The organism is Microbispora sp. NPDC049125, from assembly GCF_040802045.1.
GTDB lineage: Bacteria > Actinomycetota > Actinomycetes > Streptosporangiales > Streptosporangiaceae > Microbispora.
On sequence record NZ_JBEZDW010000020.1, the window covers coordinates 1 to 113,799 of the forward strand.

Annotated in this window: 102 protein-coding genes and 1 tRNA gene (1 of these 103 only partly in view); 46 read left to right on the forward strand and 57 right to left on the reverse strand. The window is 71.8% G+C overall.

Annotated features, from left to right (window positions below; all coding sequences use genetic code 11):
* Nucleotides 1-202: hypothetical protein (locus tag AB0B72_RS22700; RefSeq protein ID WP_367740886.1), on the reverse strand; the 202-nt coding region annotated here is incomplete at its 3' end.
* Between AB0B72_RS22700 and AB0B72_RS22705 the strand changes: the two genes are divergently transcribed.
* Complete coding sequence (locus tag AB0B72_RS22705; protein ID WP_367740887.1) at nucleotides 192-1,310, forward strand: family 16 glycosylhydrolase; 1,119 nt, start codon at nucleotides 192-194, stop codon at nucleotides 1,308-1,310. The genes AB0B72_RS22700 and AB0B72_RS22705 overlap by 11 nt on opposite strands.
* Here the strand turns inward: AB0B72_RS22705 and AB0B72_RS22710 are convergent.
* Nucleotides 1,264-2,406 (reverse strand): PucR family transcriptional regulator, encoded by a 1,143-nt coding sequence (locus AB0B72_RS22710; RefSeq protein WP_367740888.1) that lies wholly within the window; start codon nucleotides 2,404-2,406, stop codon nucleotides 1,264-1,266. The two genes, AB0B72_RS22705 and AB0B72_RS22710, sit on opposite strands and share 47 nt — an antisense overlap.
* Before the next feature lie 84 nt (nucleotides 2,407-2,490).
* Between AB0B72_RS22710 and AB0B72_RS22715 the strand changes: the two genes are divergently transcribed.
* Together AB0B72_RS22715 and pruA are read left to right on the forward strand one after the other, a co-directional pair.
* Nucleotides 2,491-3,402: a proline dehydrogenase family protein gene (locus AB0B72_RS22715; RefSeq protein ID WP_367740889.1), complete on the forward strand. Its 912-nt coding sequence runs from the start codon at nucleotides 2,491-2,493 to the stop codon at nucleotides 3,400-3,402.
* Entirely contained in the window at nucleotides 3,402-5,027 is a 1,626-nt protein-coding gene (pruA, locus tag AB0B72_RS22720; protein WP_367740890.1) for an L-glutamate gamma-semialdehyde dehydrogenase, read from the forward strand. The genes AB0B72_RS22715 and pruA overlap by 1 nt, the downstream gene beginning before the upstream one ends.
* A 95-nt stretch (nucleotides 5,028-5,122) precedes the next feature.
* On the opposite strand, the gene AB0B72_RS22725 is transcribed toward pruA, so the two are convergent.
* Complete coding sequence (locus AB0B72_RS22725; protein WP_367740891.1) at nucleotides 5,123-6,118, reverse strand: serine hydrolase domain-containing protein; 996 nt, start codon at nucleotides 6,116-6,118, stop codon at nucleotides 5,123-5,125.
* A gap of 226 nt (nucleotides 6,119-6,344) precedes the next feature.
* Here AB0B72_RS22725 and AB0B72_RS22730 point away from each other — a divergent pair, with 226 nt between their 5' ends.
* The 10 genes from AB0B72_RS22730 (at nucleotide 6,345) to AB0B72_RS22775 (ending at nucleotide 13,063) form a co-directional block, all read left to right on the forward strand.
* Nucleotides 6,345-7,178, forward strand: coding sequence for a pentapeptide repeat-containing protein (locus tag AB0B72_RS22730; protein ID WP_367740892.1), 834 nt, complete (start codon nucleotides 6,345-6,347; stop codon nucleotides 7,176-7,178).
* A gap of 66 nt (nucleotides 7,179-7,244) precedes the next feature.
* Entirely contained in the window at nucleotides 7,245-8,039 is a 795-nt protein-coding gene (locus tag AB0B72_RS22735) for an alpha/beta fold hydrolase (RefSeq protein WP_367740893.1), read from the forward strand.
* 11 nt (nucleotides 8,040-8,050) lie between these two features.
* Nucleotides 8,051-9,211: a PP2C family protein-serine/threonine phosphatase gene (locus tag AB0B72_RS22740; RefSeq protein WP_367740894.1), complete on the forward strand. Its 1,161-nt coding sequence runs from the start codon at nucleotides 8,051-8,053 to the stop codon at nucleotides 9,209-9,211.
* 79 nt (nucleotides 9,212-9,290) lie between these two features.
* Complete coding sequence (locus tag AB0B72_RS22745; protein WP_367740895.1) at nucleotides 9,291-9,857, forward strand: RNA polymerase sigma factor; 567 nt, start codon at nucleotides 9,291-9,293, stop codon at nucleotides 9,855-9,857.
* On the forward strand, nucleotides 9,854-10,537 hold the full coding sequence (locus AB0B72_RS22750; RefSeq protein ID WP_367740896.1) for a hypothetical protein: 684 nt from the start codon (nucleotides 9,854-9,856) through the stop codon (nucleotides 10,535-10,537). Before AB0B72_RS22745 ends, AB0B72_RS22750 begins: the two co-directional genes overlap by 4 nt.
* Before the next feature lie 339 nt (nucleotides 10,538-10,876).
* Nucleotides 10,877-11,293: a CBS domain-containing protein gene (locus AB0B72_RS22755; RefSeq protein ID WP_367740897.1), complete on the forward strand. Its 417-nt coding sequence runs from the start codon at nucleotides 10,877-10,879 to the stop codon at nucleotides 11,291-11,293.
* A 231-nt stretch (nucleotides 11,294-11,524) separates the two neighbouring features.
* The gene (locus AB0B72_RS22760) at nucleotides 11,525-11,932 is read left to right on the forward strand and encodes a hypothetical protein (RefSeq protein WP_367740898.1); all 408 of its coding nucleotides are present in this window, start codon (nucleotides 11,525-11,527) and stop codon (nucleotides 11,930-11,932) included.
* 33 nt (nucleotides 11,933-11,965) lie between these two features.
* Nucleotides 11,966-12,442: a DUF6789 family protein gene (locus AB0B72_RS22765; RefSeq protein WP_367740899.1), complete on the forward strand. Its 477-nt coding sequence runs from the start codon at nucleotides 11,966-11,968 to the stop codon at nucleotides 12,440-12,442.
* Nucleotides 12,439-12,774 carry an SDR family NAD(P)-dependent oxidoreductase gene (locus AB0B72_RS22770; RefSeq protein ID WP_367740900.1) on the forward strand — a complete coding sequence of 112 codons (336 nt, stop codon included), beginning with the start codon at nucleotides 12,439-12,441 and terminating at the stop codon, nucleotides 12,772-12,774. Before AB0B72_RS22765 ends, AB0B72_RS22770 begins: the two co-directional genes overlap by 4 nt.
* 10 nt (nucleotides 12,775-12,784) lie before the next feature.
* Nucleotides 12,785-13,063, forward strand: coding sequence for a hypothetical protein (locus tag AB0B72_RS22775; protein ID WP_367740902.1), 279 nt, complete (start codon nucleotides 12,785-12,787; stop codon nucleotides 13,061-13,063).
* A gap of 92 nt (nucleotides 13,064-13,155) precedes the next feature.
* Here the strand turns inward: AB0B72_RS22775 and AB0B72_RS22780 are convergent, their stop codons facing one another.
* The 4 genes from AB0B72_RS22780 to AB0B72_RS22795 all read right to left on the reverse strand — a co-directional run bounded on the left by AB0B72_RS22780 (nucleotide 13,156) and on the right by AB0B72_RS22795 (nucleotide 17,602).
* Nucleotides 13,156-14,028, reverse strand: coding sequence for an LLM class F420-dependent oxidoreductase (locus tag AB0B72_RS22780; protein ID WP_367740904.1), 873 nt, complete (start codon nucleotides 14,026-14,028; stop codon nucleotides 13,156-13,158).
* Between the two features lie 84 nt (nucleotides 14,029-14,112).
* The gene (locus AB0B72_RS22785; RefSeq protein ID WP_367740905.1) at nucleotides 14,113-14,850 is read right to left on the reverse strand and encodes a lysophospholipid acyltransferase family protein; all 738 of its coding nucleotides are present in this window, start codon (nucleotides 14,848-14,850) and stop codon (nucleotides 14,113-14,115) included.
* 116 nt (nucleotides 14,851-14,966) lie between these two features.
* Nucleotides 14,967-16,832 (reverse strand): thiamine pyrophosphate-binding protein, encoded by a 1,866-nt coding sequence (locus AB0B72_RS22790; RefSeq protein WP_367740906.1) that lies wholly within the window; start codon nucleotides 16,830-16,832, stop codon nucleotides 14,967-14,969.
* Nucleotides 16,829-17,602 (reverse strand): cyclase family protein, encoded by a 774-nt coding sequence (locus tag AB0B72_RS22795; protein ID WP_367740907.1) that lies wholly within the window; start codon nucleotides 17,600-17,602, stop codon nucleotides 16,829-16,831. The genes AB0B72_RS22790 and AB0B72_RS22795 overlap by 4 nt, the downstream gene beginning before the upstream one ends.
* Nucleotides 17,603-17,753: 151 nt before the next feature.
* On the opposite strand from AB0B72_RS22795, the gene dhaK reads away from it, so the two are divergent.
* The 5 genes from dhaK (at nucleotide 17,754) to AB0B72_RS22820 (ending at nucleotide 21,494) form a co-directional block, all read left to right on the forward strand.
* On the forward strand, nucleotides 17,754-18,746 hold the full coding sequence (gene dhaK, locus AB0B72_RS22800) for a dihydroxyacetone kinase subunit DhaK (protein ID WP_367740908.1): 993 nt from the start codon (nucleotides 17,754-17,756) through the stop codon (nucleotides 18,744-18,746).
* A gap of 78 nt (nucleotides 18,747-18,824) precedes the next feature.
* Nucleotides 18,825-19,451, forward strand: coding sequence for a dihydroxyacetone kinase subunit DhaL (dhaL, locus tag AB0B72_RS22805; RefSeq protein ID WP_367740909.1), 627 nt, complete (start codon nucleotides 18,825-18,827; stop codon nucleotides 19,449-19,451).
* 107 nt (nucleotides 19,452-19,558) lie between these two features.
* Nucleotides 19,559-19,933, forward strand: coding sequence for a dihydroxyacetone kinase phosphoryl donor subunit DhaM (gene dhaM / locus AB0B72_RS22810; RefSeq protein ID WP_367740910.1), 375 nt, complete (start codon nucleotides 19,559-19,561; stop codon nucleotides 19,931-19,933).
* A gap of 553 nt (nucleotides 19,934-20,486) precedes the next feature.
* Nucleotides 20,487-21,029: a hypothetical protein gene (locus AB0B72_RS22815; protein WP_367740911.1), complete on the forward strand. Its 543-nt coding sequence runs from the start codon at nucleotides 20,487-20,489 to the stop codon at nucleotides 21,027-21,029.
* A 309-nt stretch (nucleotides 21,030-21,338) separates the two neighbouring features.
* Nucleotides 21,339-21,494, forward strand: coding sequence for a hypothetical protein (locus tag AB0B72_RS22820; protein ID WP_367740912.1), 156 nt, complete (start codon nucleotides 21,339-21,341; stop codon nucleotides 21,492-21,494).
* Here AB0B72_RS22820 and AB0B72_RS22825 read toward each other — a convergent pair.
* The 5 genes from AB0B72_RS22825 to AB0B72_RS22845 form a co-directional block, all read right to left on the reverse strand.
* The gene (locus tag AB0B72_RS22825; RefSeq protein WP_367740913.1) at nucleotides 21,484-21,879 is read right to left on the reverse strand and encodes an integrase core domain-containing protein; all 396 of its coding nucleotides are present in this window, start codon (nucleotides 21,877-21,879) and stop codon (nucleotides 21,484-21,486) included. The two genes, AB0B72_RS22820 and AB0B72_RS22825, sit on opposite strands and share 11 nt — an antisense overlap.
* Before the next feature lie 89 nt (nucleotides 21,880-21,968).
* Nucleotides 21,969-22,394, reverse strand: coding sequence for an IS3 family transposase (locus AB0B72_RS22830; RefSeq protein WP_367740914.1), 426 nt, complete (start codon nucleotides 22,392-22,394; stop codon nucleotides 21,969-21,971).
* A 243-nt stretch (nucleotides 22,395-22,637) separates the two neighbouring features.
* Entirely contained in the window at nucleotides 22,638-24,119 is a 1,482-nt protein-coding gene (locus AB0B72_RS22835) for an MFS transporter (protein WP_367740915.1), read from the reverse strand.
* Between the two features lie 281 nt (nucleotides 24,120-24,400).
* Complete coding sequence (locus tag AB0B72_RS22840; protein ID WP_367740916.1) at nucleotides 24,401-25,855, reverse strand: aldehyde dehydrogenase; 1,455 nt, start codon at nucleotides 25,853-25,855, stop codon at nucleotides 24,401-24,403.
* 176 nt (nucleotides 25,856-26,031) lie between these two features.
* Nucleotides 26,032-26,955, reverse strand: coding sequence for an oxidoreductase (locus AB0B72_RS22845; protein WP_367740917.1), 924 nt, complete (start codon nucleotides 26,953-26,955; stop codon nucleotides 26,032-26,034).
* A gap of 84 nt (nucleotides 26,956-27,039) precedes the next feature.
* On the opposite strand from AB0B72_RS22845, the gene AB0B72_RS22850 reads away from it, so the two are divergent.
* The gene (locus AB0B72_RS22850) at nucleotides 27,040-27,585 is read left to right on the forward strand and encodes a TetR/AcrR family transcriptional regulator (RefSeq protein WP_090773808.1); all 546 of its coding nucleotides are present in this window, start codon (nucleotides 27,040-27,042) and stop codon (nucleotides 27,583-27,585) included.
* A gap of 272 nt (nucleotides 27,586-27,857) precedes the next feature.
* Here the strand turns inward: AB0B72_RS22850 and AB0B72_RS22855 are convergent, their stop codons facing one another.
* Nucleotides 27,858-28,142, reverse strand: a complete 285-nt coding sequence (locus tag AB0B72_RS22855; RefSeq protein WP_367740918.1) for a hypothetical protein — start codon at nucleotides 28,140-28,142, stop codon at nucleotides 27,858-27,860.
* A 176-nt stretch (nucleotides 28,143-28,318) separates the two neighbouring features.
* On the opposite strand from AB0B72_RS22855, the gene AB0B72_RS22860 reads away from it, so the two are divergent.
* A complete protein-coding gene (locus AB0B72_RS22860; RefSeq protein ID WP_367740919.1) occupies nucleotides 28,319-29,155 on the forward strand; it encodes a transposase family protein in 837 nt (278 codons plus the stop codon).
* A 368-nt stretch (nucleotides 29,156-29,523) separates the two neighbouring features.
* Here AB0B72_RS22860 and AB0B72_RS22865 read toward each other — a convergent pair whose 3' ends face one another.
* Both AB0B72_RS22865 and AB0B72_RS22870 read right to left on the reverse strand, forming a co-directional pair.
* Nucleotides 29,524-29,778 carry a Smr/MutS family protein gene (locus AB0B72_RS22865; protein ID WP_367740920.1) on the reverse strand — a complete coding sequence of 85 codons (255 nt, stop codon included), beginning with the start codon at nucleotides 29,776-29,778 and terminating at the stop codon, nucleotides 29,524-29,526.
* Nucleotides 29,779-29,888: 110 nt separating this feature from the next.
* Nucleotides 29,889-30,317, reverse strand: a complete 429-nt coding sequence (locus AB0B72_RS22870; protein WP_367740921.1) for a CBS domain-containing protein — start codon at nucleotides 30,315-30,317, stop codon at nucleotides 29,889-29,891.
* A 168-nt stretch (nucleotides 30,318-30,485) separates the two neighbouring features.
* Between AB0B72_RS22870 and AB0B72_RS22875 the strand changes: the two genes are divergently transcribed.
* Both AB0B72_RS22875 and AB0B72_RS22880 read left to right on the forward strand, forming a co-directional pair.
* Nucleotides 30,486-31,907: an aminopeptidase P family protein gene (locus AB0B72_RS22875; protein ID WP_367740922.1), complete on the forward strand. Its 1,422-nt coding sequence runs from the start codon at nucleotides 30,486-30,488 to the stop codon at nucleotides 31,905-31,907.
* Between the two features lie 80 nt (nucleotides 31,908-31,987).
* On the forward strand, nucleotides 31,988-32,635 hold the full coding sequence (locus AB0B72_RS22880) for a 4'-phosphopantetheinyl transferase superfamily protein (RefSeq protein ID WP_367740923.1): 648 nt from the start codon (nucleotides 31,988-31,990) through the stop codon (nucleotides 32,633-32,635).
* On the opposite strand, the gene AB0B72_RS22885 is transcribed toward AB0B72_RS22880, so the two are convergent.
* On the reverse strand, nucleotides 32,615-33,556 hold the full coding sequence (locus AB0B72_RS22885) for a cation diffusion facilitator family transporter (protein ID WP_367740924.1): 942 nt from the start codon (nucleotides 33,554-33,556) through the stop codon (nucleotides 32,615-32,617). The two genes, AB0B72_RS22880 and AB0B72_RS22885, sit on opposite strands and share 21 nt — an antisense overlap.
* A 47-nt stretch (nucleotides 33,557-33,603) precedes the next feature.
* Between AB0B72_RS22885 and AB0B72_RS22890 the strand changes: the two genes are divergently transcribed.
* The 5 genes from AB0B72_RS22890 to AB0B72_RS22910 all read left to right on the forward strand — a co-directional run bounded on the left by AB0B72_RS22890 (nucleotide 33,604) and on the right by AB0B72_RS22910 (nucleotide 38,960).
* On the forward strand, nucleotides 33,604-34,071 hold the full coding sequence (locus AB0B72_RS22890; RefSeq protein ID WP_367740925.1) for a MarR family winged helix-turn-helix transcriptional regulator: 468 nt from the start codon (nucleotides 33,604-33,606) through the stop codon (nucleotides 34,069-34,071).
* Between the two features lie 97 nt (nucleotides 34,072-34,168).
* Nucleotides 34,169-34,816 (forward strand): LppX_LprAFG lipoprotein, encoded by a 648-nt coding sequence (locus tag AB0B72_RS22895; protein WP_367740926.1) that lies wholly within the window; start codon nucleotides 34,169-34,171, stop codon nucleotides 34,814-34,816.
* Nucleotides 34,813-36,309: an MFS transporter gene (locus AB0B72_RS22900; protein WP_367740927.1), complete on the forward strand. Its 1,497-nt coding sequence runs from the start codon at nucleotides 34,813-34,815 to the stop codon at nucleotides 36,307-36,309. The genes AB0B72_RS22895 and AB0B72_RS22900 overlap by 4 nt, the downstream gene beginning before the upstream one ends.
* Before the next feature lie 171 nt (nucleotides 36,310-36,480).
* Nucleotides 36,481-36,948 carry a DUF6220 domain-containing protein gene (locus AB0B72_RS22905; RefSeq protein WP_367740928.1) on the forward strand — a complete coding sequence of 156 codons (468 nt, stop codon included), beginning with the start codon at nucleotides 36,481-36,483 and terminating at the stop codon, nucleotides 36,946-36,948.
* Entirely contained in the window at nucleotides 36,945-38,960 is a 2,016-nt protein-coding gene (locus AB0B72_RS22910; protein WP_367740929.1) for a multicopper oxidase family protein, read from the forward strand. The genes AB0B72_RS22905 and AB0B72_RS22910 overlap by 4 nt, the downstream gene beginning before the upstream one ends.
* A 1-nt stretch (nucleotide 38,961) precedes the next feature.
* On the opposite strand, the gene AB0B72_RS22915 is transcribed toward AB0B72_RS22910, so the two are convergent.
* The 4 genes from AB0B72_RS22915 to cmk all read right to left on the reverse strand — a co-directional run bounded on the left by AB0B72_RS22915 (nucleotide 38,962) and on the right by cmk (nucleotide 43,112).
* Nucleotides 38,962-39,609: a response regulator gene (locus AB0B72_RS22915; RefSeq protein ID WP_367740930.1), complete on the reverse strand. Its 648-nt coding sequence runs from the start codon at nucleotides 39,607-39,609 to the stop codon at nucleotides 38,962-38,964.
* Nucleotides 39,600-40,847, reverse strand: coding sequence for a sensor histidine kinase (locus AB0B72_RS22920; protein ID WP_367740931.1), 1,248 nt, complete (start codon nucleotides 40,845-40,847; stop codon nucleotides 39,600-39,602). Before AB0B72_RS22920 ends, AB0B72_RS22915 begins: the two co-directional genes overlap by 10 nt.
* Nucleotides 40,848-40,937: 90 nt before the next feature.
* Nucleotides 40,938-42,350 (reverse strand): ribosome biogenesis GTPase Der, encoded by a 1,413-nt coding sequence (gene der / locus AB0B72_RS22925; protein WP_367740932.1) that lies wholly within the window; start codon nucleotides 42,348-42,350, stop codon nucleotides 40,938-40,940.
* Between the two features lie 114 nt (nucleotides 42,351-42,464).
* Nucleotides 42,465-43,112, reverse strand: coding sequence for a (d)CMP kinase (gene cmk / locus AB0B72_RS22930; protein ID WP_367741014.1), 648 nt, complete (start codon nucleotides 43,110-43,112; stop codon nucleotides 42,465-42,467).
* A 186-nt stretch (nucleotides 43,113-43,298) separates the two neighbouring features.
* Here cmk and AB0B72_RS22935 point away from each other — a divergent pair, with 186 nt between their 5' ends.
* Nucleotides 43,299-45,476, forward strand: a complete 2,178-nt coding sequence (locus tag AB0B72_RS22935; RefSeq protein ID WP_367740933.1) for an MMPL family transporter — start codon at nucleotides 43,299-43,301, stop codon at nucleotides 45,474-45,476.
* Nucleotides 45,477-45,640: 164 nt separating this feature from the next.
* Nucleotides 45,641-46,882: an MFS transporter gene (locus AB0B72_RS22940; protein ID WP_367740934.1), complete on the forward strand. Its 1,242-nt coding sequence runs from the start codon at nucleotides 45,641-45,643 to the stop codon at nucleotides 46,880-46,882.
* Nucleotides 46,883-46,932: 50 nt separating this feature from the next.
* Here AB0B72_RS22940 and AB0B72_RS22945 read toward each other — a convergent pair whose 3' ends face one another.
* The 9 genes from AB0B72_RS22945 to AB0B72_RS22985 all read right to left on the reverse strand — a co-directional run bounded on the left by AB0B72_RS22945 (nucleotide 46,933) and on the right by AB0B72_RS22985 (nucleotide 57,138).
* A complete protein-coding gene (locus tag AB0B72_RS22945; RefSeq protein ID WP_367740935.1) occupies nucleotides 46,933-48,027 on the reverse strand; it encodes a prephenate dehydrogenase in 1,095 nt (364 codons plus the stop codon).
* 171 nt (nucleotides 48,028-48,198) lie between these two features.
* Nucleotides 48,199-48,558, reverse strand: a complete 360-nt coding sequence (aroH, locus tag AB0B72_RS22950) for a chorismate mutase (RefSeq protein WP_367740936.1) — start codon at nucleotides 48,556-48,558, stop codon at nucleotides 48,199-48,201.
* 105 nt (nucleotides 48,559-48,663) lie between these two features.
* Entirely contained in the window at nucleotides 48,664-50,802 is a 2,139-nt protein-coding gene (locus tag AB0B72_RS22955; protein ID WP_367740937.1) for a pseudouridine synthase, read from the reverse strand.
* Nucleotides 50,802-51,320, reverse strand: a complete 519-nt coding sequence (gene scpB, locus AB0B72_RS22960) for an SMC-Scp complex subunit ScpB (protein ID WP_367741015.1) — start codon at nucleotides 51,318-51,320, stop codon at nucleotides 50,802-50,804. The genes AB0B72_RS22955 and scpB overlap by 1 nt, the downstream gene beginning before the upstream one ends.
* Nucleotides 51,321-51,762: 442 nt before the next feature.
* Entirely contained in the window at nucleotides 51,763-52,617 is an 855-nt protein-coding gene (locus AB0B72_RS22965; RefSeq protein ID WP_367741016.1) for a ScpA family protein, read from the reverse strand.
* Nucleotides 52,618-52,838: 221 nt separating this feature from the next.
* Nucleotides 52,839-53,681: a ParA family protein gene (locus AB0B72_RS22970; protein WP_367741017.1), complete on the reverse strand. Its 843-nt coding sequence runs from the start codon at nucleotides 53,679-53,681 to the stop codon at nucleotides 52,839-52,841.
* Nucleotides 53,682-53,888: 207 nt separating this feature from the next.
* Entirely contained in the window at nucleotides 53,889-54,809 is a 921-nt protein-coding gene (locus AB0B72_RS22975; RefSeq protein WP_367740938.1) for a site-specific tyrosine recombinase XerD, read from the reverse strand.
* A gap of 35 nt (nucleotides 54,810-54,844) precedes the next feature.
* The gene (locus AB0B72_RS22980; RefSeq protein WP_367740939.1) at nucleotides 54,845-55,456 is read right to left on the reverse strand and encodes an NUDIX domain-containing protein; all 612 of its coding nucleotides are present in this window, start codon (nucleotides 55,454-55,456) and stop codon (nucleotides 54,845-54,847) included.
* Nucleotides 55,453-57,138: a CTP synthase gene (locus tag AB0B72_RS22985; protein ID WP_367740940.1), complete on the reverse strand. Its 1,686-nt coding sequence runs from the start codon at nucleotides 57,136-57,138 to the stop codon at nucleotides 55,453-55,455. Before AB0B72_RS22985 ends, AB0B72_RS22980 begins: the two co-directional genes overlap by 4 nt.
* A gap of 155 nt (nucleotides 57,139-57,293) precedes the next feature.
* Between AB0B72_RS22985 and AB0B72_RS22990 the strand changes: the two genes are divergently transcribed.
* The 3 genes from AB0B72_RS22990 to AB0B72_RS23000 all read left to right on the forward strand — a co-directional run bounded on the left by AB0B72_RS22990 (nucleotide 57,294) and on the right by AB0B72_RS23000 (nucleotide 59,502).
* Nucleotides 57,294-57,986 (forward strand): acyltransferase, encoded by a 693-nt coding sequence (locus tag AB0B72_RS22990; RefSeq protein WP_367740941.1) that lies wholly within the window; start codon nucleotides 57,294-57,296, stop codon nucleotides 57,984-57,986.
* A gap of 117 nt (nucleotides 57,987-58,103) precedes the next feature.
* Nucleotides 58,104-58,733: a DUF4126 domain-containing protein gene (locus tag AB0B72_RS22995; RefSeq protein WP_367740942.1), complete on the forward strand. Its 630-nt coding sequence runs from the start codon at nucleotides 58,104-58,106 to the stop codon at nucleotides 58,731-58,733.
* A 181-nt stretch (nucleotides 58,734-58,914) separates the two neighbouring features.
* Nucleotides 58,915-59,502 (forward strand): Uma2 family endonuclease, encoded by a 588-nt coding sequence (locus AB0B72_RS23000; RefSeq protein WP_367740943.1) that lies wholly within the window; start codon nucleotides 58,915-58,917, stop codon nucleotides 59,500-59,502.
* Between the two features lie 72 nt (nucleotides 59,503-59,574).
* Here the strand turns inward: AB0B72_RS23000 and uvrB are convergent, their stop codons facing one another.
* On the reverse strand, nucleotides 59,575-61,686 hold the full coding sequence (gene uvrB / locus AB0B72_RS23005) for an excinuclease ABC subunit UvrB (protein WP_367740944.1): 2,112 nt from the start codon (nucleotides 61,684-61,686) through the stop codon (nucleotides 59,575-59,577).
* A 299-nt stretch (nucleotides 61,687-61,985) separates the two neighbouring features.
* On the opposite strand from uvrB, the gene AB0B72_RS23010 reads away from it, so the two are divergent.
* From AB0B72_RS23010 to AB0B72_RS23020, 3 genes are read left to right on the forward strand one after another with little or no spacing between them, the layout of a single operon-like run.
* Nucleotides 61,986-63,023, forward strand: a complete 1,038-nt coding sequence (locus AB0B72_RS23010) for a hypothetical protein (RefSeq protein ID WP_367740945.1) — start codon at nucleotides 61,986-61,988, stop codon at nucleotides 63,021-63,023.
* A complete protein-coding gene (locus AB0B72_RS23015; RefSeq protein WP_367740946.1) occupies nucleotides 63,020-63,673 on the forward strand; it encodes a hypothetical protein in 654 nt (217 codons plus the stop codon). The genes AB0B72_RS23010 and AB0B72_RS23015 overlap by 4 nt, the downstream gene beginning before the upstream one ends.
* Entirely contained in the window at nucleotides 63,646-64,491 is an 846-nt protein-coding gene (locus tag AB0B72_RS23020; RefSeq protein WP_367740947.1) for an inositol monophosphatase, read from the forward strand. The genes AB0B72_RS23015 and AB0B72_RS23020 overlap by 28 nt, the downstream gene beginning before the upstream one ends.
* 74 nt (nucleotides 64,492-64,565) lie before the next feature.
* On the opposite strand, the gene AB0B72_RS23025 is transcribed toward AB0B72_RS23020, so the two are convergent.
* On the reverse strand, nucleotides 64,566-65,756 hold the full coding sequence (locus AB0B72_RS23025; protein WP_367740948.1) for an SLC13 family permease: 1,191 nt from the start codon (nucleotides 65,754-65,756) through the stop codon (nucleotides 64,566-64,568).
* 109 nt (nucleotides 65,757-65,865) lie between these two features.
* On the opposite strand from AB0B72_RS23025, the gene AB0B72_RS23030 reads away from it, so the two are divergent.
* Nucleotides 65,866-71,511 (forward strand): TIR domain-containing protein, encoded by a 5,646-nt coding sequence (locus AB0B72_RS23030; RefSeq protein ID WP_367740949.1) that lies wholly within the window; start codon nucleotides 65,866-65,868, stop codon nucleotides 71,509-71,511.
* An 83-nt stretch (nucleotides 71,512-71,594) separates the two neighbouring features.
* Here AB0B72_RS23030 and coaE read toward each other — a convergent pair whose 3' ends face one another.
* From coaE to AB0B72_RS23050, 4 genes are all read right to left on the reverse strand, one after another.
* Nucleotides 71,595-72,218, reverse strand: coding sequence for a dephospho-CoA kinase (gene coaE / locus AB0B72_RS23035; protein ID WP_367740950.1), 624 nt, complete (start codon nucleotides 72,216-72,218; stop codon nucleotides 71,595-71,597).
* A 9-nt stretch (nucleotides 72,219-72,227) separates the two neighbouring features.
* Nucleotides 72,228-72,695: a GNAT family N-acetyltransferase gene (locus AB0B72_RS23040; protein ID WP_367740951.1), complete on the reverse strand. Its 468-nt coding sequence runs from the start codon at nucleotides 72,693-72,695 to the stop codon at nucleotides 72,228-72,230.
* 117 nt (nucleotides 72,696-72,812) lie between these two features.
* A complete protein-coding gene (gene rpsA, locus AB0B72_RS23045; RefSeq protein WP_367740952.1) occupies nucleotides 72,813-74,279 on the reverse strand; it encodes a 30S ribosomal protein S1 in 1,467 nt (488 codons plus the stop codon).
* A 206-nt stretch (nucleotides 74,280-74,485) separates the two neighbouring features.
* Nucleotides 74,486-75,541 (reverse strand): polysaccharide deacetylase family protein, encoded by a 1,056-nt coding sequence (locus AB0B72_RS23050; RefSeq protein ID WP_367740953.1) that lies wholly within the window; start codon nucleotides 75,539-75,541, stop codon nucleotides 74,486-74,488.
* Between the two features lie 75 nt (nucleotides 75,542-75,616).
* Here AB0B72_RS23050 and AB0B72_RS23055 point away from each other — a divergent pair, with 75 nt between their 5' ends.
* Nucleotides 75,617-76,417 carry a DUF2127 domain-containing protein gene (locus AB0B72_RS23055; RefSeq protein ID WP_367740954.1) on the forward strand — a complete coding sequence of 267 codons (801 nt, stop codon included), beginning with the start codon at nucleotides 75,617-75,619 and terminating at the stop codon, nucleotides 76,415-76,417.
* 9 nt (nucleotides 76,418-76,426) lie between these two features.
* Here the strand turns inward: AB0B72_RS23055 and polA are convergent, their stop codons facing one another.
* Complete coding sequence (gene polA / locus AB0B72_RS23060) at nucleotides 76,427-79,108, reverse strand: DNA polymerase I (protein WP_367740955.1); 2,682 nt, start codon at nucleotides 79,106-79,108, stop codon at nucleotides 76,427-76,429.
* Between the two features lie 98 nt (nucleotides 79,109-79,206).
* Here polA and AB0B72_RS23065 point away from each other — a divergent pair, with 98 nt between their 5' ends.
* From AB0B72_RS23065 to AB0B72_RS23090, 6 genes are all read left to right on the forward strand, one after another.
* Complete coding sequence (locus tag AB0B72_RS23065; RefSeq protein ID WP_367741018.1) at nucleotides 79,207-79,590, forward strand: PaaI family thioesterase; 384 nt, start codon at nucleotides 79,207-79,209, stop codon at nucleotides 79,588-79,590.
* 425 nt (nucleotides 79,591-80,015) lie between these two features.
* The gene (locus AB0B72_RS23070; protein WP_367740957.1) at nucleotides 80,016-81,296 is read left to right on the forward strand and encodes a branched-chain amino acid ABC transporter permease; all 1,281 of its coding nucleotides are present in this window, start codon (nucleotides 80,016-80,018) and stop codon (nucleotides 81,294-81,296) included.
* Nucleotides 81,297-81,308: 12 nt separating this feature from the next.
* Nucleotides 81,309-82,301, forward strand: a complete 993-nt coding sequence (locus AB0B72_RS23075) for a branched-chain amino acid ABC transporter permease (protein WP_367740958.1) — start codon at nucleotides 81,309-81,311, stop codon at nucleotides 82,299-82,301.
* Nucleotides 82,291-83,214 carry an ABC transporter ATP-binding protein gene (locus AB0B72_RS23080; RefSeq protein ID WP_367740960.1) on the forward strand — a complete coding sequence of 308 codons (924 nt, stop codon included), beginning with the start codon at nucleotides 82,291-82,293 and terminating at the stop codon, nucleotides 83,212-83,214. The genes AB0B72_RS23075 and AB0B72_RS23080 overlap by 11 nt, the downstream gene beginning before the upstream one ends.
* On the forward strand, nucleotides 83,211-84,098 hold the full coding sequence (locus AB0B72_RS23085) for an ABC transporter ATP-binding protein (protein ID WP_367740961.1): 888 nt from the start codon (nucleotides 83,211-83,213) through the stop codon (nucleotides 84,096-84,098). Before AB0B72_RS23080 ends, AB0B72_RS23085 begins: the two co-directional genes overlap by 4 nt.
* 92 nt (nucleotides 84,099-84,190) lie before the next feature.
* Nucleotides 84,191-84,691, forward strand: coding sequence for a hypothetical protein (locus AB0B72_RS23090; RefSeq protein WP_367740963.1), 501 nt, complete (start codon nucleotides 84,191-84,193; stop codon nucleotides 84,689-84,691).
* A gap of 128 nt (nucleotides 84,692-84,819) precedes the next feature.
* Here the strand turns inward: AB0B72_RS23090 and AB0B72_RS23095 are convergent, their stop codons facing one another.
* On the reverse strand, nucleotides 84,820-86,112 hold the full coding sequence (locus tag AB0B72_RS23095; RefSeq protein ID WP_367740964.1) for an ABC transporter substrate-binding protein: 1,293 nt from the start codon (nucleotides 86,110-86,112) through the stop codon (nucleotides 84,820-84,822).
* Between the two features lie 230 nt (nucleotides 86,113-86,342).
* Nucleotides 86,343-86,939 carry an ANTAR domain-containing response regulator gene (locus AB0B72_RS23100; protein WP_367740966.1) on the reverse strand — a complete coding sequence of 199 codons (597 nt, stop codon included), beginning with the start codon at nucleotides 86,937-86,939 and terminating at the stop codon, nucleotides 86,343-86,345.
* Nucleotides 86,940-87,059: 120 nt separating this feature from the next.
* On the opposite strand from AB0B72_RS23100, the gene AB0B72_RS23105 reads away from it, so the two are divergent.
* A tRNA-Leu gene (locus tag AB0B72_RS23105) sits at nucleotides 87,060-87,133 on the forward strand.
* Between the two features lie 78 nt (nucleotides 87,134-87,211).
* Here the strand turns inward: AB0B72_RS23105 and AB0B72_RS23110 are convergent.
* The 3 genes from AB0B72_RS23110 to pyk all read right to left on the reverse strand — a co-directional run bounded on the left by AB0B72_RS23110 (nucleotide 87,212) and on the right by pyk (nucleotide 92,497).
* Nucleotides 87,212-89,122, reverse strand: coding sequence for an ABC transporter ATP-binding protein (locus tag AB0B72_RS23110; RefSeq protein WP_367740967.1), 1,911 nt, complete (start codon nucleotides 89,120-89,122; stop codon nucleotides 87,212-87,214).
* Nucleotides 89,119-90,906, reverse strand: coding sequence for an ABC transporter ATP-binding protein (locus AB0B72_RS23115; RefSeq protein WP_367740968.1), 1,788 nt, complete (start codon nucleotides 90,904-90,906; stop codon nucleotides 89,119-89,121). Before AB0B72_RS23115 ends, AB0B72_RS23110 begins: the two co-directional genes overlap by 4 nt.
* A 154-nt stretch (nucleotides 90,907-91,060) precedes the next feature.
* Entirely contained in the window at nucleotides 91,061-92,497 is a 1,437-nt protein-coding gene (pyk, locus tag AB0B72_RS23120; RefSeq protein WP_367740969.1) for a pyruvate kinase, read from the reverse strand.
* Nucleotides 92,498-92,605: 108 nt separating this feature from the next.
* Here pyk and AB0B72_RS23125 point away from each other — a divergent pair, with 108 nt between their 5' ends.
* Nucleotides 92,606-93,481, forward strand: coding sequence for a hypothetical protein (locus AB0B72_RS23125; protein ID WP_367740970.1), 876 nt, complete (start codon nucleotides 92,606-92,608; stop codon nucleotides 93,479-93,481).
* Here the strand turns inward: AB0B72_RS23125 and AB0B72_RS23130 are convergent.
* The 4 genes from AB0B72_RS23130 to gltB form a co-directional block, all read right to left on the reverse strand.
* Entirely contained in the window at nucleotides 93,390-93,818 is a 429-nt protein-coding gene (locus tag AB0B72_RS23130; RefSeq protein WP_367740971.1) for a DUF2784 domain-containing protein, read from the reverse strand. The genes AB0B72_RS23125 and AB0B72_RS23130 overlap by 92 nt on opposite strands.
* Nucleotides 93,819-93,935: 117 nt before the next feature.
* Nucleotides 93,936-95,717, reverse strand: a complete 1,782-nt coding sequence (locus AB0B72_RS23135; RefSeq protein WP_367740972.1) for a S8 family serine peptidase — start codon at nucleotides 95,715-95,717, stop codon at nucleotides 93,936-93,938.
* 184 nt (nucleotides 95,718-95,901) lie between these two features.
* Nucleotides 95,902-97,386 carry a glutamate synthase subunit beta gene (locus AB0B72_RS23140; RefSeq protein ID WP_367740973.1) on the reverse strand — a complete coding sequence of 495 codons (1,485 nt, stop codon included), beginning with the start codon at nucleotides 97,384-97,386 and terminating at the stop codon, nucleotides 95,902-95,904.
* A gap of 80 nt (nucleotides 97,387-97,466) precedes the next feature.
* On the reverse strand, nucleotides 97,467-102,023 hold the full coding sequence (gene gltB / locus AB0B72_RS23145; protein ID WP_367740974.1) for a glutamate synthase large subunit: 4,557 nt from the start codon (nucleotides 102,021-102,023) through the stop codon (nucleotides 97,467-97,469).
* Nucleotides 102,024-102,180: 157 nt separating this feature from the next.
* Here gltB and AB0B72_RS23150 point away from each other — a divergent pair, with 157 nt between their 5' ends.
* On the forward strand, nucleotides 102,181-103,776 hold the full coding sequence (locus tag AB0B72_RS23150; protein WP_367740975.1) for a bis-aminopropyl spermidine synthase family protein: 1,596 nt from the start codon (nucleotides 102,181-102,183) through the stop codon (nucleotides 103,774-103,776).
* Nucleotides 103,777-103,909: 133 nt separating this feature from the next.
* On the opposite strand, the gene AB0B72_RS23155 is transcribed toward AB0B72_RS23150, so the two are convergent.
* The 12 genes from AB0B72_RS23155 to AB0B72_RS23210 form a co-directional block, all read right to left on the reverse strand.
* A complete protein-coding gene (locus AB0B72_RS23155) occupies nucleotides 103,910-104,854 on the reverse strand; it encodes a hypothetical protein (protein ID WP_367740976.1) in 945 nt (314 codons plus the stop codon).
* Nucleotides 104,851-105,582, reverse strand: a complete 732-nt coding sequence (locus tag AB0B72_RS23160; RefSeq protein WP_367740977.1) for a VIT1/CCC1 transporter family protein — start codon at nucleotides 105,580-105,582, stop codon at nucleotides 104,851-104,853. The genes AB0B72_RS23155 and AB0B72_RS23160 overlap by 4 nt, the downstream gene beginning before the upstream one ends.
* Nucleotides 105,579-106,574, reverse strand: a complete 996-nt coding sequence (lgt, locus tag AB0B72_RS23165; protein ID WP_367740978.1) for a prolipoprotein diacylglyceryl transferase — start codon at nucleotides 106,572-106,574, stop codon at nucleotides 105,579-105,581. Before lgt ends, AB0B72_RS23160 begins: the two co-directional genes overlap by 4 nt.
* A gap of 170 nt (nucleotides 106,575-106,744) precedes the next feature.
* On the reverse strand, nucleotides 106,745-107,692 hold the full coding sequence (locus AB0B72_RS23170) for an ADP-ribosylglycohydrolase family protein (RefSeq protein WP_367740979.1): 948 nt from the start codon (nucleotides 107,690-107,692) through the stop codon (nucleotides 106,745-106,747).
* A 23-nt stretch (nucleotides 107,693-107,715) separates the two neighbouring features.
* Nucleotides 107,716-108,465, reverse strand: a complete 750-nt coding sequence (locus AB0B72_RS23175; protein WP_367740980.1) for a DsbA family protein — start codon at nucleotides 108,463-108,465, stop codon at nucleotides 107,716-107,718.
* 52 nt (nucleotides 108,466-108,517) lie between these two features.
* The gene (locus AB0B72_RS23180) at nucleotides 108,518-109,087 is read right to left on the reverse strand and encodes a MauE/DoxX family redox-associated membrane protein (protein WP_367740981.1); all 570 of its coding nucleotides are present in this window, start codon (nucleotides 109,085-109,087) and stop codon (nucleotides 108,518-108,520) included.
* Nucleotides 109,088-109,225: 138 nt separating this feature from the next.
* Nucleotides 109,226-110,020: a tryptophan synthase subunit alpha gene (trpA, locus tag AB0B72_RS23185; RefSeq protein ID WP_367740982.1), complete on the reverse strand. Its 795-nt coding sequence runs from the start codon at nucleotides 110,018-110,020 to the stop codon at nucleotides 109,226-109,228.
* 33 nt (nucleotides 110,021-110,053) lie between these two features.
* Complete coding sequence (gene trpB / locus AB0B72_RS23190) at nucleotides 110,054-111,259, reverse strand: tryptophan synthase subunit beta (protein WP_367741019.1); 1,206 nt, start codon at nucleotides 111,257-111,259, stop codon at nucleotides 110,054-110,056.
* 65 nt (nucleotides 111,260-111,324) lie between these two features.
* Nucleotides 111,325-112,143: an indole-3-glycerol phosphate synthase TrpC gene (trpC, locus tag AB0B72_RS23195; RefSeq protein ID WP_367740983.1), complete on the reverse strand. Its 819-nt coding sequence runs from the start codon at nucleotides 112,141-112,143 to the stop codon at nucleotides 111,325-111,327.
* Nucleotides 112,144-112,287: 144 nt separating this feature from the next.
* Nucleotides 112,288-112,728 carry a DUF2752 domain-containing protein gene (locus AB0B72_RS23200; RefSeq protein ID WP_367740984.1) on the reverse strand — a complete coding sequence of 147 codons (441 nt, stop codon included), beginning with the start codon at nucleotides 112,726-112,728 and terminating at the stop codon, nucleotides 112,288-112,290.
* Nucleotides 112,729-112,756: 28 nt separating this feature from the next.
* Entirely contained in the window at nucleotides 112,757-113,143 is a 387-nt protein-coding gene (locus AB0B72_RS23205) for a DUF4190 domain-containing protein (protein ID WP_367740985.1), read from the reverse strand.
* A 133-nt stretch (nucleotides 113,144-113,276) separates the two neighbouring features.
* On the reverse strand, nucleotides 113,277-113,799 hold the 3' portion of the coding sequence (locus AB0B72_RS23210; RefSeq protein WP_367740986.1) for a Trp biosynthesis-associated membrane protein. The gene runs 197 nt beyond the window's last position; only the last 523 of its 720 coding nucleotides appear in the window; its start codon lies off the right edge, out of view; its stop codon occupies nucleotides 113,277-113,279.

Below are 113,799 nucleotides of genomic sequence, written 5' to 3' on the forward strand. Positions count from 1 at the left end.
CCGCCAACCGCTCATAATGACCCGCAAGATCAACCCGCTCCGCCCCCGCCGGCGGCCACACCTCAAACCCGAAGTCCTCACCCCGCACCTCAGCCGCGTGCTCGAGCGGGGACTCCACGAAGGTTTTCACCGTCGCGGGAGAGTCCTCCACGAAAGCGCCGGCCGACCCGGCCGCCGGCCGGGCGGCGACGGTGACCGCCAAGGTGACCGCCCAGGTGCCCCCCGTGGTCACCGCCACGGCCACGGTCACGGCCACCGCCACGGTGACCGCGACGGCGCCCCCCGCGCCTGAGGCGAAGCCGGCGACCAGCCCCGCGCCCCGCGCGCGCCGGCACTCCCCCGCCCCCGAGGCGGAGCCGCCCCTTCAGCTGGCCCGTCCGGCTCAGGAGCGCCGGCAGGTGACCGTCGTCCCCTACGACGACGACCGGGCCGACGACTACACCCGCGCCGACGACCCGCCGCCCGGGGCTGCGCCGGCCGAGGTCGTCCCCATGCCCGGGGGGCGAGGGAACGACGGCCGCCCCCGGCACTGGCCGGCACATCCGCAGGCCTCCCAGCCCGCACAGGCGCCGACCCCCCAGACGACCCTCCGGCCGACTCCACGGCCGACTCCGGGGCCCTCGGACCCGCCGGCGTCGCAGGGCTCCTCCGGGTCGACCACCGGCGCCGAGTGGGGCAGCCCCATCCTGGTCGAGAACTTCGACGGCAGCCGGATCGACGAGGGCAAGTGGAGCGTCTACGACTCCCCGAACGCCCGGGTCAACCCCCGGACGTACCAGGCGACCAGCGTCGGCGGCGGCGTACTCAAGATGACCGGCGGCTTCTACGGCGGCAAGGACCTGTCCGGCGGCGTCGCCAGCACTCTCACCCAGACGTACGGCAGGTGGGAGGTGCGGATGCGGGCCGAGCGGGGCGCCGGCTACTCGGCCGTCGCGCTGCTGTGGCCCGCCCGGGAGGGCCAGGAGTACAGCGAGGTCGACTTCACCGAGATCATCGACCCCACCCGGCAGACGGCCGGCATCTACGTCCACCGGGGCGACAACGGGCAGGCCCAGAGCGAGATGCGGGCCGACTTCACCCAGTGGCACACGGTGGCCGTCGACTGGCTGCCGGGCCGGCTGACGTTCTGGCTGGACGGCAGGCAGATGTGGAGCTACACCGGCTCCCGGGTGCCCCCAGCCGCGCCGATGGGGCTGACGCTGCAGAACGACGTCGTGTGCAACCAGTGGTCGCCGTGCCGCAACGCCTCCACCCCCGACAAGGTCACGATGTACGTCGACTGGGTGCGGGTCTACCGGGCTCCCCGGTAGGCGCGGCGCCCGCAAGGCCCGTGGCCAGCGCCGCGGCCTTGAGCGACAGGTGGAGGAGCAGGCGGCTGTCGCCGTCGGCGAGGTCGAGCCCCGTCAGGTGCCCGGCCTTGCCGAGGCGGTAGTACAGCGTCTGCCGATGCACGCCCAGCAGCGCGGCGGTCTCCTTCACCTGCCCGGCGTGGTCGAGGTACGCCTCCACGGTCCCCGCCAGGTCCAGCCCGGCCGCCGGCCCGGATGCCCTCAGCGCGGCGGTCTCGGCGGCCAGGTCGGCCAGGTCGCGGTGCGACAGCTTCGCCAGCAGGCGGTACACGCCCAGGTCGGGCCAGCTGGCGACCGGCGCGTGCCGCTCGACGTGCTCGGCGACCCGCAGCGCGAGCAGCGCCTCCCGCCAGCTCTCCCACGCGTCGTGCGGGTCGTCGCGCGGGCCGCCGATCCCGGCGGGCGTGCCGTACGCGCCGTGCAGCCGCCGGGCCGTCTCGGCGGCCTGCGGCGCGGGGGCGAGGATCGCGACGAGCGGCTCGCCGCCCCCCGCGAGCGCGCCCGGGTCGGTCAGCACGCCGCGCGGCGGCGTCCACGGCCCGGCCGCCGCCCCCGGCGCGGCACGCCCGGCGATCGCGGCCACCGGCCCCTCCATCACCACCCCGGCGGTGGCCCGGACGGCGGGGTCGGGCGAGAAGAAGTCGCGGAGCGGGGCGTGCCGGCCGAGCGCCTCGTCCGCCAGCAGCGCCGCCGCCCGGGCCACCAGCGGCGCCACGGAGGCCAGCCGTTCGCCGGTCAGCGCACCGGGGACCCGGCCCTCGGGGTCGAGCAGCCACAGGTAGCCGTAGTTCACCCCGCCGTGGCGCAGCGGCACGCAGATCCGGCCGAGCATGCCGGGCAGCCCGGGGATGCGCACCGGGCCCGCCGCCGTGGCGATGCCGTACGCCTCGAAATGGGCGCGGACCTCGTCGGTGGCCCGCCTGCGCAGGATCGACTCCTGCCGGACCTGGTCGATGTCGCCGATCTGCGCGCCGTACGCGAGCAGGTTGAACGAGCGGTCCTCCAGGGTGACCGACGTCTGGAGGAGCCGCGAGATCTCATCGACGATGTCCTGCATGCCAGACATTGTTGTGCATTTGTCAGAAAAGCCTGTGGCGGATGTCCGTGGATCCTTCGTGACGTGCGGATTTACCCTGAGAGCATGCTCGGTTCGCTGCTTCTCGCGTGCTCGCGGAGCCCGCTGGCCCGCCGCGCCGTGTCCGGTTTCCCGCCCACCCGCACGGTCGTCGACCGCTTCGTCGCCGGGGAGGCCACCGAGGACGCGGTCGCCGCGACGCGCCGCCTCACCGGCTCGGGGCTCGCCGTCACGATCGACCACCTCGGCGAGGAGGTCAGGGACACCGGCGCCGCGATCGGCGCCACCAAGGCGTACGTGGCGCTGCTGGAGGCGCTGAGGCCGCTCGGCCTCGGCCCCCGCGCCGAGGTCTCGGTGAAGCTGTCGGCCGTCGGGCAGGCCCTCGACCACGCCATGGCGCTCGACCACGCCCGCCAGATCTGCGCCGCCGCCCGTGACTGCGGCTCCACCGTCACCCTCGACATGGAGGACCACACCACGGTCGACTCCACGCTGGAGGTCCTGCGGACGCTGCGGGAGGACTTCCCGGAGACCGGCGTCGCCCTCCAGGCGTACCTGTTCCGCACCGAGGCCGACTGCCGCGACCTCGCCGGTTCGCGGGTCCGGCTGGTCAAGGGCGCCTACCGGGAGCCCGCGTCGGTGGCCCACCAGAGCAAGTCCGACGTGGACCGCGCCTACGTGCGCTGCCTGCGGGTGCTCATGGCGGGCACCGGCTACCCCATGGTGGCCACCCACGACGACCGGCTGATCGCCATCGCGGAGCTGCTCGCCGACCGGCACGGCCGCGGCCGGGACGGCTACGAGCTCCAGATGCTGTACGGCATCCGCGCCGACAAGCAGGCCGCGCTCGCCGAGGCGGGCTCCCGGGTGCGGGTCTACGTCCCCTACGGCGACGACTGGTACGGCTATTTCGTGCGCCGCCTCGCGGAGCGCCCGGCCAACGTCGCCTTCTTCCTTCGCGCTTTGAGGGGTAAGTAATGGATTCGATCGCAGATGTCCCGGTGCCGGCCAACGAGCCGGTGCACGGCTACGCCCCGGGCAGCCCCGAGCGCGCCGCCCTGGAGAGCCGGATCAAGGAGCTGGCGGGGGCTCCGCTGGATCTGACCATGACGGTCGGCGGCGAGCAGCGCATGGCCGGCGGCGAGCGGATCGACGTCGTCCAGCCGCACAACCACTCGGCGGTGTTGGGCAGGACCGCCGACGCCACCGCCTCCGACGTCCGGGCCGCGATCGACGCGGCCCTCCGGGCGGGACGCGAGTGGCGCGCCCTGTCGTTCGAGGAGCGGGCCGCCGTCTTCCTCAAGGCCGCCGACCTGCTCAGCGGCCCGTGGCGGGCCACGCTGAACGCGGCGACGGTCCTCGGCCAGTCGAAGTCGGCCCAGCAGGCGGAGATCGACGCCGCCTGCGAGCTGATCGACTTCTTCCGGTTCAACGTGTCCTACGCCCGGCAGCTCCTGGCGCAGCAGCCGGTGTCGTCGCCGGGCGTGTGGAACCGCATGGAGTACCGCCCGCTGGAGGGCTTCGTCCTGGCGATCACGCCGTTCAACTTCACCTCCATCGCCGCGAACCTGCCGTGCGCCCCCGCCTTGATGGGCAACGTCGTGGTGTGGAAGCCGTCGCCGACGCAGCAGTTCTCTGCGCACTTCACCATGCGCCTGCTGGAGGCGGCCGGGCTGCCGCCCGGTGTGATCAACATGGTGACCGGCAACGGGACGGCGGTCTCCGAGGTGGCCCTCCCCCATCCCGAGCTGGCCGGAGTCCACTTCACCGGCTCGACGGCGACCTTCCAACACCTGTGGCGGACGGTCGGCGAGAACATCGCGGGCTACCGGGGCTATCCCCGCCTGGTGGGCGAGACGGGCGGCAAGGACTTCGTCCTCGCCCACCCCTCCGCGTCCCCCGAGGTGCTGTCGACCGCGCTGATCCGGGGCGCGTTCGAGTACCAGGGCCAGAAGTGCTCGGCCGCCTCCCGGGCGTACGTGCCGCGGTCGGTGTGGTCGCGCATGCGGGACGACTTCGTCTCGACCGCCGAGTCGCTGACCGTGGGCGACGTCTCCGGCGACCTGTCGGCGTTCATGGGCGCCGTCATCGACGGCCGGGCGTTCGCCAAGCACAAGGCGGCGATCGACCGGGCGCGGGCCACGAGCTCCGTGAACGTGCTGACCGGCTCGTACGACGACTCCACCGGATATTTCGTGAGACCGACCGTGCTGGAGTGCTCCGACCCGGCGGACGAGATGTTCGTGAAGGAGTATTTCGGGCCCATCCTCGCCGTCCACGTCTACGACGACTCCGCGTACGACTCGGTGCTCGACCAGATGGAGAGCGTGTCGCCGTACGCGCTGACGGGGGCGGTCATCGCGCAGGACCGGTACGCCATCGCGGCGGCCACCGAACGGCTGCGGTTCGCGGCGGGCAACTTCTACGTCAACGACAAGCCGACCGGGGCCGTGGTCGGGCAGCAGCCGTTCGGTGGCGCCCGGGCCTCCGGCACCAACGACAAGGCCGGGTCGATCTTCAACCTGATCCGCTGGGTCAACGCCCGCACGATCAAGGAGACGTTCGTCCCCCCGACCGACCACCGTTACCCGTACATGGGCTGATCGGCGGCCTCACCACACTCCACCCGGCTGAGAGAAGTGCGGTTCTCATGACTGTACTTCTCTCGACCGGGAGGCCACCGACGCGAAGCCGCCGATCAGGGCGCCAGGGTGGGGAGGACGGCGTCTTCCAGAATGGCGAGGGCCGCCGCGTCCTGATCGGCTTCGTCGTAACGTCCCGCGGTGACGGCCACGACGGCGTCGAGGCCGGGCAGCAGGAAGAGGCGCTGGCCGCCGTTGCCCGCGGCCGTGGCACGTCCGTCCGCTCCGACATGCCACAGGTAGCCGTAGGAGGCGTCCCCCCAGCTCGGCACGCGCGGGCGCAGCATCCGTTCCACCCAGGCGGCCGGGACGACCTCGGCGTCCAGCACGGCCTGGCCGATCCGCGCGAGTCCGCGCGGCGTGAGCCGCAGGCCCGAAGCCGCGAACGCCACGCCGTCGGCGCCCGCCGACCACTCGAAGGACCCGGCGCCGAGCGGCTCGAACAGCTCGGTGCGCGCGAACTCCTCCAGTGGGCGCCCGGTCCCCCTCGCGATGATCCCGCCCACCAGTGCGACCGCCCCGCCGCTGTAGTTCCAGCGGGTGCCCGGCTCCTCGACGATCGGGCGTTCCAGCACGAAGCGGTAGCGGTCCGGCGCGAGCTCCATCGCGATCTCGCTGTTCTCCGGGCCGGTGTACGGCACGCTCTCGTCCCACTCCAGCCCGAGGGTCATCGTCAGGGCGTGCTCGACGGTCAGGTGGGCCCGCCAGGGGTCGGCCGCCAGGTCGGCGTACTCGGGGAAGTGGCGCAGGATCGGCTCATCCGGCTCGGGCACCAGCCCGTGCGCCAGCGCGACGCCGTACAGGACCGCGACCACGCTCTTGGTGACCGAGCGGATGTCGTGGAGCGTCCCGGGGCCGAAGTCCACCCGTCCCAGCGGCACGTTCAGGGCGAAGTCCTCACCGCTGCCGTACCACTCCAGAACCGGGTCACCGTGCCGGAGCACCACGGCCCCGTGCAGCCCGGGCGCCCGGCCCTCCCCGACGATCTCACCGACACGGTCCGACAGCTCACGTACGAGATCGTCGTCGCCGGCGTGATTCGGCTGCCCCATGATGTTCCCCTCGCCTTCCGGTAACGGCCCCGGCGACCTTCGCATAATTGATCAGGTTTTTTCAAAGAGCATTCCGGCCTCCGGATGAGGCCGCGGGCACGGCCGCCGGTAGGCTGCGATCCGACCAGAACGCGGCGCTTCAGCCTGCTTCACCCTGAACCGCAGGGGCATGCAGGGCCTGCGGCCGTGAGGCTGCGCCGCCCGATCCCGGCGGGAGATCACGAACGTGTCAGTGAACCGCGCGTCGCGCGCCGGCCTGCGCGCCGACTGCGAGCGCTGCTTCGGGTTGTGCTGCGTGGTGCCCGCGTTCACGGCCTCGTCCGACTTCGCGATCGACAAGAAGGCGGGGCAGCCGTGCCCGAACCTGGGGGCGGACTCCCGGTGCGGCATCCATGCGAATCTCAGGGAGCGGGGCTTCACGGGATGCACCGTGTACGACTGCTTCGGCGCGGGGCAGCAGGTCTCCCAGGTCACCTTCGGCGGGCGGGACTGGCGGGGGGACCCGGAGACCGCGAAGCGGATGTTCGAGGTGTTCCCGATCATGCGGCAGCTCCATGAGCTGCTGTGGTACCTGACCGAGGCGCTGACCCTGGAGGCCGCCCGCCCCCTTCACGCCGAGCTCGGCCTCGCGCTGGAGGAGACCGAGCGTCTGACCCGCGACGACCCCGCCGGTCTCGCGGTGCTCGACCTGGCCGGGCACCGGCGGAGCGTCGCCGGCCTCCTGCTGCGCGCGAGCGAGCTGGCGCGCGCCGGAGTGCGGCGGCGGGGGAAGGACCGCAGGGGAGCCGATCTCATCGGAGCGAACCTCAAGGGCGCGGACCTCACGGGAGCCGACCTACGGGGGGCGTACCTCATCGGAGCCGATCTCAGGGGCGCCGGCCTGCGGCTGGCCGACCTGATCGGTGCCGACCTCAGAGGCGCCCGGCTCGACGGCGCCGATCTCAGCGAGAGCCTCTTCCTCATCCAGTCACAGCTCGACGCGGCGAAGGGCGACGCCGCCACGAGGGTGCCGCCGTCGCTGGCTCACCCCGCCCATTGGCGCGGCCCTGCGACCAGGTGAGCCCTGGGTGAGCTCTGGGGCGGATGGGATGGTTTGTACCTGCGCGGGGATCGGTGCATAAAATCCATGGTGAACATTCTGCGGCGGAACAACGTGCGGATCACCGGGAAGCCCGGCGGGCGGCCCATGATGTTCGCCCACGGATTCGGTTGCGACCAGAACATGTGGCGGCACGTGGCCCCCGCATTCGAGGACGACCACCAGGTCGTCCTGTTCGACTACGTCGGAGCGGGCGACTCCGACCTGTCCGCCTACTCCCCCGGCCGCTACTCCTCCCTGGACGGCTACGTCCTCGACGTCCTGGAGATCTGCGCGGAGCTGGACCTGGCCGACGTCGTCTTCGTCGGCCACTCGGTCAGCTCCATGATCGGCGCTCTGGCGTCCATCCGGGAGCCGCACCGCTTCGGCGGGCTGGTGCTCGTCGGGCCCTCGCCCCGTTACATCGACGACGACGGCTACGTCGGCGGCTTCACCGAGCAGGACATCGAGGAGCTGCTCGACTCCCTCGACAGCAACTATCTGGGCTGGTCGAGCGCGATGGCGCCGGTGATCATGGGCAACCCCGACCGTCCCGAGCTGGGGGCCGAGCTGACCAACAGCTTCTGCCGTACGGACCCGGAGATCGCCAAGCGGTTCGCCAGGGTGACGTTCATGTCGGACAACCGGGCCGACCTGCCCAAGGTCGCCGCGCGCTCCCTCATCCTGCAGTGCTCCAACGACGTGATTGCACCGGTCGAAGTGGGGCAGTACGTGCGTGACGCGATCCCCGACAGCGAGTTGGTACTGATGCAGGCGACCGGGCACTGTCCCAATCTGAGCGCACCGGCGGAGACCATCGCGGCGATCAGGGCCTTCCTGTAGACCCGTCCCAGGTGGCCGCCGGCGACGTTCCGCTCATCCCCGGAGGCGGCTTCGAGGATCTGTACGAGAACGCGCCCTGCGGCTACCTGTCGACGCTCGCCGACGGGACGATCGTGCGGGTCAACCGCACATTGGCGGACCTCATCGGATACCGCAAGGACCAGCTGGTCGGCCGGTCGCGCGTCCAGAGCCTGCTCCCGGCGGGCGACCGCATCTTCTACGAGACCCACTTCGCCCCCCTGCTCGCGCTGCAGGCGGGGGTCAGGGAGATCGCGGTCGAGCTGAAGCGTGCGGACGGAGGCAGGCTGCCCGTCCTGCTCAACGCCGTGATGAACGACGAGCCAGGCCGGCCGGCGACCGTGCGGATCTGCGTCTTCCCCGCCACGGGGCGCCGGGAGTACGAGCGGGAGCTGCTCCGGGCCCGCCAGCGCGCCGAGCGGTCCGAGATGGAGGCCCGGGAGCTCGCCCGGACCCTGCAGCGCAGCTTCATCCCCCCGGCACTGCCCGAGGTCCCCGGGCTCGACATCGCGGGCGCGTTCCGGCCGGCCGGCGACGGTGACGAGATCGGCGGGGACTTCTACGACATGCACGAGACCGTGGGCGGCTGGGCGCTCACCCTCGGCGACGTCTGCGGCAAGGGGGTGGAGGCGGCGGTCGTCACCAGCCTGGCCCGCTATGCCCTGCGCGCGGCGCCCCTGCGGCAGCCGAGCCCGTCGGCGATCCTCGCCGACCTCAACGCGACGATGCTGCGGGAGCACACGCCCCGCTTCCTCACGGCGGTGTACACCCGGATCGGCCCCGGCGAGACGACCCCGTTCCGGCTCACGCTCTGCCTGGGCGGCCACTCGCCCGCCTTCCACGTCCATGGAGACGAGGTACGGCGGATAGGCGTGCCGGGGACGATGCTCGGGGTCCTGCCCCAGGTCCGGCTGACCGACGTGGACGTCGGCCTCCACCCGGGGGACGTGGTCCTCTTCTGCACCGACGGAGTCGCCGAAGGGCGCCAGGGGACGGAGTTCTTCGGCGAGGAACGGCTGGAGCGGATCCTCGCCGCCTCCCGGGCGGATGACGCGGCGAGCATCTGCAAGCGCCTGATGGACGAGGTGGTGACCTTCCAGGCGGGCCTGCCCAGAGACGACATCGCCATCGTCGTGCTGAAGGTTCCCGACTGACGTGGCGCCCTTTCTGTAACGGTGTGCCGTGCTCCCGCCAAGCAGGAGTGTGTCAGCACACACGACAGAGGGAGCGCCGGTGCGGCGAGAACAGGCGGGGCTCACGGAGACCGTCCGGGATCCGGATTTGTTCGAGGCCTTCTACCGGCGTCACGTCGACCGGGTGACCCGGTTCCTGGCCAGGCGGGTGGCGGACCCGCACGCCGTCGCCGACCTGGTGGCCGAGGTGTTCCTCGCCGTGCTCGACTCGGCGCACACCTACCGGCCCGGACGGGGCAGCGAGATCGGCTGGCTGTACGGCGTCGCCCGCAACACCCACCTGGCCCAGCTCCGGCGCTCGGCCCGCGAGCTCCACGCCGCCGGCCGGCTGGCGGGGCGGCGGCTGCTCGACGTCGACGACATCGCCCGCCTGGAGGAGCGGATCGACGCCGAGTCCCCCGCCCGGAGGGCACTCGCGGCCATGGCCGGGCTCCCCGAGCACGACAGAGCCCTGCTGGAGCTGGTGGCGGTCGACGGCCTCACCCCCGCCGAGGCCGCGGCCGCGCTCGGCATCCGGCAGGGCACCGCCCGGGTCAGGCTGCACCGCGCCCGGCGATCCATCCAGCAGGTTCCCGGCGTCTCGCCGATCATGGAAGGGACGAAATGAACGCCACATTCGAGGACAGGCTGCTCACCGAGCTCAAGACGGAGATCTCGGCGCGGGCGTCGCGGGGGCGCGCCCCGGCCGCGCGCCGGCGGACCGGCCGGCGGCTCCTGGCGGGGGCCGGAGTCGTCGCCGCGGCGGCGGCCGCCGCGGTCGCCGTACCCATGGTGACCGACTCGCAGCCCTCCGCCTACGCGCTGACGAGGAACGCGGACGGGTCGATCAACCTGCGGATCACCGAGTTCCGGGACCCGGAGCAGGTGGAACGGGACCTGGCCGGGATGGGCGTGCGCGCCGACATCACCTACCTGCCGCTGGGGAAGCGGTGCGCGGACGGCCGCGCCCCCTTCGTGGCGGGCGACCACAGCGACATAACCCCGGAAGAGGCCCGGAGCACCGACCCGGCCGTCCAGGCGAGAATTCGGAAGATCGGGGAGAACACGGCCTCCGCCAAGGCGATCCGGCCGGAGAACGGCATCACCATCTACCCCCGGTACATCCGGCCGGGGCAGATCGTGCTGATCGAGGTCATGGAGAACTCGCGCACGCCGTCCCCCGAGCACCCGGGGGTCGCCTGGCAGTTCGGCGGCCGCCTCACGGACGGACCGGTCAAGCCCTGCCGGGTCGCCGACGACCCGGCGGCGTTCGACATGGGTGACGCCACGCCGCCGCCCGGAAGCTGACCCCCGGCCGCCACGGAGAGCGTTTCCGTATGAATGACTGCAGAAGTCACAGAAGCTCGCCGCAGCGAGTCAGAAAAGTGCCGGTGCTCGTGTAGGCCTCCGCATGAGGGGTAGGCGGCGGGAGTCCCCTAGTCCCTGGAGGAGTCATGGACCTCGCCTCTTCCCGGACCTCCGCACGCACCCCCCTGCAGACGGTCGCTCGGCATGATCGCCCTCGGCGTCCTGCTGAGCCGCCGCGACGCCGTCACCCGCAGGGTCTGACGGCACATCCCGACGCCCCTCCCGGCGGGCGGCCACCCGCCGGGAGGGATCACCGATTCCCAATCCGGAAGGAGTGACATGGCTACCGCACGCGAGATCATGACCCCCGGAGCCGAGTGCGTGAACGCCGACGAGACCGTCTTCGAAGCCGCGGAGAAGATGGCGCGGCTGGACGTGGGCTCGCTGCCGATCTGCGGCACCGACGACAGGCTCAAGGGCATGCTGACCGACCGCGACATCGTCGTGAAGGTGCTCGCCCAGGGAAAGGAGCCCAAGTCGTGCCTGGCCGGTGAGCTCGCCCAGGGCGAGGCCGTCACCATCGGCGCCGACGACGACGCGGCCGAGATCCTCCGCACCATGGCCTCCCACAAGGTCCGCCGGCTCCCCGTCATCGACGGGCACAAGCTCGTCGGCATCGTGGCGCTGGCCGACGTGGCCCGCGCGCTGCCCGACCGCCCCGTGGGCGACCTGGTCGACGCGCTGACCACCGACTGACCCGCCGGAGGTTCCTCCGCGCGCCTCTCGGAGCCCCGGCCGGCGGCGGCCGGGGCTCCGTGGCGTCCAGACGACGGATTCCCCGTTTGACCCTCCTCGGGAGGGTATGGCGGCGGATACGTGGCGGGGGGCACACCGCCCGCACAGGGCCCCGGGGCGCGCCGCCACGACGAGCAGCCCGCCCGGACGCCCAAGGCGACGGACGGCGGGGACCGACACCGGGAGGTACCGATGAGCGATCACCGACCTGACAAACCCGATCGTTTCCCGTTCTCCTTCGATCCCCGGTACGCCCGCCTGCTGGCGGCACTGGGCATCCGCCCCTCGACGGCCGGAGTGCTGGTCGGGCCGGGCACGCTGCGTGTCCGATTCGGGCCCTGGCTGGTCGAGACCCCGCTGGCGAACATCGCCGGAGTGGAGACGACCGGGCCGTACACGGCCATGAAGGCGGTCGGCCCGCACATCTCGCTCGCCGACCGGGGCCTCACGTTCGGCACGAACAGCAGGAGCGGGGTGTGCGTCAGGTTCCGCGAGCCGGTGCGGGGCGGCGACCCCCTGGGGCTGATCCGCCATCCGGGCCTCACCCTGACCGTCGCCGACCCCGCCGCTCTCGCCGACCGGCTCTCCCAGCGGCTGTAGCGGCGTCCGTCCAGAACCCGGGAAGGAGCGCCCGTGATCCGCCACCTCGCACGGGGCACCGTCAGCGGCGTGCTGGCGACCGCCGCCATGAGCGCCGTCATGCTCGCAGGCGACCGGGCCGGCCTCATGCCGGGCCAGCCGCCCAAGCACATCGTCCGGGCGGTGCTGCCGGGCCACCGGCGCCGGCCCAAGCGCGGCGAGAAGGCGCTGGGGACGGCCGCGCACCTGGCGTTCGGCGCCGCCTCCGGCGCGCTGTTCGGCCTGCTCACGCGCGACCGGGCCGCCCGACTGCCGCTCGGCGTGGCCTACTCCCTGCTCATCTGGGTCGCCAGCTACGAGGGCTGGGTCCCCGCCATGAACATCCTGCCGCCGATCTCGCGCGACCCCGCGCCCGGCCGCCCCGTGGTGATGGCCGCGGGGCACGTGGTGTACGGCACGGCGCTGGTCCTGGCGATGAACCGGCTGCAGGCCCCTCTCCCGGTGAACGACTTCGAAGGAGCCAGGAAATGACGACACCGGCCCGGCCGCTCGCGCTCGTGACGGGCGCCTCCAGCGGCATCGGCTACGAGCTCGCCCGCCAGTTCGCGCAGCACGGGTACGACCTCGTGATCGCGGCGGAGGACGAGGAGCTGACGGCGGCAGCCCGGTCATTGGAGGAGTTCGGCGGCCAGGTGAGCGCCGTGCGTGCCGACCTCACGCTGTACGACGAGGTGGAGCGGCTCTACACGCAGGCCGCCGCCACCGGCCGCCCGCTGGAGGCGGTCGCGATCAACGCCGGGGTCGGGGTCGGCGGGGACTTCGCCCGCGACACCTCGCTCAGGGCGGAGTCCGCAACGAGCTGAAGGGCAGCGGGTGACCGTGACCTCGCTGCTGCCCGGGCCGACGGACACCGAGTTCTTCGAGCGGGCCGGCATGGAGGACACCCGGGTGGGCTCGGGCAAGAAGGACAACCCGGCCGAGGTGGCCCGCCAGGCCTTCGACGCGCTGATGAAGGGCGACGACCAGGTGATCGCCGGCTCGTTCGCGAACAAGGTCCTGGGCGTCGCCGGCAAGGTCACCCCCGACACGGGGAAGGCGGCGATGCACCGCCGCCTGTCGGAGCCGGGCTCCGGCGGCACAGGCGACGACTGAGCCCGGCGACCGGCCGCCGGAGGGGCGGGAGGCCCGTGGCGCCCCGTCCCTCCCGCGGCTCCGCCCGGTGGGCGCCGGCCCACGCGGCTCGTCTAGAGCGACGCGACGGCGGGGATGACCTGGGAGCCGACGACTTCCAGGGGCTCCAGCCGGTGGGCGTCCTTCACCTGGCCCAGCGCCTCGCTGAAGCCGAGCTCGGCGAGCCGGCCGAGGTCGTCGACGATCTGCTGGACGTTCTCCCCCTTGTCCCCCACGTCGTACCGGTAGTAGACGGTCTTGACGATCTCGTCGTAGTCACGGCCCTCGGCCTCGCAGTGGGCGCGCAGCACGTCGAGCTTCCTGGCCAGGTCTGGCCCGGGGAACAGGTTGCACGCCTGCGCGTAGCGGGCCACCAGGCGCAGGGTCTTCTTCTCCCCGCCGCCGCCCACCAGAATCGGCGGGTGCGGCCGCGTCAGCGGCTGGGGCGAGTTGAGCGGCCGCTCCAGCCGGTAGTGCGTCCCCTCGTACGGCTTCTCGTCGCCGCCCCACATCCGCAGGCAGATCTGGAGCGTCTCCTCCAGCCGCTCGAACCGCTCGCTCACCGGCGGGAAGGGGAAGCCCAGCCCGCGTGACTCCTCCTCGTTCCACGCGGCGCCGATCCCCAGCCACGCCCGGCCGCCGGAGAGCACGTCAAGGGTGGAGATGATCTTGGCGAGCAGGCCGGGCTCCCGGTAGACGGTCCCGGTGACCAGTGTCAGCAGCTTCGCCCGCGACGTGTGGGCGGCGAGGTAGCCGAGGGTGGTGTACGCCTCCAGCATGTCGTTTTCCGGCGGCCCGACCACGCCGATCTGGAAGAAGTGGTCCATCACGGCCACAGTCGCGAATCCGGCGTCGTCGGCCGTCCGCGCGATGGCCGCCAGGTCCGCCCCGAGGGTCGCCGGCCCTCCGGGATAGGTGAAGTCAGGGATCTGAAGTCCGACCTTCATGAGATACCTCCTATTACATGCTTACACGCAATGCGGAGGCGAGATCCAGGGACCCGGGTGGGCCGGATTCCGCGGGCCGGGCGCTCAGGGCCTCTTCCCGCGAGGGGCGGCGTCGAGCGCGGCCGCCTCCTCGGGGGTGGGGGCGGAGCCGCCGAGATGGGCGGGCTGCCACCAGACGCCTCCCGGGATCTCCGGGTAGGTCCGCTGAGCCCGGTCCAGCAGCTCCGCCATCCGGCCCCGCAGCTCCGTCACGAGCTCCGGGATGTCGTCGCCCGGCTTGGGGTGCAGCGGCTCGCCGACCAGGATCGTGATCGGGACGTGCCGCTGGAGCAGCCTGCGCGGGCGGCCCTTGGTCCACAGCCGCTGGCCGCCCCACAGGGCCACCGGGATGAGCGGTACCTGTGCGCCGGCGGCCATCCGGATCGGCCCGCTCTTGATCTCCTTGATCGTGAACGACCTGCTGATCGTGGCCTCGGCGAAGTTGCCCACGATCTCCCCGGCCTCCAGGGCGCGCACGGCCGCGCGGTAGGCGCCCGCGCCGGCCGACCGGTCCACCGGGATGTGATGCATCCCCCGCATCAGCGGGCCCGCGACGGGGTTGGCGAACACCTCCTGCTTCGCCATGAAGCGGACGAGCCGCCCGGAGGGCCGGGCGGCCAGGCCGGCGAAGATGAAGTCGAGGTAGCTGACGTGGTTGCTGACCAGCACGCCGCCGCCGGCGCGCGGCACGCGCTCCGCGCCCTCGATGGTGAATCTCAGGTCCAGCGCCTTGAACGCCGCGCTGGCCGTCCACAGGACGGGCGGGTACACGATCTCAGCCATGACTGAGAAGGTAACCTACGCATCGGTAACCTGGCGCCTCCGACATCCCGGCCGGTCGGGACGACGGGGCGCGCCGCCCCTCAGCGGGACGGCGCGGGCGGAACCCCGCAATCCCGTCAGTGGCCTTGGAACGCGTCCTGGAGCCACCACGAGGGCTGGTCCCGGGTGACCTTGGCGTGGACGACGAGCGGCCGGTCGCGCGGGCCCTTCAGCCACTCGGCGACGGCGGACAGGTCCTCCGCCCGGCGTACGGTCACCGCCTCGCAGCCGAAGCCGCGGGCGACGGCGGCGATGTCGACCGGCGGGAAGGTCACCGCGTCCAGCGGGTACCCGTCCGGGCCGAAGTGATGCACCTCGGCGCCGTACGCGTCGTCGTCGTAGACGACGATCACCATCGGCAGGCCGAGCCGGACGACCGTCTCCAGCTCGGCGACGGCCATCAGCGCTCCTCCGTCGCCGAGCGCGGCGACCGGCAGCCTCTCGGGCTGCGCGAGCGCGGCGCCGACGGCGGTCGCCAGGCCCAGGCCGATGGACTGGAACGCCTGGGTGAAGCAGAAGGCGGTCCCGTCCGGCACCGAGAGGAACATGGACGGATATCCCATGAAATTTCCGGAGTCGACGGCCACGACCCGATCCTCGGGAAGGAGGTCGTCGAGGCCGATCGTCAGCGTGCGCGGGTCGATCCGGCCGTCACGGCTCGTGTCGTCGTACGGGACATCGCGCCAGCGCACCTCACGCGCGAGGCGTTCGGCGAGCTCGGGGCTGCGGTAACCGCGGCGCCCCTCGTTCCCGGCTCCGTCACCCGCTCCGGGAGCTCGGCGGACCCGGCCTTCGGCGGCGTCCCCGGCGTCACGGTGATCGCGGCCGGCGAGGAGAGCGCCGACCACCCGCGCCGCCTCGCGGACGTCGCCGACCACGCCGAGGTCGACCGGGCGGTTCAGGCCCAGGGCGTCGGGGTCGAGGTCCACCTGGACGACCGTGGTGTCCGGCCCGATGAGGGTGCCGTGCCGGGTGGTCCACATGGTGAGGGAGCACCCCCAGCCGACGATGAGGTCGGCGCCGCGGATCAGCTCCGCGGCCAGCGGCGAGGCGAACCCGCCGCTCACGTCGAGATCCCACGGGCTGCCGCGGAAGTGGCCCTTGGCGACGGCCGATGTCGCGAGCAGCGCCCCCACCTGATCGCCCAGGGCCTCCAGCTCCCCGCGCGCGCCGCGCGCGCCGCGGCCCGCCACGAACACCGGCCGCTCGGCCGACGCGAGCAGGGACGCGAGCCGCGACATCGCGTCGAGGTGCACGGGTGTGCGGGGCGGCGGGCCTCCGGCTCTCGCCGCCTTCAGGTCCGCCGCCCTGACCTCCGTCTCGGTGGTGTCGGCCTCGGACGCGTCCAGCTCGGCCGGGAACGTCAGGCCCAGCGGCACGGTCATGCTGACCCGCTCGTCCCTGGGTGCGCTCTCGCGTCCCTCCCGCAGCTCCTGCACCGCGGCGACGACCTGGTCGGGAAGGGTCTGGGCCTGCACGTCCAGCGGCAGATTCAGCAGCACCGTGCGCCGCCCGAGAAGGGCCGCGAGGTACGCCATGACCGTGTCGTCCACCACGGTCTCCGCCGACCCCACGCGGGCGCGGTGTGCCCCCACGGCCGAGGCGAGGGCGTTCTGGTCGATCCGGAAGTTGGAGCGCGGCGAGGTCGCCTCCGGGGCCAGCACCAGCAGCGGCGTGCGGCTCTTGGCCGCCTCGGTCACCCCCGTCAGCGCGTTCGTCAGCCCGGGGCCCTGGTGCACGGTGAGGACCGCCACCGTGCCGCTCGTCCGGGCGTACGCGTCCGCCATGGTCGCCGCGCCGCCCTCGTGCCGGGCCGCGACGTAACGCACGCCACCCGCGATCAGGGCGTTGGTGACGTGGAAGTTCCCGCTGCCGACGACGCCGAAGGCCATACGCACCCCGAGGGAGGCGAGGACCGCGCCGACGGCCTCGGCGACGTTCACCGCTCCACCAGGGCCAGGACGCGGGCAGGGCTGCCGGAGCCGCCGACGATCGGCAGGGGGCCGGCGACGACGACCGCGCCGGTGCTCGGCAGCCGGTCCAGGTTGCGCAGCTGCGTCAGGCCGTACTTGCCGGCGCCGAGCAGGAACGCGTGGCACGGGAAGGCGGGGTCGAACGAGTGCGCCGCCCCGGCGTCGGTGCCCACGGTCTCGACGCCGAGCCCGAGGATGGGCGTCTGCTCGGCCAGGTAGCGGGCGCAGTCGATCGATATGCCCGGCGTGTGGGGACCGGTCTCGTCGGCGTTGAGGAACCCGGCCTGGTCGTTGGCGCGGACGTCCCACCCGGTGCGGTAGAGCAGCCAGCCGCCGTCCGGCAGCGGGCCGTGTTCGGCCTCCCACGCCTTGACGTGGTCGATCTCCAGCAGGAAGTCGGGGTCGGCGCCGGCGTGGGCGCTGAAGTCGAGCACGACGGCGGGCGCCAGGAGTTTCGCCGGGGCCACCTGCGACACGTCGTCGCCGTCCCGGCCCGTCACCCAGTGGACCGGCGCGTCGAAGTGGGTGCCGGTGTGCTCGCCGGTGGTGAAGTTGTTCCAGTACCACCCCGGGCCCCGGTCGTCGTACCGGCTGATCTCCTCCAGCGAGAACGGCACGGTCTGCCCGAACTGCTCGGGCAGGATCAGGATCGGTGTCTTGTCACTCAACGGCGCGGTCAGGTCGAGTACCTCGATCCCTCCGCCCCTGATGGCATCCACCAGATCCCGTAGCACCGACATGCCGCCTCCCGTCAGTCAAGACGCACAGATCCTCCTACACCCCGACGCCGTGCGCCACACCCATTCGGCCATTCGACGCGGGGCCGTCCCGCTTGCCGTGGCGGGGACCGGGGCGGAAGGTGTCATTAGGCACAACAGGACGGCGGGATCCATGAAAAAGATCATCAACGGCGTCGACACGGTCGTGACGGACGCGCTGCGCGGCATGGCGGCGGCCCACCCCTCCCTGCGGGTCGACCTGGACAGCAGGGTCGTCTACCGGGCGGACGCGCCCCGCCGGGGGAAGGTGGGGCTGGTCTCCGGCGGCGGGTCGGGCCACGAGCCGCTCCACAGCGGCTTCGTCGGGTACGGCATGCTCGACGCCGCCTGCCCCGGGGAGGTCTTCACCTCGCCGGTCCCCGACCAGATGATCGAGGCGAGCAAGGGGACCGACGGCGGCGCCGGCGTCCTGCACATCGTCAAGAACTACACGGGCGACGTGCTGAACTTCGAGATGGCCGCCGAGCTGTGCGCCGACGAGGGCGTCGAGGTGGCGAGCGTGCTCGTCGACGACGACGTCGCCGTACGCGACTCCCTCTACACCGCGGGCCGCCGGGGCACCGGGGCGACGCTGTTCGTCGAGAAGATCGCCGGCGCCGCCGCGGAGGCCGGAGCCCCGCTGGCGGAGGTCGCGCGGATCGCCAAGGAGGTGAACGAGCGCAGCCGCTCGTTCGGGATCGCGCTGGCCCCCTGCACGGTCCCCGCGGCGGGCAAGCCCACGTTCGAGCTGGGCGAGAGCGAGATCGAGCTGGGCATCGGCATCCACGGCGAGCCCGGCCGCACGCGCGCCGTCCACCGCGAGGCCCGCGAGCTCGTGGGGCTGGCCATGGACGCCATCGACGAGGACCTGCCGCTGTCGGGTGACACGCTCGTGCTGGTCAACGGGATGGGCGGCACCCCGCTCATGGAGCTGTACATCGCGTTCGCCGAGGTCTCCGCCTACCTGGCGGGCAAGGGCGCCACGGCTGTGCGCAGCCTCGTCGGCGATTACGTCACCAGCCTGGAGATGCAGGGCCTGTCGATCACGGTGTGCCGGGTGGACGACGAGCTGGTCCGGCTGTGGGACGCGCCGGTCGAGACGCCCGGCCTCCGATGGGGCCGCTGACCCCCATGAAGCCCGTGAAGCCCGGGGAGCCCGTGAGGGCGGCCGGTTTCGACGCCGTACGACAGCCCGAGGAGTGACGTGGACACCGCCTTCTTCCTGACCTGGATCGAGGAGGTCGCCGAGGCCGTGCGGGCCGAGCGCGACCACCTGACAGAGCTGGACGCCGCGATCGGCGACGCCGACCACGGCACGAACCTCGACCGCGGCTTCACGGCGGTGCGGGAGGCCCTCGCCGGCGCGCCGCCGGCCACCCCCGGGGCTGCGCTCGTCCTCGCGGGGACCACGCTGATCCGCAAGGTGGGCGGAGCCTCCGGCCCCCTGTACGGCACGGCGTTCCGCCAGCTCGGCAAGTCCCTCGGCGACGCCCCGGACATCGGCCTCCCCGAGCTGGCCGCGGCCTTCGAGGCGGCGCTGGCCGCCCTCGGCAAGCTGGGCGGCGCGGCCGAGGGCGACAAGACCATGGTGGACGCCCTCGCCCCCGCCGTACGGGAGCTGGCGAAGGCCGCGCTGGACGGGGCGAAGCCGGGCGACGCCCTCAACCGGGCGGCGGACGCGGCCGCCGGCGGCGCGCGGGCCACGATCCCGTTGCAGGCGCGCAAGGGCCGGGCCAGCTACCTCGGCCCGCGCAGCGCCGGGCACGAGGACCCGGGCGCCGCCTCCACCGCGCTGATCTTCGACGCGCTGCGCCGCACGGCTCAGAGGTGAGCCATCCCGTCCACGCGTCCCGGCCGTGCGCCCGCCGGTTCGCGTAGCGTCGTCGGTGGCGTCGCCGGGAACGGCCGGGCGGCGAGGGCGACGGAAGGTCTGCGGCCATGGTGGGAATCGTGCTCGTCTCACACAGCGCCGGGCTGGCTGAGGAGGTCGCCGCGCTGGCGAAGGAGATCGGCGGCGCGGCGGTGCCCGTCGCGGCGGCCGGGGGGACGGACGACGGCGGCCTCGGCACCAGCCCCGACAGAGTGGGCGCCGCGGTGGAGAGCGTGGACCAGGGTGACGGGGTGGTCCTCATCCCCGACCTCGGCAGCTCGGTCCTCACCGCGCGGCTGATGGAGGAGCCGGGGGCGGTCGTGATCGCGGACGTGCCGTTCGTGGAGGGGGCCATCGCCGCGGCCGTCGCGTCGGGAGGCGGGGCGCCGCTCGACGCCGTGCTCGCCTCCGCCGAGGAGGCGCGGGCGTTCCGCAAGCTGTGACCGCGCGCTCCGGGTGCCCACGCGTCCTCGTGACCTGGGCCACATCGTCAACCACCCCATGACCTTGCATTGGTCATCTCGGTGGTTTCTCAGCTTTCGCGGCTGATCGTAATGTCATGTGCCTTCGTCGTGCCCTGTCGGCGTGGGGGCACGCTCTGGTGCCCAGCGACAGCCGGCGCGACCTTCTCGGCCACCAGGTGCCGCATGGCCTGGGACTGTCGTCTCAGGGATCGCCCGGGGCCCGGTCTGTCCCACCTACGTGACGAATCGGCCTGTAGGCCGAGTTCTTATTCCAGCGTTTCGCTGACATGCGGTCGATCTCAGAAAACGGTTCTGAACTGGGATTTCGTGTTCCAGCAGTCTCAGAGATCTTGCACGGTCCGGTGGAACAGAGATGAAACAGAGCATGGCGGGGCCGGACGACGTCCTTGCCATTGATGCTGCACCGCCTAAGCACCGAAGGGTGACATGTTCGTAGAGGTCCAATCGGGAAGGGAGCCCTGCGTCCATACAGCTCGTTGGATGACGCGACGGTCCGCTCCCGGAGGTGCATATGGACGGCGCGGTTTGGGTCGCGGTTCTCACCGGCACGACGGCGGTTCTTGCGAGCTGGGTTACCAGCCAAGGCAATCGCCGAGCTGCCACGGCCCAGGAGGAGCTGTCGGCGCGCTCGCAGTTCGTGCGGGAACAGCGAGAGGCACGCAAGGCGGCGTATCTGGACTTCATGCGTCAGGCCGGCGTCACCGAGGAGCTTTACTTCCGCCTAGACGACGTCCTGTTCCCGCCAGGCCGGATCGATCAAGCTGACGTCGACGCGCATGTCAAGCGGACCAGAGACGCGCTGAGAGACGCCTTCGAACCGCTCAAGCACGGGACTCGCGTAGTCGTCCTGGAGGGCCCCGCAGGCGTCGCCGAGTGTGCGGAGGCTGTACTCCGGGCCGCGTTCTCGGGTAACCGCCGCCTTTACGACCTGGCCAACGGTGGACACAACCCGAACGAAGCGCGCGCCCGCTTCGTGGGGGCTCGGGACGATTATCGCATGCGCGTTCGGGACTTCGCCGCCGCCGCGAGCGCCAGCATGGATCGCCATATCTGACGTGATGGGTGCGGCAAGCGCACGGTGGTGACCTGGGTTCATATGAGGGCGCTGAGCGGTAGTCACTCAGACGAGAAATGCGCTCACAGCTATTGAGTTTCGAGAGCAACAGCAGCCGGAGACACAGCACTTTTCAAGTTCTACAGTGAGGTGATCTCAGCGAAATAGTTCGGGGCGATCGGGATTTCTTGGACGCCGCTGATGGCGTTCCGGTCCTTTCAGGAGGAGTCGCCGAAGGCCGGAAACACACGTGGAGCCTCCGGTAGAAGAGCTCTCACCACAAGCGCTCAACCGGCCGGAAGGCTCCACGTGATTGCTCATCGTGCCACGCTCGACGTCTCCCGCGTACTGGTTCACTACACCGCCGGGCTGCTGCGGGCCGAACGCCGACTGCGCGGCACGCCCACCGGCAGCCGGGCCCTGACCCTGAATCGCCCCGACTTTGATGGAAACCTCAGCGGCTGATTGCTAGGGCTTCGTTGGAGTGGTGCTGAGCGTAGTAGATCGCCTCGAACTCGTCGGGCGGGAGGTGTCCGATGGCTGAGTGCAGGCGGGTGCTGTTGAACCAGGCCACCCATTCAGCGGTGGCCAGTTTGGCCAGGCTGCGCCAGGGGCCTCGGGACTTGATCAGTTCGGTCTTGTAGAGGCCGATCTGCGATTCCATCAGGGCGTTGTCGAGCGCGTCGCCGACCGTGCCGATGGAGGCGTCGATGCCGGCCGCCAGCAGATGAGTGGTAAACCGGAAAGACGTGTATTGACTGCCCGCATCCGAGTGATGAATCAGTCCCGGCCCGACCGGATGACCGGTGCGCTCGCGCCGCCACAACGCCATGTCCAGGGCGTCCAGCACGAGGGTGGTTGTGCTTGGTGAGTGAGGCGGCCCAGCCGACGATCGCCCGGGAGTATACGTCGACGACGAACGCGACGTAACACCCCGCATCAGGCCGTCACATGGGTGAAGTCGGCCACCCAGGCGGCGTTCGGCCGCTGAGCGGTGAAGTCGCGCTGCAGGTCGGCCGCCCGCGCATGTCCGGGATCGGGCGTCGTGGTGCGGATCTTTTTGCCCCGCCGGGCGCCTTGCAGGCCGAGCGCACGCATGCGCCGCTCGACGGTGCAGCGGGCCACCCGGACTCTCTGGCGCAGGAGTTGCTGCCAGACCTTGCGGGCGCCGTAGACGCCGTAGTCGGCGGTGTGGATGCGCTGGATGTGTTCGTCCAGCTCGGCGTCGCGCACCGCCCGCGGTGACGGTGGCCGGTTCTTGGCGGCGTAGTAGGTGCTGGTGGAGATGGGGCAGCCATGTTCGGTCAGGACACGGCAGATCGGCTCGACACCGAACACGTCGGCGTGCTGGTCGATGAAGGTCACGAGTGCGTGTGTGGCCGGTCGAGCTCGGCCGCGAAGAAAGCGACTTAGATTCAAAGAGTCAAGGCAACGCATTGGGCCGGGGTTCGGTAGCCGAGGCACTTGTACTGGTGGGCGCGGCTGTGAGGACGGAGCACGATCACCGGCCGTCACGGCCTGCCTGAAACCGTCACCCAACGCACAGTACCTCCGTCGGGAGTCGCACGCGGCCTATGTCGGGGCCGCTCAGCCCTGGGTGGTCCCTGTTTACTCTGCGGCGGCGGGAGTCGGCTGGAGGTGGGGCGTACGGACGGCTTTGCGGGCCGGGGCGAGGGCGGCGGCGAGGGCGGCTCCGAGCAGGAGGAGGGTCAGCGCGGAGAAGCTGTGGGTGTAGCTGGAGTCGTACGGCAGGCCGGAGGGCTGGAGGTGGCTGGTGACCAGGAGGCTGGTGATCGCGGTTCCGATGGCGCCGCCGATGGAGCGGAGGTTGGCGTTCATGCCGGTCGCGGCGCCGGTCTGCTCGGCAGGTACGCCGCCGACGATGAGGTTGGCCATGGATGCGAAGGCGAGACCGACGCCGAGGCCGAAAACGCCCGCCGCGACGGCGATCTGCCACTGCTGGGTGTGCCACAGGGCGAGGATGGCGCAGGCGACCGCGGCGGAGACGGCCCCCGAGATCAGCAGGCGTTTGGCGCCGACCTTGGGTTCCAGGCGTCCGCTGACCACACCGGCGACGAACATCGCGATCAGCATGGGCAGCATGAGCAGTCCGGACGTGGTGACGCTGGCGCCGAATCCGTAGCCGGCGGAGCGGGGTGTCTGTACGAAGCCGGGCAGGAACGACCAGACCGAAGACAGGCCTGCGCCGAACAGCAGAGCGGCGGCGTTCGTGGTCCACACGGACCGCACGCGCATGATGCGCAGGTCGATCAGCGGGCTACGGGAGTGGGACTCCGCGAACAGCCACAGGGCGAAGAGCACGACGGCCGCGGCGAACAGCGCGATCACAGCAGCGGAGCTCCAGCCCCACCGGCTGCCGCGGCTGACCGGCAGGAGCAGCGCGACCAGCCATCCGGACAGCAGCACCGCGCCGGACCAGCTGACCCGTCCCTTCGCCCGTCGGGGCGACTCGGGGACATAGCGCAGGGCTAGCAGGGCGGTGACGGCGACGATGACGACGGGAAACCAGAACAGCCAGCGGTAGTCGAGCCCGGCCACGATGGGACCGGCAGCGACTATGCCGACGCCGCCGCCGGCGGCGATCACGGCGGACAGGTTGCTGATGCTGCCGCTGACCCTGCCGGGTTCGAACTGGTCGCGGATGATGCCGAAGGACAGTGGGAACACCGCGCCTCCGGCGCCCTGAATGATGCGGGCGATGATCAAGACGCCGACGTTCGGAGCGAGGGCGGCGAGCAGACAGCCGGCGAGGACGGTCAGCAGGACTGCGACGAGGGTGCGCTTCTTGCCGGCCAGGTCGCCGACCCGGCCGATGATCGGGGTGCACACCGAGGCGGACAGCAGGTAGGCCGTCATTACCCAGACGGCGGTGGATTGGGAGGTGTGCAGTGCGTGTTGGATAGTCGGCAGAGCCGGCGCGATCAGTGACTGCAGCATGGAGAACACGCCCGCCCCGCTCGCGAGGACTGCGAAGATGAGGCGGGTGGACTTGCTGGGCATGGGGCTGTCTCTCCGGGGAAACGGGGGCGTCTTGACGACGGCGCGGGACAGGTCGCGGGTCTCGTGCATGCGGGTGGCACGCCGGTACAGCGATTGCGGGGAGCGGTCACGGCCAGGAGGTGGGCCGGGCGCGTCGCAGCGGTTCGGGCCGCGCGGGGCGGCGGTTCGCCGGGGCGTCGCCGGTGACAGTGCGACCGACGGATCGGCCCGGCCCGGCTCGGTTCACGTTGCTCGCCCCCGTGCACGCTCAAGACGTGCCGGCGTCGAGCAGGGGGTGCGGCAGGCCGGGCCGGCCTGCCGACCGCACTGCGGGTGGTTCCGGCCCGGTAGGTCTGCGCCTCTCCGGTCGGCTACGGCTGCCGGAGCCGGGTGATGGACTTGTGCTCGATGTAGCCGGTGAGTCCGACCTTGCCGTACTCGCGGCCGAGGCCGCTGGCCTTGTAGCCGCCGAAGGGGCCGTCGAAGCTGATGGGCGAGCCGTTGAGGGTGATGGTTCCGGTGCGCAGCTTGCGGGCGACGGCCAGGGCGCGCTCGGGGTCGGCGCTCCAGATGCCGCCTGAGAGGCCATATTCGGAGTCGTTGGCGATGCGGACGGCGTCGTCCTCGTCGTCGTAGGCGATGACGGCCAGGACTGGGCCGAAGATCTCCTCCTGGGCGATGCGCATGGAGTTGTCGACGTCGGCGAAGAGGGTCGGGGTGACGTAGTTGCCCTTTTCCAGGCCCTGGGGGACGTGCGGGCCGCCGGTGACCAGGCGGGCGCCCTCCGCTATGCCGATGTTGATGTAGTCGATGACGCGCTGCTGCTGGTCGGGGCGGATCATCGGGCCGATGAAGGTGTCGGGGGCGGAAGGGTCGCCGACCTTCAGCGATTCGACCATGTCCTTGAGCGCGGCGACGACCTCTTCGTAACGCTCGCGGGGAACCAGGATGCGGGTCTGCAGGATGCAGGCCTCGCCGTTGTTGCCGAGGGAGCCGAAGCGCAGGCCCTGTACGGCGGCGTCCAGGTCCGCGTCCTCCAGGATCAGAGCCGCGGACTTGCCGCCCAGCTCCAGGCTGACCCGCTTGAGGTGCTCGCCGGCGATGGAGGCGATGCGCCGGCCGGCACGCGTGGAGCCGGTGAAGGCAATCTTGTCGACGTCCGGGTGGGAGACGAGGTACTCGCTGGTCTCGCGGTCGGCGGGAAGGATGCTGAGCACGCCTGCGGGAAGCCCGGCCTCGTGCCACAGGTCCGCTAGCAGCATCATGCTGAGGGAGTTCTCCGGGGAGACCTTCAAAACAACCGTGTTGCCGGCCAGCAGGGCCGGGATCAGCTTGGCGGTGGCGGCGGAGAACGGCGAGTTCCACGGGATGACCGCGGCGACCACGCCGATCGCCTCACGCCGCACGATGGTGTCGAAGGCCACCGACGGGTCGGAGGGTTCGATGACCTCCTCCCAGCCGAACTCCTCGGCCGCCTTGAGATAAGCGTTGACCTGGCGGGTCAGGAAGGGCTGGCCGACCTTGGTGAACCAGCCGGCCGAGCCGTTCTCGACGGAGATTGCCGCGGCGACCTCGTCGGCGCGGGCGGTGCGCAAGGCGTCGTAGCGCCGGATGATCTCCTGCCGCTCCTCGGGCGTGGTGCGCGGCCAGGGGCCGTGGTCGAAGGCCTCGCGGGCCGCGGCGACGGCCGCGTCCACGTCGGCGGGTGCGGCCTGGGCCACGCGGCCCAGCACCGACTGGTCGTGGGGGGAAAGGATGTCGAGCAGCTCCGGGTTGCTGGGGGTGACCCAGGAGCCGCCGATGTAGAGCTTGTCGCGAACAGTCATGTCTGTCGATTTCTTCCTGTGAAACGTGGTGGGTGCAGGGCCCGGGCGGGAGCGTCCCGGGCGATGCCGCAGGGGTGGAGGAGACCACCGGAGCGAGCGGGTATCCGCGCTGTCGCCGGGCCCGTGGTCGCGTGCCGTCGGGCAGGCGACCGACGGCACGCGAAGCTGCAGGGTCGTTACGCGGTCTGGTGGTCGGTGGAGCGGCTCGCTTCGGCCCATGTGTCGGCCTCGGCCAGGCGAGCCTTTTCCGCGCTGACAGCGATTTCCAGGGCGTCGCTGCCGAGCAGGAGCCGGCGCGGGGGCTCGGGCGCGTCCACGGCGGCGATGACGGCCCGGGCCATTCGGGCGGGGTCGCCGGGCTCGTTGCCGCTGTAGGCCGCAAACTGCTCCAGCCATGCGCCGACCGTCTGCTGATAGTCAGGAGCGATGGGTCCGGACGGCTTCGCGGCGCCGGCGGCCCAGCCGGTGCGGATACCGCCCGGCTCCACGATGATCACCTTGATGCCGAACGGGGCCACCTCGTTCGCCAGCACCTCGGAGAAGCCTTCGACTCCGAACTTTGCTGTCTGGTAGGCGCTGAGCCCGGGCGTGCCGCCGACCCGGCCGCCGATGGACGAGATCTGCACGATGTGCCCAGACCGCTGGCCACGCAGTACGGGCAGGGCAGCCCGGGTCACGTTGATCACACCGAACAGGTTCGCCTCGACCTGCGCCCGGAACTCGTCCTCCGGGAAGTCCTCGATCGAACCGCTGGTGGCGTAACCCGCGTTGTTCACAATGACGTCGACGGTGCCGAATCGCTCCACTGCGGCCGCCACCACGTCCCGAGCCTCGGACCGCGACGTGACATCCAGCGCCACGGTCTCCAGCCGCTCCGGATACTGCGCCTTCAGATCAGCCAGAGCCTCCGGCCTACGGGACGTCACGACGACTCGATCACCATCCTCAAGAGCCTGAAGAACCAGGGCCCTGCCCAGCCCCTGGGAACCACCGGTGATCAACCAAGTCCGTGACATGGCGTTCTCCTCATCATCTCGTTGCCTCTCGCCGCTCTCCAGGGCGCAATCCCAATGTAGACGTTTCATCGTCAACTGCAACATTGATGTTGCACTAAATAGATGAGATGTGTCTCACTGTGGGATGATGGCGCTGTAATCACCACTGCTAGTTAGGATCACCGGACCATGAGAGCCGATGCGGCACGCAACCTGTCCTCCGTCCTCCGCACCGGGGCCCGCCTCCTGGCGGAGGATCCGAGCACGTCGATGGCGGCCATTGCCGCTGCGGCGGGTGTCGACCGCACCACCGTTCATCGCCGCTTCGCGAATCGGGAGGCGCTGCTGCGCGCCGTCTTCCAGGCCAAACTCGACTCGGCCGAGCGGGTGTTGGACGAGGCGCGGCTGACCGAGGCCCCGGTGCCGGTCGCTCTCCACCGCTATCTGGAGGGGATCATCCCGGTCAGCCGCGAGTGGCCTGTCGACACGCGCCGCATGATGCAGAAGGACCCCGAAGCCAGCGCTCGCCGTGAAGCGCAGAGTGCGCGCCTGAGCACCTTCATCCAGCGCGCTTGCGATGAGGGCTACCTGCGCGCCGATATCGATGCGGCCTGGGCACGTGCGGTCCTCGACGCACTCGTCGACAGCATCGCCCACCGGTTCCCCGCAGTGGATCCCCCGCAGGCGGCCGACCTCGTCGCGGACGCCTTCCTGCGCGGCCTCGGCGTGACCTGACCCTGCGGGTGAGCCAGTCGCCGGTGCCCCAGCCTTCTTCCGCGCCGTCGCCGTCCAGCATCAACCCGCACGCATGCAGCCACCCCTGGTGCGCTGATCCCGCCACTCCGGCGGGCCGGCCAAGCCCCCCAACCCCATCGCGCGCAAGGCGTGCGCACCCCACCAATCCCCTTTCACAGACTCACCTGCTGAAGAATCGAGGACACCATGGCGCGCGCTCGGATCACGCTCGGTCATTCCGACGGCCTCGGCTGCATGGGCATGTCCCAGTTCTACGGAGCAGCCGACCCCGCCGAATCGATAGCGACGGTCCAAGCAGCCATCGACGCGGGTATTGATTTCTTCGACACCTCCGAGGGCTTGATGTGATGGGTGAATACCTCGGCCGGTGAATACGCAAAGTGATGACTGGCTCCCAGGTCACCGTCGCGCATCGAGGTGTCGAGGCCCAGACTGCGGGCGCCGGGCAACTGGTCGAGCACGCCAGCCAGGTAGTAGCCCGTGCCGCAACCGATGTCCAAGACTGTGCCCTGTTTGACCGAGAGCGCGACCTGCATGAGGTCGGGCCAGTGAGATGATCTCAGCGAAATAGTTCGGACGATTGGGATTTCTTGGATGCTGCCGGTGGCGTTCCGGGCTTTTCGGGAGGAGTCGCCGAAGCCTGGAAACAGACGTGGAGCCCCCGGTAGAAGAGCTCTCACCACAAGAAATCTCAGCCTCCGGAAGGCTCCACGTGATTGCTCATCGTGCCACGCTCGATGTCTCCCGCGCACTCGTTCACCACCTCGCCCGGCTCCTGCGCAACGAACGCCGGCTGCGCGGCACCCCCACCGGCAGCCGACCCCTGAGCCCGTTTCGGCAGGCGGTCCTGGTGCTGCGCTGGTTCCGAGGCGAGCACGACATCCCCAAACTCGGCCGCGACCATCGCGTCTCCCGAGCCACTGCCTACCGCTACCTCCACGAAGGCATCGACGTTCTCGCAGCTCAAGCGCCAGATCTACACGAAGCTCTCGACCGCGCCCACACCGAGGGACTGGCGTATGTGATCCTGGACGGCACGCTGATCCCCATCGACCGCTGCGCCGAACAGACCACCAGCGTCAAGGGCGAACCCATCGACACCTGGTACTCCGGAAAGGCCCACCAGCACGCCGGCAACCTCCAAGCACTGTCGGCACCCGGTGGGCTGCCGTTGTGGATCGCCGAGGTCGAACCCGGCTCCGTCCACGATCTCACCGCTGCCCGCGCACAGGTTCTGGGCGCGTTGTACGCCGCAGTCGCACGCGGCCTGCCCACCCTCGCCGACAGCGGCTACGACTGCGCCGGAATCGGCATTCACACGCCGATCAGACAGCCCGAAGGAAACCAGATCCTCAGCCCGGACAACCGCACCTACAACCGGCTTCTACGCGCCTTGCGCTGTATCGGCGAGCGCGGGTTCGCCCTGCTCAAGGGCCGCTGGCGGACCCTCCAGCACATCACCGTCAGTCCCAGCCGAATCGGCGCCATCGCTCGCGCGGCGCTTGTCCTCACCCATTTCGAGCACAGTTATCTACCGGCTATTCGCTGAGATCACGTCAGTGTACGAAACAGCATGGCCCATAGTTCCGCAGGACAGGGAGAAGAGCTACCTGCCATAGAGTGCATCGAACTCTTGAGCCGTTACGCCGCTTCCGCCTTTGAACGAAGGCATGCCAAGTAATCAATATAACCGTTCCCGGACGACAAGGCGGAACGGGAGTCGCCGACGTTGACATCCGTACCGTGACCGAGTGCTTCGGGCACAACGATCCCGGCTTCACCTTGAGGACGTACACGCACCTGATGCCCCGGACGCGGAAGGCCGTGGATCCGTTCTTCGCCAGCGGGTCGAGTGCCCTGATTGTGCCTTTGGAGGGCACAGACTGACCTGATGGCGCTGGTCAACGCCTTCCGGGCTCACTTGTGCCGGAAGTAGACGAACAGGCGCCCGTGGTTCTTGGCGTCCTTGTCGATCCGGTGGTAAAGGGCCTTGATCTCCTTCTGGTCGAGGAAACGGAGGACCTTCTTCTTGAGCTGGCCGGAGCCCTTGCCCGGGATGATCTCCACCTCGGTGGCCTTCTTCCGGATGGCCTCCTGGATGATGCCGTGCAGCGCCCGGTCGATCTCGCCGCCCTTGTTGTAGATGTCGTGGAGATCCAGCTTGAGCTTCACCCCCCGAGTGTAGGTCGCCGGCGGCCGGCCCGGGAGGGGCGGGCGGGGTGGGGAAGGAGCGAGGGCGGCCGAGCGAGGGCCCCCCGCGCCCCCGCTCAAACCGCTCGCGCTCAGCCGTGCAGGTAGCCCACCAGGGCCTGCTTCTCGGTCTCCAGCTCCTCGATGGCGCTCTTCACGACGTCTCCGATGCTGACGATGCCGACGAGCCTGCCGTCCTTCACCACCGGCACGTGCCGTACGCGGTGGTTGGTCATGGTGCGGCGCAGCTCTTCGACGTTCGCGTCAGGCGAGCACGTCCGCACGTCCGCGGTCATGATCGTGGAGACCGGGCGGCCGAGCACCGACGCGCCGCTCTCATGCAGCCGCCGCACGACGTCGCGCTCCGACACGATGCCGTCGATCGTGGCGCCGTCGCCCGACACCACCACCGCTCCGATGTTGAGCCGGGCCAGCGTGGCCAGCAGCTCGGTGACCGTGGCATCCGGAGGGACGGTCGCCACGCCGGTTCCCTTACCTTGCAAGATCGTCCCGATGAGCATCGACACCGCCTTTCAGGGGCACCCGAGGGGGAGGTCCCCCATATCCCGCTCCGGCCGGCGGCAGGAGCGGTGAACCTGTTTTCCCAGGCAACAGCGGTCGTCCCCGCTCGTCAAGGGCCACGCGCCCTAGCATGTGAAATCACTGCTCGCTGGACACGGGATGGTCAAATGACCGACAAGCTCACCACCGGAAGCCATGACCTGCCGGTCTCCGACGCCCTCGCGGACTTCATGCGGACCGGCTGGGCCGACACGGCCAGGACCGGGGTGGTGCCGCTGCCCGTCGCCGCGTACGCCGCAAAGCGCCGCGCCCGGCTCGCCGAGCGCTTCCCCGGAGAGCGGCTGGTCGTCCCGTCCGGCACGCTGAAAGCGCGCAGCAACGACGACGACTACCGGTTCCGCACGCACAGCGCGTTCGCCTACCTCACAGGGAGCCGGCAACCGGACGACGTCCTGGTGATCGAGCCCTCCGGCGCCGCCCGGCTCTTCCTGCGCCCGCGCTCGCCCCGGTCGCACGGCCAGGAGTTCTACCGCGACCGCAGGTACGGCGAGTTCTGGGTGGGCCGCCGCCCCGACCTGGCCGAGGCGGAGACCCTCCACCAGATCGAGTGCGCCCACATCGACGAGCTGCCCGCGGCGCTCACCGGGCGGGCCAGGGTGCTGCGCGGGGTGGACGCCTCGGTCGACGCGCTCGTCACCCCGGAGGACGGCGCCGAAGAGGCCCCCGAGGAGGGCGGCGCCGACTCCGAGTTCGCCGCCGTGCTGTCGGAGATGCGGCTGGTCAAGGACGAGTGGGAGATCGCGGAGTTGCAGCGGGCGGTCGACGCGACCGCACGCGGCTTCGAGGACGTCGTCCGGGCGCTGCCCTCCGCGATGGCGCACCCCCGGGGCGAGCGGTACGTCGAGGGCGTCTTCGGCCTGCGTTCCCGCCTGGAGGGCGACGCCGTCGGCTACCAGTCGATCGTGGCCTCGGGCGCGCACGCCTGCGTGCTGCACTGGACGCGTAACGACGGGCGGCTGAACCCGGGCGAGATGCTGCTGCTCGACGCGGGCGTCGAGGGCGACAACCTCTACACCGCCGACGTCACCCGCACCTTCCCGCTCTCCGGGCGGTTCACCCCGCTCCAGCGGCAGGTGTACGAGCTCGTGCACGAGGCGCAGACGGCGGCGATCGCGGTCCTGCGGCCCGGGGTGCCGTTCCGCGACTTCCACGACACCGCCATGCGGGTCATCGCCGAGGGGCTGCGGGAGTGGGGGCTGCTGAGCCGCGCGGCCGTGGACGGCGGTCTGCACCGCCGCTACACGCTCTGCAGCAGCGGCCACATGCTCGGTCTCGACGTGCACGACTGCGCCCGGGCGCGGGCCGAGGCGTACCTGGACGGCGTGCTGGAGGAGGGGCAGGTGCTCACGGTGGAGCCGGGGCTGTACCTCCAGCCCGACGACCTCACGCTGCCGCCGGAGCTGCGCGGCATCGGAGTGCGGATCGAGGACGACCTCGTCGTCACCGCCGGCGGCGCGCGCCTGATGTCGGCCGCCCTCCCCCGCCACCCCGACGACGTCGAGTCCTGGATGGCGGCCCTCGCCGGGTGACGCCCCTCTTTCCCCGCGAGCCGCGAGACGGAGCGCGACAGTTCACTTGATCGTCACATCGCGCGCTTATCGTTGATCGTGTGAGCCCCCCACTGGCCGTGGCCGGCCACACGGACGAGGTGCTCGACGTCGTCGGCGGCACCCTCACCGATGCGGAGCGCGGGCGCGCCGAGCGGTTCACCCGCAAGCGGGACCGCTCGGACTTCGTCGCCGCCCACCTGCTCGTACGGCACTGCGCGGCCGAGATCCTCGGCACCCGGGCCTGCATGCTGACCGTGGTGCAGCGATGTGAGCGCTGTGGCGCGGCCCACGGGCGGCCGTGGCTCGCCGAGGCTCCCGACCTGTCGATCAGCCTGGCCCACACCTCCGGATACGTGTGCGCGGTGGCCGGCTACGGCCGGGTCGGTGTGGACGCCGAGCACGCCACCGGCGGGCCGGCGGACGAGGCCCTGACCGCGCTGGCGCTGACCCCGGCGGAGGCGACGATGGTGGGCCGCGACAACCGGGGGCTCATCCGGCAGTGGGTGCGCAAGGAGGCGCTGGTCAAGCGAGGGGAGCTCACCCTCGACCGGCTGCGGGAGGTGGACCTGTCGGACCTGCCGCTCGACGACGGCATGTCGGGGGCGCAGGAGTGGAGGGGCCGCCACTTCACCGAGTGGACGGCCGGCACCGTCATCGCCACGGCCGTCACCGACGAGCCGGCCAAGCTACGGCTCCTGGGCGGGTGACCGTCCCGGCGTCGGGTCGAGGAACACCTGCTTGATCTCCGGGAAGCGTTCCGTAAGGCGGCGCTCCAGCTGGTCGGAGGCGATCTCCAGCCGCTCCCCCGTCGACTCGTCGAGGAAGTCGATCTTCGCGGCGACCATGATCTGGGCCGGGCCCAGCATCACCGTGACGAGCTCCACGACGGCCTCGACCTCGGGCTGACAGGCGAGCTCCGCCCGGATCTCCTCCTCCAGCGAGCTGGGCGCCGACTGGCCGATCAGCAGTGAGGCGTTGGACCGGATGAGGATCAGCGCGACAACGAGCAGGAGCAGGCCGATGGCCATCGACGCGACGCCGTCCCACATCGACGAGCCGGTGAGCTGCGACATCGCCAGACCGGCCGCGGCGACGGCGATGCCGACCAGGGCGGCGGTGTCCTCGAGGACGACGGCCTTGAGCGTCGTGTCGGAGGTGCGCGACAGCATCCGGCGGGAGCTCACCTGCCAGCGTCCCGCCTCGTTGCGGAGCTGGGTCAGGCCCTTCCACAGCGAGACGCACTCGATGACGAAGGAGACGGCGAGCACGATGTAGGAGATGCGGACGTCGCCCAGGTCCTCGCCATGCGTGATGGTGTGCCAGCCGTGGGTGAGCGAGAAGCCCGCGCCGACGACGAGGGTGCAGCAGGCCGCGAGGATGGCCCACAGGTAGCTGGCCCGGCCGTGCCCGAGCGGATGACGGGGGTCCGGGGGCCGCTCCCCCTGTCTGATCGCGGTGAACAGCAGCACCTCGGTGACGGTGTCGGCCGCCGAATGGGCCGCCTCCGACAGCATCGCCGACGACGAGCTGAGCAGCCCCGCGACCAGCTTGGCCAGCGCGATCGCCAGGTTCGCCAGGCCGGCGACGACGACGGTCCCGACACTCTCGCCGTTCTCGCTGCCGCCCATGACCGCTCCATCCGCTCGATCGCCCACCGCGATCTTATGCTGGTCATATGGAAGACCCCCGCTGGCTTACCCCGCAGGAGCAGCGCACGTGGCGGGCCCACCTGTCCGCGCACCGCCTGCTGTTCTACCAGCTCGACCGGGAGCTGCAGGAAACGGGCCTGTCGCTCAACGACTACGAGATCCTCGTCAACCTCTCCGAGAGCCCCGAGCATCGTATGCGGATGAGCGAGCTGGCCGACTCGATGATCCAGTCGCGCAGCCGGCTGTCGCACCAGATCTCCCGCATGGAGGCCGCCGGCCTGGTCTCCAGGGAGGACTGCGAGGACGACCGGAGGGGCACGTTCGCCGTGCTCACCGCCCACGGCTGGGAGACGATACAACGGGTCGCCCCCGGCCACGTGGCCGCCGTACGCCGGCACTTCATCGAGCTGATGACCCCGGCGCAGGTGACCGCCCTGGAGGAGGTCTACGCCCCGATCGTCGACCACCTGCTGGCCATCCGCTCGGCCAGGTGACGAGGACGGCGGTGGACGCGGCGATGGGGGCGATGACGGTCGAACCGATACAGGCGTGACCGCCTGTATCGTCGGTCGCGCTCGCTACGATCCGCGTGTGAGAACAATCACCGGGCTGGTCGTGGCCGCCCTCCTGCTCGTGACGGCCTGCGCGCCGAAGAACGAGACGGCCCTGCCCAGCGGTCCCGGCCTGCTGAACAAGTCGGCCGCGGCCATGCGGGCGGTGAAGACGGTCGCCTTCACGATCGACGCCAAGGACCGCCCGGCCGTCCCCGTACGGCACGCGGAGGGCAGCCTCACCCGGGAGGGCGACGCGAAGGGCAGCCTCCAGATCGAGATCGCCGGCCTGCAGGAGTTCGAGTTCGTGCTGGCCGGTGACACCGTCCACTTCAAGGGGCCGACCGGCGGCTTCCAGACGATGACCAGGCAGCAGCTCGCGGCGATCTACGACCCCTCGGCGGTGCTGACCGGTGTGCCCGATCTGCTGTCCACGGCGCAGGACGTACGGACCGAGTCCGTCGAGGCGGTGGGGGGCGTGAACACCTACCGGATCGCCGCCACCCTGTCCCAGCAGGTCCTGGCCAAGCTGGTCCCCGGCGTGCAGCAGGCCGTGAAGGGCACCGTGTGGGTGGACCAGGCCACCTCCAGGATCGTGCGGATGGAGCTGCCCCTGAGCGGCGGCTCGGTGGTGGTGGCCCTGGACGACTACGACGCGCCCGTGACGATCACCCCGCCGGCCTCATGACCGTCTCCGTCCGGCGGCGTCTGGCACTCGGCGCCGGCGGGGCCGCCGTGCTGCTCGCCGCGCTCGACGCGTACGTCGTCGTGACCGTGCTGGTCGACGTGGCCCAGGACGTCGGCGTCCCGGTGGGCCGCCTGGAGCGGGCGACGCCGGTCGTGACCGGGTTCCTCCTCGGCTACGTCGCGGCGATGCCGCTGCTCGGCGGCCTGTCCGACCGGTACGGCAGGCGCGCTCTCATCCAGGCCTGCCTGGCCGGGTTCGCCGCCGGGTCCCTGGTCACGGCCCTGGCCACGAGCGTCCCCCTCCTCGTCGCCGGCCGCACGGTGCAGGGCGTCGCGGGCGGGGCCCTGCTGCCGATCACGATGGCCCTCGTGAGCGACCTGTGGGACGAGCGGGCGAGGCCCGTGGCGCTGGGCGCCGTGGGGGCCGCGCAGGAGCTCGGCAGCGTTCTCGGCCCCCTCTACGGGGCGGGGCTCGCCGCGGTCGCCGGATGGCGTGGCATCTTCTGGGTCAACCTTCCCCTGGCACTGCTGGCCGCCGTCGCCGTGCACCGCGGCCTGCCCGGGAAGCCGGACGCCCCGGAGGCGGGAAGGGCGGCGGGCAGGGTCGACGTCGGCGGCGGGGTGCTGCTCGCGGTGGCGCTGGGCCTGCTCGTGGCGGGGCTGTACAACCCGGAGCCCGCGAAGTCGGTGCTGCCGCCGTGGGGCCTGCCGTGCCTGGCGGCGGGGGCGGCCGCCCTGATCCTGTTCGCCGCCTGGGAGGTCCGCTCGCCGGTGCGGCTGCTCGACCTGACCGGCGTGCCGGGGCGTCCGCTGTTCGCGACGCTGGCGGTCAGCCTCCTGTCCGGTGCGGCGCTGCTGGTGACGCTGGTGGACGTGCAGCTCGCCGCGCAGACCCTGCTCGGCAGGGACGCGGTCGGCGGCGCGCTGGTCCTCACGCGGTTCCTCGCCGCGCTGGCGGTCGCGGCGTTCCTGGGCGGGCTGCTCGCCCGGCGGCTCGGGGAACGGCCGGTGGCGGTCGCGGGGATGGCGATCGCCGCGGCGGGCTACTTCATGATCTCCCGGTGGCCGGCCGACCTCGCCTCGGCGGGCCTGCGGATGGACGTGGACCTCGCGGTCGCCGGGCTCGGCCTCGGCCTGGTGATCGCCCCGGTGTCGGCGGCGGCGCTGCGGGCCGTGCCCGCGGCGCAGCACGGAGTCGCCTCGGCGGCGGTCGTCGTGGCCCGCATGATGGGCATGCTGCTGGGCGTGGCGGCGCTGTCGGCCTGGGGCTTCCACCGTTTCCAGTCGCTCACCGCCGGCCTCGACACGCCGCTGCCGGTGGGCGTCACAGGGGTGGAGTTCGCCAGGAGGCTGGCCGTGTACACGGCGCGCGTACAGGACGCCCTGCGCACCGAGTATTCGGAGATCTTCCTGATCACCGTGGGCCTGTGCGTGCTCGGCGCGGCGGCCGCCCTGGCACTGCCCGGCCGCGCGAAGCGGCCGGCCGGCGATTGAGTACGGGGGTACTCATGCACCGCCCCCTCGGGCGGGTCAGCATCGTGACAGGTGCTTCCCGGGCCGGCAGGGACGGCTTTCCCATGTGGCCGGGGAGCCCCGTGTCGCCCGCCGTCCCCTGAACCGCCCCGTCACGAACCCCGGGGCCGTTCATCCGTCTGAGGAGCCCCCATGCGCAAGGTCTACTTCGGGTTCACGGTCCTGACGATGATCGCCGTACTCGCCCAGTTCTACCTCGCCACTTTCGGCGCCTTCGAGACCCCGCACCCGGCGGTCGGCGACGAGAGCGCGATGATCGGCTATCACGCCCTGAACGGCACGATGGTCATCCCGCTGGTCTCTCTGCTGACCACGATCGTCGCGGCGCTCGCTCGGGTGGGCGGCAGGCTCATCGGCCTGTCGATCGCGCCTTTGGCGCTGGTCGTGGTGCAGCTGTTCGTCATCTTCCCGCTGGCCGAGCTGGCGGGCGCCAGCGAGAACGAGACCACCACGGCCAGCCTGTTCGTCCTCGGCTTCCACGCCCTCGACGGGGTGGCGATACTGGCGGTGGCCGTCATCCTGCTCCGGGAGGCCCGCGGCCTGCTGAGGGAGACCGCCGTCCTCGGCACGGCCCCGTCCGGGACGTCCACCCCGGTGTGAGGACCGCATCCCTGATCGCCCTCGATCAGATCCTGGTCGTCGGGGTCGCCGGGCTGTGGGCGGCGGCCGCGGGCACCGTCCTCACCGCGGCGCGGGGATCCCTCGCCGCGGGCCCGCGATCCGCCGCTCCCGGCACGGCCGGTCAGAAGGCTGTCCCGGCCGGTCAGGCGACCGGCACGGCGGATCGGTCCCGCCGGAACTCTTCGATCGCCGCGGCGCTGTGCGCCGCGGCGATCGCCGCGACGGCGCTGCGGGTCGTGCTCACCGTCCAGCTGGCGAGGGCGGGCTGGTGGTTCGTCGGGGAGAAGGTGACCCTGGCGCTTCCGCTGGTCGTCGTGCCGGGTGTCGCCGCCGCCGTGATCAGCATTCCCCGGCTGCTGCCCGGCCGGCGCGATCTCGCGGGCACCATCACGGGGGCGGGCATGCCGCCGCGCGCCCGAGGCGGGCGGGGCTCCGCCCGCCTCGTCGCGTTCCCCGTCCTCGTGGCGGCCTACGGAGCGGCGGCGGGCGTCGCCTGCGGCGTCGTGGTCTCCTTTCCGGTCACGGCCGCGGCCGCGGTCGCCGTCCTCGCGTTCTTCGCCGGGGCGTCGGCGGCCACGTGGCGGCTCCTCCCCCCGGGCCGCGGCGCCGACCGATGGCACCTCGCCGGGGCGGCCGTGCTGGTCGTCGCCCTCGTCTGGGCCGTGCCGGGAAGGCTGCAGGGGGGCGCGCTGCACGCCGGGCACGGCGCTGCCGCCGCCGGCGTGCCCGTCAGCCGGCTGCTCGGCCCCTCCGGCCCGGACGCCCGCCGGTTCACCCTGACCGCGAGGCCCGCCACCGTACGGCTGCCGTCCGGCCGGACGGCCGAGGCGTGGTCGTTCAACGGCCAGGTGCCGGGGCCGGTCCTGCGCGTCCGCCAGGGTGACCTCGTGGAGGTGACGCTGCACAACGCGCTGCCCGGCCAGCCGGTCACGATCCACTGGCACGGCTACGACGTGCCCGCAGGAGAGGACGGCGTCCCCGGCGTCACCCAGGACGCCGTCCCGCCCGGCGGCACCCACGTCTACCGGTTCCTGGCCTCCGACGCCGGCACGTACTGGTACCACAGCCACCAGAACCCCAGCGTGGCCGTGCCTCGCGGGCTGTTCGGGATGCTCGTCGTCGACCCCGCGAAGCCGGCGGCACCTGGGACGGAGGACCACACGATCGCGCTGCACACCTTCGGCGACCGGCTCACGATGTCCGTCGACGGCGCGGGGCCCACGGACGGGCTCGCCAGGGCGCGGTTCGCCCCCGGCGCCCCGGTGCGGCTCCGCGTCGCCGACACCGACTCGCTGCCGAGGATCCTCGGGCTGAGCGGCGTGCCGTACCGGATCGCGGCGGTGGACGGCGGGGACGTGCCCCAGCCGGCGGAGTTGTCCGGCCGCCGTCTGAGCCTCGCGGCGGGCGGACGCTACGACCTGACGTTCACCATGCCGTCACGGCCGGTGCTGCTGTCCGTCGAAGGCCATCCCGGGCTGCTGCTCAACGGCTCCGCGCCGCCACCGGCGGCCTCCGGCCCGCTGCTCGACATCACGACGTACGGCGCGCGGGCGGCGGTGCCCGCCCACTTCGGCAGGCGGGTCACCTGGGTGCTGGACAAGACCCTCGCCCTCGTGGACGGGGTACCGAAGCTGGGCTACACGGTGAACGGCAAGGCCTGGCCGAACATCCCCACCCCCGTCGTACGGCTCGGCGAGACCATCGAGATCACCGTGGTGAACCGGAGCGGCGACACCCATCCCATGCATCCGCACGGCCACCACGTCCAGGTCCTCTCCCGCGACGGCGTGCCGGCGAACGGCCTGCGGATGGACACCTTCGACGTGGCGCCAGGGGAGGTGTGGAAGGTCGCCCTGGTGGCGGACAACCCGGGCGTGTGGATGTCCCACTGCCACGACCTGGCCCACGCCGTCCAGGGAATGGAGTTCCACCTGGCGTACGAGGGGATCACGACCCCCTTCGACGTCACCGGGGGCAACCGCCCCGCGTGACTCAGGAACGCAGGTAGGCCAGCACCGCGAGGACCCGGCGGTGCTGGTCGCCGTCCTCGGCGTGCAGCCCGAGCTTGGCGAAGATGCCGCGGATGTGCTTTTCCACCGCGCCGTCGGTGACGACGAGGCGGCGTCCGATCGCCGGGTTCGACTTGCCCTCGGCCATCAGCCCGAGCACCTCACGCTCGCGCGGGGTCAGGGAGCCCAGCGGGTCGTCGCGGCGCCGCCGCACCATGAGCTGCGCGACGACCTGGGGGTCGAAGACCGTGCCGCCTCCGGCGACGCGGCGCAGGCCGTCCATGAACTCCTCGACGTCCACCACACGGTCCTTCAGCAGGTAGCCCACCGCGCCCCGCGCGTCGGCGAGCAGGTCGTCGGCGTAGGACACCTCGACGTACTGGGAGAGGATCAGCACGGGGGCTCCGGGGACCCGCTTCCTCGCCTCGACGGCGGCCCGCAGGCCCTCGTCGGTGAACGAGGGAGGCATCCGCACGTCGACCACCGACACGTCCGGGCGGTGGGCGGCGGACGCCTCCACCAGCTCGTCACCCGTGCCGACCGCCGCCATCACCTCGCAGCCGAACTCCTCCAGCAGGCGGACCAGGCCCTCCCTGATGAGGACGGCGTCGTCGGCCACCACTACCCGCACGGAACCTCCGCCGTGATCATCGTCGGCCCTCCGGCCGGCGAGTGGACGGACAGGCCGCCCTCGACCGCCCGGAGCCGGTCCGCCAGGCCGGACAGCCCGTGCCCCTTGGCGACGTGCGCGCCGCCGACCCCATCATCGCCGATGGTCAGCATCAGGGTGTCACCGATCCTGGTCAGTGTGATCAAGCACGCCTGCGCCCTGCTGTGCTTGGCGACGTTGGTCAGCGCCTCGGCCGTCACGAAGTACACCGTGTTCTCGATCAGGGCGGGGAACCGCTCCGCCGTCTGGACGTCCAGCTCGACGGGGATGGTGCAGCGGCCCGCCAGCGCGGCCAGAGCGGGCGCCAGGCCCCGGTCGGCGAGGATCGGGGGCGCGATGCCGCGTGACAGGGCCCGCAGCTCGTCGAGCGTCTCCCGGGTCGCGGTGATCGCCTGCCCGATCGTGGCGTGGGCGGCGGAGGCGTCCCGCTGCAGCTCCCGCTGCGCCCGCGACAGCTCCATCGCCAGATGCACCAGGCGCTGCTGCGGCCCGTCGTGGATGTCCCGCTCCAGGCGGCGCAGTGCGTCCGCCTCGGCGTGGGCGGCGGCGTTGCGCCCCTCGGTGAGGTCCTCGATCCGCTCCTGCAGCTCGGCGACGCCGGTCAGCAGCGCCTTGCCCAGCGAGGCCTGCAGGACGGCGCACGCCCGGACGACCGGATACAGGGTCAGCGCGGCGAGCGCGCCGAGAGCGAAGTAGAAGACGCTGTCGACGACGTGGCCGCGTCCGAGGCCGAGCAGCTCGGGCAGCCCGTGGTTGCCCGGGATGTCCGACACGATCCACCCGTAGAGGGGGTAGGTGAGCCCCGACACCACCATCGCCCACCAGGTGACGACCACGCAGAACGTGGCGACGGCGACGGGGAAGACGACCAGGCCGTGCAGCATGTCGAGCCACGGCTGCGCGCCGGCCAGCGGCGTCAGCATCCGGCGGAACCAGCCGGCGCCCTCCGGCGCCCGGGGGTAACGGGGCCGGGGCAGGGCCGCCCCCAGCACGCCGCGGATCCGCAGCCGCTCCACGTCGCCCAGTCCCCGTGCCACCAGCGCGGTCAGGGCGAGGGTCGGCACCCCCACCCATACGACCAGCAGCCCGGCTCCCGCCGACAGGCCGGCCACCATCAGGACGAACGTGATCACCGCGAGGGGGAAGGCGACCAGCAGGTAGACCGTGTCGCCCGTCAGGCGCCGTATGAGTGTTCGCATGCCCTCAACCGTAGGGACGGCGAGCCGCCGGATCGATCCCGTGGACGGCAGTCCCGTTGGTAGGGCCAGCCCTACCAACGGGGTCCCGCTCTACTTCTTCCGCTTCTCGCGGATCTTCATCGTGACTTCGATCGGGGAGCCGGCGAAGCCGAACTCCTCGCGGATGCGGCGCTCGATGAAGCGGCGGTAGGTCTCCTCGAGGAAGCCCGAGGTGAACAGCACGAACTTCGGCGGCTCGGTCGACGCCTGCGTGGCGAACAGGATCTTGGGCTGCTTGCCTCCGCGCACCGGGGGCGGCGTGGCCTGCACCAGTTCGGTGAAGAACTGGTTGAGCCGGGCCGTCGGCACCCGGGTGCCCCAGGACTCCAGGGCCCGCTCGATGGCCGGGGTCAGCTTCTCGACGTGCCGGCCCGTCTTGGCGGAGATGTTGACCCGCAGCGCCCACGGCGTGCGGACGAGCTGCCGGTCGATCTCCTTCTCCAGGTAGTAGCGCCGGTCCTCGTCGACCAGGTCCCACTTGTTGAACGCGACCACCATGGCCCGGCCGGACTCGATGGCCAGGCCGATGATCCGCAGGTCCTGCTCGGTCAGCACGTCGGAGGCGTCGATCAGCACGACCGCGACCTCCGACCGCTCCAGCGCCGCCCGCGTGCGCATCGCGGCGTAGAAGTCGGCGCCCTGCAGCTCGCGGTCGCGGCGGCGGATCCCGGCCGTGTCGATGAAGCGGTAGGTCTTGCCGCCCAGCTGGATCAGCTCGTCCACGGGGTCGCGAGTGGTGCCCGCCACAGGGTCGACGAGCACCCGCTCCTCCCCGGCCACCCGGTTCAGCAGCGACGACTTGCCCACGTTCGGCTTGCCCAGCAGGGCCACCCTGCGCGGCCCGCTCCGCTCGCCGAACGTCTGCGGCGGCGTCTCCGGCAGCGCGTCGAGCACCACGTCCAGCAGGTCGCCGCTGGCCCGGCCGTGCAGGGCCGAGACGGGGTACGGCTCGCCGAGGCCCAGCGACCACAGCCCGGACGCCTCCAGCTCCATCTGCTGGTTGTCGACCTTGTTGGCGGCCAGCACGATCGGCTTGCCGGAGCGGCGGAGCACGGCGCCCACGGTCTCGTCGGAGTCGGTCACGCCGATGCTCGCGTCGACCACGAACAGCACCACGTCGGCCAGCTCGGCCGCGATCTGCGCCTGCTCGGCGATCCGCAGCGCCATGCCGGTGGCATCCGGGTCCCAGCCTCCGGTGTCGACCAGGGTGAACCTGCGGCCCCGCCAGGTCGCCTCGTACGTCACCCGGTCCCGGGTCACGCCCGGCACGTCCTCCACGACCGCCTCACGGCGTCCGATGATGCGGTTGACCAGCGTCGACTTGCCCACGTTGGGGCGTCCGACCACGGCGACCACCGGCAGCGGGCCGGCGTCGGCCTCCTCGGCGGCCTCGTCCCCGGAGATCTCCGCGAGCTCCGCCTCGATCCAGGCGCCGTCGTCGTCGAACTCCCCCGTCACTTCCATACCCTGCCTCATCCGGCTGCTTCCTCTCCCGGGCCGCCTGGGCGGCCGGGCTCACTGTTGTCGGTCCGGCCCCCACCGGGCCGTGCCGGGCGGGTCAGGCGGGACGCACGGGTGTCAGGCCCGCTCCTTGACGAGCCGGAGCACCTCGGCGATCACCTCGTCGAGGTCGAGCGGCGTGGTGTCGAGCTCCACCGCATCGGCGGCCTTCGCCAGGGGGTCGGCCTTGCGGTTGGAGTCGAGCGCGTCCCGGCGCGCCATCTCGGCCTTCTGCGCCTCGACGGTGGTGCCGTCCAGCTCCGCCGTACGGCGGTGGGCGCGGGCCTCGGCGCTCGCGGTCAGGAAGACCTTGACCGGCGCGTCCGGCGCCACGACCGTGCCGATGTCGCGGCCCTCCACGACGATGCCGCCCGTGGGGAGCGACACGGCGATGATCTCCCGCTGCATGGCGACCATCCGGGCCCGCACCTCGGGGACCGCGCTGACGGCCGAGACGGCCCTCGTCACCTGGGCGCCGCGGATGGGCCCGCTGACGTCGACGCCGTCCACGGTCACGCCGGGGGCGTCCGGGTCGGTGCTCATCGCCAGCGCCGGCTCGCCCGCGACGGCGGCGACCGCCTGCGGGTCGCCCAGGTCGACGCCCCGATCGAGCATCCACCAGGTGACCGCGCGGTACATCGCCCCCGTGTCGAGGTAGCGCAGGCCCAGGGCGCGCGCCACCCCACGAGAGGCGCTCGACTTGCCCGACCCCGAGGGACCGTCCATCGCGACGACCAGACCCGACACCGGTGTCTCCTTCTCCCATCGAGTTGTCGTCCCCGAGGCTACCGGGACTCGCACGGGAACCGTGCATCGGAGACCCGGCCCGCCCCTTGCCATCCCGCCACAGCGATGGATAGTCTCACTATCCGATAGTAAATAGCGCCACTATCCATTCTGAGGAGACCTCGCATGTTCGGCACCATCGGCCGCTTCGCGGTCCATCGCCGCCGCCGGATCCTGCTGGCCACCCTTCTGCTCGCCGTGATCGCGGCCGCCTGGGGGACGGGCGTCCTCGGCCGCCTGGGAGGCGGCGCCGGCTTCGACGACCCCGGCAGCCCGTCCGTCCACGCCGACACCGTGCTCGCCGGCCCGCTCGGCCGCCACGCCGACGACGTCGTGGTCCTCTACGAGAGCGATCACCTGACGGTGGACGACCCCGCCTTCGCCGGGCCCGTACGGCAGGCCCTGGCGGCGGTCCCCCGCGCGGACGTCGCCCGGCTCGACTCCTACTGGTCCACGGGCGCGTCGCGGTTCGTGTCGCGGGACCGGCACGCCACCTATGTCGCCGTCCAGCTTCGCTCCCCCGACGACCAGGAACGGGTGCGGCAGCTGCGCCGGATCCAGGGCGCCTTCGCGGCCGACGGCCTGACCGTGCGCTTCGGCGGGCTCACCTCGATGATCGACCAGGTGAACCGCCAGACCCTGCGCGATCTCGGCGTCGCCGAGGCCGTCTCGGTGCCCATCCTGCTGATCCTGCTCGCGTTGATCTTCCGCAGCATCCTGGCTGCCCTGCTGCCCCTGGCGATCGGGGTGACCGCGGTGCTGATCTCACTCGCCTCGCTCCGCCTGGTCACGCTCTTCACGGACGTCTCCACGTTCGCGATCCAGGTCGTCACCATCCTCGGGCTCGGCCTGGCGATCGACTACGCGCTGCTGGCGGTGACCCGGTTCAGGGAGGAGATGTCGGCGGGCGCCTCGGTCGCCGGCGCCGTCGAGCGGACGATGGCGACGGCGGGCCGCACCATCGCCTTCTCCGGAGCCGTCGTGGCGGTCTCGTTCGCGGGGCTCACCCTGTTCCCCTCCCGCTTCCTGCTGTCGATGGGGTACGCCGGCGCGGCGACGGTCGCCGGGGCGGTGGTGGCCTCCCTCACCGTGCTTCCCGCGCTGCTCGCGACGCTGGGCAGGCGCCTGAGCCCGGCACGTGCCCGGACGGCCGACCCCGTGACCGGCCGGTGGTACCGCGTCGCCCACGCCGTGATGCGGCGCCCCCTGGCGAGCGCCGTGGCGATCGTGGCGGTCCTGGCCGCCCTCGGCCTGCCGTTCCTCGGGGTGAACTGGGCGCGGCCCGCCGACTGGGTGCTGCCCACGAGCGCCGACGCGCGGGCCGTCACGGCCGAGATGGCCGCCCGCTTCGCCGCCGACCCCGCCAAGGTCGTCACGGCGGTGGTCGAGTCGTCCGTTCCCACCGGCAGGGCGGCGCTGGACGCCTACGCGGCCCGTCTCGACGCGGTGCGCGGCGTCGACGGCGCCGCCGTCACCGGGGTGAACGGCGGCCAGGCCCGGCTCACCCTCGGCTACTCGATGGACCCGATGTCCCGCGACGCCCGGCGGATGGTCTCCGACCTGCGTGCCGTCACGCCGCCGGCCGCGAGCAGGACGTCGTTCACGGGGATGCCCGCCTCCCGGGTGGACATCGTGGACATGGTGACGTCGCGGATGCCGTGGATGGCGCTGTTCGTCGCCCTGGTGTCGTTCGTCGTGCTGTTCCTGGCGTTCGGGTCGGTGGTGCTGCCCCTCAAGTCCGTGCTGCTGAACCTGCTGTCGCTGTCGGCGTCGTTCGGCGCGATCACGTGGATCTTCCAGGACGGCCACCTCGCCGGCCTGCTCGGCTTCACGCCGGTGGGGGCCGTGGACGTCAACTTTCCCGTGCTCATCATCGCGATCGCCTTCGGCCTGGCCATGGACTACGAGGTGTTCCTGCTGTCCCGGGTGCGGGAGGAGTACGACCGCACGGGCGACGTCGCCGAGTCGATGGCCCTCGGACTGCAGCGGACGGCCCGCGTCATCACCAGCGCCGCCCTGCTGGTCGCCGTGGTGGTGGGCGGCTTCGTCCTGTCCGGCATCACGTTCATGAAGATGGCCGGGGTGGGCCTGATGATCGCGGTGGCGGTGGACGCCACCCTGGTGCGGGGCCTGCTCGTCCCCGCCGCCATGCGGCTGCTCGGCCGGTGGGCCTGGTGGGCGCCGGGGCCGCTGGCCCGCTGGTGGCGGCGCCACGGCCTGCCCGAGCAGGCGGCGTCGTCCCCGCCGGGGCTCCAGGGCACGGGGTCCCTCACGGCAGCCGTCCCCGCCGCGGAAGCGCCGTGACGTGACCGTCGTCGCACTCCCGCACGTAGCCCAGGCCGGCTGCCCTCTCCACCCCGCCAGCGTATTACGCAACAGCGTTGCTATCCTGGAGAAGCACTGATCACGAGCGTCTCGGCTCCTCGGCCCCACGGCGGAGTAGTGCTTCCCCGATCACGAAGGTCTCCATGAGCCCCCTCACCCCGGCGCAGCGCTGGGCTGCGCTCCTCGCGCTCGCCCTCGGCGGCTTCGCCATCGGCCTTACCGAGTTCGTCGCGATGGGCCTGCTGCCGGACATCGCGCGGAGCCTGCTCCCCGAGTCGTACGCGCGGTCCACCTCCGAGGCCCTGGCCCACGCAGGCTGGATGATCAGCATGTACGCGCTGGGCGTCGTGATCGGCGCGCCGCTGTTCGCGGCCCTGACCGCCCGCCTGCCGCGCAAGAGGATCCTGCTCGGCCTCCTGGCCGTCTTCATCGTGGGCACCGCCGCCTCGGCGGCCGCGCCGACGTTCGGACTCGTGCTCGCCGCCCGCTTCGTGGCGGCCCTGCCGCACGGGGCCTATTTCGGCGCGGCGGGCCTGGTCGCCGCGTCGATCATGGGGCCGGGCAGCCACGGCAAGGGCTTCGCGGTCGCGCTCGGCGGCCTGACGGTGGCCAACGTCGTCGGCGTGCCCGTGATCACCCACATCGGCCAGTCGGCGGGGTGGCGGCTGGCCTACCTGATCATCGCCGTGATCTTCGCTTTGACGCTGGTCGCCGTGCTGGCGACCGTGCCCTCGATCGCCGCCCACCCGGGCGGCTCGGCCCGCAGCGAGCTGCGCGCCTTCCGCACGCCGCAGGTGTGGCTCGTGGCGGCCACCGCGTCGATCGGCTTCGGCGGGTTCTTCGCCATCGACAGCTACATCGCGCCGGTGACGACGCATGTCGCCGGCCTTCCCGCCTCGACCGTCCCGTGGGTCCTCGTCGCGATCGGGCTCGGCATGACCGTCGGGAACGCCGCGGGAGGATGGGCGTCCGACCGGAACCTGCGGCGCTCCATCCTCGCCGGCTTCTGCGTCTTCATCGCCTCGATGGTGGCCTTCGCGTTGCTCGCCCACTCAGCCGCCGGGCTGTACACGGGCGCCTTCCTGGTCGGCGCCGCGAGCCTGTTCCTCGGCCCCGCCACGCAGTCCCGGCTCATCCAGGTCGCGCCCGGCGCGCAGATGATGGGCGCCGCCGTCAACCAGTCCGCGATGAACATCGCCAACAGCCTCGGCGCACTGCTCGGCGGTGTCGTGATCGCGGGCGGGCTCGGCTACGTCGCGCCCAGCTGGGTCGGGGTCGGTCTCGGCCTCCTGGGCTTCGCGCTCGCGGGGGTCAGCTACACCCTGGAGATCTCCGGCAGCCGTACGGCGGCGAGCAAGCCGCTGCCTGAGCCCGCGAACCGCTGATCCAGGAGCGAACGAGCAGGTCGCGACAGGCCCTCTAGAGGTAAACCTCTCTAGGTCGGCACCTGCCACCCGCGCTCGCGCAGGCCCTCGGCGAGGACGGCCGCGGCCTCGGGCTGGACGTACAGCTCGGCCGCGCCGAGGGGCAGCCCGGAAGCGTGCTCCAGCCTGATGTCCTCGATGTTGACACCGGTCTGCCCGGCCGCCTGCACGAGGCGGGCCAGCTCGCCGGGCCGGTCGCCGATGAGCACCTGCACCACCGCGTACGTACGGGCGGGGCCGCCGTGCTTGCCGGGGATGCGGGCGGTGCCGCGCACGCCGCGGGAGAGCAGGTCGGTGACGTCCGTCATGGCCGACTGGTCGCCCGCCAGGGACCTCAGGGACCTGGCCACCGCCGACAGGTCGGCCACCACCGCCTCGATCACCTCGGCGACCGGGATCGCGTTGCCCGACAGGATGCCCATCCACAGCGCGGGGTCGCTCGCCGCGATACGGGTCACGTCGCGCACCCCCTGCCCGGACAGGCCGAGCGCCGTCTCGGAGGCCTCCGCCAGCCGCGCCGCCACGGCGGCGGCGGTGACATGCGGGGCGTGCGAGACGATCGCCACCGCCCGGTCGTGCTCCTGGGCGCTCACCCTGACCGGGTTGCCTCCGCACATGCCGATCAGCTCCACGACCGTCCGGAGGGCCCGCTCCGACACCACCTCGGTGGGGCAGTACGCCCAGGGCCGGCCCAGGAACAGGTCGCTCCTCGCCGCGGCCGGGCCCGACCTCTCCCGTCCCGCCAGCGGATGCCCGGCGACGAACGCGGACAGGTCGCAGCCGAGCTGCGCCGCCTGGGTCAGCGGGAGCACCTTGACGCTGGCGACGTCGGTGTAGACCCTGGCCGTCTCACGCTTCTGCAGCTCCAGGAGCTGCTGCGCCACGAACTGGGGCGGCACCGCGATCACCGCCAGATCCACGGTGCGGTCGGCCGTCCACTCCTCCCCCGCGCCGAGCCCGCGCGCCAGCCGTACGGCCGCCGGGTCACGGTCGGACAGGAAGACCCGCACTCCCCGCTCGCGCAGGGCGAGCGCCACGGAGGTGCCGATCAGGCCCGTACCGACAACCACCACACTGCCGATCTCGGCGCCCTCGATGGGAGTCATCGTGCTCTTCCTGCCGTCGGGCGGTCCGTCCTGCGGGGCTTTCCTGCCGGCCCACCGGCTCGGACCGCCGGCTCTGGTCTACCGGGGTCTCTACTGCGTCTCTGGATCTCTGGATCTACCGAGCCACTGGGCTCTGGTGCCACTGGGCTCTGGTGCCACTGGGCTCTGGGGCTACTGGGCGATGTCCACGCGCAGCGCCGTCGCGCCCCGCAGGTACACGTGCTGGATCTCCTGCCGGGGACGGTCGGTCGCCACATGGGCCATCAGCCGCACCACCCGGGGCATGGCGCCCGGCACGTCGATCTCGCTCGCGCACAGCAGCGGCACGTCGTGGAACCCGAGCTTGCGTGCGGCGAGAGCGGGGAACTCCGCGGTCAGGTCGGGTGTGGCGGTGAACAGGACGCTGATGACGTCGTCGGTCGTGAGGCCGTTGCGCTCCATCACCTCGGTCACCAGCTCGGTCGTCCCGGCGAGGATGGCCTCACGGTCGTTGGCCTCCACCTGGACGGCTCCACGGATCGCCCGCACCATGTCGTTCCCCTCTCCCCTCGTCACCGGGGGTGGGCGCGCGACCCGCCCACCCCACGGCTTTCAAGCATTGTGCCCGGCTTGCGCCTTTCGCCCGCCGAGCGAAGGTTACAGGCCGACAGACGCGTAGAGCTCGCCCACTTCCTGGAGGCTCAGCGTGCGCACCGTCCCCGGCTTCAGCCTGCCGAGCTTCACCGGGCCGAACTCGATGCGGGCCAGGTCGATCACCCGGTGACCGGTCGCCTCCAGCATCCGGCGGACGATGTGCTTGCGCCCCTCGTGCAGGATGATCTCCACCAGCGCCTGCTGGCCGTGCTCCTGCACGATGCGGAACTCGTCGACCTTGGCCAGGCCGTCCTCCAGCTCCACACCGTTGCGCAGCACCTTGTGCAGGTCGCGCGGGACCGGACCGGGCACCTTGGCCCAGTACTTCTTCTGCACGCCGTAGCTGGGGTGGGTCAGCCGGTGGGCCAGCTCGCCGTCGTTGGTGAACAGCAGCAGGCCCTCGGTCTCGGTGTCGAGCCGCCCCACGTGGAACAGCCGGGGCGCCAGCTCCTGCACGTAGTCGTGCAGGCACGGGCGGCCCTCGGGGTCGTCCATGGTGCTGACCACGCCGATCGGCTTGTTCAGGGCGTAGTAGGCCAGCTCCGGCGACGTCGGGATGCGCTTGCCGTCGACGTGGATGACCTGCTTGGCGGGGTCGACCCGGGCGCCGAACCGGCGGACGACCTGGCCGTCCACCGTGACGCGGCCGTCGCCGATCATCTCCTCGCAGGCCCGCCGGCTGGCCACACCGGCCTGGGCGAGCACCTTCTGCAGCCGGTCGCCGCCCGGCACCTCGGTCGTGTCGCGCTCGTCGGCGTAGTCCTTGTCGTAGAAGTCGGGGTCGCGCAGCGGCTGACGGGCGGTCTTGAACGGGTTGCCGCCCACGCCGGGACGCCCCGCCGGAGCGCCGCCCCGGCCTCCCGCCGCGTACGGCCGGACCGCGCGCGGCTGACCCCCACGCGGCTGAGCGGCGCGGGACTGACCTCCACGCGGCTGACCGGCGCGAGACTGGCCGGCGCCGAACCGGCCGCGGGAGCCGCCGCCGTCGGTCGTGCCACCCCACCGGTCGTCACGGTCGGCGCCGCCGATACGGCCGATCGTACGGACCTCGTCGTCCCGGTCGGAGCGGGCACGGGCGCCGCCACGTGCGGCGCGGAAGTCGGTGCGCCCCTGGCCGGATCCGCCGTCGCGCCGGAACCCGCCCCGCTCGTCGCGGAAGGAGGACCGGCCACGGTCGTCGCGCCCGCCACCGGAGTCGCGGTCCGCACCGCTCGGCCGGAAATCGCGTCCGCGGTCCCCGCCGAAGCCACGATCCGCACCACGGTCTCCACCGCCGAAGCCACGATCCGCACCACGGTCTCCACCGCGGTCGCCGCCGAAGCCACGGTCCGCACCACGGTCGCGGTCGCGTCCGCCCTGGGGCTTGCCGAAACGTCCACGGGAGCCACCCGGCCCGCCGCGGAAAGATCCGCGCTCACTCTCGCCACGGCCGGGGCCGAAGTCACGGTCGCGGGACCGGTCGCCCTGATCGGCGCGGTTCCCGGCGAACTCGCGGTCGCCGCGGCCGGGACCGGCGTCGCGGTCACGGCCGCCACGGGCGGCGTCCGCACCCCGGTCGGGACGGCCTGCCCCGAATCCACGGCCGCGGTCCCCGCCGAAGCCGCGGTCGCGTCCGCCTTCAGGCTTGCCGAAACGTCCACGGGAGCCACCCGGCCCGCCGCGGAAAGATCCGCGCTCACTCTCGCCACGACCGGGGCCGAAGTCACGGTCGCGGGACCGGTCGCCCCGGTCGGACTGACCCGCGCGGTTCCCGAAGAACTCGCGGTCGCGGTCGCCGCGGCTGGAGCCGGCGTCGCGTCCGCGGCCGCCCTCCGGCCCGGAGGCCTGGCCGCGTGAGCCGCCGCGTTCTGCGCGGAAGGGCGCGCGGTCGTCGTCGCGGGAGAACCGGCCCGCCGCCGGGCGGCCGCCGCCGCGGGTGTCGTCGTCTCGCGAGGTCCGGGAGCCGGAGCCGTACCCGGACGGGGAGCCCGTGCCGCGGGAGCCGCCTCGCCGGTCGCCCTGGGAGCGGGAGCCGCCCCCCGGCGCGCCCCTGTACCCGCCGCCGGATCCACCGGATCCGCCTCGGGGGCCGCCGCCTTGCTGACCGGTGCTCCGGCTCCGACCGCGTCCCTCACCGGACGGGGTGCCACGCCTGCTGTTCACTACTTGTGCTCCTCAAGGGTTTCCACGTCGTCCGGGAGGAACGGGGCGAGCTCGGGAAGCTCTTCGAGGCTCCGCAGCCCCAGTCTCTCCAGGAAGTAACTCGTCGTCCGGTAGAGCACTGCCTGGCTCTCCGGGTCTGTCCCGGCCTCCTCCACGAGGCCACGTGCGACCAGCGTCCGCATGACGCCGTCGCTGCTCACGCCGCGTACGGCCGCCACCCTGGCCCGGCTCACGGGCTGCCGGTAGGCGACTACGGCGAGGGTCTCCAGCGCGGCCTGTGTCAGCCGCGCCTGCTGGCCGTCCCTGACGAAGCGCTCCACCAGCGGGGCGCAGTCCGCCCGCGTGTAGAAGCGCCAGCCTCCGGCAACCTCCCGAAGGTCGAAACCCCGTCCGGAGGCCGTGTATTCCGCCGAGAGATCGCGAAGGGCCGCCGCGATCTCGGCGGTGGGCCGCTCCAGGACCTGGGCGAGGGTCACCTCGGCGACCGGCTCGTCCACGACAAGGAGGATCGCCTCCAGCGCCGCCGGAAGACCCGGCCCGTCCCCCGGCGTCCCGGTGAGACCGGCCTCCTCTCCGGAGACGCCGTCCCCAGGGGCATCCTCGCCCGGGCCCCGCTCGCCGTGGACACCGTCGAGGTGAGCACCGTCAAGGTGAGCACCGTCGAGAGGGGCACCCCCGCCGAGGCCACCGTCGGGGGCGACAGCGTCAAGGGGGGCAGCGTCAAGGGGGGAGCCGTCACTGACGTCGCGGTCCGCGTCGTCCGTGCGGTCCGCGAGCTCAGGGGCCTCGCTGCGTTCCATCGCTCCTCGTTCGTCGTCCCGGGTTCCGCGCTCCGGTCGCGTTCCCCGGTCGCGGTCTGTCCCGTCCGGCCCACAGGCCTGCCGGGTTTACCCGGCTCAGGGGCGCCTGTCTGCCCGAAGGCAGGGCCGAGGCCCCTGGACCGGCGCGGTGGCGCTCCTGTCAGCCGGGATCGCCGTGGGCCGGGTCCGCCGGGAAGGCGCCGTCCTCACCCGGCCGTCCGTCCTCGTCGGCCGCCCCGTTCTCTCCGGGCGGCCCGTCCTCGTCGTAGTCGTCGCCGACCGTGACGTCCCCGTCCTCGGCGCCCGTCCATGTGACGTACAGGTCGCCGAGCGGTTCGATCTGCTCGAAGGAGACCGCGTCCTCCCTGAACAGCTCCAGGACGGCCAGGAAGCGGGCGACGACCTCGAAGGTCCCCGAGCAGTCGGCGGTCAGCGCCCGGAAAGTCGCCGTGTGCAGCCGCCGTAGCCGTTCGACAAGGATAGCGGCTTGCTCGCGGACACTGCCGAGCGGTTGGTAGATGTGGGACACCGAGACCGACGGCGGCACCTTCGGGGTGAAGGCCCTGGCGGCGATCTTCGCGAGCTGCTCGGGCCCGATGCCGAGCACGAGCTCGGGCAGCAGGTCGGCGAACCGCTTCTCCATCGGCACCGACCGGGGGAAGCGCAGCGCCTCCTCCGCCATCCGCCCAGAGAAGATCTTCGCGACCTCCTTGTACGCCCGGTACTGCAGGAGCCGTGCGAACAGCAGGTCACGGGCTTCCAGCAGGGCGAGGTCCTCCTCGTCCTCCACCTCGCCGGTGGGCAGGAGCCTGGCCGCCTTGAGGTCGAGCAGGGTCGCGGCGACGAGCAGGAAGTGGCTCGTCTGGTCGAGGTCCCACTCGGGGCCCCGCGACCGGATGTACGCGATGAACTCGTCGGTCACCTTGTGCAGGGACACCTCGGTGATGTCCAGCTTGTGCTTGGAGATCAGCCCGAGCAGCAGGTCGAACGGCCCCTCGAAGACGTCGAGATGCACCTGGAAGGCGCCGTGGGGCCCGGTGTCGTGCCCCGTGTCGTGCCCAGGGTCCTGCGCGGTGCCCTGCCCGGGGTCCTTCGCGGCGTCGTGCCCGGTGTCGTCCGCGGTGTCCTGCTCGGTCACGCCACCCATTGTCGCGCACCGCCCTCCCCCGCGGGGGCCCGCCGGCGTGGGGGCCGCCTCAACGGCGACCCGTGCCCGCCCCGCCCGGGACGGACAGCTCACACACGCGCGGGCCACCTGGCCAGGAGCTCGCGGGCCAGCTCGCGGTAGGCGGCCGCGCCCATCGAGCCGGAGTCGAACTGCGTGATCGGCTCGCCGGCCAGCGTCGCGTCGGGGAACCGGACCGTCCGGTTGATGACGGTGTGGAACACCTTGTCACCGAAGCCCTGCATTATCGTCTGCAGGACCTCCCGGGCGTGCAGCGTCCGGGGGTCGTACATCGTGGCGAGCAGGCCGTCGATCTCCAGGCTCTTGTTGAGCCGCTCCTGGACCTTGCCGATCGACTCCATCAGCAGGGCGACGCCGCGCAGCGCGAAGAACTCGCACTCCAACGGGATTATCACGCTGTGCGCGCAGGTCAGCGCGTTGACCGTGAGCAGGCCGAGCGACGGCTGGCAGTCGATCAGGCAGATGTCGTAGTGGGGCAGCAGGGGCTCGAGCACCCGCTGCAGGGCGTACTCCCGGGCGACCTCGTTGACCAGCCTGATCTCCGCGCCGGACAGGAAGATGTTGCTCGGCAGCAGGTCCATGCCCTCGACGCTGCTGTCCAGCAGGACGTCCTCGATCGTGACGTCGGGCTCCTCCATGAGGAGGTCGTAGACGGTCGACTCGAGCGGCCGGGGGTCTATTCCCAGACCGACCGACAGCGCCCCCTGCGGGTCGAAGTCGACGAGCAGGACCCGCTGGCCCACCTCGGCCAGCGCGGCGCCCAGGTTGATCGTGGTGGTCGTCTTACCGACGCCGCCCTTCTGGTTCACCATGGCGACGATGCGCGCGGGCCCGTGGGTGACCGGCGGTGTCGGGTCGGGGAACACCGGGCGTGGACGGCCGGTGGGCCCGATCGAACCGCCGGGGGCCCCCGCGGTCCACGTGCCCTCTGTGGTCGCAGTCACCTGATTGGTCCTCCCTGACGGCCTCGAACCTGATCGAATCTAAAGGGTAGGCACGCATGCGGCAAGGCGGCGCGCCCACCACCCCGGATATCGCGCGACGGCCGGCGGCGGAGTGGCGGGCCGTGAACCCGGTCGGATCGAGCTGGAGTCGTGTCCTCAACGCAGCGCGCGGGGATGAGCCGCCGCGTAGACCTCCCGGAGCCTGTCGACCGTCACCAGGGTGTAGACCTGCGTGGTCGTCACCGAGGCGTGGCCGAGCAACTCCTGCACCACCCTAACGTCGGCGCCCCCGTCGAGGAGGTGGGTTGCGAACGAATGGCGCAACATGTGCGGAGAAACACCGGAAAGCCCGGCTCGCTCCGCCGCCGCCTGGAGCACCTCCCAGGCGCCCTGCCGGGTGAGCCGGCCGCCCCGCGCGTTCAGGAACAGCGCGGACGTCCCCCGGCCGTGCGCGGCGAGCAGGGGCCGCGCCCTGACCAGGTACGCGTCGAGCGCCTGGCGGGCGAAGCTGCCCACCGGCACGATCCGCGTCCTGCCGCCCTTGCCCCGCAGCCGCACCTGGTCGTGGTCGCGCCCGGCGGCCGGCCCGGTGGGCACGTCGTCCACCGCAAGGCCGACCGCCTCGGAGATCCGCGCGCCCGTGCCGTACAGGACCTCGAGGAGCGCGCGGTTGCGCAGGGCGAGCGGCGACTCCCCGGGCCCGCACGCCGCGATCAGCCGCTCCACCTCGGCGACGGTGATCGCCTTGGGGAGCCTGCGGAGCTGGCGCGGCGGACGGACCTCGTGCGCGGGATCGTGGCCGGAGACGCCCTCGCGCAGGGCGAACCGGTGCAGGCCCCGTACGGCGGACACGGCGCGGGCCGCCGAGCTGGCGACCAGCGCCGGGTGCTCGTCGTCCCCCTCGCGCAGCGCGGCGAGGAAGGCGACGACGTCGGACTCGGCGATCTGCCCGAACGTCTCCAGCCCCCGCCCCTTGATGTGCGCGAGGTAACGCCGCAGGTCACGCCGGTAGGACGCGAGCGTGTTGGCAGACAGCCCTCTCTCCACCGCCAGATGGGCGAGATAACTGGACAGCACCGCCTCGGGCTCGCTCAGAACGTCCCCCTACGGACTCATGCCTCCGGTGCGTCGGCGGGCCGAAGTCCCTTGAAACCGTCGGCGGAAGCGGCGTACGCGGCGAGGATACCGGCCACTGCCGGAGAATTGTGGATCATACCGGTGAGCGCCTTCTCCACGGCCGCTCCCAGGGGGATCCACACCACCGGCATGTCGGTCTCCTCGTGCTGCCGGACGAAGGAGACCTCCTCCTCCGGGATCGCCTCCACGTCGCGGGCGAGGAAGATCCGGATGCGCTCGCCCGACATGCCGGGGGAGGTGAAGACGTCCACCAGCGTGTGCCAGGTGCGGGCCCGGTAGGACGCCTCCTCGGCCAGCTCCCGCGCGGCGCAGTGGACCAGCGGCTCCCCCGGGACGTCGCGGATGCCGGCGGGCAGCTCCCACAGCAGGCGCCGCACCGGGTGGCGGTACTGGCGGATCAGCAGCACGCGCTCGTCGTCGTCGAGCGCGATCACCGCGACGGAGCCGGGGTGGACGACGTAGTCGCGGTCGGCCACCACCCCGCCCGGCATCCGTACCGTGTCCGTGCGGACCGAGATGACCCGCCCGGCGAACCGGTCGGCCGACGCGACGACCTCCCACGACTCCTCGGAGTCTTCGACGTTCACTTGGCACGCCCCGCCTTCGTGACGGCCTCGCGGTCGCCCGCGTAGACCAGGGCCGCGTGGACCAGGCCCTTGAACAGCGGGTGGGCGCGCGTCGGGCGGGAACGGAACTCGGGGTGCGCCTGGGTGCCGATGAAGAACGGGTGCTGGTCGGCGGCGAGCTCGGCGTACTCCACCAGGCGGCCGTCGGGCGACAGCCCGGAGAACACCATCCCGACCTTCTCCAGCCGCTCCCGGTAGGAGTTGCCGACCTCGTAGCGGTGCCGGTGCCGCTCCTCCACCTTCGCCTTGCCGTACAGCTGCCGGGCGAGGGTGCCCTCGCCGAGCTTGGCCGGGTAGAGGCCGAGCCGCATGGTGCCGCCCATGTCACGCTCGCCCGCGACGACGTCCTCCTGGTCGGCCATGGTGGAGATGACCGGGTCGGCGGCCTCGGGGTCGAACTCCGTGCTGTCGGCCCCCTCGATCCCCGCGAGGTTGCGGGCGGCGTCGATGACCATGCACTGCATGCCGAGGCAGATGCCGAGCAGCGGGATCTTCTGCTCGCGGGCGTGCCGTACGGCGCCGACCTTGCCCTCGATGCCGCGGACCCCGAAACCGCCGGGGATCAGCACGCCGTCGACGCCGTCGAGCTCGCGCGCCGCCCCCTCCGGGGTCTGGCAGTCGTCGCTCTTCACCCACCGGATGTTGACCCGCGCGTCGTTGGCGAACCCGCCCGCGCGCAGCGCCTCGGTGACCGACAGGTACGCGTCGGGCAGGTCGATGTACTTGCCGACCAGCGCGATCGTGACCTCCTTGGCGGGCCGGTGGACCCGGCGCAGGAGCTGGTCCCACTCCGTCCACTCCACGTCGCGGAACGGCAGGCCGAGCCTCCTGACGACGTACGCGTCGAGCCCCTCGGTGTGCAGCACCTTCGGGATGTCGTAGATCGAGGCGGCGTCGACGGCCGAGACCACGGCGTCCTCGTCGACGTCGCACATCAGGCTGATCTTGCGCTTGAGCGAGGTGGTGATTGGCCGGTCGGAGCGGCAGACGATGGCGTCGGGCTGGATGCCGATGCTGCGCAGGGCGGCCACCGAGTGCTGGGTGGGCTTCGTCTTCAGCTCGCCGCTCGGGCCGATGTACGGCAGGAGCGACACGTGGAGGAAGAAGACGTTGTCGCGGCCCACCTCGTGGCGGACCTGCCGTACGGCCTCGAGGAACGGCAGCGACTCGATGTCGCCGACGGTGCCGCCGACCTCGGTGATGACCACGTCGACGCCGGGGCCGGCCATGCCCCGGATGCGGTCCTTGATCTCGTTGGTGATGTGCGGGATCACCTGCACGGTGTCGCCGAGGTACTCCCCGCGCCGCTCCTTGGCGATCACGTTGGAGTAGACCTGGCCGGTCGTGACGTTGGCGGAGCCGTGCAGCTCGGTGTCGAGGAACCGCTCGTAGTGGCCGATGTCGAGGTCGGTCTCCGCGCCGTCGTCGGTGACGAACACCTCGCCGTGCTGGAACGGGTTCATCGTCCCGGGGTCCACGTTGAGGTAGGGATCGAGCTTCTGCATGGTGACCCGAAGGCCCCGCAGCTTGAGGAGGCGCCCAAGGCTGGAGGCGGTGAGCCCCTTGCCCAGACTGGAGGCGACGCCGCCGGTGACGAACAGATGCTTGGTCGTTGTGTGCCTGGTCTGGGCGGCGCTGCGCAAAGATGGCTCCCGTGGTCGTTGTCTATCCGGCCGCCCATGTGGGGGCCGCGATGCCCACGGGCTCTCAGATTATCAAACGCTGGGCGTTATCGGGCCCTCCACGTGCGCGAACCTGCCATAGCGGGCGAGCCGACCAACCGGTAACTTGTGCGGTTATGTCGATCGTGAAGCGCGCCGTCGGCCGTCTGGTCCACCGCGGATGGGCCTACGTGCGGGAGGCGGCGGCCCTGAGCCCGGGGTCCACGGGCGCTTACCGGTTCCGCGGCCTGGGCGAGGGCGCCTGCGTCTCCTTCCCCCAGGGCGCCATCTTCGGTGAGGCGTGGATCGAGATCGGCGCCCACACGCTCGTCGGCGAGCGCGTCTCGATCTCCGCGGGGATGGGCCCGGGGGTCGACCTCGGCCCTGACACGATCGTGCGGATCGGCAGCGGCTGCTCGATCGGCAGGGGCAGCCACATCGTCGGCCACCAGTCGATCGACATCGGCGACGACGTCTTCACCGGCCCCTACGTCTACATCACCGACCAGAACCACGTGTACGACGACCCGGAGACCCCCATCGGGCGGCAGTGGCCGCGCAACAAGCCGGTCGCCATCGGATCGGGCTCCTGGATCGGCACCGGCGCGATCATCCTCCCGGGGACGCGGATCGGCCGCCAGTCGGTGGTCGCCGGTGGCGCCGTCGTGCGCGGCGAGTTCCCCGACCACTCCGTCATCGCGGGCGTCCCGGCCAGGGTCGTGCGGCGCCACTCCCCCGGCCTCGGCTGGCACAGCCCCTCCGCGATCCGCATCACCGCTCCCCTGCCCGCCGCCGCCCCCCTGACCGAGCACGGGTCCCGTACGGCATAGCGGACCGCCGTCCGGCAGCCGAGGTTCGAGCACCCGGATCACGGGCACCCGGAGGCGGGGCGGTCCGTTGTCGTCTCGTGGGGCGTCGCCAAGCCCCCGCTTCCGAGGAGGGTGATCATGTTCGCGGCGCTCACCGGGCTCGGCCTGTCGACCGCGGCCGGGCTCAACGCGTACATCCCGTTGATGGTCGTCGGCCTGCTCGCCCACTTCACCGACGCGGTGAAGCTCCCGGCCCAGTACGGCTGGCTGTCCGAAGGCTGGGTCCTCGCCATCGTCGCGGTGCTGCTGACCGCCGAGTTCGTGCTCGACAAGGTGCCCGTGGTCGACCACGTCAACGACATCATCCAGACGGCCGTGCGGCCCGCGGCGGGCGGCGTGGTGTTCAGCGCCACCACCGCGGCGGCCCAGCTCGACCACTCGACCTGGATGGCCGAGCACCCGGCCGTGGCATGGATGCTCGGCATCGTGGTGGCCCTCGTCGTGCACCTGGTGAAGGCGGGGGCGCGCCCTGTGGTGAACGCCACGACCGTCGGTGTGGGCGCGCCCATCGTCAGCACCGTGGAGGACGCGAGCTCGCTGGGGATGAGCCTGATCGCGGTCTTCCTGCCGGTGCTGGTCATCGTGGCGATCGCCGTGCTGGCCCTCGTGGGGTGGCGGCTCGTCCGCCGGGTCCGGCGCTACCGCCGGTCGCGCCGCGAGCGCGCCGGCACCGCCCCGGCGGGTCAGCCGGGAGAGTCCACCTGGTAGCCCCGCGCCCGGCTGCCGGCCATCCGCGCGTAGATGCCGCGAGGCCGTCAGCCCGGCGTGGCCGCCCCGCCCGGCCACCCGGCCGTCGTCGAGACCGCATCGGGTTTTCCATCGCCCACTACTACAGCCGGTGGCAAGATAGTGATGGTCCGTAACTTCCACGGGTTGAGGAGGACGGCGGATGACCGCGGCGCTGCCTGACTGGTTCTACCCTGGGCCCCCGGGCGGGTGGACCGCCGACATGCTCGATCATCTTCCCCCCGACGCCCCGCGGCACGTCGAGCTGATCGATGGATCCCTCATCATGATGTCGCCCCAGACCAATTTCCACATGCTCATGATCAACTTGCTCGTCGATCGTGAGCTGGGGATCCGGCCCCCGGACCACCTCGCCGTCGCGCGTGAGATGTCGATGACGCTGGGAATCCGGCAAAGGCCCGAGCCTGACGTCCTCGTGGTGGACAGGCAGGCGCTCGCGGATCTCCGCAAGACCTCCTACCGGCCTGAGGAGGTCCATCTCGTCGTGGAGGTCGTCTCGCCCGATTCGGAGGAAAGGGATCGGACCACCAAGCCGATCAAGTACTCCGACGCCGGCATCAGATATCTCTGGCGTGTCGAGCTGGAGGACGAGGAACCCCTCGTCTACACGTTCGAACTGGAGCCGAGCGTGAAGGCCTACGTTCCGACAGGTATCCATCGCAAGCGGCTCACAACCTACGTCGGGTTCGACGTCGACATCGATCTCGACCTGAGCCGCCTGCTCGGCTGACAGCCGGCCGGACGTGACCGCGTCCCCCGGGCGACCGGCGTCGGCCGCGGACAGCTCAGGCGAGGATCGGCGTCACTTCACCCCGGCCTCGCGCATGTCGCGGACCTCGCGCTTGAGCTCCTTGATCTCGTCGCGGAGCCGGGCGGCCACCTCGAACTGCAGCTCGGCGGCGGCCGTGTGCATCTGCTCCGTGAGCGACGCGATCAGCGACTCGATCTGCGCCCTCGGCATCTCGCCGGCGATCGACTTCGCGTGCTGGCCGGCCTGGCGGGAGGCGAGGCCGGGCACGGGTGCCTTGCCGCGCGACTGCTGGCGCCCGCCGCCCCCGAGAAGCTGGGCGGTGTCGGCGTCCTCGCGGGCGAGGCTGTCGAGGATGTCCGCGATCTTCTTGCGGAGCGGCTGCGGGTCGATGCCCCTGGCCTCGTTGTAGGCGACCTGCTTGGCCCGGCGCCTGTTGGTCTCCTCGATCGCCCGCTCCATGCTGGGCGTGATCTTGTCGGCGTACATGTGCACCTGGCCGGACACGTTCCTCGCGGCGCGGCCGATGGTCTGGATCAGCGAGGTCTCCGACCGCAGGAAGCCCTCCTTGTCGGCGTCGAGGATCGACACCAGCGACACCTCGGGCAGGTCGAGGCCCTCGCGGAGCAGGTTGATGCCGACCAGCACGTCGAACTCGCCCATCCGGAGCTCGCGCAGCAGCTCGATCCGGCGCAGCGTGTCGACCTCGCTGTGCAGGTACCTGACGCGGATGCCGTTCTCCAGCAGGTAGTCGGTCAGGTCCTCCGACATCTTCTTCGTCAGCGTGGTGACCAGGACCCGCTCGTCCTTGGCGGCCCTGACCCGGATCTCCTCCATGAGGTCGTCGATCTGGCCCTTGGTGGGCTTGATCACGACCTCCGGGTCGACCAGGCCGGTGGGGCGGATGACCTGTTCCACCACGTCGCCCTTGCTGCGGCCCAGCTCGTAGGGGCCGGGGGTGGCGGACAGGTAGACGGTCTGGCCGATCCGCTCCAGGAACTCCTCCCACTTCAGCGGCCGGTTGTCCATCGCCGACGGCAGCCGGAAGCCGTGGTCGACGAGGGTCCGCTTGCGTGAGGCGTCGCCCTCGTACATGGCGCCGATCTGCGGCACCGTCTGGTGCGACTCGTCCAGGACGAGCAGGAAGTCGTCCGGGAAGAAGTCGAGCAGCGTGTGCGGCGCGGTGCCCGGCTCGCGGCCGTCGATGTGGCGGGAGTAGTTCTCGATGCCGGCGCAGGTGCCGATCTGGCGCATCATCTCGATGTCGTACGTCGTGCGCATGCGCAGCCGCTGGGCCTCCAGCAGCTTGCCCTGGCGCTCCAGATCGGCGAGGCGCTCGGCCAGCTCGGCCTCGATGCCGCTGATCGCCCGCTCCATCCGCTCGGGGCCGGCGACGTAATGGGTGGCCGGGAAGATGTGCAGCTCGTCGTCCTCGCTGACGACCTCCCCGGTCAGCGGGTGGAGCGTGGCCAGCTTCTCGATCTCGTCGCCGAACATCTCGATGCGGACGGCGAGCTCCTGGTAGACGGGGATGATCTCCACCGTGTCCCCCCGCACCCGGAAGGTCCCGCGGGTGAAGGCGAGGTCGTTGCGCGCGTACTGCATGTCGACGAGCCTGCGCAGGAGCTGGTCGCGCTCGATCCGCTGGCCGACCTTGAGCCCCACCATCCGGTCGACGTACTCCTGCGGGGTGCCCAGGCCGTAGATGCAGGAGACGGAGGCGACCACGACGACGTCCCTGCGGGACACCAGCGACCAGGTCGCGGAGTGGCGCAGCCGCTCCACCTCCTCGTTGATCGAGGAGTCCTTCTCGATGTAGGTGTCGCTCTGCGGGACGTACGCCTCGGGCTGGTAGTAGTCGTAGTACGACACGAAATACTCGACGGCGTTGTTGGGCAGCATCTCACGCAGCTCGTTGGCGAACTGGGCGGCGAGCGTCTTGTTGGGCTGCATGACCAGCGTCGGCCGCTGGACCCGCTCGATCAGCCAGGCCACGGTGGCCGTCTTGCCGGTGCCGGTGGCCCCCAGCAGTACGGAGTCCTTCTCACCCGCCCTGACGCGGCGCTCGAGCTCCTCGATGGCTGTGGGCTGGTCGCCGGACGGCGTCATCTCGGTGACGACCTCGAAGGGCGCCACACTCCGCCGCAGATCGGTCATCGATGTCATCGGCCGCTCCTCGCTCGCTCCGCGGACGCCACGTCCCCCGGCGGCAGTGCCGCTCGCCGCGTAGGGCTCCCACACCTCCATAACCTACGTGGCGCCACCGACAATTCCGGTCCTCTCTCCGCCCGCCGGTCCCCGGGCCCGCGAAAGGCCGCCCCGGGAAGGGATCCGTGCCCGGACCACCCCGTACGGCCCCCGCGTCCACACCCGGGAGCCGTACGGCGATGACGGGCCTTTGCCGGAGCATGACCAGGTGGTTACGATCAGTGCGGGGGCGACACCGGCGGATGCGGGGCTGACCTATGGCGGACTTCAGGGAGGCGGTCGGCCGCGCCTTGGCGTGGGCGGCCAAGAACATCGACGGGGCGATCGCGCTCGTGCTGGCCGTCACGGTCGGCGTGCTGGGCGTCCTGCCCGACACGGTGGTCCCTGACAAGGTGCAGTCCCAGCTGGTCAGCGGAACGACACTGGTGATCCTCGCGCTGGTCGCCACGGCGCTGCTGCGCGACCGGGTCCGCCAGGAGCCGGTCGAGGAGGCGATGCACGCCTCCTCGGCGGTGCTCTCCCAGCTGCCGGAGCGGCTGCACCGCCTGGACCAGATCGAGTCGCTGGTGGCGGGCGCGCGCCAGGCGCTGGCCGACATGTCCGTCGTCCGGATCCTCGGCAGCCAGCAGGAGATCGCGCAGGCGCACGCGGACGCGCGGCGCGGCACCGACCGGTGGACGTTCAAGGGCGGCACCGGCACTTACATGCGGGCCGTCACGCTCCCCGAGTGCGTGGCCGCCGCCCGTCGCGAGAGGCGGCACCTCACGATCCGGGTGGAGATCATCGACCCGGCGGACGAGGAGGTCTGCGAGAGCTACGCGCACTACCGCCGCTCGCTGTCCGACCGCCCCGACGGGACCGGGGAGGTGTGGACGACGGAACGGGCCAGGAAGGAGTCGTTCGCGACCGTGCTGGCCGCGTTCTGGTACCGGCAGCGGTACGGCCTGCTGGACATCGGGGTCGGGCTCTCCGCGGTGATGACGACCTTCCGGTGGGACCTGTCCGGCCACGCCGTGATCATGACGGTGGAGGACCCCAACCGCGCCATGACGGCCGCCAGCGGCACGTTCTACTACGAGAGCTGCGACACCGAGCTGCGCACCAGCTTCGAGCAGGCCCGCCGGGTGCCGATCGACCGTTACAAGGCCGTGCCCCTGAGCGACGAGCCCACCGTGGAGGAGGTCCGCAGGCTCTTCGACCGGATCGACCTCTCCCTGCCCAGGTCGTACGCCGACCGGGACGTCGTCGAGATCACCAGGAAGGCCCTGCGGGCCAAGGACCCATACGCATCATGAAATATCAGGATGTATTGGATGTGCTGCGCGGCGGCGGCGCCCGTGAGTGGGCGTCCGGCGTCCTCGGCGACATCGCCGGGGGCCGCTCCGGGGTGAGGGCCGTGCGCCATCCCCTGGGCTTCGTCTGCCTGCCGCTGGAGCGGGCGGGCGAGCTGGGCGTGTGCCTGCACCTGTGGTCGGCCACGCTGCCGCAGGCGCGGTCCACCACCTCCCAGGTGCACTGTCACAGCTGGGACCTGGTCAGCCACGTGCTCTACGGGGAGGTGCGCAACGTCCACGCGGTGGTGACCGACGCCGCGCGGGACGCCACCCACCGGGTCTTCGAGGTCGTCAGCACCCCTGACGGCGACGTGATCCGCCCCACCGGCAGGACCGTCAGGTACGCCGCCGGACAGGCCGAGCTGTTCGGCCCCGGCGACACCTACACGCTGAGCGCCGGCGCCTTCCACAGCAGCGTCATCCCCGAGGGCGGCGAGGCCGCGACGGTGGCGCTGGGCCGCGGCAGGCCCGGGCTGGGCGACCTGTCCCTGGGCCCGCTCGGCACGCCCGCCCACCAGGTGAGGCGCGAGCGCCTCGACGACGACGGAACCGCCCGCGCCGCCGAACTGGCCAGGAGAAGCCTATGGACCTCGAACACGCCCGGCGGGTAGCCGCTCAGGCAGCGCAGGCCGCCGGGACCGTGCTGCGCGAGCGCGCGGGAGGGGCCCTCGGCGTCCGCCCGAAGGGCGGCTCCGGCGACGTGGTCACCGACCTCGACCTGGCGGCCGAGAAGATCCTGCTCGACCGCATCCAGGCGGAGTTCCCCTCTCACCGGATCATCGCGGAGGAGTCGGGCGTCCACGGCAGCGGCGAGTGGACCTGGCTCATCGACCCCCTGGACGGCACCAACAACGTCGCGATCGGCCTGCCCGCCTACGTCGTGGGGCTCGCGCTGTGCTCGGGGGGCCGGCCGGTGGTCGGCGTCGTCCACGAGCCCGTCAGCGGCCACACCTGGTCCGCCGTACGCGGCGCCGGGGCGGTCGGCCCCTGCGGGCCGCTGACCGGGCCTCCGCCGCGCGACCTGCGGCACGGCCCGGTGCTGGCCTGGACCCAGGGGTACGGCCTGGCCCGCGACGACCCGGCGGTCCGGTCGCTGAAGATGACGATGGAGGTCCGCGCCAAGCGGGTGCTGCAGCTGTGGACGCCGCTGCTGTCGTGGGCGATGCTCGCGCGGGGCGACATCGACGGCATGATCGGCTATCGCGCGGGGGTCGTCGACCTGCCCGCCGGCGCCCTGCTCGCGCGGGAGTCGGGCCTGGAGATCCGCGCCCTCGACGGCGGCCCCTTCGACGACGGCGTCGACGGGCCCCCGGACGGCCACAGCTTCGTCGCCGGGCGGCCGGAGCTCATCGGCGGCCTGCTCGCCCTGGTCGCCGAGGCGGCGGCCCTCGCCTCCACGCTGCCGCCGGTCACGCCCCGTCCCTCCTGACGGCCCCACGGGCGCACGGGCCTCCCGGATGGGCCGGCCCCGGCCCTTTCAGGCGAACGGCCGCCGGGAGGCGGTCAAGCGGTGAGCAGCAGGGCGCCGACGGTGGCGGCGAGGCCGGTCACGGCCAGGCCCGCCCCCGTCAGGACGAACTTGGCCAGCGGCACCCGCACCTCGCTCCTGCGGCACCACTCGAACCACAGCAGCGTGGCCAGGGAGCCCCACGGCGTGATGACGGGGCCCAGGTTGGTGCCGACGAGCAGCGACAGCAGCTGCGTGTGGTTGGCGGCGGGGATCACCTGCTCGCCCGCGACGTACGCCGGAAGGTTGTTGAGCAGGTTCGACAGGGCGCCGCCCGCCGCGGCCGCGCGGTAGGCGCCGTCCCCGTCGCCACCGGAGCCGATGATCGCCTCCATCACGTCGGCCAGCCCGAACCGGCTGAGCGTGGGCACCACGAGGAACAGCCCGGTGACGAAGACCAGCAGCCGCCACGGCAGCAGGCTCCACACGAGCTTCGCCCGGTCCCGCCAGGCGAAGGCGCCGACCACCGCCACGGCGGCGACCAGGGCGGCGACGCCGATGTTCACCCCCGCGAAGATCGCGATGACGAACAGCAGGCACGCGGTGCCCGCGACGGCGAACAGCACCCGGTCGGCGACCGGGATCGGCGGCGGCGGCTGGTACCGCGCCTCGCCCCGCTCGCCGCGCCGCCAGAAGAACACCCACAGGAACGCCATGGTCACCGCGATCGACACGACCTCGGGCGCCAGCATCCGCACCGCGAACTCGCGGGCGCCGAGTGCCACCCGGTTCATCGCGAGCAGGTTGGTGAGGTTGGAGACCGGCAGCAGCAGGCTCGCCGTGTTGGCCAGCCACACCGTGGTCATCGCGAGCGGCAGCGGCGCGATCTTGGCCCGTGGGGCGAGGGCCAGCATGACGGGGGTGAGCAGCACGGCCGTCGTGTCCAGGTTCAGAAATATCGTGACCAGCGACGCGAAAGCCGTACAGAGCAGGAAGAGCGCCGGGTAGGAGCCGCGCCCGGCGATGGCCATGCGGGCCGCGATGACGTCGAAGACCTGCGCCTCCTTGGTCAGCTCCGCCAGCACGATCACCGCGCCGAGGAACAGCAGCAGGGGCGCGATGCGGCCGACGCTGTCCCTGGCCGTCGCGGCGGGCAGCAGCCCGGTGGCCACGAAGACGACCCCCGCCCCCAGCAGCCCGAACCTGATCCAGTCGAGAACGCTCAGCCGCCGCAGCCATCCCGCCACCCCGACACCCTATATCCGCCGCAATCACCAGAATGATCGAACCCCTTCGAAGCCCCTGCGGCACCGGGGATACTGGCGTCATGACGGACAGCCAGGCCCGGCCGGTCGCATGAGCAGGCGCGAGGACACGCGGGCGGAGACCCGGACGGAGATCTTCGTCAGCTACTCCCCCGCCGACGAGCGCTGGGCGACCTGGATCGCCTGGCAGCTGGAGTCGGCCGGCTACCGGACCATGCTCCAGGCCTGGGACTTCGTGCCCGGCACCAACTTCATCGACTTCATGGACCGCGGCGTCAGCGAGGCCGACCTCGTGGTGGCCGTGCTGACCCGCAACTACCTCCAGTCCCGGTACGGCCGGCTGGAGTGGCAGGCGGCGCTGCGCGCCGACCCGGACAACCCGTCCAACAAGCTGATCACGGTCCGGCTGGAGGACACTCCCCTCGAAGGGCTGCTGTCCACCATCACCTGGGTCGACCTCGTCGGCGTCGCCGACCCGGGAGAGGCCGCGCGGCTCCTGCTGACCCGGATCCGGCAGGCGCTGACGGGCCGGGCCAAGCCCGCCGAGCAGCCCCGGTTCCCCCTCGGCCCCTCCGGGCCGCGGATCGAACCGCCGGCCGAGGCGGCGGCCGCACGGACTCCGCGGGCCCGGCGCACCCCCGCCGTCGCCCCCGCGTTCCCGACCGCCGCCCGGCTGGCCGGCGCCGCCTCTGTGACCATGCTGCACGTGTCGGGGCCCCGGTTCGGCCGGGGGCTGGCCGAGGCGGACGAGCCGCTCGACGCCGGCGAGCTGCAGGCGAGCATCTGGGCCGACATGACCCGCCTCGCCGACGCCGGGGTGCCCCGGCCCGACCTGCTCGTGGTGACGGGAGACCTGACCGAGTCGGGAAGCATCCGCGAGTGCGAGCAGGCGCTGGCGTTCCTCACCGGGCTGCGCGTGCTGCTGGGCCTGGAGCCGGGGCGCGTGGTCGTCGTCCCCGGCCCGAGGGACGTGACGAAGGCGGCCAGCCGGGCCTACTTCGCCACCTGCGAGGCCGACGACGTGCGCCCGCAGCCGCCGTACTGGCCGAAGTGGCGGCATTTCTCCACCCTGTTCAAGGAGATCTACCAGGGCCTGGACGGCCCGTCGTTCGACAGCGCGCAGCCGTGGACGCTGTTCGAGCTCCCCGAGCTGCGCACGGTCGTCGCCGGGCTCAACTCGACGATCGCGATGAGCCACCGCGCGGAGGACGACCACGGCTTCGTCGGGGAGGCGCAGGCGGCGTGGTTCGCCGAGCGGCTGCGCCCGTTCGAGGGGTGGCTGCGCATCGGCCTGGTCGCCCACCCGCCGCGGGGCTCCTCCCAGCACGGCCTGCGCGACGTCGACACGCTGCGCGGACTGCTCGGCAACCGCCTCGACCTGCTCGCGCACGGGCGCGACTCCCGGCGCGACGGCCCTGAGGACGTCTGGGAGCTCGACGGCATGCCCTGCCTGCCCGCGCTCTCCCCCGGCCGCCACCAGGTCGTGGAGATCACCCCTGAGGGCCTGCGCCGCTGGACACGCGACCGGCCGGGCCTGCGCGACCCCGAGGTCCTGCCGTACGGCTGGCGCCTGTGGCGGCCGCAGAGCCGGCCCGAGCCGGCCCCGCCGGAGCCCGAGGACGTGCCCGAGGCGGCCGGCCCGGCCGACCTGCTGCTCGACCGGATCGCCGAGGTGTGCGAGACGAGGTTCGAACGGGCCAAGATCCGCAGGATCGCGGGCGACCCGCCGCACCTGCTCGTCACCCATCCGGAGGACGGGTTCGTCCGGCAGTTCCTCATCGGCGCCCATGTGGGCCCCCTCGGCCAGGACCGCATCGACACGTTCCTCGGCCGGGTCCACGGCGCCGGGCTGGAGCACGGCTCCGAGCTGGTCTACCAGGGCCCCACTCCCCCGCAGGCCCTGCGCGACGACGCGCTGCGCAGAGGGCTGCGGCTGCGCAGCTTCACCGAGTTCCAGGGGTTGCTCGACCTGTCCGACTACGTGGCGGCGCAGACGGCCGCGCTGCGCGGCGACCGGCGCTACCCGCCCGACCTGTACGTGCCGCAGCGGTTCCGGGAGCTGGACCGGCCCGGCGACGGCGTGCGCGACGACCTCACGGGCGAGATCATGCGGCTGCTGGCCGCCGACCACGGGCGGTTCGTCCTCGTGCTCGGGGACTTCGGGCGGGGCAAGACGTTCTCCCTGCACGAGGTGGCCCGCCGGATCCCGGCCGAACTGCCCCACCTCACGCCGATCCTGATCGAGCTGCGCGCCCTCGACAAGGCGCACTCGGTCCCCGGGCTGGTGGCCGCACACCTCGCCAACCACGGCGAGGAGCTCATCGACCTCAAGGCGTTCAACTACATGCTGCGCCAGGGCCGGATCGTGCTGCTGTTCGACGGCTTCGACGAGCTGGTCACCCGGGTGACCTACGAGCGGGCGGCCGACCACCTCGACACCCTCCTGCAGGCCGCGGAGGACAAGGCGAAGATCGTCGTCGCCAGCCGGACCCAGCATTTCAAGTCGCGCAGCCAGGTGATGACGGCGCTCGGCGAGAAGGTCGGCCTGCTGCCCAACCGCCGGGTGCTCGGCATCGAGGAGTTCACCCAGGACCAGGTGCGCGCCTACCTCGTCAACCGCTACGGCTCCCGCGACGCCGCCGACGAGCGGATGGACCTGCTGCACGGCATCGGCGACCTGCTCGGCCTGGCGCAGAACCCGCGGATGCTGAGCTTCATCGCCGACCTCCCGGAGGAGCGGCTGCGCACCGTGGCGCAGGCGGGGGACGCGATCAGCGCCGCCGGGCTCTACCAGGAGATCCTCGACACGTGGCTGGCCTTCGAGGAGGCCAGGACCGGAGGCGTCGCGGGCGCCGCCGGAGGCCTCACCCGCGAGGAGCTGTGGCAGGCCGCGACCACCCTCGCCCTGCGCCTGTGGGAGACCGGCGAGAGCTATCTGAGGCTGTCGGAGCTCTCCGAGGTCGCCGGCACCCTCACCGACATGACCGAGGGCCGGCTGTCGGCCGGGCAGACGGCGCACGCGGTCGGCGCCGGCAGCCTGCTGGTCCGCACCGACGAGGGGCTGTTCGGCTTCATCCACACCTCCGTTGTGGAATGGCTGGTCGCCCGGCACCTGTCGGTCGCGCCCGGCGGTCTGGCGCTGCACCCGTTATCAGCCCTGACCGTCGACTTCCTGTGCGACCTCGCCGAAGCGTCCGCCCTGCAGACGTGGGCGGCCAGGACGCTGGCGTCGCCCGTCGCCGGCGACGTCGCGCGCGCCAACGCGATCAAGATCACCACGCGGCTGCGCACGCCCGCCAGGACGAACCTGCGGGGCGCGCGGCTGAGCGGCGAGGACCTGTCGTACCGCGAGCTGTCGGGCGTCGACCTCACCGGAGCCGACCTCACCGACGCACAGCTCCTCGGGGCCAACCTGGCGCACGCGGTGCTGGTGGACGCCAAGCTGGCCGGCGCGCGGCTCGACGAGGCCGTGCTCGCCGGCGCCGACCTGCGTGGCGCGGACCTGTCGCGGGCCAGGCTCGCCCGGGCGGACCTGCGTGACGTGGCGATCGAGGGCAGCACCTGGGACCGCGCCGCGCTGATCGACGCCACCGGCGTTCCCCGCGACGCCCCCGAGCTGCGCGGCGCGGCCGTGGCGCCCGGGCAGCCGGTCGCGGCCGAGATGGCGCCCGCGCTCATCGGCGTCCCGTACGGCTACCACTACGAGAGCAGCCGGCTGCCCGAGCCCGTCGCGTACCGCCCGGACGGCGGGGTGTTCGCGGTCGGCAGCGAGGACGGCGGCGTGCTGGTCTGCGACAGCGCCTCCGGGTCCACGCTGCGCACGCTGCAGGGCCACCGCGGCCGGGTCTACAAGGCCGCGTACGGCGAGGCGGGGCTGGTCACCGGCGCCAGCGACGGCACGGTCCGGGTGTGGGACCCGGCCACCGGGGAGGAGCGGCTGGTCCTGCGCGGCCACCCGGACGGCGTGTGGCCGGTCGTCACCTCGGGCGACCTGGTCGCGGCGGGCGGCGCCGACGGGATCATGCGGGTCTGGTCGTCCGGCGAGCCCCTGCTGGAGCTGCCCGGCCACACCGCGCCGATCTACACCGCCGTGTTCCTGCCGGGCCTGCTGGTCACCGGCGACTCCAGCGGCGCCATCCGCGTGTGGGACCTGGCCACCGGGCGGATCGTGCACCACCTGCACGGCCACAGCGGCGCCGTCTACCGGCTGGTCCTCAGCCCGGACGGCACCCGCCTGGCCGCCGGCGACGGGCAGGGCGTGCTGCGGATCTGGAACCCGCGCACCGGGGAGCCGCTCCACGAGCTGACCGGCCACCCGGGGCGCATCTACAGCCTCGGCTTCCACCCCGGCGGCCGCCTGCTGGCCTCCGGCGACACCACCGGAGCCGTACGGCTGTGGGACCCGGTGACCGGCACGCCTGCGGGCGGCCTGCCGGGGCACAGCGGCGCCGTCTACCAGGTGCTGTTCAGCCCGTCGGGCGATCTGCTCGCGACCGGCGACAGCGACGGCGTGGTGCGCGTCTGGGACCCGGCGACCGCCGCCCTGCGCGCCGAGCTGACCGCTCACCGGGGCTCGGTGTGGCCGTTCGCTTTCCGGCCCGACGGCCAGCAGCTCGTGACCAGCAGCAACGACGGCACCACCCGCCTGTGGGACCCGTACACGGGGCAGTGCAGGCACACGCTGCGCGGCCACGGCCGCCGGATCAACGCCGTCCGGTTCTCCGCGGACGGCAGCACGCTCGCGACCTGCGGCAACGACGGCTACGTCCGCTTGTGGGACCCACGCACCGGCCGGCGGCTCCGGTCGCTCACCGGGGCCGCCGACCGGCTCGTGTCGGCCGTCTTCAGCCCCGCCGGGCCCCTTCTGGCCACCGCGAGCAACGACGGCGGCGTCTACCTGTGGAACCCGGCGTCCGGCACCTACGAGCGCGAGCTCAACGTGGAGACCGACCACGTCTGGGCGGAGGCGTTCAGCCCGGACGGGGAGCTGCTGGCCACCGCCAACGACGACGACAGCGTCCGGCTCTGGTACCGCGCCACGGGCCGCCAGGTCGCCGAGCTCTCCGGCCACCGGGGACGGGTCCGCTCGATCGCGTTCAGCCCGGACGGACGGCTCGTGGCCACCGCCTGCGACGACCGTCACGTACGGCTGTGGGATGTGGAGACCGGCGCGTGCTCGGCGACGCTGCGCGGCCATGAGGACCGGGTCTACTCCGTGGCGTTCGCGCCCGGGGGCGGGCTGCTGGCCAGCGCGAGCAACGACGGCGCCGCCCGCGTGTGGGACGTGGCGTCGGGCGATTGCCGCCACGTCCTCGACGCCGGGACCGGCCGGCTGTGGACCGCGGCGTTCAGCCCCTCGGGCGGGCTGCTGGCCACGGCGGGCGACGACCTGGTCGTGCGCCTGTGGGACCCGGAGTCGGGGGCGCTCCTCCACACGCTCACCGGGCACACCCGGAGAGTCTGGTCGGTGGCGTTCCACCCCGCGGGCGACCTGCTCGCCAGCGCGGGGGACGACGGCGTGGTGATCCTCTGGGACGTCGCCACCCGTGAGCGGCGCGCCACGCTGCTCGCCCTGCCGGAGGGCTGGGCGGCGTTCGCCCCCGGCGGGCACTACAAGCTCGAAGGCGACGTGGCCGGCCAGTTCTGGTACGTCATCGGGATGTGCCGGTTCGAGCCGGGCGAGCTCGACGACTATCTCTCCGAGGTTCGCCGGCTGGCCCTGGACGAGCCGTTCTGAGCCGTTCTGAGCCGTTCCTGAGCCGGTCCCGAGCCAGGTTCCACGCCGGTCCAGGCCGGTAGAGGTCGGCCGGCGCCCGCCGGTCACGAGGCCGGGCGCGGCCGGTCTCCCCGCGGGATACGGCCGCTCAGGTCCTTCCACACCTCGGCCACCCGCGCGTCGAGCGCGTCCAGCGTGCCCTCGTTCTCGATCACGATGTCGGCCGCCGCCAGGCGCTCCTCCCGGGAGGCCTGCGCGGCGATCCTAGCCTTGGCGTCCGTCTCCGCCATGCCGCGGAGCGTGCGCAGCCGCTCCAGCCGCGTCGCGTCCGGCGCGTCGACCACGATCACCACGTCGTAGTGGGAGGCGAGGCCGTTCTCCACGAGAAGCGGGACGTCGTAGACGACCACCGCGTCTTCCGGCACGGCGCGCTGGAGCTCCTCCACCCGGGCGCCCACCTTCGGGTGGACGATCCCGTTGAGGATCTTGAGTTTGCCGGGGTCGGCGAAAACGATGGAGCCGAGCCGCTCGCGGTCGAGGCCGCCGTCCGGGCGGAGGACTCCGGCGCCGAACGCCTCGACGATCTCGGCGAGGCCGGGGGTGCCCGGCTCGACGACCTCCCGGGCGATCTTGTCGGCGTCGATGACGACCGCGCCGAGGGCCGCGAGTCTGCGCGACACCTCGCTCTTGCCCGAACCTATGCCGCCCGTGAGGCCTGCCTTCACCACGCCAGCAGCCTATCGGGCGGCGTCAGGCTCCCGGCGAAGGTGGACGAGCGTCAAATGGTCCTGCACGCGCTCGCGATGGGTCTCGCGGTAGCCGAGCCTGCGGTACAGCCGCTGGTTCCCGGTGGACAGGTGCCCGGTGAACAGGTCGAACACCGCCGCGTCCGGCACGGCCTCGTGCAGCGCGGCGAGCAGCAGGCCGCCGATCCCCTGGCCCTGCCGGTCGGGGGCGACGACGAGGCGGCCGACGAGGCAGGTGGAGCCGGACATCTGGCCGCGCACGGCGCCGACCACGCGGCTGCCGTCGGTCGCCTTGAGCACGACCCCGCTCTCGATCACCGCCCGGACCTGGCCGAGCGACTCGACCAGCGGCGGGATGAACGGGTCACCGTAGAGCTGGGCCTCGGTCACGTACGCCGCGCGCTGGAGGGTGAGGATCTCCCCCGCGTCCGCGGGCGCCGCCCGCTCGATCTCCACCACATCGGCACCCTACCGGTGCGCCGGTGAACCTGCGGGACCGAGGGGACATGACGCCCGGAAAGGGGAAAGGCCCCGCCGTGGCGGGGCCTTTCCTTCGTGCCGTTGATCGGTGAGGCGTCAGTTCTGGCCGCCGGCCAGCTTCTCCCGCAGGGCCGCGAGAGCCTCGTCGGAGGCGAGGGCGCCACCGGTGGACTGCGCGGTGGTCTCACCGCCGCCGCTGTAGGACGAAGGAGCGGCCTCGGTCGCCGCGGCCTCCTCCTGACGGGCCTTCTCGATCTGCGAGCGGTGCGCCTCGAAGCGGGCCTGGGCCTCGGCGTACTGCCGCTCCCACTCCTCGCGCTGCTTGTCGAAGCCCTCGAGCCACTCGCCGGTCTCGGCGTCGAAGCCCTCGGGGTAGATGTAGTTGCCCGCGTCGTCGTAGGTCGCCGCCATGCCGTACAGCGTGGGGTCGAACTCGACTTCGGCGCCGGCGCCCTCGTTGGCCTGCTTCAGCGACAGCGAGATGCGGCGGCGGTCCAGGTCGATGTCGATGATCTTGACGAAGATCTCGTCGCCGACCTGCACGACCTGCTCCGGGATCTCCACGTGGCGCTCGGCCAGCTCGGAGATGTGGACCAGGCCCTCGATGCCCTCCTCGACCCGGACGAACGCGCCGAACGGCACCAGCTTGGTGACCCGGCCGGGGACGACCTGGCCGATCTGGTGGGTCCGGGCGAACTGCTGCCAGGGGTCCTCCTGCGTCGCCTTGAGCGACAGCGAGACCCGCTCGCGCTCCATGTCGACGTCGAGAACCTCGACCGTGACCTCCTGGCCGACCTCGACGACCTCGGACGGGTGGTCGATGTGCTTCCAGGACAGCTCGGACACGTGCACCAGGCCGTCGACGCCGCCGAGGTCCACGAACGCGCCGAAGTTGACGATCGAGGAGACGACGCCCTTGCGGACCTGGCCCTTCTGGAGGGTGTTGAGGAACGTCTGGCGCACCTCGGACTGGGTCTGCTCCAGCCAGGCGCGGCGGGACAGGACCACGTTGTTGCGGTTCTTGTCCAGCTCTATGATCTTGGCCTCGAGCTCACGGCCGACGTACGGCTGGAGGTCGCGGACGCGGCGCATCTCGACCAGGGACGCCGGCAGGAAGCCGCGCAGGCCGATGTCGAGGATGAGACCACCCTTGACGACCTCGATGACCGTGCCGGTGACGATGCCGTCCTCGTCCTTGATCTTCTCGATCGTGCCCCAGGCGCGCTCGTACTGCGCGCGCTTCTTGGACAGGATGAGGCGGCCCTCTTTGTCCTCCTTCTGGAGGACCAGGGCCTCGACGTGCTCGCCGACCGCGACGACGTCGGCCGGGTCGACATCGTGCTTGATCGAGAGCTCGCGGGACGGGATGACGCCCTCGGTCTTGTAGCCAATGTCGAGCAAGACCTCGTCTCGATCGACCTTGACAACGGTGCCTTCAACGATGTCGCCATCGTTGAAGTACTTGATGGTCTCGTCGATCGCGGCGAGGAAGGCCTCCTCGGAACCGATGTCGTTGACCGCTACCTGCGGGGTGCTCGAGGTGGCCTCAGTGCTGCTCGTCATGTGTGGAATTGCTCCGAACCGGACAGATGTCGTTGTGACAGAAGCGCAGCGGGCCTGTTTTCGTTCACCAGAGGCTGCTCGTTCGATGAAGAGCAACGGATGATCGAGCGCGAGCCCGCTCCGTCCGAGACGCGCGCGAGCCCACAGCGCAGCGATCAGCATATGAGACCCGGCGGGCGGGGTCAATCCGGACCGCCCGGGGGCCTTCAGTACGCGATGATCGCCTTGGCTCTGCCTTTGGCCACCTTGCCCGCGAGTTTGCGCGGAACCGACACATGGGTGGGGTCGCCGTCGGACGTGTAGCGCTCCCGCGGATGCCGGTCCAGCCAGTCGAGCCAGTAGGACGTGCACCAGCGGCGGCAGTCCCCCTGCCTCCCGTTGGACTGGATCCGGGGGATCGCGTACCGATCGAAGGATTTCGCGTAGGGCGAAATCGCCGGCTCCGCTCCGGCGAGGAAGACGCCGTCGAAATGGTACTTCGTCCCGTCCCACGACCCGTCGTGGGCCCGGGTCAGTTTCTTCGGGCGCGAGCCGTACGGCAGGGCGAACGTGGTGGACGAGGTCACGCCGAGCTTCTTGATGAGCCGCTCCTGGCGGACGATCTGCTCACTTACCCGCTCGCCGCTCAGACGGTGCAGATCGGGGTGGGAGTAGGTGTGGTTGCCCACCTCGAACCCGTGGCCGAGCAGCCAGTGCACCGCCTCCGCCTGCCGGGCGGGGTCGCGCAGCCCGAACGGCCGGCGATTGATCCAGAAGGTGGCCGCCGGGCGGAAGCTCGGATATTTGGCGGCGATCGCGTAGATGATGCCGGCCGCCGTGTCGTTGCGCGGGTTCCCCTGGTCGTCGGTCATGAAGTGGCTGGGATTGCCGTCGTCGAACGTGAGGACGACGGGATGGCCGCCCGCAGGGATGTCGATCTTCCCGGACACGAAGTCCGCCGCGGTGATCGGCACGTAGCCGTCCTTGGCCAGCCGCTCCATCTCCCGCCGGACCTGCGCGGGGGTGCGGTCGATGGACGCGAGCCGCTTCGGCAGCAGCCGGTGATACATGATCACGGGAATCAGGCCGGCCTCGTTCGCGCCGACCTTCTTCGCGGACTCCGCGGTGGCCGTCACCGGTGGCGCGGTCGCGGTGTGGGGCAGGGCCGGGGACACGGCGGACGGCTTGACCGGCCGCGTCCGCTCGTCCGCGCCCGGCGACGGCAGCAGGGCGAGCACGGCGAGGGCGACGGCCACCACAGCCATGTTCGCGATGACCGTCATCCGGGCAAGGGTTCGCACAGTCATTTGACCTTAGTGGCCGCTCCTGTGCGTATACGCATGTGTTGCAATTTCCCTGTGGACTGGAGTCTGAGGGTGTGCGGGCGGCACGGCCATGTCACCTACGCGCCCGACGAGGAGGCGCTGCGCGACCGGCTGCGGGCCGCGACGGCCGTGGGAGAGGCGTGGCGCTGCCTGCGCTGCGGCGACTTCGTCCTGGGCCCGCCACACGGATCCGGCCCGGCGGATCACGCTCCCGTGGTCCCGCGCGGCAGGGCCCTGCGGGACGCGGCGGTCCTGCGGCTGATCGCGGTCTTCCGCTGGGTGAAGGGCGTGTTCGTGCTCGCCGCCGCGTACGGCGTGTGGCGGTTCCGGTCGCGGCACGACGCCGTGCAACGGGCGTTCGACCAGGATCTTCCGCTGGTCCGGCCGCTGGCCGACCGGCTGGGGTGGAACCTGGACGAGTCAGGCGCGGTCCACACGCTGAGGACGTTCCTGTCGGCCCGGACCACCACGCTGACCTGGATCTTCCTCGCCCTGCTGGCGCTGGGCGCGCTGCTCGTCACCGAGGGCGTGGGCCTGTGGCTGCTGCGGCGCTGGGGTGAGTACTTCTCGGTCGTCGTGACCTCGGCCTTCATCCCGGTGGAGATCTACGAGCTGACCGAGAAGGTGACCGCGCTGCGGGTCGTGATCCTGCTCGTCAACATCGCCGCGGCGCTCTACATCGCGCTGAGCAAGCGGCTGTTCGGCCTGCGGGGCGGCCGGGCCGCCCACGAGGCCGAGCGGCAGGAGGCGAGCCTGCTGGAGATCGAGGCGGCCGGCCTGGCCGCCGGCGAGGATCTCCCCTCAGCGCCCGCCGGCCGCCCGCGCGAACGGTAGGACCGGCGGTCAGTGGCCGGCGTCCTCCCACGTGGGCCCGACCCCGACGCTGACCTCCAGCGGGACGCGAAGCTCGTAGGCGGCGCACATCTGCTGCCGCACCACCTCGGTGAGATCGTCGAGCTCGCCCGGCGCCACCTCGAACACCAGCTCGTCGTGGACCTGGAGCAGCATGCGGGAGCGCATCGGCTCGATGGCCCGCTGCACGCGCAGCATCGCGACCTTGATGATGTCGGCCGCCGAGCCCTGGATGGGCGCGTTGAGCGCCATCCGCTCGGCCATCTCCCTGCGCTGCCGGTTGTCGCTGGTCAGGTCGGGCAGGTAACGGCGGCGGCCCAGGATCGTCTCGGTGTACCCGTCCTTGCGCGCCTGGGCGACGATGGCGTCGAGGTAGTCGCGGACGCCGCCGAACTCCTCGAAGTACTCCTCCTTGAGCGCCCTGGCCTCCGCGACGGGGATGTTGAGCTGGCCGGACAGCCCGAAGTCGGACAAACCGTAGGCCAGCCCGTAGTTCATCGCCTTGATCCTGGCCCGCAGCTCGCCGTCCACCTGCTCGGGCGGCAGGTCGAACACCCTCGACGCGGTCGCCTGGTGGAAGTCGTGGCCCGACTCGAAGGCCTCGATCAGCGCCTGGTCCTCCGACAGGTGCGCCATGATCCGCAGCTCGATCTGGCTGTAGTCGGCCGTCAGCAGCGTCTCGTAGCCCTCGCCCACGACGAAGCCCTTGCGGATGCGGCGGCCCTCGACGGTCCGGATGGGGATGTTCTGCAGGTTCGGCTTCTCGCTGGACAGCCGCCCGGTCGCCGCGACGATCTGGTTGAACGTCGTGTGGATGCGCCCGTCGTCGGCGATCTCCTTGATCAGGCCCTCGACCGTCGTGCGCAGCTTGGACTGGTCGCGGTGGCGCAGCAGGATCGTCGGCAGCTCGTGGTCGGTCTGCGGCGCGAGCCAGGCCAGGGCGTCGGCGTCGGTCGTGTAGCCGGTCTTGATCTTCTTGGTCTTCGGCAGGCCGAGCTTGACGAACAGGATCTCCTGGAGCTGTTTGGGCGACCCGAGGTTGAACTGCTCGCCCACCGCCTCGTGGGCCGCCTCGACGGCCTGCTTCACGGCCGCGCCGAACTCCGCCTCCAGGGCCGCGAAGTACTGGCGGTCGGCGGCGATGCCGGCCCGCTCCAGCTCGGCCAGCACGCGGACCAGCGGCAGCTCGACGTCGGTGACCAGGCGGGTGCCGCCGCGCTCCGACAGGTGGGCCTCCAGCGCCTCGGCGAGGTCGCGCACGGCCTCGGCCCGCAGCGCGAGGTCGCGGGCGGCGCCGGCGTCGACGTCCTCGAACAGCGAGGCCTGCCCGTCCGGCGCCGACTCGGCGCGCAGCTCGCGGTGCAGGTAGCGCAGGACGAGGTCGTCGAGCGGGAACGACCGCTGCCCTGGCATGGCCAGGTACGCGGCGAGCGCCGTGTCGCAGGTGAGGCCGCGCAGGTCGTGGCCGTGGGCCCACAGCGCGAGCAGCGGCTGCTTGGCGTCGTGCACGGCCTTCGGCCTCGACTCGTCGGCCAGCCACGCGGCCAGCGCCGACTCGTCCTCCTCGGTGAGGGCGGTGGGATCGAGGTAGGCGGCGCCGCCGGGTGAGGCGATGGCGACGCCGTCGAGCCGCCCGGTGCCGCTGCCGTACGCCCCGCGGAACGCGAGCCCCGCACGGCCGCCGGGGAGCGCGGCCAGCCAGCCGGCCACCTGGCCGGGCTCCAGCACGGTCACCTGGAGATCGAAGCCCTCCTCCGCCTCCGGCTCCCTCGTGCCGAGGGTCTTGAACAGCCGCTCGCGCAGCTCGCCCCTGATCTGCAGCGAGTCGAGCAGCTTGTTGACCTCCTCGCGGTCCCACTCCCCGATGCCGAGCGCGCCGATCTCGGCGTCGAGCGCGACGTCGCGCTTCAGCTCGGTCAGCATCCGGTTGTGGATCACCTGGCCGAGGTGCTCGCGGAGCTTGTCGCCGACCTTGCCCTTCACCTCGTCGGCGCGGCGGACCAGCTCCTCCAGCGAGCCGTACTCGGCGATCCACTTGGTGGCGGTCTTCTCGCCGACGCTCGGGATGCTGGGCAGGTTGTCGCTCGGGTCGCCGCGCAGGGCCGCGAAGTCGGGGTACTGCACGGGGGTCAGGCCGTACTTCTCGACGACGGCCTCGGGGGTGAAGCGGGTCATGTCGCTGATGCCGCGGCGGGTCATGAGCACCGTGATCCGCTCGTCCACGAGCTGGAGCGCGTCGCGGTCCCCCGTGACGATCAGCACGTTCATGCCGTCGCCGGCCGCCTGGGTGGCGAGGGTCGCGATCAGGTCGTCGGCCTCGAAGCCCGCCAGCGACAGGCGTGGGATCCGCAGCGCGTCGAGCAGCTCGAAGATCAGCTGCATCTGGCCGCGGAAGTCCTCCGGGGTCTCGGCCCGGTTCGCCTTGTAGCCGTCGAAGGCCTCGTGCCGGAAGGTGGGCTCGCTGCGGTCGAAGCACACCGCGACATGGCTGGGCTGCTCGTCCCGCAGGACGTTGGCCAGCATCGAGGTGAAGCCGTACACCGCCTCGGTGTGCTGACCGTCGGTCGTCATCAGGTTCGCGTCCTTCAACGCGTAGAAGGCGCGGTACGCGAGGGAATGCCCGTCCAGGAGCAGCAGACACGGACGGGTGGGGGTCGCTTCACTCTTCGGCACACACGAAGCCTAGTCTCCCCCTACGACAGTTACCCCGGGCTCTTGGCACAGGAGGCATCCCCTTGACCTTGACAAACCCCGAAGAGATCGCGGCTTCGATGAACGGGGCCTGGGAGGGGCACCTGCCCGCCCGCATGGGCATCGAGATCGCCGAGGCGAGCGCCGAGCGGGTGGTCGGGCGCATGCCCGTCGAGGGCAACACCCAGCCGTACGGCCTGCTCCACGGCGGCGCCTCGTGCGTGCTGGCCGAGAGCCTCGGCTCCTTCGGAGCGGCCCTGCACGCGGGGAAGGGCAGGGTCGCGGTCGGCATCGAGATCAACGCGACGCACCACCGCTCCGTCACGTCCGGTCACGTGACGGCCGTCGCCACCCGTGTCCACGGCGGCCGGACGATCGCGACGTACGGCATCGAGGTCAGCGACGACGCGGGCCGCGCGGTGTGCACGGCCCGTCTCACCTGCATGCTCATCGATGCCCGCTGAAAACGCGCCAAAGGCGGCGCCGGCCCCATCGCGGTCGATACCGGAACGGCTTGCGACTCTCACTGCACACCGGCCTCGGCGATCGCTAGCGTTGTGGCCCCAGAGCTCGCGGTGGGACCGAGTAGACAACGTGCGGAGCCGGGGAAGCTGTGTACGGCCCCAAAGGTCCCCCGCGGGCTCGCCGTCCTCTCAGGCAATTCACATGGCGATGGTCACATGACGATGGTCAGATCGGTTCTGACCTGGGATCATTTCTCACGCCAGTGACACACCCTGGTCACCGATTGGTGACGAACCGTCCTGAACCGGGCGAGGCGGGCTTATGCTCCGGCCACAACGTCGCAGACAACGTTGACCACGTTGCGATGTTGCGCGTCCGGAGTGGAGGGGCACGACCCCGCCATGACTCAATAGAGGGAGCACCATTGCGCAGAGCCGTGATCGCGTTCACGGCCTTCCTGGGTGGACTCGTCTTTCTACTCTCCTCGCCCGCCTGGGCGGACGGAGAGGCGTTGAAGGGCACACTCCAAAACCAAGGCCAGCCGGTGAACGGCGTGAAGATCAGCGTGGCCACGGAGGACGGCAAGCCCGTGGCCGAGGTCGCCTCCGGCGCCGACGGCAAGTGGGAGGTCCCCGTCCCCAAGGCCGGCAAGTACAAGGTCACCCTCGACCAGAAGACACTGCCGGCGGGGGTCGCGCTCAAGTTCAAGAACCGCGCGACGCTCGACGTCCAGGTCTTCGACGGAAGCCAGCGCAATGTGCTGTTCGCCCTCGGCCCCCCCGGTCAGCAGGCCGGCGGGGGGCAGTCCGCGTCCGGCACCTCGATCTGGGAACGTGTCGCCCAGCTCACGTTCGAGGGCTTCAACCTCGGGCTCATCATCGCCCTGGCCGCGATGGGGCTGTCCCTCGTCTTCGGGACCACCGGCCTGACCAACTTCGCCCACGGTGAGCTGCTCACCTTCGGCGCGATGTGCGCCTACTTCTTCAACGTCGTCGCAGGCGTGCCGCTGATCCTGGCCGCGATCATCGCGGTCGTCCTGGGCGGCGCCTTCGGCTACCTGCAGGACCAGTTCTTCTGGAACAGGCTGCGCCGCAGGGGCAGCAGCCTGATCGCCATGATGATCATCTCGATCGGCCTGGCCCTGCTGCTGCGCTACGTCTTCCTGTTCCTGTTCGGCGGCGAGAGCGCGGCCTACCTCGACTACAACGCGCAGCCGGGCGTCCAGCTGGGCCCGATCTCCGCGGCGCCGAAGAACTTCTGGGCCATGGGCATCGAGCTCGCCGTCCTCGTCGTCGTCGGAGTGGCGCTGCTCAAGACCCGGACAGGGAAGGCGGCCCGCGCGGTCGCCGACAACCCGGCCCTGGCCTCCTCCTCCGGCATCGACGTCGAGCGGGTCATCCGCATCATCTGGACCGTCGGCGGGGCGGTCGCCGCGCTCGCGGGCGTGATGCTCGGCCTCGCGCAGAACGTCAACTACCAGATGGGCTTCCAGATCCTGCTGCTCGTGTTCGCGGGCGTCACACTCGGAGGGCTCGGCACCGCCTTCGGCGCCCTGGTCGGCTCCATCGTCGTCGGCCTGTTCATCCAGCTCTCCACCCTGGTGGTGCCGACCGAGCTGAAGACCGTGGGCGCGCTGATGGTGCTGATCCTCGTCATGCTCTTCCGGCCGCAGGGCATCCTCGGGCGCCGCGAGCGCATCGGCTGATCGGAGACCACCGTGGACTGGAACACCATCCTCATCACCACGCTCAAGGCCTCGATCGGCCTGGAGACCGTGGTGTACGCCCTCGCCGCCATCGGCGTGAACATCCAGTTCGGCTACGCCGGGCTGCTCAACTTCGGCCAGGCGGCCTTCCTCGGCGTCGCCGCGTACGGCCTGGCCGTCACCGTCGCCACCTTCCACCTGTCGTTCTGGCTCGGCATCGCGATCGGCCTCGTCGCCACTGTGGTGCTGGCCTTCCTGCTCGGCATACCGACGCTCAGGCTGCGGGCCGACTACCTCGCCATCGTGACCATCGCGGCAGCGGAGATCGTCCGGCTCGTGTTCCGGGCGGTGAAGTTCAAGGACGTCTTCGGCGGCTCGGACGGCCGCCAGAACTTCTCCGGCGACTTCTACGCGATGAACCCCTACTCCCCCGGCGCGTACGGCATCGGACCGATCACGTTCACCGAGCGGACCATGTGGGTCCTCACGGTCGGGTGGATCCTCGTCGCGCTGTCCTGCGGGCTCGTCTACCTGCTGATGAAGAGCCCCTGGGGACGGGTGCTCAAGGCCATCCGCGAGGACGAGGACGCCGTGCGCAGCCTCGGCAAGAACGTCTTCTCCTACAAGATGCAGGCGCTCGTGCTCGGCGGCGTCATCGGCTGCCTCGGCGGCTTCATCTTCGCCCTCGGGCAGGCCTCCATCCAGCCCGACCTGTTCGGCACCGAGTTCACGTTCTACGCGTACACGATCGTGATCCTCGGCGGCGCCGCCCGCGTCTTCAGCCCCGTCGTCGGCGCCGCGATCTTCTGGGTGCTGCTGGTCTTCGTGGGGAACACCCTCAGCGAGGCCGTCGGCGCCGGAGTCATCCCCAGCTCGATCATGACCGTCAACCAGGTCGGCGCGGTGCGCTTCATGCTGGTGGGTCTCGGCCTGATGCTCCTGCTCATCTTCCGGCCCCAGGGCATCTTCGGCGACAAGAGGGAGATCGCGCTCGATGCACGCTGACACCACCGCGACGCGGAAGGCGGCCGCGGTGGCCGCCTTCGAAGGGCTCGCGACCGAGCCGGGCGTCCCCAAGCCCGACCCCATCCTGATCATCGACGAGGTCGTCCGCCGCTTCGGGGGCCTCACCGCGGTCGACGTCGGCCACCTGGAGATCCAGCGCGGCTCGATCACCGCGCTGATCGGCCCGAACGGCGCCGGCAAGACGACGTTCTTCAACCAGCTCACCGGCTTCGACACGGCCGACGCCGGGTCCTGGACGTTCAACGGCAAGCAGCTCAAGGGCGTGCCGGCGCACCGCGTCGCCCGGCAGGGCATGGTCCGCACGTTCCAGCTCACCAAGGCGCTGTCCAAGCTGACCGTGATGGAGAACATGCGGCTCGGCGCGCAGAACCAGCGCGGCGAGAACTTCTTCCGCGCGCTGATCCCGGGAAGCTGGCGCGGCCAGGAGGACGAGATCACCGAGCGGGCCGAGGAGCTTCTCGAACGGTTCAAGCTGGACGCCAAGCGGGACGACTTCGCCGGCTCGCTGTCCGGCGGCCAGCGCAAGCTGCTGGAGATGGCCCGCGCGCTCATGGTCGGCCCCGAGCTCGTGATGCTCGACGAGCCGATGGCGGGCGTCAACCCGGCCCTCACCCAGTCGCTGCTCGGGCACGTCAAGGCGCTGCGCGAGGAGGGCATGACGGTCCTGTTCGTCGAGCACGACATGGACATGGTCCGCGACATCAGCGACTGGGTCGTGGTCATGGCGCAGGGCGCGGTCATCGCCGAGGGCCCGCCCGACAAGATCATGTCGGACCAGCGGGTCATCGACGCGTACCTGGGCGCGCATCACGACGCGCCGATGTCCGCCGAGGAGGCCGAGGAGCAGCTCCACGAGGCCGAGGCCGAGCTCGAGATCGAGGAGAAGGCATGAGCGCGCGCGAGACCGGCGGCGAGCCGGTAGCCGCTGACCTGGACGGCGCGGCGACCCCGCCGGAGGCCCCGGCGGAGACGCCGTCCGGCGGTCTGCCCGAGGACGCCGCCGACGGCTCGAACGCCGCCGTCACCGACCGGGCCGACCACCTCGCCGGCGCGGCCGAGGCCCTCCTGAGGGCCGACGAGCTCTACGCCGGGTACGTGCCGGGGGTCAACATCCTCAACGGCGCCGACCTGTACGTGAAGAAGGGCGAGCTGATCGGCATCATCGGCCCGAACGGCGCCGGCAAGTCGACCCTGCTGAAGTCCCTGTTCGGCCTGGTCAACGTGCGCAAGGGCACGGTGACGCTGGCCGGCGAGGACATCACCAACCTCAAGGCCCACTCGCTGGTCTCCCGCGGGGTCGGCTACGTCCCGCAGACCAACAACGTGTTCCCCAGCCTGACCATCGAGGAGAACCTCGAGATGGGCGCCTTCCAGGTGCCCGGGAAGTTCAAGGAGCGGTTCGAGTTCGTCTGCGAGATCTTCCCCGCGCTCAAGGAGCGGCGCAAGCAGCGGGCCGGCTCGCTTTCCGGCGGTGAGCGGCAGATGGTGGCCATGGGCCGCGCGCTCATGACCGAGCCTTCGGTCCTGCTGCTCGACGAGCCCTCGGCCGGTCTGTCGCCGAAGCTCCAGGACCTGGTCTTCATCCAGGCCCAGCAGATCAACAAGGCCGGCGTGACCGTCATCATGGTCGAGCAGAACGCCCGGCGATGCCTGCAGATCTGCCACCGGGGCTACGTGCTCGACCAGGGCCGCAACGCCTACATGGCCAGCGGGCGTGACCTGATCAACGACCCCAAGGTCATCCAGCTCTACCTGGGCACGCTCGCCCGGGCCTGAGCCTCGCCGCGAAGGCCCCGGCGGGACTCCCGCCGGGGCCTTCGCCGTCTTCCCGCCCGCCGCATCGGGGGCCGGGGGTTCACAATTGCCGTATGACGCGAACCCCCCTCGCGGCCGCTTTGGCCGTCACAGCCGTCGCCCTCACGGCGAGCCTGAGCGCATGCTCAGGCGCCGGGGGCACACAGGGCGCCTCCACCCCCGCCGCGTCCGTCAACGCCTCCCACAGGGCCTCCGGGGGCGCTTCGGGGAGCACGGGCGGCGCGGTCTACGTCACCGGCGCGGAGACGGCCGACGACCCGTGCGCCCGTGTCGTGTCCGCCATCGGCTATCTCGGCCTTTCGCTGCTGCCGCCGGGCCGGGAGGACGCCCAGCACTGGGACGGCGACGTCCGCGGCCGCTTCGGCTACCTGCGGGGCACGCTCGAGATGTACGCGACGCGGCTGCCGCGGAAGACGTCCGGCGCGGCCTCCGACATCGACCGCGTCGCCGGGCTCCTCTCCCAGGCGGACACCGGCGCCTCCCGGCGGCCCGGCCTCCTGCGTGTGTACCGGAAGGCGTCCGGCACGATCACCGCCGCCTGCGGCGCCTCCTGAGCCGCCCGCGCGGACCCCACGAGCCGCCTCGCCGTGCCCGGGGCGGCGGGGACACGCAGGAGGGCCCGGTCCACATGGACCGGGCCCTCTCACGTACGCCGGCGCCTCAGAGCGCGCCGCGCCTGTCGTCAGCCGGCGATCTTGCCGGTGTTGTAGGCGATGTTCTTGTTCTGGTTGTCGGGGCCGTACTGGTAGACACCGATGGTCGCCTCGGCCGGGTCACCGGCGTCGTTGAACTCGATGGGGCCGGAGGCGCCGTCGTAGTCGATGTCCTTGCCCGCGGCCAGCAGGTCGGCGCAGGACTTGAAGTCCTTGCACTTCTCACCGCCGGTGGAGACCTCCTTGAGCTTGGCGGCGAGGTCGGCGCCGGCGTCGCTCTTCGCCGCGGTCGCGGCCAGAGCGGCCAGGATCGTGGCGTCGTAGGACTCGGGACCGTAGTTGAAGTCCTTCAGGTTCGGGTCCGCCGTCTTCAGCTTCTCCTTGAAGGCGTCCGACACCTCGGCGCCGGGCTGGGTGCCCTTGGAGCCGTTGAGCGTGCCCTTGGGGAAGCCGTCCTTGCCGGTGCCGTAGTTGGACAGGTTGCCGTCGACGAAGTACCACTTCACCTTGTCGGCGCTCAGGCCCTGCTTGACCAGCTCAGGCACGATCTTCTTCGTCTCGTCGAAGCCGATCAGCGCGATGGCCTTGGGGTTGGCCTCCTTGATCTTGGCGACGTCCGCGGAGTAGTCGGCGGCCTTCGGGTCGTAGATGACCTTCTCGACGACCTGGCCGCCGCCGCTCTCCACCGTCTTCTGGACGTTGTCCGCCAAGCCGGTGCCGTACGCGTCCTGGAGGGCGAGGATGCCCACGGTGTCACTGCCGTCGGCGAGGATCAGGTCGCCGAGGACACGGCCCTGGAGCACGTCCGGCGGAGCCGTCCGGAAGTACAGGCCCTTGTCGTTGTACGTGGTGAACTGGTCGGATGTGTTCGCCGGCGAGATCTGCACGACGCCCGCCCCCGTGATCTTGTCGATCACCGAGAGCGACACGGAGGACGACGCGGCGCCCACGACCACGTCGGTCTTCTGCTGCAGCAACTTGTCCACGGACTGGGAGGCGATGTTGGTGGAGGTGTCACCGGAGTCCGTGTCGTTCTCGACGACCGGCTTGCCGAGCACTCCACCGGCGTCGTTGATCTCCTTGACCGCCAGCTTCACACCCGCGAACTCCGGCGGGCCGAGGAATGCGAGGGAACCGGTCTGCGGCAACAGGGTGCCGATGGTGAGAACGCCGTCGCCCTTGGCAGCGGCGGGCGCCGAGGAGGCGGCGGGCGCCGACGAGGCCGGCGCGGCGCTCTCCGTGCCACCGCCACAGGCCGTCAGGGCGAGGCTGGCAGCCGCTGCGACGGCCAGCGCCCGCCCAAGGGGGGCAATGCGGATCATGAAAGCATCTCCTTCATCCAGGCCCGGGAAACGTCAGCGCTGCCGACCCGTCCCGATCGAATGGGTGAAACGTACATAGCTCAAGGGGCCTCCCACCAGGCATGCGTCAGAACTGTCCACACTTGGATGCGGAGTCGTAATAACTCCTCAACTTAGGCGCGGGCCGCCTGACCAGCGGTCTCACTCTCAAGAGGCCTTCCTGGGGGCGCACCGCCTCCGGCGTCCCACGTTCACGCGGGCGGCTGGGACTCCCCCGCACCCTCGCTGACCACGATCTGAGCGACCTGGCGCATGCTCATCCGCCGGTCCATCGACGCCTTCTGGATCCACCGGAACGCCTGCGGCTCGCTCCACCCGTGCTGGGCCATGAGCAGGCCTTTCGCCCGTTCGACGAGCTTGCGGGTCTCCAGCCGGTCCGAGAGCGCGCCGACCTCCTTCTCCAGCGCCGCGATCTCCTCATGGCGGCTGACCGCCATCTCGATCGCGGGGACGAGGTCCCCCTTGGTGAAGGGCTTGACGAGGTAGGCCATGGCGCCCGCGTCCCTTGCCCGCTCCACGAGGTCGCGCTGCGAGAACGCCGTGAGGATGAGGCAGGGGGCGATCCGCTCCGACACGATGCGCTCGGCCGCCGAGATGCCGTCGAGGACCGGCATCTTCACGTCCAGGATCACCAGGTCCGGACGCAGCTCGGCGGCCATCTTGACCGCCGTCTCGCCGTCGCCGGCCTCGCCGACCACGGCGTAGCCGTCCTCTTCGAGCATCTCCTTGAGGTCGAGACGGATCAGTGCCTCGTCTTCCGCGATCACCACTCGCCGCTGCGTACTCACGCACAAGAGGTTACCGATGTCCGCTACATTAGGACCATGCCCGGGTCGGGCCAATCGATCTCCGTTGGAGCTCGACGACCGTCTCCGGCGCCAACCCCGGCCGACCATGTGACGACACCAGCCCCGATAGACCAACCGGCAGAGTCGATGGATTCAAAATCCATTCAGTGTGGGTTCGAATCCCACTCGGGGCACCTTCCCTCCTTGCACCGGCCAGGAAGCCGGGCCGCTGCCCGGCTCACCCGTCGCATGTCCTCGCCACCTGCCGGAAATCAGGCGAGGCTGTCCAGCCAGGCCTGGTGGAGCCGGGCGAACCGGCCGGACTCCGCGATCAGCCGGTGCGGTGGGCCGTCCTCCACGATCCGCCCGCCCTCCATGACGAGCACCCGGTCGGCGATCTCCACCGTCGACAGGCGGTGCGCGATGATCAGCGCGGTCCGGTCGGCCAGGATGGTCCGCAGCGCCCGCTGGACGAGCCGCTCGCTGGGCACGTCGAGGCTGGAGGTGGCCTCGTCGAGGATGAGCACGGCGGGGTCGGCGAGGAACGCCCGGGCGAACGCGACGAGCTGGCGCTGCCCGGCCGACATCCGGCCGCCGCGCTTGCCGACCTGCGTGTCATAGCCCTCCGGCAGGCCGGACACGAACCCGTGGGCGCCGATGGCCTCCACGGCCTCGGCGACCGCCGCCTCCGGCGCGTCCGGGCGCCCGAACCTCACGTTGTCCGAGATCGTCCCGGTGAACAGGAAGTTCTCCTGGGTGACCATGACCACGGCCCTGCGCAGGGCGGCCTCGTCGAGGTCGCGCAGGTCCACCCCGTCGAGCAGGACCCGTCCGGCCACCGGGTCGTGGAACCGGGCGACGAGCTTGGCCAGCGTGGTCTTGCCCGCGCCGGTCGTGCCGACGACGGCCACCGTCTGCCCGGCGGGGATCTCCAGGTCCAGCCGGTGCAGCACCGGCGGCCCCGTGGGGTAGGCGAACTCGACGGCGTCGAACCGCAGCGCGCCGGCGGGCCGCGGCAGCCGGGCGGGACGGCGGGGCTCGGCCACCTCCGGCTTCTCCTCCAGCACGCCCGACAGCTTCTCCAGGGCGGCCCCGGCCGACTGCAGCGTGTTGTAGAACTGGCTGATCTCCTGCATGGGCTCGTAGAACTGGCGCAGGTAGAGCAGGAACGCGGCGAGCACCCCGACGGTCACGGCGCCGTCCAGGGCGAGCCACCCGCCGTAGAGGAGCACCGCGGCGACCGTCACATTGCCGATGATCTTGATGCCCGGCATGAAGAGGGCGACCAGCCACGCCCCCAGGGTGTTGGCCTGGCGGTAGGCCTCGTCGAGCTCCTCGAAGATCTCCTGGTTGCGCGGCTCCCTGCGGAACGCCTGCACCGCCCGGATGCCCGTCATCGACTCGACGAAGTGGACGATGACCAGGGCGACGGCCTCGCGGGACCGGCGGTAGGCGGCGCCCGACCGCCGCCGGAACCAGCGCGTGAAGAGCGACAGGACCGGCAGCGGCACCAGCGCGACCAGGCCGAGGCGCACGTCGAGGACGAGCAGCATCACGGCCGTGCCGCAGAGCGTGAGCACCGCGGTGACCAGGCCGTCGAAGCCCGAGTCGAGCAGCTCGGCGATCGCCTCGACGTCGGAAGTGAGCCGCGAGATCACCCGGCCGGAGGTGTACTTCTCGTGGAACGACAGCGACAGCCGCTGGAAGTGGTCGAAGACCCGGCGGCGCAACTCCAGCAGGACGTCCTGCCCGATCCGCCCGGACATCTGGAGGAACGCCTGGCGGGTGACCGCCTGGATCAGCGCGGCGGCGAGGACGGCGGCGACGATCTCCAGCAGCGTCCCCGGCCCGCCCCCGCGCAGCATCGGGGGGATGCCCGCGTCGATGCCCTCCTTCACCAGGTACGGCAGGGCGAGCCCGGCCCCGTTCGACACCACGATGACGGCCGTCAGCACCGCGATCGCGCGGCGGTGCGGCCGCAGGAGGTCGCCGAGCAGGCGGCGCGAGCGCGACCGCAGCAGGAGGGAGACGCTCTCGGAGATCTGGTCGCGGTCCTCGGCCGCCACCCCCCGCCACGCCTCGGCGGCGGGCGGACCGGCGGCCGTGCCGCGCTCGCCCGCCGCCGTTCCGGCCGGCGGGTTCCCGCCGCCGCGTCCCCTCCGGCTTCCGCCCCGCCCGCTCACCGCAGGGCCTGCTCGGGGTCGGCGTCCTGGGCGAGCAGCGCGCGGTACTCGGGCACCGCCGACAGCAGTTCGGGGTGGCGGCCGACGTCGGTGATCGTGCCGTCCCGGAGCAGCGCCACCCGGTCCGCGAGCAGCACGGTCGACGCCCGGTGCGCGACGACGATGCCGGTCACGTCGGCCAGCACGCGCCGCAGTGCCTCCTCGACCAGGGCCTCGGTCTCCACGTCGAGGGCCGACAGCGTGTCGTCGAGGACGAGCACGCGGGGGCGGCCGAGGATCGCCCGCGCCAGGGCGAGCCGCTGCCGCTGCCCGCCGGAGAGCGACATCCCCTGCTCGCCGATGCGGGTCTCCAGCCCCCAGGGCAGGTCGTACGCGAACGTGGCCTGGGCGATCTCCAGCGCCTCGCGGATCTCCTCGTCGGCGGCGTCCCGCCGGCCGAGCGTGACGTTCTCGCGCACGCTCATCGAGAACAGCGTCGGCTCCTCGAACGCCGTGGCGACCGTCGAACGCAGCGACGGCAGGGACAGGTCGCGCACGTCGTGCCCGTCGATCGTGACCCGCCCCGCGGTGACGTCGCACAGCCGGGGCACGAGCGCGGTCAGCGTCGTCTTGCCCGCCCCGGTCGCGCCGACGACGGCGACCGTCTCCCCCGGGTGGACGTCGAGCCACACGTCGCGCAGAACGGGCCGGCCGCCGCCGGGGTAGCGGAACTCCACGGCCTCGAAGCGGACGTGCCCTCCCGTCCCGGGGGGTGCGGGCGGGAGCACGGCCGGGCCGCCGACGATCGCGGGGGCGGTGTCCATGACCTCGATGACGCGGTCAGCGGAGGTCATGGCCTCCTGGCCCATGGCGAGGATGAACCCCAGCGAGGCGACCGGCCAGACGAGCTGGAGGACCAGCGTGGTGAAGGCGACCAGGGTGCCGAGCGTCAGCGCGCCCGACCCGGCGGCGAGGGCCCCGAGCAGGAGGACAAGCGCGAGCGTGACGTTCGGGACGACCTCCAGGAACGTGAAGAACCGGGCCGCCAGCCGCACCTTCGACAGCGACGTGCGGCGGATGTCGCGGGCGGCGCGGTCGAATCCCTCGTACACGTGGGCCCGCCGCCCGAACGCCTTGACCGTCCGGACGCCCACCGCCGACTCCTCCACGACGGTGGCGAGGTCGCCCTGCTGGTCCTGCACCTGCCGGGAGATGCCGATGTAGCGCCGCTCGAAGCGCAGCGACAGCGCCACGACCGGCAGCGCGGAGGCCGCCACCAGCAGGCCGAGCGGCCAGTGCATGCGCAGCAGCACCACGGTTACGGCGGTGAGCTGGAGGACGTTCATGATCAGGAACAGCACGCCGAAGCCGAGGAACCGGCGGATGGTCGACAGGTCGGTCGTCGCGCGCGACAGCAGCTGGCCCGACTGCCACTCGCCGTGGAAGCTCATCGGCAGGCGCTGCAGGTGGCGGTACAGGTCGTCCCGGATCGCCGTCTCAAGGCCCAGGACGGGGCCGACCTGGGACCAGCGGCGTACGAACGTGAGGACGGCCTCGGCGACGCCGAGACCGAGCGCGAGCAGGCCGAGGGGGAGCAGCGCGCCGCGGTCGCCGTGGGTCACCGGGCCGTCGATGATCTCCTTGCCGACGAGCGGGATGACCGTGCCGGCCGCGATGCCGAGGAAGGCGGCCACCCAGGAGACGACGAGGGCGCGCACGTACGGCCGCAGGTAGGACCTCAGCCGCCACAGCGAGCGCCACGGAAGCCGGTGAGCGCCGGGCCGGAGACCGCCATGGGAAGCCATCGTCGGGCGCAGCGCTCCTCGCCGGGGGTGACAGGATCGGTCGACTCGCTCCTGCCATGCTCGGTCAGACGGGCCGTGCCATCAACCGGTTTTCCCGCGGCGCCGGGGGTGCCAGTTCTCCGCGGCGCCGGGGGCGCCGGGGCGGACCGCCAGGTCAGGGGGCCTGGACGCTGGTGACCGCCGAGCCGATGGTGTGAACCCGAAGGGCGTTGGTGGACCCCATGTTCCCGGGCGGGGAGCCGGCGACGATGACGACCTTGTCGCCCTTCTCGAAGTTGCCGAGCGCGAGCAGGGAGGCCTCCACCTGGCGCACCATGTCGTCGGTGTGGTGCACGAACGGCACCTCGAAGGTCTCCACGCCCCACGTCAGCGCCAGCTGGCCGCGCACCTTCGGGTTGGAGGTGAACGCGAGCAGCGGGATCGACGAACGGTAGCGGGCCAGGCGGCGGGCGGTCTCACCGGACATGGTGAACGCGACCAGCGCCTTCGCCTTGACGATCGCGCCGACCTCGGCGGCCGCGCGGGCGATGGCGCCGCCGGTGGTCTCCGGGAGGCGCTCCAGCCTGTGGGTGGCCTGCAGGGTGGTGCCCTCGGCCGCCACGGCGATGCGGGCCATCGTGGAGACCGACTCCACGGGGTAGGTGCCCACAGAGGTCTCGCCGGACAGCATGACCGCGTCGGCGCCGTCCATGACGGCGTACGCGACGTCGGAGGCCTCGGCGCGGGTGGGGCGGGGGGCGCTCATCATCGAGTCGAGCATCTGCGTCGCCACGATCACCGGGTGGGCCTTCTCCCGGCAGAGCTCGATGATGCGGCGCTGCACGATCGGCACCTGCTCCAGCGGGAGCTCCACGCCCAGGTCGCCCCGGGCCACCATGACGCCGTCGAAGGCGTCGACGATCTCCTCGAGGCAGTCCACGGCCTGCGGCTTCTCGATCTTGGCGAGGACCGGCAGGTGGACGCCCTCCTCCTCCATGATCCCGCGCACGATGGCGGCGTCGTCCGGGGAACGGACGAACGACAGGGCGATCATGTCGAAGCCGGTGCGCAGCGCCCAGCGCAGGTCCTCTTCGTCCTTGTCGGTGAGCGCGGGGGCGCTGACGGCCACACCGGGCAGGTTGAGGCCCTTGTTGTCGGAGATCATCCCGCCGATGACGACGCGGGTGACGACCCGCGGGCCCTCCACCGCGGTGACCTCGAAGCTGAGGCGGCCGTCGTCCACGAGGATCGTGTCGCCCGGCTTGACGTCGCCGGGCAACCCCTCGTAGGTGGTGGAGACGATGTCCCGGTCCCCCGGGACGTCCTCGGTCGTGATGGTGAAGACGTCGCCGTAACCCAGCCGTACAGGACCCTCGGCGAAACGGCCGACGCGGATCTTGGGACCCTGAAGGTCGGCGAGGACGCCCACCGCGCAGCCCAGCTCGTCGGCCGCGTCCCTGACGCGGTCGAGGATCTCCCTGTGCAGCTCGTGGCTGCCGTGCGAGAGGTTGAAGCGGGCCACGTTCATGCCGGCCGTGATCAACTCTCGCAGCCGCTCCGGAGAGGAGGTGGCGGGTCCCAGCGTACAGACGATCTTGGTTCGACGACTCACAAGTCCTACCCTAATTGGTACAGACCACTTGATGTGACGGCACGCGGAGCTGTCGCCCAATGTTCAGACACTTCACGAGATCACGTACGTGCCTTAGCCTTACCGGCCATGGGACGTACCCGCCTGTGGTGTGCGATAGCGACGATCTCGACACTGGCCGGAGCCACCGCGTGCGCAGGCCAGGGTACCCAACAGACCGGCCCGCCGAAGGGTGTTTCGGTCTCGCTCAACCAGTGGCGCAGCGACGAGACGTCCCACTCGATCGAGGTCTCCGTGCGCAACGACACCGACGCCTCCGTGCGCTTCGCCGACGTGCGGCTCGTCACGGCGTCGTTCGCGGCGCTGCCGGCCGAGCCGGTGAACACGACCGTCAAGCGGACTCCCCGAGTCGACCTGCGCATCCCGTACGGCGAGGCGCGCTGCGACCCGGCGCGGATCCCGCAGGTGCGGCCGGCCACGGTGATCGCCCACGTGCAGGTCGGTGACGGGCCGCTCCGTGAGGTCCGGTTCCCCGTCCGGCACCCCGACCCCACGCTGACCGCCCTGGTGAACGCGGAGTGCGGGGCGTTCATCCTGCGGCAGTCGGCGAACGTGACCTTCGGCGACACCTGGACCCGCGAGGGCAGGACGCTGCGCGGGACCGTCGTGGTCACCAGGAAGGGCGGCGACCAGCCGGTGACGATCGACGACCTCGGCGGCACCACCCACTTCAACGTCAGGCCGCTGTCGGGCAGGCGCCGGCCGGTGATCGTGCTCGGCGCGGGCACGCCGGGGCTGGAGATCCCGGTGGAGATCACGCCGGCGCGCTGCGACTGGCACGCCTTCGCCGAGGCGAAGAAGGCCTACCTGTTCCCGGTGTGGGCGACCGTCGGCCGGGGCGAGCGCCACTGGCTCATCGCGACGCCCTCCACCGCGACTCAGGCGACGTTCCTGTCGTACGCGGAGGACGTGTGCGGAGTGGGCGGCGAGACCCCCGGCGCCTGAGGGCCAGGCCGGCCCAGGACAGCGCGACGACGGCGGCCACGGCCAGCCGCACCGCCGTGACGTACTCCCCCGGGTAGACGACGCCCTCGATGTAGGTGTCGATGAAGCCGCCGGGGGCCAGGCCCCGCTCCCCCGCGGCGGCGCGGCCCCAGTTCTCCAGGGCGGTCAGCGGGCATTCGACCACGCCGGTGAGCTGGACCAGCCCCCAGGCGCACACGGCCAGGTGGGGCCAGATCATCCGGGGCCACCGCCAGGCCAGGAAGCCGCCCACGCACATGTACGCGATGACGAGGAAGTGCGCCACCATCGTGGCCTTCCACACCAGCTGATAGATCATGGTCTGCCCTCCCGACGATCCGAGGGTAGGTCCGCCCGGGTCTTCGGGACATCCGCCCGCGTACTCAGATTGCCCCCCGTCGCCGCCGAAGGGGAAGGGGGCCGCAGGCTCGCCGGATCAGGGGTTCGCCGTGGCGGCGCGGGCGGCGTTGACGACGCCCCGGCCGAAGAAGCCGTTGGCCGTCTTGCCGCCTTCGCACAGCTGGGAGCCGTCCGCGCCGTAGTCGTACCGCCGGGGCGACGGGCAGGACTTGGGCGTGGCCGTGGCGTACAGCATCTGCTCGACCTTGGCCGGGTCCATGTACAGGCCGCCCTTGCCGGGCTTGCCGAACCGGCTGATGATGATGGCCGCCACGCCGGTGACGTGGGGAGCGGCCATCGAGGTGCCCTCCAGGTACTGGTAGTACGAGCAGGCGCCGCCGTGGCAGTCGCGCACGACCGCGGAGTCCTTGGGGGCGCCCCGCCCGTCGAGGAGCCCCTGGGCGCGCAGCGCGGCGGCGGGCGCGGCGGCCAGGATCTCCCGGCGCGGGCCGCCGAGGGCGGTGCCGCCGTCGAAGATGTCGCCCCCGGGCGCCGCGATGTCGGTCTGCTCCACGCCGTAGTCGGAGTAGGCGGCCTTGCGCCCGCTCGGGCCGACCGCGGAGACCGAGATGACGCCGTCGATCTCGGCCGGGACGTTGAGGCAGGAGTTGTCGATCGTGCGCTGCCGCTCGGTGCCGAGCGGGTAGTCGGGGCTCGCCGTGTCCTTCTTGGGCCGGCCGAGGTCGCCGCCGCCGTTGCCGATGGCCGTGATCAGCGTGACGCCGCGCGCCCGGGCGTAGGAGAGCGCCCGGCGCATGCCCTCCAGGATCCCCTTCTGCTCCAGCTGGTCGGCGCGCGAGTCCTTCGGGTTGGCGACGCAGTTGAACGTCCAGGGGTCGACGTAGAAGCTCATGTTGACCACGTCCACGCCGACGTCGGCGGCGTAGGTGAGGGCGTCCATCGTGGGCTTGAGGAAGAAGTAGCCGGAGTCGGTGCCCGCCCTGAGGTTCACGAGTGAGACGTCGGGAGCCACCCCGCTGACGCCGATGCCGTTGATCGGCGAGGCGATCGTGCTGGCGACGTGGGTGCCGTGCCCGTCGTCGTCCTCGTCGACGGGGTCCTTGCAGCCAGGGTGCTCGCAGGCGCCGTCGAGTTTCTTGCCGTTGGGGTCCTTCGGCTGGTCGGTCACGAAGTTGCGGCTGAGCGCCCGGTTGAAGTTGGCGGCGATGTCGGGGTGGCGGCCGTCGATTCCGGTGTCGATGACGCCGACGAGGACCTTGTGGCTGCCCCTGGCGGTGGCGTACGAGCCGGTGGGGGTGGCGCCGATCATCCTCATGTCCCACTGGCGGCCGGCCAGCGGGTCGGCGGGCGACAGGCCGGGTGCGCCGGCGGCGTCCAGCGGTGTCGCGGGCGCCTGCGCGGCCGTCCGCTCCCCGTCCGGGGCCCGCAGAACGCCCGGCAGGGATGCCACGGTGCCGACCTGGCGGTCGGGGGTGACCCCGACCACGGAGGGGATGGCTCCCAGACGCTCGGGCGACGACCCCCGCACGACGAGATAGCCGAGCCGGTCGTCGCGTCCGGCGACGACGCCGCCCGCCGCGGCGACGGCCCTCTGGGTGGTGGCCTGGGCGCCACCCGCGTAGAAGACGAGGTACTCACGGACCGGACCGGACGCGGATCCCGTGGCCTTCGGAGCCCCCGTCCCCGGCGTCCCGGATCCCGGAGCCGTGGCCCCCGGTCCCGTGGCCCCCGGCGTGCCGGTTCCCGACGACACCCCGCTCCCCGGCGCGGCCCCGGCCGGCGACCCGGCCGAACAGGCCGGTGCGCCGAGCAGCAGGACCGAGATGAGTGCCCCCGCGAACCGCCCCCGTGCGTCCAACGATCCTCCTCGATCCGGGCTCAGCATCTTTCAGGCAGCCGGGGTGCGCGCGCAACCCGGCCGCCTGAACAGGGATATTCCCGATTTATGCTGATATCGCCCTATGAGGAGGGATACCTTCCGGCTTGGACCAGTGGCCTTCCGGCTCCGGCGAGCGGACGACCGGCGCCGGCGAGCCGCCGGCTCAGACCAGCGGCCGGGCCGTCGGCGGGATGGGGACCGGCAGCGCCGTCTCACCGGTGAGGTAGCGGTCGACCGCGGCCGCCGCCGACCGGCCCTCCGCGATCGCCCACACGATCAGCGACTGCCCCCGGCCCATGTCGCCCGCCGCGTAGACGCCCTCGACGGCCGTCTCGTACGACTTGCCGCGGGCCACGTTGCCCCGGGCGTCGAAGAACGAGGCGGGGTCGTCCGCGAGCGCGGCGAGGTCGTCGAGCAGGGGGCCCTTCTCCGGGCCGAGGAAGCCCATCGCGAGGGTGACGAGCCCGGCCGGGATCTCCCGCTCGGTCCCGGGGATGGGCCGGAAGCCGGTCGAGGGCCCTTCGACGTCGACCAGGCGCAGCGCGCGCACCCTGCCGTCGTCGTCGCCGACGAGCTCGGTGGTGGAGACCGCGTAGACCCGGGAGCCTCCCCCGGCCTCCAGCTCCTCGTGGGCGCTCTCCATCTTGAACAGCATCGGGTACGTCGGCCACGGCTGCGATCCCGGCCGGTCGGCCGGGGGCCTCGGCATGATCTCCAGCTGGGTGACCGACAGGGCGCCCTGGCGGATCGCGGTGCCGACGCAGTCGGCGCCGGTGTCGCCGCCGCCGATCACGATGACGTGCTTGCCCTCGGCGGAGATGGGCGACTCGGCGAGGTCGCCCTGCTGCACCCGGTTGGCCGGCGGGAGGTACTCCATGGCCTGGTGGACGCCGTCGAGCTCGCGCCCGGGCACCGGCAGGTCACGCCAGGCGGTGGCGCCGCCGGCGAGCACGATCGCGTCGAACTCCTCACGGAGCCGGGCGACGGTGACGTCCACGCCCACGTTCACCGAGGTGCGGAACTCGGTGCCCTCGGCCTCCATCTGGGCGAGACGCCGGTCGACGTGCCGCTTCTCCATCTTGAACTCGGGGATGCCGTAGCGGAGCAGCCCGCCGATCCGGTCGGCCCGCTCGAACACGACGACGTCGTGTCCTGCGCGGGTGAGCTGCTGCGCGGCGGCCAGCCCGGCCGGGCCGGAGCCGACGACCGCGACCCGCCTGCCGGTCTTCACGGCGGGAGGCTGGGGGGTGACCCAGCCCTCGGCGAAGGCGCGGTCGATGATCTCGACCTCGACCCGCTTGATCGCGACGGGGTCGGAGTTGATGCCGAGGACGCAGGCGGCCTCGCACGGCGCCGGGCACAGGCGGCCGGTGAACTCGGGGAAGTTGTTCGTCGCGTGCAGCCGCTCGATCGCCTCGCGCCAGTCGTCGCGGTAGACGAGGTCGTTCCATTCGGGGATGAGGTTCCCCAGCGGGCAGCCGTTGTGGCAGAACGGGATGCCGCAGTCCATGCAGCGAGCGGCCTGCTTGGTCAGCGCGGGCGCGGAGAAGTCCTCGTAGACCTCCCGCCAGTCGCGGATGCGCACGTCGATCGGGCGGCGCGCCGGCAGCTCGCGCCCGTGCGTCAGGAAGCCCTTAGGGTCAGCCATCGGTGTACCCCCCTCTTATCCGTGTGCGGAAGTGATGTTCGTGGCGGCCCGGCCGCCGGTGGTCGTCGCGTGCATCGGCGTCACCCGTGGGCGGCGGCCATGACGGCCTCGTCGATGTCGCGGCCCTCGGCCTCGGCGGCGGCCTTGGCCAGCAGGACCCGCTTGTAGTCCGACGGCATGACCTTGGCGAAGCGGGTGACGGCGTCGTCCCACTCGGCCAGCAGCGCCTTGGCCACGGTTGAGCCGGTCTCCGCCAGGTGCCGTTCGACGATGTCGCGGAGGAACTCCACGTCGTCGTCGTCCAGCGCCTCGACCTCGACCATCTCGCGGTTGACCCGCTCCTGCCTCAGGTCGATCACGTACGCGACACCGCCCGACATCCCGGCCGCGAAGTTGCGGCCGGTGGGGCCGAGGACGACGGCCCGGCCGCCGGTCATGTACTCGCAGGCGTGGTCTCCCACGCCCTCGACGACCGCGGTGGCGCCGGAGTTGCGCACGCAGAACCGCTCGCCCACCACGCCCCGGACGAACACCTCGCCCGAGGTGGCGCCGTACAGGCCGACGTTGCCGGAGATCACCTGCGTCTCGGCGGCGAACGGCGCGTCGGGGTGCGGGCGGAGGATCAGCCTGCCGCCGGACAGCCCCTTGCCGAGGTAGTCGTTGGCGTCGCCGGTGAGCCGCAGCGTGATCCCGCGCGGCACGAACGCGCCGAACGAGTTGCCCGCCGACCCGGTGAACGACACGTCGACGGTGTTGTCGGGCAGGCCCTCCCCGCCGTACCGCCTGGTCACCTCATGGCCGAGCATGGTGCCGACCGTGCGGTTGACGTTGCGGATCGGCAGCTCCAGCGTGACCGGGTCGCCGTACTGCAGGGCGCCCTCGGCGAGCTGGATGAGCGTGTTGTCCAGCGCGCGGTCCAGCCCGTGGTCCTGCTCGACGACCTTGCGCAGCGGGGTGCCCTCGGGCAGCTCCGGCCGGTGCAGGATCGGCGACAGGTCGAGCCCGGCGGCCTTCCAGTGGTCGACGGCCTGGGCGGTGTCGAGCAGGTCGGCGCGCCCGATGACCTCGTCGAGCGAGCGGAAGCCGAGCTGGGCCAGGTACTCCCGCACCTCCTGGGCGATGAACTCGAAGAAGTTCACCACGAACTCGGGCTTGCCGGTGAACCGCTTGCGCAGCTCGGGGTTCTGCGTGGCGACGCCGACCGGGCAGGTGTCCAGGTGGCAGACCCGCATCATGACGCAGCCGGAGACGACGAGCGGAGCGGTCGCGAAGCCGTACTCCTCGGCGCCGAGCAGCGCGGCGACGATGACGTCGCGGCCGGTCTTGAGCTGGCCGTCCGCCTGGACGACGATGCGGTCGCGCAGGCCGTTGAGCAGCAGCGTCTGCTGGGTCTCGGCGAGGCCGAGCTCCCAGGGGGTGCCCGCGTGCTTGATCGAGGTCAGCGGCGACGCGCCGGTGCCGCCGTCGTGACCGGAGATCAGCACGACGTCGGCGTGGGCCTTGCTGACCCCGGCCGCCACGGTCCCGACCCCGACCTCGGCCACCAGCTTCACGTGGACGCGGGCGCGCGGGTTGGAGTTCTTCAGGTCGTGGATGAGCTGGGCCAGGTCCTCGATCGAGTAGATGTCGTGGTGCGGCGGCGGCGAGATGAGGCCGACGCCGGGCGTGGAGTGCCGGGTCCTGGCGATCCACGGGTAGACCTTGTGGCCGGGGAGCTGGCCTCCCTCGCCGGGCTTGGCGCCCTGCGCCATCTTGATCTGCAGGTCGTCGGCGTTGACGAGGTACTCGCTGGTGACGCCGAAGCGGCCGGAGGCCACCTGCTTGACGGCGCTGCGCCGCTCGGGGTCGTACAGCCGCTCGGGGTCCTCCCCGCCCTCACCGGTGTTGGACTTGCCGCCGAGCCGGTTCATCGCGATGGCCAGCGTCTCGTGGGCCTCCATCGAGATGGAGCCGTACGACATGGCGCCGGTGGAGAACCGCCTGACGATCGCCTCGACCGGCTCGACCTCCTCCACCGGGATGGCGGGCCCGGCGGGGCGCAGCCCGAACAGCCCGCGCAGCGTCATGAGCTGCTCGGACTGCCCGTCGACGAGCGAGGTGTACTCCTTGAAGATCTCGTACCGGCGGGTGCGCGTCGAGTGCTGGAGCTTGAACACCGTCGTGGGGTTGAACAGGTGCGGCTCGCCCTCGCGGCGCCACTGGTACTCGCCGCCGACCTCCAGGCGCCGGTGCGGGTTCTCCACGCGGGGGTAGGCCTTGCGGTGCCGCTCCAGGGCCTCGCGGGCGAGCTCGTCGAAGCCGATGCCGCCGAGCCTGGAGGTGGTGCCGGTGAAGCACCGCTCGATGACCTCCTCGCCCAGGCCGAGCGCCTCGAAGATCTGCGCGCCGGTGTAGGAGGCGACCGTGGACACGCCCATCTTGGACATGACCTTCAGCACGCCCTTGCCGTACGCCTTGATCAGGTTGCGGACGGCCTTGCGCGGGTCGAGGTCGAGCTCGCCGGTGGCGATCATGTCCTCGACGGTCTCCAGCGCCAGGTAGGGGTTGATCGCGCTGGCGCCGTACCCGATGAGCAGCGCCATGTGGTGGGCCTCACGGGCCTCGCCGGTCTCCAGGACGAGCCCGACCCGGGTGCGGCTCTTCTCACGGATGAGGTGGTGGTGGACCGCGCCGGTCAGCAGCAGCGACGGGATCGGCGCCCGCTCGCGGGAGGACCCGCGGTCGGACAGCACGATGATCCGCGCCCCGTCCCTGATCGCCTGCGAGACCTCCTGGCGGATCTCCTCCAGCCGGCCGACCAGCGCCTGGCCGCCGCCGGCCACGTCGAACAGGCCGGAGACGACGTACGGCTGGAAGCCGGGCAGCGCGCCTTCGTCGTTGATGTGGACGATCTTGGCGAGCTCGTCGTTGTCGATCACCGGGTAGGGCAGGACCAGCCGGCGGCACGAGGCGGGGCCGGGGTCGAGCAGGTTGCGCTCCGGGCCGATCGTCGACTGCAGCGAGGTGACGAGCTCCTCGCGGATGGCGTCCAGCGGAGGATTGGTGACCTGGGCGAACAGCTGGCTGAAGTAGTCGAACAGCAGCCGCGGCCGGTCACTGAGCACGGCCACGGGGGTGTCGGTGCCCATCGAGCCGATCGGCTCGGCGGCGTTCTTCGCCATCGGCGCCAGGATGACGCGCAGCTCCTCCTGCGTGTAGCCGAAGGTCTGCTGCCGCTTGACGAGCGCCTCGTGGGTGGGGTGCTCGTGGTCGCGCTCGGGCAGCTCCTCGAAGCGGACCAGGCCCGCGTGCAGCCACTCGCCGTACGGCTCGGCCGCGGCCAGCTCGGCCTTGATCTCGTCGTCCTCGATGATCTTCCCGAGGGAGGTGTCGATCAGGAACATCTTGCCCGGCTGAAGGCGGCCCTTGCGCACCACCTTGTCCTGGGGGATGTCGGACAGGACGCCCGCCTCGGACGCGAGCACCACCAGGCCGTCGTCGGTGACCCAGAACCGCCCGGGACGCAGGCCGTTGCGGTCGAGCACGGCGCCGACCAGCGTGCCGTCGGAGAAGGTGATCGACGCGGGGCCGTCCCAGGCCTCCATCAGCGTCGAGTGGAACTCGTAGAACGCCCGCCGCGCGGGGTCCATCTCCGTGTGGTTCTCCCACGCCTCGGGGATCATCATCAGCACGGCGTGCGGGAGCGACCGGCCGCCCAGGTGGAGCAGCTCCAGCGTCTCGTCGAACGACGCGGTGTCGGAGCCGTGGGGGTCGCAGATGGGGAACATCCGCTCCAGGCCGCCGGGGGCGCTGCCGCCGGGGATCAGGCCGGTGGCGAGCATCGCCTCCCTGGCCCGCATCCAGTTGCGGTTGCCGCGGACGGTGTTGATCTCGCCGTTGTGCGCGACGTACCGGTACGGGTGGGCCAGCGGCCACGAGGGGAAGGTGTTCGTGGAGAACCGCGAGTGGACCAGCGCGATGGCGGACACGTACCGCTCGTCGGCCAGGTCGGAGAAGAACGGCTCGACCTGGAGCGAGGTCAGCATGCCCTTGTAGACGATCGTCCGGCACGACAGCGAGGCGAAGTAGACGCCGGCGTGGTGCTCGGCGCGCTTGCGGAAGGGGAAGACGAGCCGGTCCAGATCGATGCCGGTCTCACCGTTCGGCGAGCTGACGAACAGCTGCGTGAAGTGCGGCATGACGGCGCGGGCGCTGGCACCGGGGAGGTCGCGGTCGACCGGGAGGTCGCGCCACCCGAGGACCGTGACGCCCTCGTCGACGGCGACCTGCTCGATGAGGCGCACCGCCGCCTCCCGCTCCTGCTCGTCCGTCGGCAGGAACGCGGTCCCGGCGGCGTAGGCGCCCTCGGGCGGCAGCGGGCTCCGCCATCCCTGTTCGGCGAGGACGGCGCGGAAGAAGGCGTCGGGGATCTGTGTGAGGATGCCGGCGCCGTCGCCCGTGTCGGGCTCGCTCCCGCTGGCCCCGCGGTGGTCGAGGTTGCGAAGCGCCGTCAGGGCCTTCGCGACGATGTCGTAGCTGCGACGGCCGGCCACGTCCGCCACCATCGCCACGCCACAGGCGTCGTGCTCGAATCCGGGGTCGTAGAGTCCCTGAGGCTTGGGGAAACCCCCGGGCAGGCCAAGGCGGGCAGCAGGCATGTAGTCACTCCCGTCGTCATCGTCTGCTCGTAACAGAGGGACGACGTTGGCCCTACTGCGGTTGTGGTGAGTGCAGATTACCGCACACTGCCGGAATGGTGCCCCCCCGGTCCGTTCGCGAACCTTCACGGGTTAACACCACGGATACAGTTGCCGCATGGCCGACCATGAGGCGCTCCACGAGTTGCTGGCGAAGGCGGGCGTCGACAGCCTCCGCTACCGGAGGGCCCTCGCGCTGCTCGGCGCCGGCCGCTGGTGGACCCTGGCCGATCTCGTGCGGGAGACCGCGACGTCCCGGCGCGCGATCGAGTCGCTGCTGCGAGTGCTCCCCGTTGAGCACAGCGGCGACCGCGTCCGGATCACGGTCGATCAGCTCAACCGCTATAACGGCGCGGGAGAAGCAGATATTTCGAGCTTCGAGGATCCGGTGGCCGGGGTGGGGGCGGCTGGTGCGTCCGGGGCCGGTGCGTCCGGAGCGGAGGCGGCCGGGACGCATCCCGACGTCCTGGCCCGGCTGGAGACGCTGATCGCCAAGGCCCCCCGGGGGCGGCAGGCGCTCGACCACGTGTCCGCGACGGCCGAGACCGTCCTGCGGCGCGCCCTCCTGCTCGGGCGGCGGTTCTGGCTGCCGGGCGCTCGCCTGCTCTGCGTCGGCGACCACGACCTGACCTCCCTCGCCGTACGGATGCTCCACCCGGAGGTCGAGGTGGCGGTGGCCGACGTCGACGACCGCGTCCTCGGCTACATCGACGCCCAGGACCTCGGCGTCCGCACCCGCTGGGCGGACCTGCGGCTGGGCCTGCCGCCGTCCCTGCGCGGCTGGGGCGACTTGGCGATCACCGACCCGCCGTACACGCCCGAGGGCGTCGGCCTGTTCGCGGCCCGGGCGGCCGAGGGGCTGCGCGACCGTGAGCAGGGCCGGATCTTGGTGGCCTACGGGGCGTCGGAGCGCACGCCCATGCTCGCGCTGAAGGTGCAGAAGGCACTCGGCGAGCTCAACCTGCTCAATGAAGCGATATTTCCGGACTTCAACAGGTATCACGGAGCCGAGGCGATCGGCAGCGCCGCCGACCTCTACGTGCTGCGGCCCACCACGAAGACGTGGCCGGCGATCGCGGCGCGCCTCGACCGGCTCGCCACGGCGATATACACGCACGGGCCGCAGTCCGTGGAGTCCGCCCCCGGGCCGGTGGACGACGTCCCCGACGACGTCACCGCGTTCGAGCCGAGGCTTCTCGCCGGGGACTGGCCGCGCGGGCTGCTGCCGTCCACGCCCCGCGTGCGGCTCGGCACCCTGCTGGCCAAGCCGTACGCCGCCGATCCCGAGCGGGTCGCGATCGCCGTACCCGCGGGGCTCGAGGCCGCGCTGCCCCGCCTCCTGCTGGCGACGCGGGCGCGGCACGTGCGCGTCGTCCTGGCCGAGCCGTACCAGGACCTGCCCGCCCTGGCCGCGTCGCTGTCCCCCGTGTACGGCCTGACCGCCGGCGGCCGGGTGATCGACGCCGTACGGCTCCCGCTCCCACAGGAGGGGGAGGAGCGGGTGATCCGCAGGATCATGGACAGCGCGCACGGCAAGGTCGCCAACACGTGGCGGGAGGCGCTGGCCGAGGTGGCCGGGCTGACCCGCAAGCAGGCGAGGGCGGCGGTCGAGGAGGCCGCACCGTGGGCCGCGGACGTGTCGCCGCTGGAGATGCCGCTCGAACGCCTCACCGGCCTCCCAGCGGCCGTCACCCGCACCCTCGCCACCGTCTGACCACGTCCGATCAGGCGTCTCCCGGCCCTCGCCGCCGTCTGAGCGCGGCCGATCAGGCCGCGGTCACGTGATCATGGCGTGCTCACACGGTCAGGCTGGGTCAACGCGGTCAGGCTGGGTCACGCAGGCGGGGTCACGTGGGCCGGGGGGTGACGGACTGGCCGGCACCTGGCTGACCGGCACCTGGTTGACCGGCACCTGGCTGACTGGCCCCCGGCTCGCTGGGAGCGGGCTCGGACGGCTGGGCGGTGTCGGGCGCCGCCCCCCTCTGCGTGGGAACCGCGGGCAGCCCGGCGACGGCGACGACGCGGCGGAAGACCGCCTTCTCCGCCTCTCTGGCCGCCAGGGCGAGCGTCACGAAGTCGTCGTTCTCCCCCGGCTCGACCCCGTCGGCCCGCCCGACCCACACCAGGCCGGCGTAGTGTCCCATCGCCGTGCCGCTGGCCTCGCTGTACGCCCCGAACCGCACCCTGGCGGACTCCAGCGGAAGCACCCAGCCGCCGGGGTAAAGCGTGGTGAGCCGCTGGACGAGCCCGTCGGCCGCCTGCACATCCGACAGGTTGAGCAGCGTGTACTGCGCGACGTAGACGCCGTCGGGGGTCGTGTAAAGGCCCCGGACGGCCTGGGTGCAGCCCGCCTCGGCCAGCGCCCCGGTCACGTCGGCGCCCCAGACGGCCGCGGCGCAGCTCCCGTCGAGGCGGCTGCCGACCCTCTTGAGGGTGATCTTGCCGGTGGTGAGCGTACGGGGCGCGAACACCTCCTGCGCGGTCAGCGGCGCGGCGTCGGCCTTCCTGTCGGCGATCGGGGCGAACTCCTTGACCGACTTCCATGCCTGGTACGCGGCGGGCCTGCCCTCCCCGATGTCGCTGCCGCTCGCCATCTGGGCGGGCGCCGGCTGTCCCCCCGCGAAGGAGTTGACGATCAAGGTGAGCACGAGCGCGATCGCCAGGACGGCCACCACCGCCCCCGACCATATGAGGATCCGCCGCTGCCGCTCGCTGAGCCCCCATTCGGCCAGCGCCGAATCCGTCCAGCGCTCCGCCGCCGGCACCGCCGACCGGCGCTTGCGCTTCGTCATAGGCCGCTGGCCCCGATGAGGGTGCCCAGCCCCCAGGTCAGCGCCGCCGCGACCGCGCCCACGAGCAGCTGCCGCAGGCCGCTGAACCACCAGCTCCGCGCCGTCACCCGCGAGACGACGGCGCCCGCGCCGAACAGCGCCGCCATCGACACGATCGCGGAGATCCACAGCCCCCGGACGCCGAGCAGGTACGGCAGGAGCGGCACGAGGGCGCCGAAGCTGAACGACAGGAACGAGGAGACGGAGGCGACGACGGGCGAGGGCAGGTCATGCGGGTCGACGCCCAGCTCGGCCCGGGTGTGCACGACGAGCGCCTCCTCGGGATCGCGGGAGATCTGCCGCGCCACCTCTTTGGCGGTGACGGCGTCGACCCCGCGCGCCATGTAGAGCTGGGCGAGCTCGTCCTCCTCGGCTTCGGGATGCCGCTCGATCTCCCGCCGTTCGACGTCGATCTCGGCCAGGGCGAGCTCCCGCTGGCTGGCCACGGAGACGTATTCGCCGCCCGCCATCGAGAACGCCCCGGCGGCCAGGCCCGCCACGCCGGCCAGGGAGATGATCCTGGTGTCGGCCGTGCCGCCCGCGACGCCGGCGATGAGGGCGAAGTTGGAGACCAGGCCGTCCATCGCGCCGAACACCGCCGGCCGCAACCAGCCGCCGTTGACGTCTCGGTGCTGATGATGGATCTCCGCCCGCGCCACCGTTCCGGCCCCCGTTCCGGTGTCCGTCATCGTTGCCCGGCCTCCCGCTCCGGTACGGCTCCCACCTCGCCGCCCGCCTCGGTGCCATCCGGGTCGCCCGGTCCGGCCTCGGTGGCGTCGGACGGCAGGAGGTCGGTCTCGTCGGCCTGCTCCCTGCCGTGCGCCGGGTCGGCCTCGCCGTCGCCGTCGCCGAGCTGGGGGACGCCGCCCACCGGCTCGTCCCCGGTCCGGCCGCGGCTCAGGTAGAAGTACGCCATGGCGCCGAGGAAGATGACGATGGAGGTCCACTGGTTGAGCCGCATGCCGAGGATGTGGTGGGCGGGGTCGACCCGCAGCCCCTCGATCCAGAAACGGCCGACCGTGTAGCCCGCGATGTAGAGGGCGAACACGCGGCCGTGGCGCAGTGAGAAGCGCCGGGCGGCGAGGATGAGGAGCCCGGCGAGGGCCAGATCCCACAGCGATTCGTACAGGAACGTCGGATGGTAGGTCGACACGCCGGGGACGGTGCCGGGACGGCCCGGGTCGATCTCCAGGCCCCAGGGCAGGGTGGTCGGCCCGCCGAACAGCTCCTGGTTGAAGTAGTTGCCGAAGCGGCCGATCGCCTGGGCGACCGCGACTCCGGGAGCGAGCGTGTCGGCCACCGCGGTGAACGAGATGCCGCGGCGGCGGCAGGCGATCCAGACGCCGAGGGCGCCGAGCGCGACCGCGCCCCAGATCCCGAGGCCGCCCTCCCAGATGAACAGGGCGTCGATCGGCCGCTTCTGGGCGCCGGACCCGAAGTAGATCTGCCAGTCGGTGATGACGTGGTACAGGCGTCCGCCGACGAGGCCGAACGGCACGGCCCAGACCGCGAGGTCGGTGACGGTGCCGGGCGCGCCGCCGCGGGCGCGCCAGCGGCGCTCGCCGATCCAGACGGCGACGATGACGCCGAGCACGATGCACAGCGCGTAAGCCCGGATCGGGATCGGTCCGAGATTCCAGACCCCCTGTGACGGGCTGGGAATCGAGGCGAGGAGGGGCATGTCACGTGACGTTACCGCAAGACCGGGCACCCCCGGTCCCGGGCGCCGCGAACGGTCCCGCAACGCCGCTGTGAGCCGCGGCGTCTCCCCGGGGAAGCCGGCTTACGCCCCCGGCCGGCCGGCCCAGGCGGGCATCCGAAAGGAGCGTCGTGAGCACGGCGCGCCGGCCGTCACCCTTCCCAGGCGGCGCGCAATGCCTCCAGGCGGGCCACCAGTTCGCCGATGTCCGGCAGCTCGTCGAGGCTCACCAGCCCCAGCCATTCCAGGCGGCGCACCTGTGAAGGGTCCCGCGCGCCCAGCACGCCGCCGACGAGCGCGGCGACCGTGTCGGTGTCACCGCCGAGCGAGACGGCGTACGGCAGGGCGGCGGCGAGGCCGGGAGTCTCGCGCAGCACGTGGACCACGGCGGCGACCGTCTCGGCGGCGTCCAGCGACACGCCTCCCACCGGAGGGGCCCACCGGCCGGCGGCGGCGTCCCGTACGGCGCCGAGAGGGCCGAGGCGCTCCGCCGCCCAGCCGGCCTCCGCCCCGGCCGCGTCCACGATCTCGCGTGTGGCCGCCCCCTCCATCGCCCAGGAGGCCATCGCCGCGATCACGCACGCGGCTCCCACGGCCTCCGGGGCGAGGTGCGTCGCGACGGCCAGGGTCTCGGCGAGGGTGCGGCGCGTCCCGGGATCGGCGAGCGGGACCGTCCAGCCCACCGGCGGCATGCGCATCGCCGCGCCGTTCGTCGCCCTGTGCGGGCCGGAGGCCGGGAGCCGCTCCCCCGTCGTGAGGAAGTGCTCGACCGCCCGGCGGGTCGTGGGGCCGATCCCCCGCATCGTGGGGGCCGCCTCGGCCAGCCGGGTGAGGAAGCCGAGGGTGGACGGCCGGCCCCCGGCCTCGGCCAGGCACCGTGCGACCAGGGCCATCTGCGCGGTGTCGTCGGACGTGGCCCCCCGGGGCCAGCCCCGGCCGGCGTCGGGCAGCGCCGTGACGGCGACCGCGTCGACACGCTCGGGCGGGGCGCCCTCCCACGGCACTCCGAGCGCGTCGCCGGCCGCGAAGGCGAGCATCGCGCCCTCGATCCTCTCCGCGTCCGTGACCCCGCTCACCCGACCGGCCGTGTCGCTCGTCACCGCGCTCCATTCACCCCGCGGTGTCAGCTCTTGGCGGCGCTGAGCACGGCGTCGCGCAGGGCGCTGGGCGCGAAGGCGGTGTTGGTGTCCATCGGCTTGCCGTCGAGCATGACCGTGGGGGTCCCCTCCAGCTTGAGCGAGCTGATGAGCTGGGCGGAGTTCTGCTGGTGGGCCGCCGAGTTCCGCTGGTCCCGTACGCAGGACTCGAAGCCGGGGGCGGTGACGCCGGCCTCCTTGCCCCACTTGACGAGATCGTCGATGCCGAACCCGCTCGTGGTCTCATCGGGCTGACGCTTGTAGAGGAGGTCGTGGTAGGTCATCCACTGGGCGCCGTCCGTCACGCAGCGGGCCGCCGACGCGGCGCGCAGGGAGTTGGACTTGGTGGGGTCCTGCTGGAAGATCGTGATCATGTGGTAGACGACCTTGGCCTTGCCCTCGGCCGCCAGGTTCTTCAGCGTCGAGCCGCTGGTCTCCTCCAGCTGCTTGCACGCCGGGCACTGGTAGTCCTCGTAGATGTCCACGACGGGCGACGTCACCCCCGCCTTGGCCATCACGACCGACCCGTCCTCCTGGACGGTGATCGGAGCCAGGCCCCCCGCGACCTTCTCCGCCGCGCCCTGCCGCATCGACCACCAGCCGATGGCCACGGCGACGACGGCGACGACGGCGACCGTGATGATCATCGTCATGCGCTTTCGCTGTTCCTGTTTGCGCAGGACCTCACGTTGGGCCGCGATGCGGGCCCTCGCCGCCTCACTCGTCCTTTTGCTCACGAAGCCTCCCCCAGGCCGTGCCGTACTGTTCTCCAGGCCTCCGCCATGGCGCTCACGCCGCGGAGTCCCCGTTCTCCGCCGCGGAGTCGTCGTCGCCGGATCCGGAGGGCCCGGTCAGGCCGAGCGCGGACTCCATGGACAGCCGGCCGGAGGGCTTCACCACGATCCACGCGGCGCAGGCCAGCAGCCCGACGTCGCGCATCAGCTCCCAGAAGTACGTGGGCTCCCGGCCGGCGGCCAGCGGGCCGCCGCCGCCGAAGCAGCCGCAGTCGATCCGCAGCCCCCGGGCCCACGCCGACCCGATGCCGACGATGAAAGCGATCATGAGCAGCCCGGAGACCACCCCCGCCACCCGGGTGAACAGGCCGACGGCGAGCAGCACCCCGACGATGATCTCGAGGACGGGAAGGCCGTACCCGACGACCTGGGCGACGGAGTCAGGGAGCAGCTGGTAGCCGCGGACCGCCTGCACCGAGAGGGCGGGCGCCCCGATCTTCAGCGCGCCGGCCGCGACAAGCACAGCGGCGAGGATCAGCCGCGCGGCCGTCGTCACCCACGAGAGCGCCGGTTTCTCGGACTGTAACCGCTCGGACACCGAAGTGCCGGATGCCAACTGAACCATTGTCTCTCCGCCCGGTTTGGCTACAACGACAGAACAGTACCGGGACCACAGCTCACCATGTGGCTGATAAGAGCATGGTAAGACGCGTCCTTCCGCCTCTCGGCGGCGGGACCGGAGGAGAACAGCCCGCGGGGCGGCTCAGCGCCGCACGCCCCGGGCGAGTTCGCCGGCGAGGTCGCGCACGGCCGACAGGCCCGACGCCTCGTCGGCGGCGTCGAGGAGCCGCCGGATGAAGGCCGAGCCGACGATGACCCCGTCGGCGTACGCCGCGACCTCGGCGGCCTGCGCGCCGGTGCCCACGCCGAGCCCGACGCAGACGGGCAGGTCGGTGTGCGCCCGGGTCCGCTTGACCAGGCCCTCGGCGGCGGCGCCGACCGACTCCCTCGCGCCGGTCACGCCCATCAGCGAGGCGGCGTACACGAACCCGGTGCAGCAGCGCGCGACCCGGTCGATCCGCTCGTCCGGCGAGCTGGGCGCGACGAGGAAGACGGTGTCGATGCCGGCCTCCTCGCTCGCCTCCAGCCAGGGCTGCGACTCCTCGGGGGTCAGGTCGGGCGTGATGGTCCCCACGCCGCCGGCCGAGGCGAGGTCACGGGCGAAACGCTCGGCGCCGTACCGGTCGATCGGGTTCCAGTACGTCATGACGAGCGTCGCCGCCCCCGACGCGGCCACACCCTCCACCGTGCGGAAGACGTCGGCGATGCGGGTGCCGTTGCTCAGCGACCGGTGCACCGCGTCCTGGATGGTCGGGCCGTCCATGAGCGGGTCGGAGTACGGCAGCCCGATCTCGATCACGTCGCAGCCGGCCTCGACCATGGCGGTCGCGGCGGCCACGCCGCCGTCCTTCGTCGGGAAGCCGGCGGGCAGGTAGCCGATCAGCGCGGCCCTGTCCTCGGCACGCGCCTTGTCGAACACCGCTTGGAGAGTCGTCATCGAGTTGCCTTATCGGATGGCGGAGCGGATGGCTCAGAGGTTGAAGTACTTCATCGCGGTGCCCATGTCCTTGTCGCCGCGGCCGGAGAGGTTCACCAGGATGGTGGCCTCGGGGCCGAGCTCCCGGCCGAGCCGCAGGGCGCCCGCGAGCGCGTGCGACGACTCGATGGCCGGGATGATGCCCTCGGTGCGGGCGAGCAGGGCGAAGGCCTCCATCGCCTCGGCGTCGGTCACGCCGTGGTAGGCGGCCCGGCCGGAGTCCTTCAGCCACGCGTGCTCGGGGCCGACGCCCGGATAGTCGAGCCCGGCCGAGATCGAGTGGGACTCGATCGTCTGTCCCTCGTCGTCCTGGAGGACGTAGGTGCGGGCGCCGTGGAGCACGCCGATGCTGCCCTCCGTGAGGGTCAGCGCGTGCTCGCCGGTCTCGACGCCGCGTCCGCCCGCCTCGTAGCCGTGCAGCTGGACGCCGGGGTCGTTGATGAACGCGTGGAAGATGCCGATCGCGTTGGAGCCCCCGCCGACGGCGGCCGCGACGGCGTCGGGCAGGCGGCCGGTGAGCTCCAGGATCTGCCGGCGCGCCTCCACCCCGATGATGCGGGCGAAGTCGCGGACGATCTCCGGGAACGGGTGCGGGCCGGCGACCGTACCGAACAGGTAGTGCGTGTGGTCGACGTTGGTGACCCAGTCGCGGAACGCCTCGTTGATGGCGTCCTTGAGGGTCTGGCTGCCGTTGGTGACCGGGACGACCGTCGCGCCCAGCAGCTTCATCCTGGCGACGTTGAGCGCCTGGCGCTCGCAGTCGACGGCGCCCATGTAGATGACGCACTCCAGGCCCATCAGCGCGGCCGCCGTCGCGGTGGCGACGCCGTGCTGGCCCGCGCCGGTCTCGGCGATCACCCGGTGCTTGCCGAGCCGCTTGGTCAGCAGCGCCTGCCCGAGCACGTTGTTGATCTTGTGGGCGCCGGTGTGGGTCAGGTCCTCGCGCTTGAGGACGATCCGCGCGCCACCCGCCTCCCGGGCGAAGCGCGGCACCTCGGTGAGGGTGGTGGGCCGGCCGGCGTAGGTACGCAGCAGGTGGTCGAACTCCCGGATGAAGCTGAGATCGTTCTTGGCCTTGTCGTACTCCGCGGCCACCTCGTCGAGCGCCGGGATCAGCGCCTCCGGCACGTAGCGTCCGCCGAACACGCCGAACTTGCCGACGACGTCCGGGTCGTCGCCGTAGACGCCGTTGCCGGCCAGGTCGGCGGAGGTGAGCAGGGTGCCTTCCGTCGCGGTCACACGATCTCCTTGGCTAGCGCTCCGGTTCACTTCTCTGAGCCCGTGTCCTGCCGGGAGGCCGGGTGGGCGCCGGCCGTGACCAGGTCGTTGACCGCGGCCTTCGGATCCCTGCCGGTGACCAGGCTCTCGCCCACCAGCACCGCGTCGGCCCCGGCCCGCGCGTACGCGAGCAGGTCATGCGGACCCCGTACCCCGGATTCGGCGATCTTTATTACGCCGTCGGGCACTTTGGGCGCCAGCTTGGCGAACACCTCACGGTCGATCTCCAAGGTCTTGAGGTCGCGCGCGTTGACGCCGATGACCCGCGCCCCGGCGTCGACCGCCCGAGAGAGCTCCTCCTCGGTGTGCACTTCGACCAGCGGGGTGAGGCCGATCGACTCCGCCCGCTCGATGAGCGACACCAGCGCCTGCTGGTCGAGGGCCGCGACGATCAGCAGGGCCAGGTCCGCGCCGTACGCGCGGGCCTCCCACAGCTGGTAGGAGGTGACGATGAAGTCCTTGCGCAGGATGGGGACGTCGACCACGGCCCGCACGGCCGCCAGGTCGTCGAGGGTCCCGCCGAACCTGCGCCGCTCGGTCAGCACGCTGATGACGTGGGCGCCGCCCGCCTCGTAGTCGGCGGCGAGCGCCGCGGGGTCGGCGATGGCGGCGAGCGCGCCCTTGGAGGGGCTCGACCGCTTCACCTCGGCGATCACGGAGACCCGGTCGCCGCCGAGCGCCGCGTACGCGTCGCGCGGATCCTGAGCCCTTGAGGCCTTCCGCTTGAGCTCGTCGATAGACACGGACTTCTGCCTGTCTTCGAGATCCTCCCGCACACCCAGGATGATGTCCTCGAGAACACTCACGCGCCCTCCTCGCCTTCGGCTTGGAGCTCGCGTGAAAAACCTGTCCGCTCGCTCACGCGTAAGGATCCCTCCGGTCGGCTGCTCTCCGAGTGTTGCCCTGCGATGGTATCGGCCCGTCTCGCGTCGCTCACCCACCGGGTCACGTCACGGTGCAAGGGAATGCCCGAAAGGTGTATTACGTACCACCCAAAAAACGATCATAATCGCGAGGAGTCCCCAGAGGTAGCCGGGACGCGCGAGGCTCGTCCGCATAGGCCGTCCGTTCCATGATCGTGCCGCCCAGCGCGCCCACAGGAAGACCACGAACGGGATCATGGCGACGGTGAGCGGATTCGAACCGAGCGAGCCGAGCACGTCGGCGTGTCCCAGCGCGTGCACCGCCCGCAGCGTGCCGCAGCCCGGGCAGTAGAACCCGGTGACGGCGAAGAAGGGGCAGACCGGGTAGTGCCCCGGCTGGTTGGGGTCCACGACGCCGACGTACGCGAACCCGGCGGCGGCGACGGCCGCCACGCCGGCGGGCGCGAGCATGGACCGCAGCCGGCCCCCCGGGGGCCGCTCCGCCGTCTCCATGCCGGTCGGTCTCATCGTCCCGGTCCAGCGGCGGCCCGGCGCGCTAGTAGCCGATGCCCGTGGTCGAGGTGCCGACCGCCGAGAGTATGCCCAGCCAGACGACCGCCAGGAGGATCCACGCGGCGATCGCGATATACGACACGATCAGGCCGGCGACCGCCATGCCGTGCCCCTGCTCGCCGGTCCGCTTTATCTGGCTGATGGCGACGTGGCCCAGGATGACGCCGAGCACCGCGGTGAAGCCGCACACGACCAGGCCGACGATGCCCATGATCAGCGACGTGATGGCCATGCCGTTCGTCCCCGGCGCCTGCGGGGGGTAGCCGTACGGACCCTGCGGCGGGTAGCCGTACCCGGCGGGCGGCGGGTAGGACCCCTCTTGGGGCGCCCCGTAATTCCTCGGGTCGCCCGGGTCGTTTCCGTAGCTCATCGGGTCTCCTGTGGGATGATCGGCGTCGCCGTGAAGCCTAGCGACAACCATCCCTATCGTCGGGCAAACATTTTGTTTGTGGGAGATTCGTAACCTCAGGTGGGAGCGATCCAACGGGGTCGCCGGCCCGCCGTCAGGGGCGGGGCCCGGCCGTGGGGTCGTCACCTTCGTCGAGGGCGTCCCACAGCGCCCTCTCACCCGTCACCGGGGCCCCTTCGCGCCTCCCTGGCCCCATGCCTGTTCGGCTGCCGCGTGCCGGACGGTCGTAGCGGCTCGACATGCCGGGCCACCGCCCGCCCGCGACCGCCGCGACCACGCCCGCGATCACCAGGACGAGCGCGCCCGCCATGGCCGCGACCGGCCACGCCCAGGCCACCGATTGGGCGGCGGCCGCTCCCCCGGTGGAGATCATCGCGGTCGTGACGTGCTCGTGCGCCGTGCCGGTGATCGCCTCCGGCCGCGTGCCGTTCCACGCCCCGGCCAGGGCCACCGCCCCGCAGAGGGAGATCACCACGCCGATCAGCCGCCGGGCGGCTCCACTCGCGGCCAGCACGGCCGCCGCCGCGGCCAGCGCGGCCAGCACCGCCGGCGTGAGCGAGGCGACCAGGTCGGTGCCTGACAGCGGCACCGTCCCCGCGCCGATGGGGCCGGTATGC

Bases quoted from the DNA above. Each gene is read 5' to 3' on its own strand.
- AB0B72_RS23130 (WP_367740971.1), bottom strand. From the start codon at position 93,818: ATGATCTATCAGCTGGTGTGGAAGGCCACGATGGTGGCGCACTTCCTC.
- AB0B72_RS22845 (WP_367740917.1), bottom strand. From the start codon at position 26,955: ATGTTGCAGTTGACGATGAAACGTCTACATTGGGATTGCGCCCTGGAG.
- AB0B72_RS22995 (WP_367740942.1), top strand. From the start codon at position 58,104: ATGTTCGCGGCGCTCACCGGGCTCGGCCTGTCGACCGCGGCCGGGCTC.
- AB0B72_RS22870 (WP_367740921.1), bottom strand. From the start codon at position 30,317: ATGCTCATCGGGACGATCTTGCAAGGTAAGGGAACCGGCGTGGCGACC.
- gltB (WP_367740974.1), bottom strand. From the start codon at position 102,023: ATGCCTGCTGCCCGCCTTGGCCTGCCCGGGGGTTTCCCCAAGCCTCAG.
- AB0B72_RS22875 (WP_367740922.1), top strand. From the start codon at position 30,486: ATGACCGACAAGCTCACCACCGGAAGCCATGACCTGCCGGTCTCCGAC.
- AB0B72_RS22815 (WP_367740911.1), top strand. From the start codon at position 20,487: ATGGACGGCGCGGTTTGGGTCGCGGTTCTCACCGGCACGACGGCGGTT.
- AB0B72_RS22885 (WP_367740924.1), bottom strand. From the start codon at position 33,556: ATGGGCGGCAGCGAGAACGGCGAGAGTGTCGGGACCGTCGTCGTCGCC.
- AB0B72_RS22780 (WP_367740904.1), bottom strand. From the start codon at position 14,028: ATGAAGGTCGGACTTCAGATCCCTGACTTCACCTATCCCGGAGGGCCG.
- AB0B72_RS23205 (WP_367740985.1), bottom strand. From the start codon at position 113,143: ATGAGCTACGGAAACGACCCGGGCGACCCGAGGAATTACGGGGCGCCC.
- AB0B72_RS23000 (WP_367740943.1), top strand. From the start codon at position 58,915: ATGACCGCGGCGCTGCCTGACTGGTTCTACCCTGGGCCCCCGGGCGGG.
- AB0B72_RS23080 (WP_367740960.1), top strand. From the start codon at position 82,291: ATGCACGCTGACACCACCGCGACGCGGAAGGCGGCCGCGGTGGCCGCC.
- AB0B72_RS22760 (WP_367740898.1), top strand. From the start codon at position 11,525: ATGAGCGATCACCGACCTGACAAACCCGATCGTTTCCCGTTCTCCTTC.
- trpA (WP_367740982.1), bottom strand. From the start codon at position 110,020: ATGACGACTCTCCAAGCGGTGTTCGACAAGGCGCGTGCCGAGGACAGG.
- AB0B72_RS22725 (WP_367740891.1), bottom strand. From the start codon at position 6,118: ATGGGGCAGCCGAATCACGCCGGCGACGACGATCTCGTACGTGAGCTG.
- AB0B72_RS22715 (WP_367740889.1), top strand. From the start codon at position 2,491: ATGCTCGGTTCGCTGCTTCTCGCGTGCTCGCGGAGCCCGCTGGCCCGC.
- der (WP_367740932.1), bottom strand. From the start codon at position 42,350: ATGGAAGTGACGGGGGAGTTCGACGACGACGGCGCCTGGATCGAGGCG.
- AB0B72_RS23015 (WP_367740946.1), top strand. From the start codon at position 63,020: ATGAAATATCAGGATGTATTGGATGTGCTGCGCGGCGGCGGCGCCCGT.
- AB0B72_RS23200 (WP_367740984.1), bottom strand. From the start codon at position 112,728: ATGAGACCGACCGGCATGGAGACGGCGGAGCGGCCCCCGGGGGGCCGG.
- AB0B72_RS22755 (WP_367740897.1), top strand. From the start codon at position 10,877: ATGGCTACCGCACGCGAGATCATGACCCCCGGAGCCGAGTGCGTGAAC.
- AB0B72_RS22750 (WP_367740896.1), top strand. From the start codon at position 9,854: ATGAACGCCACATTCGAGGACAGGCTGCTCACCGAGCTCAAGACGGAG.
- AB0B72_RS23085 (WP_367740961.1), top strand. From the start codon at position 83,211: ATGAGCGCGCGCGAGACCGGCGGCGAGCCGGTAGCCGCTGACCTGGAC.
- dhaM (WP_367740910.1), top strand. From the start codon at position 19,559: ATGGTGGGAATCGTGCTCGTCTCACACAGCGCCGGGCTGGCTGAGGAG.
- AB0B72_RS22855 (WP_367740918.1), bottom strand. From the start codon at position 28,142: ATGCAGGTCGCGCTCTCGGTCAAACAGGGCACAGTCTTGGACATCGGT.
- AB0B72_RS23155 (WP_367740976.1), bottom strand. From the start codon at position 104,854: ATGACGAAGCGCAAGCGCCGGTCGGCGGTGCCGGCGGCGGAGCGCTGG.
- AB0B72_RS23160 (WP_367740977.1), bottom strand. From the start codon at position 105,582: ATGACGGACACCGGAACGGGGGCCGGAACGGTGGCGCGGGCGGAGATC.
- AB0B72_RS22920 (WP_367740931.1), bottom strand. From the start codon at position 40,847: ATGCGAACACTCATACGGCGCCTGACGGGCGACACGGTCTACCTGCTG.
- AB0B72_RS23050 (WP_367740953.1), bottom strand. From the start codon at position 75,541: ATGACGGTCATCGCGAACATGGCTGTGGTGGCCGTCGCCCTCGCCGTG.
- AB0B72_RS22850 (WP_090773808.1), top strand. From the start codon at position 27,040: ATGAGAGCCGATGCGGCACGCAACCTGTCCTCCGTCCTCCGCACCGGG.
- AB0B72_RS23090 (WP_367740963.1), top strand. From the start codon at position 84,191: ATGACGCGAACCCCCCTCGCGGCCGCTTTGGCCGTCACAGCCGTCGCC.
- AB0B72_RS22990 (WP_367740941.1), top strand. From the start codon at position 57,294: ATGTCGATCGTGAAGCGCGCCGTCGGCCGTCTGGTCCACCGCGGATGG.
- AB0B72_RS23140 (WP_367740973.1), bottom strand. From the start codon at position 97,386: ATGGCTGACCCTAAGGGCTTCCTGACGCACGGGCGCGAGCTGCCGGCG.
- rpsA (WP_367740952.1), bottom strand. From the start codon at position 74,279: ATGACGAGCAGCACTGAGGCCACCTCGAGCACCCCGCAGGTAGCGGTC.
- AB0B72_RS22835 (WP_367740915.1), bottom strand. From the start codon at position 24,119: ATGCACGAGACCCGCGACCTGTCCCGCGCCGTCGTCAAGACGCCCCCG.
- AB0B72_RS22710 (WP_367740888.1), bottom strand. From the start codon at position 2,406: ATGCAGGACATCGTCGATGAGATCTCGCGGCTCCTCCAGACGTCGGTC.
- AB0B72_RS23010 (WP_367740945.1), top strand. From the start codon at position 61,986: ATGGCGGACTTCAGGGAGGCGGTCGGCCGCGCCTTGGCGTGGGCGGCC.
- AB0B72_RS23095 (WP_367740964.1), bottom strand. From the start codon at position 86,112: ATGATCCGCATTGCCCCCCTTGGGCGGGCGCTGGCCGTCGCAGCGGCT.
- AB0B72_RS22945 (WP_367740935.1), bottom strand. From the start codon at position 48,027: ATGACTCCCATCGAGGGCGCCGAGATCGGCAGTGTGGTGGTTGTCGGT.
- AB0B72_RS23065 (WP_367741018.1), top strand. From the start codon at position 79,207: ATGAACGGGGCCTGGGAGGGGCACCTGCCCGCCCGCATGGGCATCGAG.
- cmk (WP_367741014.1), bottom strand. From the start codon at position 43,112: ATGGACGGTCCCTCGGGGTCGGGCAAGTCGAGCGCCTCTCGTGGGGTG.
- AB0B72_RS23150 (WP_367740975.1), top strand. From the start codon at position 102,181: ATGGCCGACCATGAGGCGCTCCACGAGTTGCTGGCGAAGGCGGGCGTC.
- AB0B72_RS23180 (WP_367740981.1), bottom strand. From the start codon at position 109,087: ATGGTTCAGTTGGCATCCGGCACTTCGGTGTCCGAGCGGTTACAGTCC.
- AB0B72_RS22890 (WP_367740925.1), top strand. From the start codon at position 33,604: ATGGAAGACCCCCGCTGGCTTACCCCGCAGGAGCAGCGCACGTGGCGG.
- AB0B72_RS22735 (WP_367740893.1), top strand. From the start codon at position 7,245: ATGGTGAACATTCTGCGGCGGAACAACGTGCGGATCACCGGGAAGCCC.
- AB0B72_RS23020 (WP_367740947.1), top strand. From the start codon at position 63,646: ATGGACCTCGAACACGCCCGGCGGGTAGCCGCTCAGGCAGCGCAGGCC.
- AB0B72_RS22905 (WP_367740928.1), top strand. From the start codon at position 36,481: ATGCGCAAGGTCTACTTCGGGTTCACGGTCCTGACGATGATCGCCGTA.
- AB0B72_RS22840 (WP_367740916.1), bottom strand. From the start codon at position 25,855: ATGACTGTTCGCGACAAGCTCTACATCGGCGGCTCCTGGGTCACCCCC.
- aroH (WP_367740936.1), bottom strand. From the start codon at position 48,558: ATGGTGCGGGCGATCCGTGGAGCCGTCCAGGTGGAGGCCAACGACCGT.
- dhaK (WP_367740908.1), top strand. From the start codon at position 17,754: ATGAAAAAGATCATCAACGGCGTCGACACGGTCGTGACGGACGCGCTG.
- AB0B72_RS22900 (WP_367740927.1), top strand. From the start codon at position 34,813: ATGACCGTCTCCGTCCGGCGGCGTCTGGCACTCGGCGCCGGCGGGGCC.
- pruA (WP_367740890.1), top strand. From the start codon at position 3,402: ATGGATTCGATCGCAGATGTCCCGGTGCCGGCCAACGAGCCGGTGCAC.
- AB0B72_RS22795 (WP_367740907.1), bottom strand. From the start codon at position 17,602: ATGTCGGTGCTACGGGATCTGGTGGATGCCATCAGGGGCGGAGGGATC.
- AB0B72_RS23125 (WP_367740970.1), top strand. From the start codon at position 92,606: ATGGGACGTACCCGCCTGTGGTGTGCGATAGCGACGATCTCGACACTG.
- uvrB (WP_367740944.1), bottom strand. From the start codon at position 61,686: ATGACATCGATGACCGATCTGCGGCGGAGTGTGGCGCCCTTCGAGGTC.
- AB0B72_RS23030 (WP_367740949.1), top strand. From the start codon at position 65,866: ATGAGCAGGCGCGAGGACACGCGGGCGGAGACCCGGACGGAGATCTTC.
- lgt (WP_367740978.1), bottom strand. From the start codon at position 106,574: ATGCCCCTCCTCGCCTCGATTCCCAGCCCGTCACAGGGGGTCTGGAAT.
- AB0B72_RS22785 (WP_367740905.1), bottom strand. From the start codon at position 14,850: ATGGCTGAGATCGTGTACCCGCCCGTCCTGTGGACGGCCAGCGCGGCG.
- AB0B72_RS22770 (WP_367740900.1), top strand. From the start codon at position 12,439: ATGACGACACCGGCCCGGCCGCTCGCGCTCGTGACGGGCGCCTCCAGC.
- AB0B72_RS23115 (WP_367740968.1), bottom strand. From the start codon at position 90,906: ATGGCTTCCCATGGCGGTCTCCGGCCCGGCGCTCACCGGCTTCCGTGG.
- AB0B72_RS22935 (WP_367740933.1), top strand. From the start codon at position 43,299: ATGTTCGGCACCATCGGCCGCTTCGCGGTCCATCGCCGCCGCCGGATC.
- AB0B72_RS22940 (WP_367740934.1), top strand. From the start codon at position 45,641: ATGAGCCCCCTCACCCCGGCGCAGCGCTGGGCTGCGCTCCTCGCGCTC.